The organism is Streptomyces sp. NPDC007991 (assembly GCF_042958445.1).
Lineage (GTDB): Bacteria > Actinomycetota > Actinomycetes > Streptomycetales > Streptomycetaceae > Streptomyces.
Window position 1 is genome coordinate 308519 of the sequence record NZ_JBIBJD010000004.1, and the last position, 111129, is coordinate 419647.

Annotated in this window: 107 protein-coding genes, 2 tRNA genes and 1 riboswitch (2 of these 110 only partly in view); of the genes, 30 read left to right on the forward strand and 79 right to left on the reverse strand. The window is 71.4% G+C overall.

Going from position 1 to position 111129, the window contains the following annotated elements; translation table 11 throughout:
* The 5 genes from ACFZDA_RS12970 to ACFZDA_RS12990 form a co-directional block, all read left to right on the forward strand.
* A protein-coding gene (locus tag ACFZDA_RS12970) for a phospholipid carrier-dependent glycosyltransferase (RefSeq protein ID WP_391079223.1) crosses the window boundary here: on the forward strand, positions 1–1323 show its 3' portion. Its footprint begins 243 nt before the window's first position; 1323 of the gene's 1566 nt are visible here — the last part of the coding sequence; the start codon falls outside the window, past its left edge; it ends in the stop codon at positions 1321–1323.
* Positions 1316–2410 carry a glycosyltransferase gene (locus tag ACFZDA_RS12975; RefSeq protein WP_391079226.1) on the forward strand — a complete coding sequence of 365 codons (1095 nt, stop codon included), beginning with the start codon at positions 1316–1318 and terminating at the stop codon, positions 2408–2410. The genes ACFZDA_RS12970 and ACFZDA_RS12975 overlap by 8 nt, the downstream gene beginning before the upstream one ends.
* On the forward strand, positions 2407–3723 hold the full coding sequence (locus ACFZDA_RS12980) for a beta-galactosidase (RefSeq protein WP_391079228.1): 1317 nt from the start codon (positions 2407–2409) through the stop codon (positions 3721–3723). Before ACFZDA_RS12975 ends, ACFZDA_RS12980 begins: the two co-directional genes overlap by 4 nt.
* A gap of 23 nt (positions 3724–3746) precedes the next feature.
* Positions 3747–4814: a GNAT family N-acetyltransferase gene (locus tag ACFZDA_RS12985; protein WP_391079231.1), complete on the forward strand. Its 1068-nt coding sequence runs from the start codon at positions 3747–3749 to the stop codon at positions 4812–4814.
* A 128-nt stretch (positions 4815–4942) separates the two neighbouring features.
* The gene (locus tag ACFZDA_RS12990; protein ID WP_391079234.1) at positions 4943–5695 is read left to right on the forward strand and encodes a TetR family transcriptional regulator; all 753 of its coding nucleotides are present in this window, start codon (positions 4943–4945) and stop codon (positions 5693–5695) included.
* On the opposite strand, the gene ACFZDA_RS12995 is transcribed toward ACFZDA_RS12990, so the two are convergent.
* The 7 genes from ACFZDA_RS12995 to ACFZDA_RS13025 form a co-directional block, all read right to left on the reverse strand.
* Entirely contained in the window at positions 5661–6485 is an 825-nt protein-coding gene (locus ACFZDA_RS12995) for a DUF427 domain-containing protein (protein ID WP_391079237.1), read from the reverse strand. The genes ACFZDA_RS12990 and ACFZDA_RS12995 overlap by 35 nt on opposite strands.
* A gap of 88 nt (positions 6486–6573) precedes the next feature.
* A complete protein-coding gene (locus tag ACFZDA_RS13000) occupies positions 6574–7557 on the reverse strand; it encodes an aldo/keto reductase (protein WP_391079240.1) in 984 nt (327 codons plus the stop codon).
* A 121-nt stretch (positions 7558–7678) separates the two neighbouring features.
* Complete coding sequence (locus tag ACFZDA_RS13005; RefSeq protein WP_391079242.1) at positions 7679–8866, reverse strand: sn-glycerol-3-phosphate ABC transporter ATP-binding protein UgpC; 1188 nt, start codon at positions 8864–8866, stop codon at positions 7679–7681.
* 42 nt (positions 8867–8908) lie between these two features.
* On the reverse strand, positions 8909–9742 hold the full coding sequence (locus tag ACFZDA_RS13010; protein WP_391079245.1) for an ABC transporter permease subunit: 834 nt from the start codon (positions 9740–9742) through the stop codon (positions 8909–8911).
* The gene (locus tag ACFZDA_RS13015) at positions 9742–10689 is read right to left on the reverse strand and encodes an ABC transporter permease subunit (RefSeq protein WP_391080127.1); all 948 of its coding nucleotides are present in this window, start codon (positions 10687–10689) and stop codon (positions 9742–9744) included. The genes ACFZDA_RS13010 and ACFZDA_RS13015 overlap by 1 nt, the downstream gene beginning before the upstream one ends.
* A gap of 2 nt (positions 10690–10691) precedes the next feature.
* Positions 10692–11963, reverse strand: a complete 1272-nt coding sequence (locus ACFZDA_RS13020; protein WP_391079248.1) for an extracellular solute-binding protein — start codon at positions 11961–11963, stop codon at positions 10692–10694.
* A 244-nt stretch (positions 11964–12207) separates the two neighbouring features.
* A tRNA-Pro gene (locus ACFZDA_RS13025) sits at positions 12208–12281 on the reverse strand.
* Positions 12282–12382: 101 nt separating this feature from the next.
* On the opposite strand from ACFZDA_RS13025, the gene ACFZDA_RS13030 reads away from it, so the two are divergent.
* Positions 12383–12958, forward strand: a complete 576-nt coding sequence (locus tag ACFZDA_RS13030; RefSeq protein ID WP_391079250.1) for a DUF309 domain-containing protein — start codon at positions 12383–12385, stop codon at positions 12956–12958.
* 199 nt (positions 12959–13157) lie between these two features.
* Entirely contained in the window at positions 13158–13976 is an 819-nt protein-coding gene (locus ACFZDA_RS13035; RefSeq protein ID WP_391079252.1) for an HAD-IIA family hydrolase, read from the forward strand.
* Here ACFZDA_RS13035 and ACFZDA_RS13040 read toward each other — a convergent pair.
* Both ACFZDA_RS13040 and ACFZDA_RS13045 read right to left on the reverse strand, forming a co-directional pair.
* Entirely contained in the window at positions 13962–14741 is a 780-nt protein-coding gene (locus tag ACFZDA_RS13040; protein WP_391079255.1) for a TSUP family transporter, read from the reverse strand. The two genes, ACFZDA_RS13035 and ACFZDA_RS13040, sit on opposite strands and share 15 nt — an antisense overlap.
* Positions 14742–14880: 139 nt before the next feature.
* Positions 14881–16065, reverse strand: a complete 1185-nt coding sequence (locus ACFZDA_RS13045) for an acetyl-CoA C-acyltransferase (protein WP_391079258.1) — start codon at positions 16063–16065, stop codon at positions 14881–14883.
* Between the two features lie 184 nt (positions 16066–16249).
* On the opposite strand from ACFZDA_RS13045, the gene ACFZDA_RS13050 reads away from it, so the two are divergent.
* The 4 genes from ACFZDA_RS13050 to ACFZDA_RS13065 are packed head-to-tail and all read left to right on the forward strand — an operon-like array spanning position 16250 to position 18036.
* A complete protein-coding gene (locus ACFZDA_RS13050; protein WP_391079260.1) occupies positions 16250–16507 on the forward strand; it encodes a WhiB family transcriptional regulator in 258 nt (85 codons plus the stop codon).
* Positions 16504–16986, forward strand: a complete 483-nt coding sequence (locus ACFZDA_RS13055) for a ferritin-like domain-containing protein (protein ID WP_391079263.1) — start codon at positions 16504–16506, stop codon at positions 16984–16986. Before ACFZDA_RS13050 ends, ACFZDA_RS13055 begins: the two co-directional genes overlap by 4 nt.
* A 52-nt stretch (positions 16987–17038) precedes the next feature.
* Positions 17039–17383 (forward strand): DUF3140 domain-containing protein, encoded by a 345-nt coding sequence (locus ACFZDA_RS13060; protein ID WP_391079265.1) that lies wholly within the window; start codon positions 17039–17041, stop codon positions 17381–17383.
* Positions 17384–17385: 2 nt separating this feature from the next.
* Complete coding sequence (locus ACFZDA_RS13065) at positions 17386–18036, forward strand: endonuclease (RefSeq protein ID WP_391079267.1); 651 nt, start codon at positions 17386–17388, stop codon at positions 18034–18036.
* 63 nt (positions 18037–18099) lie between these two features.
* On the opposite strand, the gene ACFZDA_RS13070 is transcribed toward ACFZDA_RS13065, so the two are convergent.
* Genes ACFZDA_RS13070 through ACFZDA_RS13100 form a run of 7 tightly spaced genes read right to left on the reverse strand, consistent with a single transcriptional unit; the run spans position 18100 to position 25082 of the window.
* Positions 18100–18789, reverse strand: coding sequence for an SDR family oxidoreductase (locus ACFZDA_RS13070; protein WP_391079270.1), 690 nt, complete (start codon positions 18787–18789; stop codon positions 18100–18102).
* Complete coding sequence (locus tag ACFZDA_RS13075; RefSeq protein WP_391079273.1) at positions 18786–19667, reverse strand: cupin domain-containing protein; 882 nt, start codon at positions 19665–19667, stop codon at positions 18786–18788. The genes ACFZDA_RS13070 and ACFZDA_RS13075 overlap by 4 nt, the downstream gene beginning before the upstream one ends.
* A complete protein-coding gene (locus ACFZDA_RS13080) occupies positions 19664–21043 on the reverse strand; it encodes an amidohydrolase family protein (RefSeq protein ID WP_391079276.1) in 1380 nt (459 codons plus the stop codon). Before ACFZDA_RS13080 ends, ACFZDA_RS13075 begins: the two co-directional genes overlap by 4 nt.
* A 41-nt stretch (positions 21044–21084) precedes the next feature.
* The gene (locus ACFZDA_RS13085) at positions 21085–22065 is read right to left on the reverse strand and encodes a pyruvate dehydrogenase complex E1 component subunit beta (protein WP_391079279.1); all 981 of its coding nucleotides are present in this window, start codon (positions 22063–22065) and stop codon (positions 21085–21087) included.
* On the reverse strand, positions 22053–23030 hold the full coding sequence (locus ACFZDA_RS13090) for a thiamine pyrophosphate-dependent enzyme (protein WP_391079282.1): 978 nt from the start codon (positions 23028–23030) through the stop codon (positions 22053–22055). The genes ACFZDA_RS13085 and ACFZDA_RS13090 overlap by 13 nt, the downstream gene beginning before the upstream one ends.
* Positions 23030–24367 carry a M24 family metallopeptidase gene (locus ACFZDA_RS13095; RefSeq protein WP_391079285.1) on the reverse strand — a complete coding sequence of 446 codons (1338 nt, stop codon included), beginning with the start codon at positions 24365–24367 and terminating at the stop codon, positions 23030–23032. The genes ACFZDA_RS13090 and ACFZDA_RS13095 overlap by 1 nt, the downstream gene beginning before the upstream one ends.
* A gap of 52 nt (positions 24368–24419) precedes the next feature.
* Positions 24420–25082 (reverse strand): cupin domain-containing protein, encoded by a 663-nt coding sequence (locus ACFZDA_RS13100; protein WP_391079288.1) that lies wholly within the window; start codon positions 25080–25082, stop codon positions 24420–24422.
* Between the two features lie 417 nt (positions 25083–25499).
* On the opposite strand from ACFZDA_RS13100, the gene ACFZDA_RS13105 reads away from it, so the two are divergent.
* The 5 genes from ACFZDA_RS13105 to ACFZDA_RS13125 all read left to right on the forward strand — a co-directional run bounded on the left by ACFZDA_RS13105 (position 25500) and on the right by ACFZDA_RS13125 (position 30470).
* Positions 25500–26324, forward strand: a complete 825-nt coding sequence (locus tag ACFZDA_RS13105) for a hypothetical protein (RefSeq protein ID WP_391079291.1) — start codon at positions 25500–25502, stop codon at positions 26322–26324.
* A gap of 132 nt (positions 26325–26456) precedes the next feature.
* Positions 26457–27269 carry an SAM-dependent methyltransferase gene (locus tag ACFZDA_RS13110; RefSeq protein WP_391079293.1) on the forward strand — a complete coding sequence of 271 codons (813 nt, stop codon included), beginning with the start codon at positions 26457–26459 and terminating at the stop codon, positions 27267–27269.
* Between the two features lie 44 nt (positions 27270–27313).
* Positions 27314–28717, forward strand: a complete 1404-nt coding sequence (locus ACFZDA_RS13115; RefSeq protein ID WP_391079295.1) for a glutamine synthetase — start codon at positions 27314–27316, stop codon at positions 28715–28717.
* A 1-nt stretch (position 28718) separates the two neighbouring features.
* The gene (locus tag ACFZDA_RS13120) at positions 28719–29858 is read left to right on the forward strand and encodes an amidohydrolase family protein (protein WP_391079297.1); all 1140 of its coding nucleotides are present in this window, start codon (positions 28719–28721) and stop codon (positions 29856–29858) included.
* A gap of 84 nt (positions 29859–29942) precedes the next feature.
* Entirely contained in the window at positions 29943–30470 is a 528-nt protein-coding gene (locus ACFZDA_RS13125) for an NUDIX hydrolase family protein (RefSeq protein ID WP_167409651.1), read from the forward strand.
* Between the two features lie 103 nt (positions 30471–30573).
* Here ACFZDA_RS13125 and ACFZDA_RS13130 read toward each other — a convergent pair.
* The 18 genes from ACFZDA_RS13130 to ACFZDA_RS13215 form a co-directional block, all read right to left on the reverse strand.
* Positions 30574–30647, reverse strand: a tRNA-Pro gene (locus ACFZDA_RS13130).
* A 101-nt stretch (positions 30648–30748) separates the two neighbouring features.
* Positions 30749–31108, reverse strand: coding sequence for an MmcQ/YjbR family DNA-binding protein (locus tag ACFZDA_RS13135; RefSeq protein WP_391079300.1), 360 nt, complete (start codon positions 31106–31108; stop codon positions 30749–30751).
* A 30-nt stretch (positions 31109–31138) separates the two neighbouring features.
* Complete coding sequence (locus ACFZDA_RS13140) at positions 31139–31672, reverse strand: GNAT family N-acetyltransferase (protein WP_391079303.1); 534 nt, start codon at positions 31670–31672, stop codon at positions 31139–31141.
* The gene (locus ACFZDA_RS13145; protein ID WP_391079306.1) at positions 31669–32241 is read right to left on the reverse strand and encodes a helix-turn-helix domain-containing protein; all 573 of its coding nucleotides are present in this window, start codon (positions 32239–32241) and stop codon (positions 31669–31671) included. Before ACFZDA_RS13145 ends, ACFZDA_RS13140 begins: the two co-directional genes overlap by 4 nt.
* 46 nt (positions 32242–32287) lie before the next feature.
* Positions 32288–33190 carry a LysR substrate-binding domain-containing protein gene (locus tag ACFZDA_RS13150; protein ID WP_391079308.1) on the reverse strand — a complete coding sequence of 301 codons (903 nt, stop codon included), beginning with the start codon at positions 33188–33190 and terminating at the stop codon, positions 32288–32290.
* Positions 33191–33221: 31 nt separating this feature from the next.
* Positions 33222–34415, reverse strand: coding sequence for a glycine C-acetyltransferase (locus tag ACFZDA_RS13155; protein ID WP_391079311.1), 1194 nt, complete (start codon positions 34413–34415; stop codon positions 33222–33224).
* A 35-nt stretch (positions 34416–34450) separates the two neighbouring features.
* Positions 34451–35479, reverse strand: coding sequence for an L-threonine 3-dehydrogenase (tdh, locus tag ACFZDA_RS13160; protein ID WP_391079314.1), 1029 nt, complete (start codon positions 35477–35479; stop codon positions 34451–34453).
* Positions 35480–35663: 184 nt separating this feature from the next.
* Positions 35664–36236: a GAF domain-containing protein gene (locus ACFZDA_RS13165; RefSeq protein WP_391079317.1), complete on the reverse strand. Its 573-nt coding sequence runs from the start codon at positions 36234–36236 to the stop codon at positions 35664–35666.
* Between the two features lie 100 nt (positions 36237–36336).
* Positions 36337–36966: an ATP/GTP-binding protein gene (locus ACFZDA_RS13170; RefSeq protein WP_391079320.1), complete on the reverse strand. Its 630-nt coding sequence runs from the start codon at positions 36964–36966 to the stop codon at positions 36337–36339.
* On the reverse strand, positions 36944–37315 hold the full coding sequence (locus ACFZDA_RS13175; protein ID WP_391079323.1) for a DUF742 domain-containing protein: 372 nt from the start codon (positions 37313–37315) through the stop codon (positions 36944–36946). The genes ACFZDA_RS13170 and ACFZDA_RS13175 overlap by 23 nt, the downstream gene beginning before the upstream one ends.
* Positions 37316–37317: 2 nt before the next feature.
* A complete protein-coding gene (locus ACFZDA_RS13180; RefSeq protein ID WP_086564018.1) occupies positions 37318–37752 on the reverse strand; it encodes a roadblock/LC7 domain-containing protein in 435 nt (144 codons plus the stop codon).
* A gap of 80 nt (positions 37753–37832) precedes the next feature.
* The gene (locus tag ACFZDA_RS13185; protein WP_391079326.1) at positions 37833–39872 is read right to left on the reverse strand and encodes an ATP-binding protein; all 2040 of its coding nucleotides are present in this window, start codon (positions 39870–39872) and stop codon (positions 37833–37835) included.
* Positions 39873–40337: 465 nt separating this feature from the next.
* A complete protein-coding gene (locus tag ACFZDA_RS13190; protein ID WP_391079329.1) occupies positions 40338–42398 on the reverse strand; it encodes an FAD-dependent oxidoreductase in 2061 nt (686 codons plus the stop codon).
* Positions 42399–42404: 6 nt separating this feature from the next.
* Positions 42405–43997 (reverse strand): class I tRNA ligase family protein, encoded by a 1593-nt coding sequence (locus ACFZDA_RS13195; protein WP_391079331.1) that lies wholly within the window; start codon positions 43995–43997, stop codon positions 42405–42407.
* A complete protein-coding gene (locus ACFZDA_RS13200) occupies positions 43994–44353 on the reverse strand; it encodes a cupin domain-containing protein (protein WP_391079334.1) in 360 nt (119 codons plus the stop codon). The genes ACFZDA_RS13195 and ACFZDA_RS13200 overlap by 4 nt, the downstream gene beginning before the upstream one ends.
* A 57-nt stretch (positions 44354–44410) precedes the next feature.
* Positions 44411–45763, reverse strand: a complete 1353-nt coding sequence (locus ACFZDA_RS13205) for a SidA/IucD/PvdA family monooxygenase (RefSeq protein ID WP_391079338.1) — start codon at positions 45761–45763, stop codon at positions 44411–44413.
* A gap of 11 nt (positions 45764–45774) precedes the next feature.
* The gene (locus tag ACFZDA_RS13210; RefSeq protein WP_391079341.1) at positions 45775–47073 is read right to left on the reverse strand and encodes an MFS transporter; all 1299 of its coding nucleotides are present in this window, start codon (positions 47071–47073) and stop codon (positions 45775–45777) included.
* 1 nt (position 47074) lies between these two features.
* The gene (locus ACFZDA_RS13215; RefSeq protein WP_391079344.1) at positions 47075–47863 is read right to left on the reverse strand and encodes a methyltransferase domain-containing protein; all 789 of its coding nucleotides are present in this window, start codon (positions 47861–47863) and stop codon (positions 47075–47077) included.
* 250 nt (positions 47864–48113) lie between these two features.
* Here ACFZDA_RS13215 and ddaH point away from each other — a divergent pair, with 250 nt between their 5' ends.
* On the forward strand, positions 48114–48974 hold the full coding sequence (gene ddaH, locus ACFZDA_RS13220) for a dimethylargininase (protein WP_391079347.1): 861 nt from the start codon (positions 48114–48116) through the stop codon (positions 48972–48974).
* Here ddaH and ACFZDA_RS13225 read toward each other — a convergent pair.
* From ACFZDA_RS13225 to ACFZDA_RS13280, 12 genes are all read right to left on the reverse strand, one after another.
* The gene (locus tag ACFZDA_RS13225) at positions 48937–49995 is read right to left on the reverse strand and encodes a LysR substrate-binding domain-containing protein (protein WP_391079350.1); all 1059 of its coding nucleotides are present in this window, start codon (positions 49993–49995) and stop codon (positions 48937–48939) included. The genes ddaH and ACFZDA_RS13225 overlap by 38 nt on opposite strands.
* Complete coding sequence (locus ACFZDA_RS13230; protein ID WP_391079353.1) at positions 49992–50888, reverse strand: ABC transporter permease subunit; 897 nt, start codon at positions 50886–50888, stop codon at positions 49992–49994. Before ACFZDA_RS13230 ends, ACFZDA_RS13225 begins: the two co-directional genes overlap by 4 nt.
* Complete coding sequence (locus ACFZDA_RS13235) at positions 50875–51663, reverse strand: ATP-binding cassette domain-containing protein (protein ID WP_391080131.1); 789 nt, start codon at positions 51661–51663, stop codon at positions 50875–50877. The genes ACFZDA_RS13230 and ACFZDA_RS13235 overlap by 14 nt, the downstream gene beginning before the upstream one ends.
* A gap of 80 nt (positions 51664–51743) precedes the next feature.
* Positions 51744–53066 carry a GTP-binding protein gene (locus tag ACFZDA_RS13240; RefSeq protein ID WP_391079356.1) on the reverse strand — a complete coding sequence of 441 codons (1323 nt, stop codon included), beginning with the start codon at positions 53064–53066 and terminating at the stop codon, positions 51744–51746.
* A gap of 2 nt (positions 53067–53068) precedes the next feature.
* Positions 53069–54004: a sulfate adenylyltransferase subunit CysD gene (cysD, locus tag ACFZDA_RS13245; RefSeq protein WP_391079359.1), complete on the reverse strand. Its 936-nt coding sequence runs from the start codon at positions 54002–54004 to the stop codon at positions 53069–53071.
* Positions 54001–54549, reverse strand: a complete 549-nt coding sequence (cysC, locus tag ACFZDA_RS13250) for an adenylyl-sulfate kinase (RefSeq protein ID WP_391079361.1) — start codon at positions 54547–54549, stop codon at positions 54001–54003. The genes cysD and cysC overlap by 4 nt, the downstream gene beginning before the upstream one ends.
* Positions 54546–55361 carry an inositol monophosphatase family protein gene (locus ACFZDA_RS13255; protein WP_391079364.1) on the reverse strand — a complete coding sequence of 272 codons (816 nt, stop codon included), beginning with the start codon at positions 55359–55361 and terminating at the stop codon, positions 54546–54548. The genes cysC and ACFZDA_RS13255 overlap by 4 nt, the downstream gene beginning before the upstream one ends.
* Positions 55348–56148, reverse strand: coding sequence for an ATP-binding cassette domain-containing protein (locus tag ACFZDA_RS13260; RefSeq protein ID WP_391079367.1), 801 nt, complete (start codon positions 56146–56148; stop codon positions 55348–55350). The genes ACFZDA_RS13255 and ACFZDA_RS13260 overlap by 14 nt, the downstream gene beginning before the upstream one ends.
* Positions 56149–56151: 3 nt before the next feature.
* A complete protein-coding gene (locus ACFZDA_RS13265) occupies positions 56152–57006 on the reverse strand; it encodes an ABC transporter permease subunit (protein WP_391079370.1) in 855 nt (284 codons plus the stop codon).
* A 7-nt stretch (positions 57007–57013) separates the two neighbouring features.
* Entirely contained in the window at positions 57014–57853 is an 840-nt protein-coding gene (locus tag ACFZDA_RS13270; protein ID WP_391079373.1) for a transporter substrate-binding domain-containing protein, read from the reverse strand.
* A complete protein-coding gene (locus ACFZDA_RS13275) occupies positions 57850–59166 on the reverse strand; it encodes an ATP-grasp domain-containing protein (protein ID WP_391079377.1) in 1317 nt (438 codons plus the stop codon). The genes ACFZDA_RS13270 and ACFZDA_RS13275 overlap by 4 nt, the downstream gene beginning before the upstream one ends.
* Positions 59167–59264: 98 nt before the next feature.
* Complete coding sequence (locus ACFZDA_RS13280) at positions 59265–60194, reverse strand: hypothetical protein (RefSeq protein ID WP_391079380.1); 930 nt, start codon at positions 60192–60194, stop codon at positions 59265–59267.
* A 614-nt stretch (positions 60195–60808) separates the two neighbouring features.
* On the opposite strand from ACFZDA_RS13280, the gene ACFZDA_RS13285 reads away from it, so the two are divergent.
* Complete coding sequence (locus ACFZDA_RS13285; protein ID WP_391079383.1) at positions 60809–61909, forward strand: ABC transporter substrate-binding protein; 1101 nt, start codon at positions 60809–60811, stop codon at positions 61907–61909.
* A 42-nt stretch (positions 61910–61951) separates the two neighbouring features.
* On the opposite strand, the gene ACFZDA_RS13290 is transcribed toward ACFZDA_RS13285, so the two are convergent.
* Complete coding sequence (locus ACFZDA_RS13290) at positions 61952–63142, reverse strand: MBL fold metallo-hydrolase (RefSeq protein WP_391079386.1); 1191 nt, start codon at positions 63140–63142, stop codon at positions 61952–61954.
* Positions 63143–63266: 124 nt separating this feature from the next.
* Here ACFZDA_RS13290 and ACFZDA_RS13295 point away from each other — a divergent pair, with 124 nt between their 5' ends.
* A complete protein-coding gene (locus ACFZDA_RS13295; protein WP_391079389.1) occupies positions 63267–64445 on the forward strand; it encodes a Glu/Leu/Phe/Val dehydrogenase dimerization domain-containing protein in 1179 nt (392 codons plus the stop codon).
* Between the two features lie 71 nt (positions 64446–64516).
* Positions 64517–65131 (forward strand): TetR family transcriptional regulator C-terminal domain-containing protein, encoded by a 615-nt coding sequence (locus ACFZDA_RS13300; RefSeq protein WP_391079391.1) that lies wholly within the window; start codon positions 64517–64519, stop codon positions 65129–65131.
* 9 nt (positions 65132–65140) lie between these two features.
* Here the strand turns inward: ACFZDA_RS13300 and ACFZDA_RS13305 are convergent, their stop codons facing one another.
* The 5 genes from ACFZDA_RS13305 to ACFZDA_RS13325 all read right to left on the reverse strand — a co-directional run bounded on the left by ACFZDA_RS13305 (position 65141) and on the right by ACFZDA_RS13325 (position 71396).
* Positions 65141–65878, reverse strand: coding sequence for a helix-turn-helix domain-containing protein (locus tag ACFZDA_RS13305; RefSeq protein ID WP_391079394.1), 738 nt, complete (start codon positions 65876–65878; stop codon positions 65141–65143).
* A gap of 186 nt (positions 65879–66064) precedes the next feature.
* On the reverse strand, positions 66065–66850 hold the full coding sequence (locus tag ACFZDA_RS13310) for a GDSL-type esterase/lipase family protein (protein ID WP_391080134.1): 786 nt from the start codon (positions 66848–66850) through the stop codon (positions 66065–66067).
* 145 nt (positions 66851–66995) lie between these two features.
* A complete protein-coding gene (locus tag ACFZDA_RS13315; RefSeq protein WP_391079397.1) occupies positions 66996–67712 on the reverse strand; it encodes a DUF6250 domain-containing protein in 717 nt (238 codons plus the stop codon).
* Between the two features lie 226 nt (positions 67713–67938).
* Positions 67939–68844, reverse strand: a complete 906-nt coding sequence (locus tag ACFZDA_RS13320; protein WP_391079400.1) for a peptidoglycan DD-metalloendopeptidase family protein — start codon at positions 68842–68844, stop codon at positions 67939–67941.
* 4 nt (positions 68845–68848) lie between these two features.
* Positions 68849–69010: riboswitch (cyclic di-AMP (ydaO/yuaA leader) on the reverse strand.
* Between the two features lie 310 nt (positions 69011–69320).
* Positions 69321–71396, reverse strand: a complete 2076-nt coding sequence (locus tag ACFZDA_RS13325) for an alpha-galactosidase (RefSeq protein ID WP_391079403.1) — start codon at positions 71394–71396, stop codon at positions 69321–69323.
* A gap of 180 nt (positions 71397–71576) precedes the next feature.
* Between ACFZDA_RS13325 and ACFZDA_RS13330 the strand changes: the two genes are divergently transcribed.
* A complete protein-coding gene (locus ACFZDA_RS13330; protein ID WP_391079406.1) occupies positions 71577–72374 on the forward strand; it encodes a tyrosine-protein phosphatase in 798 nt (265 codons plus the stop codon).
* Between the two features lie 21 nt (positions 72375–72395).
* Here the strand turns inward: ACFZDA_RS13330 and ACFZDA_RS13335 are convergent, their stop codons facing one another.
* The 20 genes from ACFZDA_RS13335 to ACFZDA_RS13430 all read right to left on the reverse strand — a co-directional run bounded on the left by ACFZDA_RS13335 (position 72396) and on the right by ACFZDA_RS13430 (position 93699).
* Entirely contained in the window at positions 72396–72515 is a 120-nt protein-coding gene (locus ACFZDA_RS13335; RefSeq protein ID WP_355847605.1) for a DUF6126 family protein, read from the reverse strand.
* Complete coding sequence (locus ACFZDA_RS13340; protein ID WP_391079410.1) at positions 72512–73156, reverse strand: helix-turn-helix domain-containing protein; 645 nt, start codon at positions 73154–73156, stop codon at positions 72512–72514. The genes ACFZDA_RS13335 and ACFZDA_RS13340 overlap by 4 nt, the downstream gene beginning before the upstream one ends.
* A 58-nt stretch (positions 73157–73214) precedes the next feature.
* The gene (locus tag ACFZDA_RS13345) at positions 73215–74630 is read right to left on the reverse strand and encodes an aminotransferase class III-fold pyridoxal phosphate-dependent enzyme (protein ID WP_391079413.1); all 1416 of its coding nucleotides are present in this window, start codon (positions 74628–74630) and stop codon (positions 73215–73217) included.
* Entirely contained in the window at positions 74627–76522 is a 1896-nt protein-coding gene (gene dxs, locus ACFZDA_RS13350) for a 1-deoxy-D-xylulose-5-phosphate synthase (protein ID WP_391079416.1), read from the reverse strand. Before dxs ends, ACFZDA_RS13345 begins: the two co-directional genes overlap by 4 nt.
* Before the next feature lie 29 nt (positions 76523–76551).
* A complete protein-coding gene (gene ispG, locus ACFZDA_RS13355; protein ID WP_391079419.1) occupies positions 76552–77709 on the reverse strand; it encodes a flavodoxin-dependent (E)-4-hydroxy-3-methylbut-2-enyl-diphosphate synthase in 1158 nt (385 codons plus the stop codon).
* Positions 77710–77713: 4 nt separating this feature from the next.
* Complete coding sequence (gene hpnH, locus ACFZDA_RS13360) at positions 77714–78736, reverse strand: adenosyl-hopene transferase HpnH (RefSeq protein WP_391079422.1); 1023 nt, start codon at positions 78734–78736, stop codon at positions 77714–77716.
* Between the two features lie 5 nt (positions 78737–78741).
* Positions 78742–79383: a 1-hydroxy-2-methyl-2-butenyl 4-diphosphate reductase gene (locus tag ACFZDA_RS13365; RefSeq protein ID WP_391079425.1), complete on the reverse strand. Its 642-nt coding sequence runs from the start codon at positions 79381–79383 to the stop codon at positions 78742–78744.
* A complete protein-coding gene (gene shc, locus ACFZDA_RS13370; RefSeq protein ID WP_391079428.1) occupies positions 79384–81501 on the reverse strand; it encodes a squalene--hopene cyclase in 2118 nt (705 codons plus the stop codon).
* A gap of 122 nt (positions 81502–81623) precedes the next feature.
* Positions 81624–82691: a polyprenyl synthetase family protein gene (locus ACFZDA_RS13375; RefSeq protein ID WP_391079431.1), complete on the reverse strand. Its 1068-nt coding sequence runs from the start codon at positions 82689–82691 to the stop codon at positions 81624–81626.
* Between the two features lie 65 nt (positions 82692–82756).
* On the reverse strand, positions 82757–84169 hold the full coding sequence (gene hpnE / locus ACFZDA_RS13380; RefSeq protein WP_391079434.1) for a hydroxysqualene dehydroxylase HpnE: 1413 nt from the start codon (positions 84167–84169) through the stop codon (positions 82757–82759).
* A complete protein-coding gene (locus ACFZDA_RS13385) occupies positions 84166–84438 on the reverse strand; it encodes a DUF6380 family protein (RefSeq protein ID WP_391079437.1) in 273 nt (90 codons plus the stop codon). Before ACFZDA_RS13385 ends, hpnE begins: the two co-directional genes overlap by 4 nt.
* Positions 84435–85385, reverse strand: a complete 951-nt coding sequence (gene hpnD / locus ACFZDA_RS13390; RefSeq protein WP_391079440.1) for a presqualene diphosphate synthase HpnD — start codon at positions 85383–85385, stop codon at positions 84435–84437. The genes ACFZDA_RS13385 and hpnD overlap by 4 nt, the downstream gene beginning before the upstream one ends.
* A complete protein-coding gene (hpnC, locus tag ACFZDA_RS13395; protein WP_391079443.1) occupies positions 85382–86284 on the reverse strand; it encodes a squalene synthase HpnC in 903 nt (300 codons plus the stop codon). The genes hpnD and hpnC overlap by 4 nt, the downstream gene beginning before the upstream one ends.
* 359 nt (positions 86285–86643) lie before the next feature.
* Entirely contained in the window at positions 86644–87423 is a 780-nt protein-coding gene (locus ACFZDA_RS13400) for an ATP-binding cassette domain-containing protein (protein ID WP_391079446.1), read from the reverse strand.
* Positions 87416–88345, reverse strand: a complete 930-nt coding sequence (locus tag ACFZDA_RS13405) for an ABC transporter permease (RefSeq protein WP_391079448.1) — start codon at positions 88343–88345, stop codon at positions 87416–87418. Before ACFZDA_RS13405 ends, ACFZDA_RS13400 begins: the two co-directional genes overlap by 8 nt.
* 115 nt (positions 88346–88460) lie before the next feature.
* Positions 88461–89333 carry a glycosyltransferase gene (locus tag ACFZDA_RS13410; protein WP_391080137.1) on the reverse strand — a complete coding sequence of 291 codons (873 nt, stop codon included), beginning with the start codon at positions 89331–89333 and terminating at the stop codon, positions 88461–88463.
* Between the two features lie 5 nt (positions 89334–89338).
* Positions 89339–90118, reverse strand: a complete 780-nt coding sequence (locus ACFZDA_RS13415) for a CDP-alcohol phosphatidyltransferase family protein (RefSeq protein ID WP_391079451.1) — start codon at positions 90116–90118, stop codon at positions 89339–89341.
* Positions 90096–91157 (reverse strand): iron-containing alcohol dehydrogenase, encoded by a 1062-nt coding sequence (locus tag ACFZDA_RS13420; RefSeq protein WP_391079454.1) that lies wholly within the window; start codon positions 91155–91157, stop codon positions 90096–90098. The genes ACFZDA_RS13415 and ACFZDA_RS13420 overlap by 23 nt, the downstream gene beginning before the upstream one ends.
* Positions 91145–91897 carry a sugar phosphate nucleotidyltransferase gene (locus ACFZDA_RS13425; protein ID WP_391079457.1) on the reverse strand — a complete coding sequence of 251 codons (753 nt, stop codon included), beginning with the start codon at positions 91895–91897 and terminating at the stop codon, positions 91145–91147. The genes ACFZDA_RS13420 and ACFZDA_RS13425 overlap by 13 nt, the downstream gene beginning before the upstream one ends.
* A complete protein-coding gene (locus ACFZDA_RS13430) occupies positions 91894–93699 on the reverse strand; it encodes a DUF5941 domain-containing protein (protein WP_391079460.1) in 1806 nt (601 codons plus the stop codon). Before ACFZDA_RS13430 ends, ACFZDA_RS13425 begins: the two co-directional genes overlap by 4 nt.
* A gap of 278 nt (positions 93700–93977) precedes the next feature.
* Between ACFZDA_RS13430 and galE the strand changes: the two genes are divergently transcribed.
* From galE to idi, 3 genes are all read left to right on the forward strand, one after another.
* The gene (galE, locus tag ACFZDA_RS13435) at positions 93978–94967 is read left to right on the forward strand and encodes a UDP-glucose 4-epimerase GalE (RefSeq protein ID WP_391079463.1); all 990 of its coding nucleotides are present in this window, start codon (positions 93978–93980) and stop codon (positions 94965–94967) included.
* Between the two features lie 138 nt (positions 94968–95105).
* Positions 95106–96044 (forward strand): cation diffusion facilitator family transporter, encoded by a 939-nt coding sequence (locus tag ACFZDA_RS13440; RefSeq protein WP_391079465.1) that lies wholly within the window; start codon positions 95106–95108, stop codon positions 96042–96044.
* A gap of 301 nt (positions 96045–96345) precedes the next feature.
* The gene (gene idi, locus ACFZDA_RS13445) at positions 96346–96939 is read left to right on the forward strand and encodes an isopentenyl-diphosphate Delta-isomerase (RefSeq protein WP_391079467.1); all 594 of its coding nucleotides are present in this window, start codon (positions 96346–96348) and stop codon (positions 96937–96939) included.
* A 22-nt stretch (positions 96940–96961) separates the two neighbouring features.
* Here idi and ACFZDA_RS13450 read toward each other — a convergent pair whose 3' ends face one another.
* Entirely contained in the window at positions 96962–97468 is a 507-nt protein-coding gene (locus tag ACFZDA_RS13450) for an ATP-binding protein (protein WP_391080140.1), read from the reverse strand.
* A gap of 218 nt (positions 97469–97686) precedes the next feature.
* Between ACFZDA_RS13450 and ACFZDA_RS13455 the strand changes: the two genes are divergently transcribed.
* Positions 97687–98436 carry an enoyl-CoA hydratase-related protein gene (locus ACFZDA_RS13455; protein ID WP_391079470.1) on the forward strand — a complete coding sequence of 250 codons (750 nt, stop codon included), beginning with the start codon at positions 97687–97689 and terminating at the stop codon, positions 98434–98436.
* On the opposite strand, the gene ACFZDA_RS13460 is transcribed toward ACFZDA_RS13455, so the two are convergent.
* Both ACFZDA_RS13460 and ACFZDA_RS13465 read right to left on the reverse strand, forming a co-directional pair.
* Positions 98429–99064, reverse strand: coding sequence for a DJ-1/PfpI family protein (locus ACFZDA_RS13460; protein WP_391079471.1), 636 nt, complete (start codon positions 99062–99064; stop codon positions 98429–98431). The two genes, ACFZDA_RS13455 and ACFZDA_RS13460, sit on opposite strands and share 8 nt — an antisense overlap.
* Positions 99065–99092: 28 nt before the next feature.
* The gene (locus ACFZDA_RS13465) at positions 99093–100052 is read right to left on the reverse strand and encodes a DJ-1/PfpI family protein (protein WP_391079474.1); all 960 of its coding nucleotides are present in this window, start codon (positions 100050–100052) and stop codon (positions 99093–99095) included.
* Positions 100053–100164: 112 nt separating this feature from the next.
* Between ACFZDA_RS13465 and ACFZDA_RS13470 the strand changes: the two genes are divergently transcribed.
* From ACFZDA_RS13470 to ACFZDA_RS13485, 4 genes are all read left to right on the forward strand, one after another.
* Complete coding sequence (locus ACFZDA_RS13470) at positions 100165–101034, forward strand: hypothetical protein (protein ID WP_391079477.1); 870 nt, start codon at positions 100165–100167, stop codon at positions 101032–101034.
* Between the two features lie 120 nt (positions 101035–101154).
* Positions 101155–101286, forward strand: a complete 132-nt coding sequence (locus ACFZDA_RS13475; protein WP_391079480.1) for an LPFR motif small protein — start codon at positions 101155–101157, stop codon at positions 101284–101286.
* Between the two features lie 143 nt (positions 101287–101429).
* Positions 101430–103820, forward strand: a complete 2391-nt coding sequence (locus tag ACFZDA_RS13480) for a helix-hairpin-helix domain-containing protein (RefSeq protein ID WP_391079483.1) — start codon at positions 101430–101432, stop codon at positions 103818–103820.
* A gap of 112 nt (positions 103821–103932) precedes the next feature.
* Positions 103933–104490, forward strand: a complete 558-nt coding sequence (locus tag ACFZDA_RS13485; protein WP_391079486.1) for a putative glycolipid-binding domain-containing protein — start codon at positions 103933–103935, stop codon at positions 104488–104490.
* Here the strand turns inward: ACFZDA_RS13485 and ACFZDA_RS13490 are convergent.
* Both ACFZDA_RS13490 and ACFZDA_RS13495 read right to left on the reverse strand, forming a co-directional pair.
* Positions 104487–106127, reverse strand: a complete 1641-nt coding sequence (locus ACFZDA_RS13490; protein WP_391079489.1) for an ATP-binding cassette domain-containing protein — start codon at positions 106125–106127, stop codon at positions 104487–104489. The genes ACFZDA_RS13485 and ACFZDA_RS13490 overlap by 4 nt on opposite strands.
* 25 nt (positions 106128–106152) lie before the next feature.
* Positions 106153–107175 (reverse strand): oxidoreductase, encoded by a 1023-nt coding sequence (locus tag ACFZDA_RS13495; protein WP_391079492.1) that lies wholly within the window; start codon positions 107173–107175, stop codon positions 106153–106155.
* A 66-nt stretch (positions 107176–107241) separates the two neighbouring features.
* Here ACFZDA_RS13495 and ACFZDA_RS13500 point away from each other — a divergent pair, with 66 nt between their 5' ends.
* Positions 107242–108189 carry an FAD-dependent oxidoreductase gene (locus ACFZDA_RS13500; RefSeq protein ID WP_391079495.1) on the forward strand — a complete coding sequence of 316 codons (948 nt, stop codon included), beginning with the start codon at positions 107242–107244 and terminating at the stop codon, positions 108187–108189.
* A 72-nt stretch (positions 108190–108261) separates the two neighbouring features.
* On the opposite strand, the gene ACFZDA_RS13505 is transcribed toward ACFZDA_RS13500, so the two are convergent.
* Together ACFZDA_RS13505 and ACFZDA_RS13510 are read right to left on the reverse strand one after the other, a co-directional pair.
* Positions 108262–109986, reverse strand: coding sequence for a BCCT family transporter (locus tag ACFZDA_RS13505; RefSeq protein ID WP_391079498.1), 1725 nt, complete (start codon positions 109984–109986; stop codon positions 108262–108264).
* Positions 109987–110067: 81 nt separating this feature from the next.
* A protein-coding gene (locus ACFZDA_RS13510; protein WP_391079501.1) for a M14 family zinc carboxypeptidase crosses the window boundary here: on the reverse strand, positions 110068–111129 show its 3' portion. It continues 225 nt past the right edge of the window; 1062 of the gene's 1287 nt are visible here — the last part of the coding sequence; its start codon lies beyond the right edge, outside the window; its stop codon occupies positions 110068–110070.

Here is a 111129-nt window from a genome sequence, read left to right on the forward strand (position 1 = left end):
CTCGAGGGCACCTGGGAGCGGCTCTTCGGCTGGCGTCCGGACGTCATCTCCGGGGTGTACGAGATGCGTCTGCTCAACGCACTGCTGGCCAGTGTCACCGCCGTGGTGCTGGTGCTGCTGGTGGTGCGTCTCACCAAGTCCATGTGGGCCGCGGTCGCGGTGGGCCTGCTCTTCGCCCTCGATCCGTTCGTCCTGCGGCTCAACCAACGCGTCCTCATAGAAACGTCGATGACGCTCTGGCTGCTGCTGGGTTACCTGGTGCTGCTGCCGTTGGCGCAACGGCAGCAGCCGGCCAGAGCGTACCGGCGCGCCGCCGCAGGCGGCCTCCTGTTCGGCCTGGCCGTCCTGACGAAGGACGTGGCGGCCCTCATCACCGTGCTGCCGCTGCTCGTCGCGTCCGTGTTCGCCTGGCCACTGCGGCGGCGGTCCCTGCCGTTGCTCGCTGCGGGCTGTGCCACCGTGCCGTACGCGATCTACGTCGGCGTCGTGGCGGCGGCGGGCCATTTCGACGTGTTCTGGACAGTGAAGACCCTCGGCATCGAACGGCTGCTGGGCCATGTCCAGGCGACCGGTTTCCACGCGCGGGGCTCGCCACCCCTCTCCCAGCGCATCGTCGAGGAACTGACCAACTTCGGAAGCACGTATGTGCTGCTCGCCCTCGGCATCCCGGCTCTGGTGGTGCTGCTGCGCCGCGGTGGTCCAGCGCAGCATCTCATGGCGCTCTGGTATCTGTCGGCCGGTTTCGCCACCGCGTACGCCGTCCTGAAGGGCACGCTGGAGGAGGAGGTGACGTACTTGGTGCTCGTGCCGACGATGGTGATCGTGGCGATGGCGGCCGTACAGCTGCACCAGCGGCGGACCAGGCACCGACGGCGCGTCTCCTTCCCCGTCGCCGGAATGGTCCTGGCGCTGGCGCTGGCTCTGACATGGTCGTCGGTCTCCTACGCACGGGGCAGAGCGCAGCCGGACGACGGCTACGCGCAGATGCGCCAATACATGGTGGAGCACCTTCCCGCGGACAGTCCGGTCATATCGACGAGCAGCTCGGTGGACCTGATTTTGGACGACCGCTATCGCGTCGGCCAATGGCTCGAGCCTCAGGACCGGGCGAGGGCGAAAGTGTCGTACATGGTGGTGCCGTGGCGGTTGGTCGAGCAGGGTTACTCCTGGTTCACCCCGCGACAGGTACACAGCCTCACCCGGCAGGGTGCGCTGCTGTTCTCCTTCAAGGGCCGCACGTACGGCACGATTGCGGTGTATGTGCTGCCGGTGCCGCACTTGCAGCCGCCGGGGACCGGAAAGGCGGGCGGTGGCGGTGGCTAGCCGGCCGGAGCGGCGCCGGGTGCTGCTCTTCACCAGTGGTCCCTGTGAGGGCGGGGCGGGAGCCGACACCCAGCTGGCCGCGTCGATCGCCGACAGCATGCCGGACCAGGACTTCCTCTGGTTCAGGCGGTGGCCGTCACACGGGCCGCCCGGGGTGGCAGGGGGCAGGGGCATCCCCATCGTGTCGCGGGACGGCGTCCCGCACGTTCCGGAGCGGCTTCAGGTGACCCTCGCCGGGGGGATCGTCGCGCGCCGTACGGACCTGGTGCACGCGGTCCTGACGATCGGCAGGACGTACCCGTTGTTCTCCCGGCTGCGGCGGGGTCTGCTCGGCGGCGTTCCCGTCATCCACACGGTGCCCGGGGTGATGGACGTCGGTCTGCTGGAGCGGGCGCGGCCGCTGGGCACGACGGTCGCCCTGTCGGAGGCGACGGCCGGGCAGCTGCGCGGGGCCGGGTTCGGAGACGTCCGGGTGATTCCGCCGACGATCCCGCTGGACCGCTGGCCCTGGCGGCCGCGCGCCCGGGGCACCCCCGTCGTGCTGTTCGCCGGTCACCATGACGCGCAGGGCGGCGCGCGCGAGGCGATCGCCGCCGCGGCGGAGGCGTACCGCTCGGGGGCACGCTTCCGTCTGGTGCTGGCCATGCGGGGCCGGCCGGGGCAGGACGAGCGCGCGCTGGAGGCGGAGCTGCGGGCTCTGGCCGCCAGGGAAGGGCTTCCGGAGACAGACGTCCGCGGCCATGTTCCCGACATGCCGGAGCTGCTGTCGGCGACGGATGTTCTTCTCTTCCCGCCGCGGGCGCTCAGCGGGAAGGCGGACCTCCCCTTCGTCGTCCTGGAGGCGCTGGCCGTGGGCCGCCCCGTGATCCTCAGCGACCTTCCGCAGTTCGCCGCTCTGGGTGACGCGGGGCTGCGTGCTCCCGTCGGGGACCGGCTGCGGACGGGCGAGCTGCTGACCCGGCTCCTCGAGCAACCGCAGCGCTGGGAGATGCTCGCGCGGCGTGGACGTGCCACGGTTGAAGAGCGGTTCGGGCCCGATGGCTTCCGAGCACAGTACGAACGTCTGTACCAGGAGGTCGTGGCATGAAGACGTCACGGCGGGACGCAGTCCGCCGCGTGGTCCGTCAGGCCGCCCTCTACCGGAAGCACATCGGCGTCATCGCGGCCGCTCTCCTCATCGTGGCGTGCGTCCGAGTCCCCCAGGAAAACAAGGGCTACTACTTCGGGACCCTGCAGACCAGTCCCCGCAAGGCGAGCCTGGAGCGGAGCAAGGGCATCGCGGTCGCCCATCTGCAGATCTCCTGGGACCGGTACGAGCCCCAGGAAGGGGTCTATTCCTATCGTTACGTCGACAGCGTCAAACGCGCTCTGGGCCGGTTCCAGCGGTCGGGGTCGCTCGTGGAGGTGAGCCTCGGCCTCAACCACGCGCCGAGCTGGCTCTTCGAGAAGTATCCCGAAGCCGCCTACGTGAACCAGCACGGAGACCACCTCACGGAAACCCCCAACATGGTCTTCAGCCAGACCGTGCGCGAGAAGGCTCAGCGCTATATCAACGCGGTGGCCCGGGACATCGGGCTGGAGCACTTCTGGGCGATCCGGGTCGTCGTGAACGACACCGGCGAGTTCAGCTACCCCGCGGGGGACACCGGGCGCCCCGGTCACACCTACTACTGGGCGTTCGACAAGAACGCCCAGAGTCCGGCCGGTGCGGGGCGGCCGCCCACCGTCCCCGCGAACCCGTTTCCGGACTGGAAACCGGGAGAGCGCACCTACCGGGGAAAGGAATTCACCGAAGCCCAGGTCCGGCAGTGGTACGACTGGTATGTACGGGCCCTGTCCGATGCCGTGAACTGGCAGATAGGCGCCTACAAATCGCTGCGTTACCAGGGGTTCCTGAAAATCCTGATCCCGGGCCGCGGCTATTTTCCGCAGGACTACCGCCGCGCCGTCGGCAGTCGTCTGGACCAGACGGACCAGAACCGGCTGATCGCCCTCGGGGTGGGTTACTACAGGACCCTGGGCCAGATCCACTACCGCCGGAATGTGCAGATCGTGCCGACTTCGCTCGTGGACGGCACGGGAAAGCCGAAGAACAACGGCTGCGAGCCCACCGACCGCCGGGTGAACGTGCTGGACCCGCCCCTCGACGTTCCGCAGACATGGTCGTCGATGCGCTGGATCAGTCGTGTCGCGCGGTACTACCACTTCTCCCTGCTGAGCGGAGAAAGCGCCGGAAACCAGGTGAGCCCCTACTACCCCGGAGTCATGAACGACGCGGCGCACCAGATGAAGAGCTGCGGACTGCAGGGCCTGATGTGGGCGTTCGACCCCAACCTCTACGACGGCACTCCGGGTTCGTCACTCGCGGACTACGCCGCGGTGGTCTCCCGGTACAACTGACCGGCACAACCGAGGTGATCGCGATGGACGTCACGGTCCTGCGTCCCGACGAACTGACCGCCCACGACATGAGCGCGTGGCGCGCCATGCAGCGAGACGACCCGGCACTGGCCAGTCCCTTCCTCTCCCCGGAGTTCACCCTGGCCGTGGGGCACCAGCGGGCCACCGCACGGGTGGCCCGGCTCTCCGAGGAATCCCGCACCACGGGATTCTTCCCCTTCGAACGGCATGCCCTCGGCTCCGGCAAACCCATCGGTTCCGGCTTCTGCGACTGCCAGGGCCTGATCCACCGGCCGGGCCTCGACTGGGATCCGCCGGAACTGCTCAGGGCGTGCGGTCTCGCCCTCTGGGAGTACGACCATCTGGCTCCAGAGCAGACGCCCTTCGAGACCGCGGGCACGCCCCGTGTCCGGGCCGCCTCCCCGGTGATGGAACTGAACGGCGGCCATCACACCTACCTGGAACGGCTACGTCCCAAGGTGCTGCGCGCCGCACGGGCCCAGGAACGCAAGCTGGCCCGTGACGTGGGGGCGCTCCGGCTGGACTTCCACACGCCCGACCCCCTGCTGCTGGACACCCTGATCCGCTGGAAGTCCGCCCAGCAGCGGTCCAAGGGGCGCCGGGACCTGCTCTCCCAGGCATGGTTCCTGGCGATTCTCCGGGAACTGTTCGATCTGCCGTCCGCGTCGTGCTCGGGCACATTGTCCGTGCTCCGCGCGGGTGAGGCACCCGTCGCGATGCTCTACGGGCTGTGCTCGCCCGAGGTGTACGCCACCTGGTTCCCGGCCTATGACATCCGGTTCGCCAAGTACTCACCCGGAATCCTGCTGCACCTCAAGCTCGCCGAGGCCGCCGCGGAACGCGGGGTCAGCCACATCGACATGGGCAAGGGAGCCTCCCGCTACAAGGACGAGCTGAAGACGGCGGATCTGAGCGTCACCGAGGGTTATGTCGGCCGACGCACCCCCGGGGCGGTGCTGTGCCGGCTGCGCATGGCTTCGCACCGCACCGCCCACGCGGCGATCAACGCCAGTCCACGGGTTCACCGCGCAGCGGTCAGGGCCGTCGGCGCGGTCGACCGGCTCCGCTGACGTCCGCCCGCACCCCGCCGCTCGGCCTCCCCGGCGGCGACGCCCCTCCGCCTACGATGTACGTGTACGCACCACGCCGGCGGATGCCGGTCGCCCGGGACTTCACGTCCTGAGACGAGGAGGCTGTCATGGCCGAGGAGCGGGCCCGAGGCCGGCGCACGGACGGGGCGCCGGAACCGGCCCGGCGCGCCAGCGACCGCGGCCGGTACGGCCGGCTGAGCCGGGACCGGGTGCTGGCCAGTGCTCTGGCACTGGTGGACCGAGAAGGCCTCTCCGCCCTGAGCATGCGGCGCCTGGGTGCCGAGCTCGGGGTCGAGGCCATGGCGCTCTACCGGTACGCGTCGAGCAAGGACGCCTTGCTCGACGGGCTGGTCGAGGCCCTCTACCTGGAGCTGGAGGAGCAGCTGGCCGCGGGGCCGGACGGGGGGACCGACTGGCGGGCCGGGCTGCACCGGATCGCCCGCGCGACCTACGACGTGTGCCTCGCGCACCCCCGGGCCGTGCCACTGCTGGCCACGCGGCTGCTGGCGGTCCCGCTGGCCCGGCGGCCCGCCGCGGTGCTGCGGGATCACGAGCGGGTGCTCGCGCTGCTGCGGCAGGCCGGGTTCGACGACGCCACCGTCTCCGCCGTGTTCCGCGCCGTCACCGCCTGGCTGCTCGGCTATGTGTCCGTGGAGCTGCGTCCCATGGTGGACAACCCGGACGAGACCGATCCGGCCTTCCGGCTCGGGCTGCACCGCCTGTCCGCCAAGGAGCTGCCGACGCTGCGGGAGACCGCGGCGGCGCTCGCCGGGCGGGGCGGCCCCGAGGGCCTCGCTGCCGGGCTCGACGCCCTGCTCGACAGCTTCACGAACGGCTCCCCCTCCGCAGCATCCGGCTGAACGGCGTGTCCGGGCGCTCCAGGCGCTCACCGTCCAGCGTGATGTCGACGGCCTCGTTGAAGAAGGCGACGCGCCCCCGGATCACGGCCACCGCGGGCAGCGGGTCGGGATAGCTCCAGACGATGTTCGGCGGCACATCGCCCCCGCCGCGCCAGGACCAGTACGCGGCGGTGCCCTTGTAGGGGCATCCGGTGCTGTGGTCGGTGGCGTCGAACAGGTCCAGGCGGGCGTCCTCACGCGGGACGTAGTAGCGGGTCGGCAGGGACGTCTCGAAGAGCAGGACGGGGGCGTGGGTGTCCGCGACGACCTGGCCGTCGATCTCGACTCGGACATGGCGGCTGCTCGGCAGCGCGTCGACGCGTTTGTGCGGGTCGCGGGGGTGGACGAAGATCTCTTCGTCCTCCTCGTACCAGTGGTCGAGGCCCGTGTCGGTGCGCCGGAACCACTCGAAGGCGATGTGGCCGGCCAGGTCGTCGGCGGGGAACGTCCAGGCCGCGTTCGCGCGCACCTCGCCGTCGGCGTCGAGGTCGTAGAAGGTCCGGGAGCCGGTGTGTTTGCCGGTGGGCGGGTTCTGCGCCGGGCGGAGCAGGTCGGTGCGGACGTCGTCGTGCGGGAAGGCGTACTGCGGCACGGGCAGGTGGGGTTCCCAGACGAGGACCGGGTGCCGGCTGTCGACGACGGTGATGTCGCCCTTGCGGCCGCGCACCCAGCGCTCGCTGGGCTCCCACAGGAGGCCCTCGGGGGTGGTCCTGATCGACCGGGCGGCGGGGTGGGCCGGGTGGGTGGTCATGGCCGGTGCTCCTTCCGACGGTCCGGGGGTCCGGGCCTCCCAAGGCACGCAGGTCCGGCTCCCTCCACGGTCCCACGGTTCCACGAGGTCAGTGGGCCGCGTCCAGCCTGGCCCGCTGCTCGGCGGTCAGTTCCAGGTCCACGGCGGCGAGGTTCTCCTCCAGCTGGGCCACGGAGGAGACCCCGGCCAGCGGGACGATCGGCAGGTCGCCGCCGATCTGCCAGGCCAGCACGACCTGGTTGACGGTCGCCCCGGTCTCCCGGGCCACCTCCCGCAGTGCCGCCAGCCTCGCCGGGGTGCCGGGGTGGTCGAAGTCCGCGGGCAGCCGGTCCGGGTGGCTGTAGGCGCCCTTCAGCAGAGGTGAGTAGGCGACCAGGGTGAGGCCGGGCTCGGCCCTCAGGTAGCCGAGCAGGTCGGGGCCGGCGTGGCCGAGGCTGCCGTCCGGGAAGAGGGACTCGGGTATGTCGGTGCGGGGGCGCAGGTGGCTGTGCGCGTACTGGAGCACCTCGTAGCCGGGCAGTGCGGCCGCGGCGGCGAGGGCACGGGCCCGCTCGACCCGCCACGTCGCGTGGTTGCTGACGCCGAGCAGTCCCACGGTGCCCTCGGCGACCAGTTCGGCGAAGCCCTCGACGGTCTCCCGGAGGGGGACCTCGTGGTCCTCGATGTGGGCGTACAGCAGGTCCAGCTTCGTCAGGCCGAGCCGCTCGCGGCTGCGTTCGGCGGACTCCCTGATCACCTTCGCCGACAGGCCTTCGGGGTTGTCGACGTAGCTGGTGCCGGGGGCCAGGGGGCGGGCGCCGAGCTTGGTCGCGATGACGATCTCGTCACCGATGCCGCGGCTGCGCCGCCAGCGGCCGAGGAGTTCCTCGCTCTGGCCGCCCTGGCCGCCGTCGGCCCAGAAGGCGTAGTTGTCGGACGTGTCGATGAAGTTCCCGCCGGCTTCGACGTACCGGTCGAGGACGGCGAAGGACGTCTTCTCGTCCGTCACCGAGCCGAACAGCATCGCGCCGAGCGCGAGCACGCTCACCTCGCGGCGGGTGCCCGGGTCCGTGCCGATCGTGCGGTAGCGCATGGCTGTTGCTCCCTTCCTCGCCGCCCCGGACCTCGGGGCACGGACGGGAGTCTTCAGCTTGGAGCGCACTTGAGGTCAAGGGGGCGCGGCGAAAGAAGGCCGCGCCCCGTGCGGTACGTCGTCAGGCCGCCCTCAGCGGATGCGTGAGGTTGGCTCCGGTGCCCGGGTCGAACACGTGGGCCTTGGCCATGTCGACCTGCAGCCGCACGGGCTCGCCTTCGCGGGCACGGGTGGCGGCGTCCAGGCGGGCCACGATGTGACTGGCGTCAGCGCCGGTGTCGCGCATGCCCGAGTCCGTGGCCAGCTCCTCCAGCTCGGCGCTCGTCGCGGGACCGCCCTCCGCGGTGAAGTAGACGTACACATCGGAGCCCAGCGACTCCAGTACCTCCACGGTGGGGGTGAAGACCGGGCCCGTCCGGTCCCGGTCGTGCGCCAGGGCCGCGTCCTCGAACGCCTCCGGCCGAAGCCCGAGGATGACCTGGCGGGGGGCGTTCTGCCGTTCCAGTTCCCTCCTCGTACGGTCGTCGAGGGGAAGGTCTCCCACGGGCGAGCGCAGGGCACCGGCCTCCAGGGTGGCGTTCAGGAAGTTCATCGCCGGGGAGCCGATGAAACCCGCGACGAAGATGTTGCGCGGGCTGTCGTACAGCTCGGCGGGCGTGCCGATCTGCTGGACCAGGCCCTGCCTCATGACCACGACCCGGTCGCCGAGCGTCATCGCCTCGGTCTGGTCGTGGGTGACGTACACCGTGGTCGTGCCGAGGCGGCGCTGCAGCCGGGAGATCTGGGTGCGCATCTGTACCCGGAGTTTGGCGTCCAGGTTCGACAGCGGCTCGTCCATCAGGAACGCCTTGGGATCACGGACGATCGCCCGGCCCATGGCCACCCGCTGGCGCTGGCCGCCCGAGAGGTTGGCGGGCTTGCGGTCCAGGTGCTCGGTCAGGTCGAGGATCCGGGCGGCTTCCGCCACCTTGGCGTCGATGGTGGCCTTGTCCACCTTGGCCAGGCGCAGTGGGAAGCCCATGTTCTCCCCGACGTTCAAGTGCGGGTAGAGGGCGTAGCTCTGGAACACCATGGCGACGTCGCGTTCCTTCGGAGCCAGGTCGTTGACGACTCGGTCTCCGATGCGCAGGGTGCCCTCGGTGATGTCCTCAAGCCCGGCGATCATGTTCAGGGTGGTGGACTTTCCGCATCCCGACGGACCAACCAGGATCACGAACTCGCCGTCGGCGATGTCGAGGTCCACGTCCTTCACGGCGAGGGCCCCGTCGGGAAAGCGCTTGGTGACTCCCTCAAGGATGATCTCGGCCATGGGTGGTGCCTCCTTGCCTTCATGCCTTCCGGGTCGGCCCGTTCACCCCTTGACTGCCCCGGAGGTCAGTCCGGCGACGATCCGCCGTTGGAAGAACAGGACGAAAACGATGATCGGGATGGTGATCACCACGGCGGCGGCGGCGATCGACCCGGTGGGCTGCTGGAACTGCGAGCTCCCGGTGAAGAACGCGATCGCGGCCGGCACCGTGCGCGCGGACTGGGTGGAAGTCAGCGAGATCGCGAACAGGAAGTCGTTCCAGCAGAAGATGAACACGAGAATGGCCGTGGTGAACACGCCCGGCGCGGCCAGCGGCACGATGACCAGCCGGAAGGCCTGCGCGGGCGTCGCCCCGTCGACTTTGGCCGCCTTCTCCAGGTCCCAGGGGATCTCCCGGAAGAAGGCCGACAGGGTGTAGATCGCCAGCGGCAGGGAGAAGGTCATGTACGGGATGATCAGCCCGATCCAGGTGTCGAAGATCCCGATGATCCGCTCGATGTTGAACAGGGGTGACACCAGGGAGATCGGGGGGAACATGGCGATCAGCAGTGACATGCCGATGAGCACCCGCTTGCCGGGGAAGCGCAGCCTGGCCACCGCATAGGCGGCCATGGTGCCCAGCGCCACCGCGATCACCGTGGCGATGAGGGCGATGCCGATGGAGTTGATCAGCGCCCTGGTGAACTCGGAGGTCGCGAAGATGCCCCGGTAGTTCTGCCAGGTCCAGTCCCTCGGGATGTAGTCGCCGTCGGTGAGGGTGCTGGGGTCCTTGAACGACAGCGCGGCGATCCACCACACCGGGAACAGGGCGTACAGCACCACCACGACGTTCACGACGGTCCATCGGGCGGCGTGCGTCTTGCCTACGGCGGCCATCAGCGCTTCACCTCCGCGCCGGGTGCGGCGGCGCCGAACAGCTTGACGAAGGCGAAGGCGATGATCCCGACGCAGATGAAGATCAGGACCGAGATCGCCGACCCGATGCCCAGGTTCAGCGCGGTGAACAGGTTGTCGTACCCGAGGATCGACACGGAGCCGGTTCCCTGGGCCCCGGCGGTCAGGATGTAGATGTTGTCGAAGATCCGGAAGGCGTCCAGTGTGCGGAAGAGCAGGGCCACCAGGATGGCCGGCTTCATCAGCGGCAGCACGACCCTGATGAAGCGCTGCCACGGGGTGGCGCCGTCCACCATGGCCGCCCTCAGGGTCTCCTCGGGGACCAGGGCGAGGCCGGCGAGCAGCAGCAGGGCCATGAAGGGGGTCGTCTTCCACACCTCCGCGAGGACGATCAGCCACAGGGCCGGCCACTGCTCGGTCAGCGGGGCGTCACCTGCGGGCAGCAGCCCGGCGAGGTAGCCGAGGTCCGGGGTCCAGGCGTACTGCCAGGAGAAGGCGGCGACCACGGTGACGATGCCGTACGGGATGAGGACCGACGTGCGGACGACACCGCGCGCGAAGATCGTGCGGTGCATGACCAGGGCGAGGCACATGCCGAGGACGAGTTCGACGGCCACGGACACGCCGGTGATGAACAGCGTCACCCAGAACGCGTCCCACCAGAACGGGGAGGTCAGCACGGCCCCGTAGTTGCTCAGGCCCACGAACTTCGCCTGCCCCGGAAAGCGCAGGTCGTACCGCTGGAGGGACAGGTAGACGGCGTACCCGATGGGATACGCGGTCACGGCGAGCATGACGACGACGGCGGGTGCGCACAGCAGCCAGCCGAGCCGCCGCTCCTGCCGGGCGCCCACCGAGAGCGCCGCCGTGTCCTGCCGTGTCTGCTCCGCCTCGGGGGGTACCGGTGCTCCGGCCGGTTCCGCTTGCATGCTCACGGGATCACACCCTCGGATCGCAGGGCATCGTCGATCTGATCCCTGATGGTCTTGATCGAGCTCACCGGATCGATCGCGGACGGCGGGGACAGCGTGTGGGAGATCGCGATCGAGATGTTCTGGTAGGCCGGAGTGAGCGGCCGTACGCTCGCCGTCTGCAGGCCGGCCAGCACCTCCCGCGAGAACGGGTACGCCTTCATGAACGCCGGCTCGTCGTACAGTCCGCGCAACGTGGGCGGCAGACCGCCCTCGAGCGCGGCGGTGAGCTGGTTCTCCCGGTTGCGCAGGCACAGCGCCGCCTCGAAGGCCAGGTCGGGGTGGCGCGAGTAGGCGCTCACAGCCAGATCGATGCCGCCGATCGTGGGCCGTGCCGGGCGGTTCGCGTCGACCCGGGGGTACGGCGCCCAGCGGAAGTTCTTGAACAACGCGGGGTTGTTCGCCTTCATCGACGGATAGACGAACGGGTAGTTGAGCTCGAACACCGCTGCCCCCGACTCCATGGCGAGCCGGTTCTGGTCCTCCATCTGGTTGGACAGGGAGGGGTCCGCGGCCGGGGACTTCGCCAGCTCACGCATGATCCCGGCGGCCCGCGAGGCAGGAGGGCCGAGAGAAGGCTCGGTCGCGCTCGCGTTGAGGACGGAGCCGCCCGCACTGTTGATCAGCGTGTTGAACCAGACGGTCAGGCCCTCGTACTGGGCGCCCTGGATCTCGACGAAGTGCGGCTTGCCCTGCCGTGCGAGGGCGCCTGCCATGTCCAGCATTTCGGCCCAGGTCCTGGGCGGGGTGGGCACCAGGTCCTTGCGGTACCACAGGAGCTGGGTGTTGGTGTTGTACGGGACGGCGTACAGCTTGCCTTTCCAGGTCGCGGTCTGCAGCGGTACGCGCAGGGTGCCCTCGGCGGCCCGCCGTTTCGCCGTCCCCGTCCATTCCCGGATCCAGCGGGCCTCGGCGAACTCCGCCGCCCAGGTGACGTCCAGGCCCAGGATGTCGAGTGAGTTGTCGTGGGCGGCGAGTCTGCGGACAAGCTGCTGGCGCTGGCCGTCAGCCGCACGCGGGAGCTTGTTGTAGCTGATCCTGTAGCGGCCGCCCGAGGCCTGGCTGCACCGGTCGGCCGCCTTCTGGAGCGCGCCGGAGTCGTCGGGGAAGTTGTACCAGTTCAGTGTGGGCCTGGCGGATCCCTCGTCACTGCCGCATGCGGCGAGCACCGAAGCCAGCAACGGCAGTACTGCGAACGCCCGCAGCCATCGCGTCCCTCGGGGACGTCCCATGTGACCCGAAAGGGGCCGGCAGCCGTACCTCGCGTGCACGCGCTCCACACCTCGTTTCCGGACGGTGGCACAGGACTCGGGCCTCGCAGTGCTTCCCTCGCGGTGAACACTAGGGAGCACATAAGGCATTACCAAGCACATATCGCAATAAATCGCCCAGTGGCTCACTGAGGCCTTGCCCAGACATGACGAAGAGGCCACTTCCGGTGAACCGGAAATGACCTCCGACCTGCTACGTCGCAAGTCGGGACGACAGGATTTGAACCTGCGACCCCTTGACCCCCAGTCAAGTGCGCTACCAAGCTGCGCCACGTCCCGCTGCGCGCCCACCGCGGTGAACCGCGTGATCGCGCGAACAGCACTTTACCCCACACCCCCGGCCGCGCCGAAAGTCGGCCCCGGCGCGGGACAATCCCCGTATGGGCAGCACAGACAGCAGGGGAAACTCGCAGAACACCGGACACACGGAGAGCTTGTCCGCGGGCACGCCCGGCGGCGCCCGGGACCGCGACAGCGAGGGGCGGGCGCGCAACGCCCGGCCTCGGGACGGCCTCGGCCGGCCCCTGCCGTACGACGCGCCGGGCGTGCCGCGGCAGCCCGAGGGCGTCGTCCGCACGCCGGAGGAGACCGTCGACGAGGCGCAGCGACTCCTGGACGAAGGGAAACCGTTCCACGCGCACGAGGTCTTCGAGGACGCCTGGAAGTCGGGTCCCGACACGGAACGGGAACTCTGGCGCGGCCTCGCCCAGCTCGCCGTGGGCCTGACCCACACCGCCCGCGGCAACCTCACGGGCGGGGCACGCCTGCTGCGGCGCGGCGCGGTCGCGGCCGAGGAGTGGGCCTCCGCCTCCGGGGAGGCGACGCCGCACGGCATCGACATCGACAGCGTCGCGGCCTGGGCACGGCGGTTGGCCGAGGAGGTGGAGAGGTCGGGCCGCCCGGTGGACGCGGGAGCGCGGGCGCCCCGGTTGCGGGGTACGGAGGCGGGGCGCTGACGGGGGACGACCGAGGCGCACATCACCGGCGCTCCCGTTCTGGCATGCGCACGTAGAGGACCTGAGCCGCGGCCTGCCGGGCGAGCCGGCGAAGGCCATGGCGACCGGCACGGCGTGACGGGCGGCTGCCGCCCTGCCCGGAGTACCGAAGTCGGGATGCCGACCGGCGGACACGGCTCACCCTGGTTATCGTCCAGGCATGGAGTCCGTGCGTGCCGTGCTCGTCGACATCGACGGGGTGCTGACCGTCTCGTGGCGGCCCCTGCCGGGTGCCGTCGAGGCGTTGCGGGAGATCAGGGAAGCCGGGCTCGCCGTGCTGCTGGTCACCAACACGACGTCCCGGACGCGGGCGTCGATCGCCGGGACGCTCGCGGACGCGGGGTTCTGGGTGTCGGCCGAGGACATCCTGACCGCGCCCGCCGCCACCGCCGCCTACCTCGCCGAGCACTGTCCGGGCGCCCGGTGCGCCCTGCTGAACAGCGGTGACATCGCGGAGGACCTCGACGGTGTGGACGTCGTCGACGCTGCGGACCCGGGCACCGCGGCGTACTCCGCCGCGGTGCCCGATGTGGTGCTGGTCGGCGGGGCCGGTCCGGAGTTCGGTTACGCGGAGCTGGACCGGGCCTTCGGGCATCTCCAGCGCGGGGCCCGGCTGGTGGCGATGCACCGCAACCTGTACTGGCGTACGGCCGAGAGGCTGCGGCTGGACTCGGGGGCGTTCCTGGCCGGTCTCGAGCAGGCCGCCCGGGTGGAGGCCGAGATCACCGGCAAACCGGCCCGGGCGTTCTTCGAGGCGGCACTGGCCCGGCTGGGCGCCGGTGCGGGCGAGGCCCTGATGGTCGGGGACGACATCGAGTCCGACGTGCGCGCGGCACAGCGGGCCGGGATCACCGGGGTCCTCGTGCGGACCGGCAAGTTCCAGCCGGAGGACCTCCGCGCCGCCGACGGCACGCCCGACCACGTGATCGACTCCTTCGCGGACCTTCCGGCCCTCCTGCGGGGTTCAGCGCAGCAGTAGCTGCAGTCCGCCCACGACGGTCGCCGCGATGACCAGCTGTTCGAACAACCGCTGGTTGATCTTGTTGACTGCCCACTTGCCGAAGAACGCGCCGGGCACGACGAACACCACGAGCGCCAGGTCCAGGAGCAGGGAGCGGCCGTCGATCAGGCCGAGACCGGCACTGAAGGGCAGTTTGGAGACGTTGACGATCAGAAAGAAGAAGGCCGACGTGCCGAGGAAGCCGAGTTTGCGGAAGCCCGCGGACAGCAGGTACATCGACATCACCGGGCCGCCCGCGTTGGCGACCATCGTGGTGAAGCCGCCGAGGACGCCGTAGGAGCGGGCCTTGACCCGGCCCGCCCGGCTGGTGACCGACTCGGGCTCCGGCTCCCGTTCCGCCTCCGCCGTACGCCTGCGCCAGACGGTCACCGCGGCCATCAGCAGCAGGATCGCACCGATCGAGGTCCGTACGACCGCGTCGTCCGCCCACATCAGGAACACCGTGCCGATGACGACGCCCGCGGCGACCGCCGGGAACAGCCGCCACAGTGTGGGCCAGTGGGCGTGCCGCCGGTAGGTGGCGACGGCGAGCAGGTCCCCGGCGATCAGCACCGGCAGCAGCACGCCGGTGGAGGCACGGGCGGGCAGCACCGCGGCGAAGATGGCGAGGCTGACCGTGTTGGCCCCGCTCACGGCGGTCTTCGAGAAGCCGACGAGCAGGGCCGCGAAGGCGAGTGCGGCGAACTCCCAGCCGGTGATGTGCCAGAGCGTCATCGTGTTCATGCGAGCACTGATGCTATGTGCAACGAACCGGAGCCCGCAGGGCCGTCTCGCCGGTCGGGCATGACCAGCGAGACGCCCCTGGAGTACGACGGGCAGAAAGGCACACCAGGCCCTGATCGAGGTGCTCGGTCCCCGGCGGCTACGCCCGCTCGACCAGCACCGCGCTCCCCTGCCCCACCCCGACACACATCGTCGCCAGGCCGCGCCCCGCCCCGGTCCGCCGCATGCGGTGGAGCAGCGTCGTCAGGATGCGGGCGCCCGAGCAGCCCAGCGGGTGTCCGAGGGCGATGGCTCCGCCGCTCGGGTTGACCAGGTCGGGGTCGATGCCGAGCTGGTCCACGCAAGCCAGGGCCTGGGCCGCGAAGGCCTCGTTGAACTCGGCCTCCTCCAGATCGCCGATGCTCCAGCCGGCCCGGGTCAGTACCTTGCGGGTGGCGGGGACCGGGCCGATGCCCATGACGTCGGGGTGGACGCCTGCACAGGCTCCGGCGACGTAGCGGCCCAGGGACTCCAGGCCCAGCTCGTGCAGGGCGTCCTCGCTGACCAGGAGGAGGCCGGCGGCGCCGTCGTTCATCGGGGAGGCGTTGCCCGCGGTGACCGTGCCGCCGTCCCGGAAGACCGGCTTCAGCCGGGACAGCTTCTCGTACGAGGTGTCCTCGCGGACGCATTCGTCGGTGTCGACGACGACCCCGTCGGGGCGTTCCACGGGCAGGAGTTCGTCGTCGAAGTGGCCGTATCCGCGGGCGAGGGCGGCGCGCTGGTGGCTGCGCAGGGCGAAGTCGTCCTGGCGTTCGCGCGGGATGCCGTAGCGGGCGGCGACCTCCTCCGCCGTCTCGCCCATGGAGAGCAGCCCGTGCAGGTCCCGCATCGCCGGGTTGACCAGGCGCCAGCCGAGGCGGGTGTCGGCGGTCTCGATGCGGTGCGGCAGGGCCTCGTCGGGGCGGGGCAGGACGAAGGGGGCGCGGCTCATCGACTCGGAGCCGCCCGCGATCACGATGTCGGCCTCGCCGGCGGCGATGGTGCGGGCCGCCGTGGTCACGGCCTCCAGGCCGGACGCGCAGAGGCGGTTGACGGTGGCGCCGGGCACGGACTCGGGGAGGCCGGCGAGCAGTGCTGCCATGCGGGCGACGTTGCGGTTGTCCTCGCCGGCCTGGTTGGCGGCGCCCCAGTAGACGTCGTCGATGCGGGCGGGGTCGAGGGCGGGGACGTCGGCCAGGGCGCGCACGACGGTCGCGGCGAGGTCGTCGGGCCGTACCGAGGAGAGGGATCCCCGCAGCCTGCCGATGGGGGTGCGGCGGGCGGCCGCGAAGTGGACGGGACGCACGAGAGGACTCCTCACACCACTTAATTAGCACTGCTAGTTTCGGACTATAGACCCTCGGGCTGCGCCCTGTGAAGATTCTGAGGGTAGAAGCGACCTGGAAGAGCGTGATCGCAGGTCGGACCGACCGGCGTCCGTGCTTCCGCATCGGGGTTTGCCCCAGAGGGCCCGGGGCACCCGCGCGTTCATGGAGTGGTTGCGGAGCGCCGCCTGTGTGGACGAGGACCCCGAACTGTTCTTCCCCGTGGGCACGGCAGGCCCGGCCCTGCGGGACGTCGCCGCCGCGAAGCGGATCTGTGCGCGCTGCCCGGTCACCGACCAGTGCCTGAGCTTCGCGCTCAGCAGCGGCCAGGCCGCGGGCGTGTGGGGCGGGACCTGCGAGGAGGAGCGCGACGCACTGCTCCGGACGACGAGAAACGACGCGAGGAGGAGTAGCGCCCTATGACGGCTGTGCGGAGCACACTGCCCGACGAGGCCCGCCGGGTCTCGTGCGAGGCACTCCAGGACACCCTGGTGGATCTGCTCGGACTCTCGCTGATCGGGAAGCAGGCGCACTGGAACATCGTCGGACCGCGGTTCCGGTCGATCCACCTCCAGCTCGACGAGGTGGTCTCGGCCGCGCGGAACTTCGCCGACACGGCGGCGGAGCGGTCCGCCGCGCTCGGCGTCCCGCCGGACGGTCGTCCCGAGACGATCGCCAAGGCCTTCACCCTGCCCGCCCCCAAGGAGGGCTGGGTGCGCGACGCGGACGCCGTAAAGGTGATGGTCGAGTCCCTCCAGGACGCCATCGGCCGGCTGCGCGAGCGCATCGACGCGACCGAGAAGGCCGACCTGGTCACGCAGGATCTGCTGATCAGCATCACCGCCGAGCTGGAGAAGCAGCGGTGGATGTTCGACGCCGAGAACTTCCCCCGCGAGGGCTGAAGAGTGCGCGCACATACGGAGCGCGCGCACATACGTACGGAAGGGGCATGTGATGACCGACGCCCTTGAACTCGACGCGCTGTGGGAGGACTTCCACCGCGTGGTGAACATGACCTCGCAGGAGCTCGCGGCCTGGTTGCGGATGCGGGACGCCGACGAGGACGCGGAGCCGCTGCCCGACCAGGCGGGCACGCAGACCGGGCAGCACGTCCTGGCGATCCTGCAGAAGCGGCGCACCGACCTGACCGAGGACGACCTGCGGGTGATGCTGAAGGTCGTGGACACGGTCACCTCGCAGGTGGACGTGGAGAACGAGCCGGAGCCCGAGGTGACGGCCGAGGACACGCGCCGCAGGCGCCGGCTGATGACGATCGGCCACGATCCGCTCAAGGGGTAGTCGTGGACCGGCAGGAGCGCGTCGTGCGCGAACTTCTCGAAGCGCACGGCCGGACGTACGCGGACGAGGCGGGGATCCGGCTGAAGGACACCCCGCAGCCGCTGTACCGGCTGCTCGTGCTGGCCCATCTGCTCAGCGCCCGCATCCGCGGCTCGATCGCGGTGGCCACCGCCCGTGCCCTGCACGAAGCGGGGCTGCGCGATCCGCGCCGCATGGCACAGGCCGACTGGCAGGAGCGGGTGGACGCGCTCGGCCGGGGCGGCTACCGGCGCTACGACGAGCGCACGGCGACCCAGCTCGGTGAGGCCGCCGAGCTGTTGAACGAACGGTGGGGCGGGGATCTGCGGCGACTGCGCCGGGAGGCGGACGGCAAAGTGTCCGAGCTGCGCCACCTGCTCCAGGAGTTCCCCGGGATCGGCCCGGCCGGAGCCGACATCTTCCTGCGCGAGGCGCAGGGCGTGTGGCCGGAGGCCGCCCCCTACCTCGACGCCAAGGCCCTCCAGGGTGCCGAGCGGCTGAAGCTTCCGAAGGATCCGGACCGTCTCACCGAACTGGCCGGGCGGCGGACCGACCCGGCTGTCCTCGCCGCGGCGCTGGTGCGCGCGGCGGTGGACAAGGACGTGGCCGAGGACGCGCTGCGGCGGGCCGGGTGAACCGGCCCACGGCCTGTTGCGAAAGTGCCGCCTGCCCCGCCACTTTCACAACAGGCCCTGGCCTCAGCCGAGCAACCACCCTCCGTCCACCGCCAGTTCGACGGCGTTGACCGACCGGTTGCGCAGCAGGAAGTCGACCGCGTCCACCACGTCCGCCATGGAGGCCAGCCGCCCGGTGGGCGTCTCGGTGCGCAGTACGTCGAGCACCTTCTCCGGCTTGGCCTGCCAGTACGGGCTGTCGCCGACGACGCCGGGGTGCACCGCGTTGACCCGGACGGGCGCGAGTTCGACGGCGAGGGAGTTCATCAGGCCCCGCACGCCCGCGTTGACCGTCGCCACCGTCGTCGCCCCCGGGTAGGGGCGTTCCTTGGCCTGTCCGCCGAAGAGCACGATGGCGCTGTCGTCGTGCAGCCGGGTCCGCAGCGTGTGCACGACCTCGGTGTAGCCGACGAGCTTGAGGGTGACCAGCCGCAGCGCGGCGTCGATGTCGTACTCGCTCACCTTGTTGTCGTCCCGGGAGACACCCGCGACCACCAGCTCGTCGACGCGTCCCACGCCGGCCAGCGCCGCCGCGATCTCCAGCGGCCGCGCCAGGTCGAGGGCGATGCCCCGGGCACCGAACTCCTTGGCGATCAGGTCGGCGCGGTGAGCGTCACGGCCGGTCAGGACGACTTCGTCGCCACGCTCGGCGCGGGCCCGGGCGAACGCCAGGCCGATGCCCGACGTGCCGCCGACGACAAGGACACTGCTCATGAGCCCTCCCGAAGCGTCTGGCGCAGATAGTCCCAGTCCCTGGTGAACCGGTACGAGTGCCGCGACGGTGGCTGCGGCGCCTGTGTCTCCAGCCACCGCAGGGGCCCCTGCCCGGCATTGACGAACCCATGCACACAGCCGGTGCCCGCCCAGGCGAGGTCGCCGGGCTCCAGCCGGTACCGCTCGCCGTCGAGCGTGGTCTCGGCGACGCCCTCCAGGATCAGATACGTCTCCTCGAAGGGGTGGTCGTGGGTGCCGATGACGCCGTCGGACGCGTACTGCACCATGAACATCGTCGAGCCGACCGCGCCCAGGTCGCTGTCGACCATCATCTTCACGGTGATGCCGCTGTAGACCAGCAGCGCGGTGCGCATACTCGCCGTGACGGCCAGCAGGTCCTGGGACTGCCCGCCGGGGTCCATCTGGGCGGGCTCGAAGTGACCGAAGGAGCGGGTGCGCGGGTCGCGGACGTCGAGCCGGACGGGGTCGCGCACGGGCAGGTCCGGCACGGTCTGGGTGTCGTACCCGTAGCGGGCCCGGGGCACGGGGGCGAGCATGTCCGCCCAGCGGCCGGCGGTGTCCCCGGCGCCGCGCCAGGCGTGCGGCACGCCGATCGGCAGCAGGCCGTAGTCACCCTCCTCCAGCAGGTACGAGCCCTCGGGGACGTCGAGGACCACGGCCCCGCCGAGGATGTGGAAGCTCTCCTCGTACGAGTGCACATGGGCCGGCACACGGCCGTCGGGGCGCAGTTCGCACAGGCCGAAGCCGGTGTGCACACTGCCGTCGTCCTCGCCGACCAGCGTCCGCCGCCGGTGGCCCAGGGCGTCGTACGGCGGCTCGGGCAGCTCGGCCGCGCGGCGCACCAGATGATTCGTCATGCCGGGGCCTTCTCACCCGTCTCGCCCTTCGCCTCCTTCGTCTCCTTCGCCGCGAGGAGCCGGTCGCGGGCCTGCGAAACGAGCCGCAGCGCGCGCCCGGTGTCGGCGACCAGCCTGCCGTCGCGCTTGTGGATCACCCCGTCGACCAGGACGGTGTCCACGTTGGACACGTCCGCGCACAGGGTCACCGCGGCCGCCGCGTCGTGCACGGGCGCGACGTTCAGCGCGGTGGCGTCGATCGCGACGATGTCGGCGCGCTTGCCGGGGGTCAGGGAGCCGGTGCGGTCCTCCAGGCCCGCGACATGGGCGCCGTTGACGGTGGCGGCCTCCAGCATCTGACGCGCTGTCAGCATGGTGTCCGGGACGGGCAGGTTGGCCTGCCAGCAGTCGGCGTTGACGCGGGCGCGTTCGGCGCCGAAGGCCGCGCGGATCTGCGTGAACATGTCGCCGGGCACGGTGGTGACGACGTCGATGCTGAACGACGGCCGCAGACCGTGCTCGATCGCCTGCGTCACGGGCGGCCAGCCGTGGCCCATCTGGAGCTCCACCTGCGGCGCGACGGACACCGTGCCCCCGCTGTCGGCGACCATCCGCCACTCCTCCTCACTGAGGTAGCAGCAGTGGACGTAGGTGGTGTCCGGGCCGAGGAGCCCCATGCCGTGCAGTTGCCTGACCATGCCGAAGCGGCCGGCCAGCCGCCCCATGGCCACGTGCACGGTGATCGGGATGCCGAGTTCGCGGGCGAGGGCCCACTCGGCGGCGACGACCTCGCCTACGCAGAAGCCGGGTCCTCGGGTGGCGAGACCCATGGTCAGCAGGCCGTCGTCGGACGCGAAGTGCGTGGCGCGGATCCGCCGGACGTCGTCGGCGGGTATGGCGATCCTGCTCTCGAACCAGTAGTCGGCGAGGGAGGTGTTGGCGCTGCCGTACGCGTACTGCGCCCGGATGCCGGACTCCTTCAGGCCCTGGATCGCGGCGTCCGGGTGGTCCGGGGTGTTGTTGATGTGCGACCAGTCGACCAGCGTGGTGATACCGGCGTTGAGGCATTCCAGGGCGCCCGCGAGGTTGGCCGCGTAGACGTCCTCCGGGGTGTACAGGGGTGCGAAGGTGTCGAGGATGTCGACGAAGTAGTCGTCGAGGGTGGCGTCGGGTGCGACGCCGCGGATGGGCGCCTCCCAGGTGTGGCGGTGGGTGTCGACGAAGCCGGGGATCACGATGCGGCCGCTCATGTCGAGAATGTCGGCGTCCGCGCTTATCTCGGGCTCGACGGCCGCGATCCTGCCGTCCTCGACGAGGACGTCCCCCTGGGGCAGATCCCCGATGGCGGGGTCCATCGAGATCACGTGACCATTGCGCAGAAGTGTTCTCGTGGTCATCGTGCTTCCTCCCATGGGGTCTTCGGTGCGTGGGTGGGCGGTCAGTAGGCGGCGAGCGCGCGGACCGTCGTGACGACCTTGTCGGCGGTGGGGATGACCTGTTCCTCCAGCGCGTCGGCGAACGGCAGCGGGACGCACTCCCCCGCGACCCGCCGCACGGGCGCGTCCAGCAGGCCGAAGCCCTCGTCGGCGACGATCGAGACGACGGTGCCGCCCCAGCCGCCCTGGTACGGGTTCTCCTCGACGGTGACCAGCCGCGAGGTCGTGCGCAGGGAGTCGAGGACGGTCGCGGCGTCCAGCGGGACCAGGCAGCGCAGGTCGATCACCTCCGCCTCGATGCCCTCGCCCGACAGCACGTCGGCGGCCTTCAGCGCCAGGGGCACCGTCGAGGCGAGCGCGACGAGCGTGACGTCGGCGCCCTCGCGTACGACGGCGGCCCGGCCCAGCTCGACGACATGGTCAGGCGGTGGCGGTGGCCCCTTGGTGGCCAGGAGGGCCTTGTGCTCGAAGAAGACCACGGGGTCGTCGCTGCGGATCGCCGCCGCCATCATGCCGATGACGTCGGCGGGTGTGGCCGGTGCCGCGATCTTCAGACCGGGGACGGTCAGGGCCCAGTTCTCGGTGGCCTGCGAGTGCTGGGCGCCGAAACCGAGCCCGCCGCCGTTGGCGGTGCGCACGACGAGCGGCACCGTGACCTGGCCGCCGGTCATGTAGCGGACCTTGGGTATCTCGTTGGCGAGGTAGTCCCAGCAGCAGGCCAGGAAGTCGGAGAACATGATCTCCGCGACGGGCCGCATCCCGGTCATCGCGGCGCCCATCGCCGCGCCCACGATGGCCTGCTCGGATATGGGCGTGTCCCACACCCGCTCGGGCCCGAACTCTTTCAGCAGACCCACGGTCGTCTTGAACACACCGCCGGCCGCGGCGATGTCCTCCCCGAGGCACACGACGGAGGTGTCCCGGCGCATCTCGCGCGCGATGCCCTCGGCGACCGCTTCCCGGTAGGTGATCACGTCCGCCATGCGGCACCTCCGTCCGCCCACACGTCGGTCAGCGCCTCCCGCGGATCGGGCGGCGGTCCGGCCTTCGCCGCCTCGACGGCCCGCGCCACGAGGGCCCTGGCCCGCTCGTCGGCCTCCGCGACCGTCTCCGCCCCGGCTCCCAGCTCGGCCAGCCGCCCCCGGGCGAGGTCCAGCGGGTCGTGCTTCAGCCACCGTTCGACCTCTTCGGCCGGACGGTACGCCGCCGGGTCGGAGCGGCTGTGCCCGAAGTGCCGGTAGGTCTCGGCCTCCAGCACGGCGGGCCCGTCCCCCGCCCGGGCCCGCCGCGCGAGCCGCGCCACCGCCTCCTCGACGGCGACGACGTCGTTGCCGTCGACGACCTCGCCCGGGATGCCGTGGGCGGGCGCCCGGTCGGCGGCGGGCCGGGCCACCGCCGTGACGTCGGCGATCGGCGTGTACTCCATGTACAGGTTGTTCTCGCACACGAACAGCACCGGCAGCTTCCACACGGCGGCCAGGTTGAGCGACTCGTGGAAGGCGCCGATGTTGGTCGCGCCGTCGCCGAAGAAGGCGACCGCCAGCTGGTCCGTCCCGCGCAGCCGGGCCGACCAGGCCGCGCCGACCGCCATCGGCAGGTGGGAACCGACGATGGCGTACGAGCCGAGCATGCCGGTGGCCGCCTTGGTCAGGTGCATGGAGCCGCCCTTGGCCCCGCACAACCCGGTCGCCCGGCTCATGAGCTCGGCGAGGCACTCCTCGGGGGTGGCGCCCCGGGCGAGGGCATGGTGGTGGCCCCTATAGGTGGCGAACACATAGTCGTCCGGGCGCAGGGCGGCGCTCGCACCCACGGCGATCGCCTCCTGCCCGGCGGCGAGATGCGTGGTGCCCTTCACCAGGCCCTGGAGGAACAGGTCGTGGGCGGCCTTCTCCGTGCGGCGGATGACGGCCATCCGCTCGTAGCAGGCGAGGAGTCCGGCGGCGTCCATCAGTCCGCTCCGTCGTCACGCGAGGTGTTGAGATGGGACTGCGCCTCCCGGCGGGTGTTCAGCTCGCCGCCCACCGTCCAGTACTTGCGCCCGGCCACCAGCAGTTCCTCGGCGGGGAACTTGGTGATGACCTCGCAGCCGTCGGCGGTGACGACGAGTTCCTCCTCGATCCGGGCGGCGGACCAGCCGTCGGCGGCCGGCCAGTAGGTCTCCAGGGCGAACACCATGCCCTCTTCGAGGACTTCGGGGTGGTCGAGGGAGACCAGGCGGCTGAAGATCGGCTTCTCCCAGATCGACAGGCCGACGCCATGGCCGTACTGGAGGGCGAAGGCGGCGGTCTCGTCGGCGAAGCCGAACTCCTCGGCGCGCGGCCACACCCGCACGATGTCGGCGGTGGTCGCGCCCGGCCGGACGAGCGCGATCGCCTCGTCCATGTACGCGCGGCAGCGCACATAGGCGTCCCGTTGCGCACGGGAGGCGCTGCCCACGGCGAACGTGCGGTAGTAGCAGGTGCGGTAGCCGAGGTGGCTGTGCAGGATGTCGAAGAAGGCCGGGTCGCCGGGGCGGATCAGGCGGTCGCTGTAGACGTGCGGGTGGGGTGAGCAGCGCTCGCCCGAGATGGCGTTGACGCCCTCGACGTACTCGCTGCCGAGGTCGTACAGGACCTTGGCCACGACCCCGACGCACTCGTTCTCGCGCACACCCGGGCGCAGATAGCCGTACAGCTCCTCATAGGCCGCGTCGACCATGGCGCAGGCCTGGGTGAGCAGGGCGATCTCGTCGCCGGTCTTGATCCGGCGGGCCTCCAGGAAGACCTGCTGCCCGTCGACGACGTCGATGCCCTCGGCGCGCAGGGCGGCGAGGACGGGCATCTCGGCGACGTCGACGCCGAGCGGTTCGTTCGCCAGCCCGTGCTCGCGCAGTTCTGCGGCGATCTTGGCGGCCACGTCCTCGGCGATGCCCGCGTCCGGGTGGAAGGCGCCGCGCAGGGTGGAGATGCCGGCGCGTGCGCCGGTGGGCGGGCCGCCCTTGCCGTCGCTGTAGTCGAGCCACGGGTTGTACAGCTGGTGGTGCCGGGCGGCGGAGCCGAAGTCCCAGACGACGGGTTCGCCGTCGCGCACCAGCAGGGCGAAGCGGATCAGCTTGTCCATCGCCCAGGTGCCGATGTGCGTGGCGGTCATGTAGCGGATGTTGGCGAAGTCGAAGCTGAGCACCGCGCCCAGCGCGGAGCGGTTCAGCCACTCGTGCAGCCGGGCCAGCCGCTGTCCGCGCAGCCGGTCCAGGTCGATGCGCTCTTCCCAGTCGACGGCGTTGGGGCCGTATGTGCGGATCGCCATGGCGACCACCCCCACTTCGGAGTGAACGCCCGGGTCCTGCGGGTGTCAAGTGTCACTGAACATCGCCGGACACGAACCAGACACCGACAGCCGGTACCTCTCCATCGTTGCGGTAGCGGTGGGGGGTCGTCGACTCGAAGGAGACGGCGTCGCCCGGGCGCACGGTGTACTCGTCGAAACCGAGGGTGAGGATCAGTTCGCCGGAGGTCAGATAGCCGTACTCGGTGCCGGCGTGCCGCATCAGTGCGCCGGAGCCGGAGGAGGAGCCGCCGGGCCGGTAGGTCACCAGCAGGAAGTCGACCTCCGCGCCCGGCACCCGGCCCAGCCGCTCCCAGACGACGCCCGAGTCCAGCTCCAGCCTCTCGCGCTCCCCCGCGCCGACCAGCGGGCCGATCCGCCGCCCCGGGTCGGCGGCGAAGGCGGCCAGGGCGTGCAGGACGGTGGCGCCGGGGGCCGCCGCCGCGAGCGGTGTCGCTCCGTGCCGCGGGAGTCCGGCGCTGTCCCGGGCGTCGAAGAGGGACTCGACGGAGATGCCCAGGGCCGTCGTGATCGCGTACAGCGTGCTGACGGAGGGCTGGCTCTTGCCGGTCTCGATCTGCGACACGAGGCTCGCCGAGACGCCGACCTCCCGGGCGAGCGCGCGCAGGCTCCTCCCGCGCTCCAGACGCGCCTGCCGGATACGCGCACCGACGGGCGGCACGACGGAAGGGGACACGGGCGGCTCCTCTCCCGAGTGACGGGTGTGCAGCTCCATTGAACAGCCGGTGGGGTGTGCCCCGCCAGACACGGCGGCTGCGACCTCGCCACCCAGCGCCCCTGCGCCGCCGTACATCACCGTGGTCGCCGAAGATCCCCGGACAGCGAGGAGGCCGTGGCGCCGGCCCGGCGCGAGCGGCACCCCGGCCCACTCGGCGCCGCTCCGTGAGCCGTTGACCGAGCGCGAGCCGGACGTGGTCCGCCGGGCCGCCCCCGGCCGGACCGACGCCGAGATCGCGGCCTGGGCATGACACGACGGGCACGCCGGAGCGTGCGGTGTGGGCGGTGCTCACCCGAACAGTCCGGTGCCGGTGGTGGGCCGTCGGGGCCGGTGGTGCGCTGAGGACACGCGTCCCGTTCTCAGGAGGCACCCCCGATGTCCCGTCGTCCGTACCGGCTCGTCCGTGTTCTCTCCGCCGCCCTGGCGGCAGGCACGCTGCTGACCACCACCGGCTGCTCGGACGACGGCGACACGGACGGTTCCCGCGTCTCGGACGTCGCCGCGTCACAGGTCGCCGGGAAGCGGCAGACCCCCTCGCCGACCGCCACCCTCACCACGGACGGCGCACGGGCCGCGCTGATCACCGAGGCGGACATCGAGGACGACTGGACCCAGGTCAAGGACACCGAGGCCGAGAACTGGCACGACAGCCTGCTCATCGGCCAAGTCGACGTCGCCGACTTCCTCACCGCCAAGGCCCAGGCCGCCGACTGCCGGCGGCTCCTCGGCTCCCTCTTCGACGACGATCTGCTCGGCAAGCCGTCCGGGGCGTCCGAGCTGCGCGGCTTCGAGCAGGGCGAATCGCGCCTGCTGTACCAGGTCGCCTCCTACGAACCGACCGGCCTGCGCGACTCCCTGAACTGGATGGCGAGCCTGCCGGAGACGTGCGACCAGTTCACCGCCACCGACCACGGCGAACAGCGCACCGTCCAGGTCGTCGAGACCTCGCTGCCCGACGTCGGCGACGCCCGGGAGGGCCTGCGCGTGACGGTGCGGGGCACGACCGGCGGCACGGATGCCGTGCTGACCCTGGACGTCGCCGCCGTACGCGTCGGCGACGACGCGATCACCGTCACGGCGGGCGGGCTCGACGGGGGCGAGAGCGACTCCGTCGGGCAGGCGGTGCGCAGCGGCACCCAGCGCCTGAAGGACGTACTGGCCGGCAAGACGCCCACGCCGAACCCCAGCGAGTTCGACTGACACGGGCCGCGGCTCTCCCCCGCGCCTGCACCCGCCGCCGGCTTCTGCCGATTCCGGGGACAGGTGATCACCGGAGCGGCACAATGGCCGCGACGACCGGCACCGGTCGCTCGTGCGAGGAGAGGAAGAGACGTGAGTGAGAGCCACACCCCGCCGAGCGGCTCGGCGCGCCTGAACACCGGTGTGGCGCACAACGCGCGCGTGTGGAACTACTGGATCGGCGGCAAGGACAACTACGAGGTCGACCAGAAGGTCGGCGAGCAGGTGGCCGGCATGTTCCCGGTCATCCGGGACATCGCCCGGGCGGACCGGGACTTCCTGGGCCGGGCCGTGTCGTTCCTGGCCGGGGAGCGCGGAGTACGGCAGTTCCTCGACATCGGCACGGGGCTGCCGACGGCGGCCAACACCCACGAGATCGCCCAGCGGCTCGCGCCCGACTCCCGGATCGTCTACGTCGACAACGACCCGATCGTGCTGGTGCACGCCCGCACCCTGCTGACCGGCACCCCCGCCGGCGCCACCGCCTACATCGACGCCGATGTGCACGACCCGGACGGCATCCTGGAACGGGCCGGGCACACCCTCGACCTCACCCGGCCCGTCGCCGTCATGATGCTGGGCATCCTCAACTTCGTCCTGGACACGGAGAAGGCCCGGGACATCGTGCGCCGTGTGATGGCCGCGGTCCCCTCCGGCAGCCACCTGGTCCTCACCCACCCCACCTTCGACGACGAGCTCGGCGGCGCGGGGCAGATCCCGGCCATGAAGTTCTGGAACGAGAACGCCACACCCCCGATCACGGCCCGCAGCGGCGCGGACATCGCCGCGTTCTTCGACGGTCTGGAACTGCTCGACCCGGGCCTGGTGTCGTGCGGGCAGTGGCGGGCCGACGCCGGCTCGGCCGTGCTGGTGCCGCAGTACGGCGCGGTGGCCGTCAAGGCCTGACGCCCGCGGCCGTCCCCGCGAGGAGGACGTATCGAGGAGGACGCATGACGACCCTGGCCGATCCGGTGCCCGGCGGCCGTCCCGGCGATGTCGAGCGGGCCACCGTGCTGAGCGGCGAGCTGTCGGGGCGGGGTGTGCACGGCGTCGTGCTCTCCTACGTGGACACCGCGGGCATCGGCAGGGTGAAGACGATCCCGACGGCCCGGCTCGCCTCCGCCGCGGCCTGGGGCGTCGGCATGTCCCCGGTGTTCGACACGTTCCTGGCGAACGACTCCGTCGTGACCACCGACGTCCTCGGCTCCCCCGACGGCGATCTGCGTCTCTACCCGGATCTCGACCAGCTCGTGGTGCTGGCCGGGCAGCCGGGCTGGGCGTGGGCGCCGGTCGACCGGATCACGCAGGACGGGGAGCGGCATCCCGGCTGCGCGCGTACGTTTCTGCGCCGGGTCGTCACCGAGGCGGCCGAGCGGCACGGCCTGACGTTCAGGGCGGCCGTGGAGGTCGAGTGGACCCTGGCCCGCGGGGACGCGCCCGGCGACACGTTCGTGCCCGCGACGACCGGCCCGGCGTACGGGGCCACACGGCAGGTCGAGCTCGGTGACTACGCCGCCGACCTGCTGGCGGCGTGCGCGGCCCAGGGCCTCGACGTGGAGCAGGTCCATCCCGAGTACGCGGCCGGGCAGTTCGAGATCTCGGTGGGTGCCGTCGACCCGGTGGCTGCGGCCGACCGCAGCGTGCTGGTGCGGCAGACGGTCCGCGCGGTGGCCCAGCGGCACGGGCTGCGCGTCTCGTTCGCCCCGGCCGTCGTCGGGCAGGGCGTCGGCAACGGCGGGCACGTCCATCTCTCGGCCTGGCGCGGCGGGGTCAATCTGCACGCCGGGGGCGAGGGCCGCTACGGCATGACGGCCGAGGCGGAGTCGTTCACGGCCGGCCTCCTCGCCCATCTGCCCGGTCTCACGGCCGTGACGGCGCCGAGCCCCGCCAGCTATCTGCGGCTCAGGCCCTCCCAGTGGGCCGGGGTGTTCACCGCGTGGGGCCGCGAGACCCGGGAGACCGCCCTGCGCGTCGTCACGGGCACGGCGGGGCTGCGCGACCAGGCGGCCAACCTGGAGATCAAGCCGATCGACCTGGCCGCGAACCCCTACCTCGCGATCGGCTCCCTGATCGCCGCCGGACTGGACGGCCTGACCTCGTCCGCCGCCCTGCCCGAGGAGACCACCGGGGACCCGGCACGGCTGGGCGAGGCGGAGGCGGCGGCCCGGGGCGTACGGCGGCTGCCGGTCTCGCTGGAGCGGGCCGTCGAGGAGTTCCGCGAGGACGACGTGCTGCGCGCCGCCCTCGGCCCGGTCCTGGCGGACGCGGTGATCGCCGTACGGCGGGGAGAGCTGGCGTCCGTCGCCGGTCTCGACGACGACCAGGTGGCGGCGGCCTACCGGTGGACGTACTGACGTGGGCGCGGTCCGCGAAGCGCTCGACGCGCTGCGCCTGGTCGACCACCACTGCCACGGCACGGTGACCGCCGAACTCGGCCGGGAGGACTTCGAGCCGCTCCTCACGGAGGGCGACGCGTGGCCGGGCGTCTCGCCCTTCGACAGTCCCGTGGGCGTGGCCGTGCGCCGCCACTGCGCTCCCCTGCTGGACCTGCCGCGGCACGCCCCCGTGGAGCAGTACCTGGCCCGGCGCTCGGAGCTCGGCCGGCGCGAGGTGCAGCGGCGCTTCCTGCGCGCCTCGGGGACGGACGTCTTCTGCGTCGACACCGGTTTCGCCGCCGAGCGGCTCACCACCCCGCGCGAGGTCGCCGAGGCCGCGGGCGGGTCCGCCTACGAGGTCGTGCGGCTGGAGGGCGTCGCCGAGTCGGTGCGGGCCGCGGGGGTCGAGCCGGACGCCTACGCGGACGCCTTCCGCGCGGCGGCGCTGGACGCGGTGCGGCGACCGGGCGTGGTGGCCGTGAAGTCGGTGGCGGCCTACCGCACCGGCTTCGGCCTGGACCCGGCCCGCCCCTCGGACGCGGAGGTCACCGGCGCCGCCCGGCACTGGGCGGCCCGCGGCGGCCGCCTGGACGACCCGGTCCTGGTACGGCACCTGCTGTGGACCGCCGTCGACCTGGGCCTGCCGCTCCAGCTGCACACCGGGTTCGGTGACGACGACATCCGGCTGCACCGGGCCGACCCGGCCCTCCTCACGGACTGGCTGCACCTGACGGCCGGGACGATCCCGGTCCTGCTGCTGCACTGCTGGCCCTACCAGCGGCAGGCCTCCTTCCTCGCGGCGGTCTTCGAGCAGGTGTACCTCGACGTGGGCCTCACCCTCCATCACGTCGGCCCGGCCCGGGCCGGTGCGGTCCTGGCGGAGGCCCTGGAGATCACGCCGTTCCGCAAACTGCTGTACAGCTCCGACGCGTACGGTGTGCCGGAGTTCTTCCACCTCGGGGCCCTCGCCTTCCGCCAGGGCCTGGCGGAACTGCTCCAGGGGCGGGTGGACGCCGACGAGCTGTCCCTGCCGGACGCGCTGCGGATCGCCCGGTGGGCCGGGCGGGACAACGCCCTGCGGGTCTACGGGCTCGCCGACGACTCCCCGGGAGACGGCTGAACGGCGTGGAGCCGGTCACAGTTCCTCCCGAGCGGCTACCCAGGAAGTCCGAACGACTGAAAGTATGATCAAGCGATGTCTGACATGACCGAAACCACGCCCGGCTGGCTGTCCTCCGACGAACTGGAGATGACACGTGCCCGCATGCCGATCCTGTACGTCGATGCCGTCCCGGTCCGCGTCGACGACAGCGGTGAAGTCACCAGTGTCGGCGTGCTGCTGCGCATGGGACCCGACGGGACGGTCAGCCGGACGTTGGTGTCCGGCCGCGTGCTGCACCACGAACGCGTCCGCGACGCCCTCCTGCGCCACCTGGAGAAGGACCTCGGCCCGGTCGCGCTGCCCCGGGTCCCGACGTCGCTCCAGCCGTTCACGGTCGCGGAGTACTTCCCGACGCAGGGGATCACGCCGTACCACGACCCCCGGCAGCACGCGGTGTCCCTGGCCTACATCGTGCCGGTGACGGGTGACTGCCGGCCCCGGCAGGACGCGCTCGACCTGGTGTGGTTCAGCCCGCAGGAGGCCGTGTCGGAGGCGGTGCAGAGCGAGATGCCGGGCGGTCACGGGGTGCTGCTCAAGCAGGCGCTGGCCCATGCGGGCTGCGTGATCTGATACCCCTCCGCATCGGCCGTGGACGGCACCGTAACCGGAGGGCGGTGGCTCCGAACGCAATCAGCGGGTCTGCCGAAATCGGCAGACCCGCTGGTCGACTCTGTCGGGACGACAGGATTTGAACCTGCGACCCCTTGACCCCCAGTCAAGTGCGCTACCAAGCTGCGCCACGTCCCGTTGCCCGTCTGACCTGGGGGTTTCCCCCGGCCCAACGCGCAGGGAAACAATACCGCACTCGCGCCGGTGATCGCGCATCCGTTTCCGGGGCCCACCCCCTCTCAGTCCGCTGCGGGGAGGCCCAGCCGGGGATGCGCCTCCAGGAGCCGGGTGGGAGCCGCCTGGCGCCAGGAGTCGGCCAGGATGTCCCGCAGTTCGCCCTCACCCTCCAGCGCGGCGAGCCGGACCCGCACCCAGGCGAACTGCGCCTCGTGACCGGCGATCCAGAACTTCCCCGGCTCGGCGAGCACCAGTTCGTCCCGCTCCTCCTTGGGGCAGCGCACGGCGATGGACGTCTCGTCCTCCGGCAGCGTGGCGAACATCTTTCCAGCGACCCGGAACGTGGGCATGCTCCAGGCGATCTTCTCCGTCGTGTCCGGCAGGGACAGGGCGATACGTCGTACGTCTTCGGCATCCGGCATGGCAGGCACGGTATCGGCTGCCACTGACAATCACCTGGTGAGAGCGGTTGCCGGTACGTGCTTGTAGTAGATCGTCGTCGGCCGGAGCCGCCCGTCGGGGCTCGTCGCGTAGTCGGGGATCGCGCCGATCGCCGTCCAGCCGGCGGACCGGTACAGCCGCTCGGCGGGGCTGCCGGTCTCGGTGTCCAGGTGCAGGAGCGTGATGCCGGCCTCGGCGGCGGCACCCTCCGCCCTGGTCAGGAGCCGGCGTCCGAGGCCACGGCCGCGGGCGTCCCTGTGCACCATGAGCTTGACGAGCTCGGCGCGGTGACGGCTGTTCGGCTTGCGAGGGAAGGCCAGGCTCACGGTGCCCAGCACCCGGCCCCCGTCGTACGCCGCCCACACGGCGAGTCGTCCCGCTGTCACGTCGTCCGCCCGTTCCTCCCACCAGGCGAGCGCCTCCGCCCGGTCGAGCGGGGCGAGGAAGCCGACCGAGGCACCACCGTTCACGGTGTCGACCAGCAGATCCGCCAACCCGCCCTTGTCCCCGGAGAGTCGGGCCGCGTCCAGGCGCTCGACGATCACGGCCGCACCACCGCCAGCAGATACCGGACGCCCTCGTCAGCGCCGCACCGGAACCGGGTCGGGCCCCACACGCGCATGCGCAGACAGTCGCCGGTGACGAGGTGGTGTGCGGTGTCCCGCACGGTCACGTCGAGGGCGCCTTCCAGGACCCAGATGTGCTGCTCGAGGCCGGTGACGGGCGGACGGTCGTAGGCGATGTCTGCGCCGGGCGAGAGGCGGGCCTCGACGAGTTCGCCGCGCAGGGCGGGGTGCGGCGGCGACACGGACCGTCGTACGAAGCCGGAGGCCTGGTCCTGCCAGACGGGCTGGTCTGCGGCCCGCAGCACGGGGGCCGGCTCGGCCTCGACCTCGCTGAGCAGCTGGGACATGGTCCGCCCGTAGACGGCGCACAGTCGGTTCAGGAGGGAGGCCGTGGGGCTGATCTCCGCCCGCTCGGCCCGGGACAGTGTGGACCGGCTCACTCCGCTGCGGTCCGCCAACTCGCCCAGGGAGTAGCCGTGTTCGGTCCGCAGCGCGGCCAGGCGGGCGCCCAGCCGGGTGTCGATCGCGCCCGCGTCGTCGCTTCTCATATATGGGACGATATCCCGGATGTGAGACGACCGCGTGAACGAATCCTCACACCCGGGCCGCCGCCCCGAGCGCGTCCAGCACCGGGCGGATCAGGGGATGCCCCTCGGCTCCCCTTCGCACCGCGGCGAAGACCCGCCGGGTGGGCGCCGTGCCGTCGACGGGGCGGACGACCACCCCGGCGAGGTCCATGCCGCGCAGCGCCGAGCGCGGCACGAGGGCGACGCCCGCGTCGGCCAAGGCGAGGGCGACGACCGCGCGGAAGTCGTCCGAGGAGTGCTCCATGCGGGGCTGGAAGCCGGCGTTCTCGCAGGCCAGGACCACCACGTCGTGGCAGGGGTTGCCGGGGTACGGGCCGATCCACGCGTCCTTGGCCAGTTCGGCGAGCGGGATCTCCGCCGCCCCGGCCAGGCGGTGAGCGACCGGGACGACCGCGTCGAAGGGCTCGGAGTACAGCGGTACGTGGGTCAGCCGCGGGTCGTCGGCGGCCGGGGCGCCCCGGTACTCGACGGCGACGGCGACGTCGACCTGCCGGTCCAGCACCATCGGCAGACTGGCGTCGCCCTCGGCGTCCTGGACGCGGATGCGGATCCCGGGCGCCGACTCGGTGAGGCGGGCCACGGCGGGTGCGACGACCAGCGCGATGCCGGTCGCGAAGGAGGCGACCGTGACGGTGCCGGCCGCGCCCGAGCTGTAGGCGGCCAACTCGGCCTCGGCCCGCTCCAGCTGGGCGAGGACCGCGTTGGTGTGGCTGAGCAGGATCTCGCCGGCGGGGGTGAGGCGTACGCCCTTGGCGCCGCGCTCGACGAGCCGGTGCCCGGTCTCCTGCTCCAGCGCGGCGAGCTGCTGGGACACGGCCGACGGGGTGAGGTACAGCGCGGCGGCAGCCGCCGTCACCGTACGGTGGTCGGCCACCGCACGGAGGATGTGGAGCCGCCGCGCTTCGATCATGCGATCGATTCTCTCAGGTCAGCGACGGTTCTCAGCCATCCAGCTCCGCCCGGGCCGCCACGAAGGCGTCGACCGCGCGGTTGACGTCCTCGGCCGAGTGCGCGGCCGACAGCTGGACGCGGATCCGGGCCCGGCCCTGCGGCACCACCGGGTACGAGAAGCCGATCACGTACACGCCGCGCTCCAGCAGCAGCTCCGCCATGCGCCCGGCGACCGCCGCGTCCCCGATCATCACGGGGGCGATGGGGTGGTCACCGGGGAGGACGTCGAAGCCCTCCCCGGTCATCCGGCCGCGGAACAGGGCCGTGTTCCCGGCGAGCCGGACGCGCAGGTCGTCCGCCGACTCCAGCAGGTCGAGCACCTTCAGGGAGGCCGCCGCGATCACCGGGGCGAGCGTGTTCGAGAAGAGGTACGGCCGGGAACGCTGGCGCAGCAGCGCGACGATCTCGGCGCGGGCGGCGACATAGCCGCCCGAGGCGCCGCCGAGTGCCTTGCCGAGCGTGCCGGTGATGATGTCGACGCGGTCCATGACGCCGTGCAGCTCGGGCGTGCCGCGGCCGCCGGGGCCGACGAAGCCGACGGCGTGCGAGTCGTCGACCATGACCATCGCGTCGTAGCGGTCGGCGAGGTCGCAGATGTCGCGCAGCGGCGCCACATAGCCGTCCATGGAGAAGACGCCGTCGGTGACGATCAGGCGGCGGCGCGCGTCGGAGGCCTCCTTCAGGCGGGCCTCCAGCTCGGCGAGGTCGCGGTTGGCGTAGCGCAGGCGGCGGGCCTTGGACAGCCGGATGCCGTCGATGATCGACGCGTGGTTGAGGGCGTCGGAGATGACCGCGTCCTCGGGGCCGAGCAGCGTCTCGAACACGCCGCCGTTGGCGTCGAAGCAGGAGGAGTACAGGATCGTGTCCTCCTGGCCGAGGAACGCCGACAGCCGGGCCTCCAGCTCCTTGTGCACCTCCTGCGTGCCGCAGATGAAGCGGACGGAGGCCATGCCGTAGCCCCAGCGGTCCAGGGCCTCGTGGGCGGCGGCGACGACCTCGGGGTGGTCGGCGAGGCCGAGGTAGTTGTTGGCGCAGAAGTTGAGGACCTCGCCCGGTCGGCCACCCGCGGTGACGCTGACGGTGGCGGACTGCGGGCTGCCGATCACGCGCTCGGGCTTGTGCAGGCCGGCGGCGCGGATCTCGTCGAGGGTGGCGCGCAGGTCGTCGCGCACGGAGTCGAACATGAGAGGGCTCCTGAGATGCTTGCGGGGAAAGGGAGTTACGCGGTCCAGTCGAGGATGACCTTGCCGCCGCGGCCGCTCGCCGCGTCGGCGAACGCCGCCTCGAAGTCGCGGTAGCCGTACCGGCCGGTGATCACGGGCGCGAGGTCGAGGCCGCCTTCCAGCAGCACGGACATCGCGTACCAGGTCTCGAACATCTCGCGGCCGTAGATGCCCTTGATCGTGATCATCGAGGTGACGATCCGGGCCCAGTCGACGGGGAACTCCCGCGCGGGCAGGCCGAGCATCGCGATCCGGCCGCCGTGCGTCATGTTGGCGATCATGTCCCGCATGGCCTCGGGGCGGCCGGACATCTCCAGGCCGATGTCGAAACCCTCACGCAGGCCGAGCGTGCGCTGCCCGTCGGCGATGGTGGCTCCCGCGACATCGAGCGCGAGGCTGACCCCGACCTTGCGGGCCAGGTCCAGCCGCTCCTCGCTGACGTCGGTGATCATGATGTTGCGGGCGCCCGCGTGCCGGGCCACGGCGGCGGCCATCAGCCCGATCGGGCCCGCTCCGGTGATCAGCACGTCCTCGCCGACGAGCGGGAACGACAGCGCGGTGTGCACGGCGTTGCCGAACGGATCGAAGATCGCGGCCACGTCGAGGTCGACGGGCACCCGGTGCACCCAGACGTTGGCGGCGGGCAGGGCGACGTACTCGGCGAACGCCCCGTCCCGGCCCACCCCCAGCCCTATGGTGGCCCGGCACAGGTGACGGCGGCCGGCCTGGCAGTTGCGGCACTTGCCGCACACCAGGTGGCCCTCGCCGCTCACCCGGTCGCCCACGGCGATGTCGGTGACGTCCCGCCCGGTCTCGACGACCTCGCCGACGAACTCGTGCCCGACCACGAGCGGAGTGCGGATCGCCTGCCGCGCCCAGCCGTCCCAGGCCCTGATGTGCAGGTCGGTGCCGCAGATACCGGTGCGCAGCACCTTGATCAGTACATCGCCCGGTCCGACGGCGGGCTCCGGGACGTCCGCGAGCCACAGCCCGGGCTCCGCCTTCTGCTTGACCAGCGCCTTCACCGCTACGGCTCCTGGGGGTGAGTCCCGGCTCCGGGCATACCGAAGGAGCCCCTGGGCCGGGAGAGGAGTGGGAACGCCCAGCAATCTGCCGTACGCCGGCCGTACCGGTCCATCGAGGTTTTCTTAAGCGCCGCCTCAGCTTTCCTTCACGCCCCCCGCGTACGCTGCGAAAACGCGGGGCGCGTCAGTAGGGCAGCGTGCCGTCCCGGCCCTCCAGCTGTGTGACGAGCTGCGCGGCGTGTTCCTTGATGGCCGCCAGGCCCGGCTTCCCCCACGGCCGGGGCCCGACGTCGGCGACGCTGACCGTGCCCAGCACCAGGCCCGTACCGTCGATGAGCGGTGCTCCCAGATAGGAGCGGATACCGAACTCGTCGACCACCGGGTTGCCCGCGAACCGCGGATAGTCGTGGACGTCCTCCAGGACCAGGGCCTTGCGTCGCACCACCACATGGGGGCAGAAGCCATGGTCGCGGGGCAGGGTACGGCCCATCCGGGGACTGGTGCCGTCGCTCCGCACCACCGGCGCGACGGCCGGAACGTACAGGCCCGCATAGAACTGGCCCCGCTCGTCCGGGAAGTTGACCATGGCGTACGGCGCACCGGTGAGCTCGGCGAGGCGGTGCGCGAAGGCGTCGAGTGCGGGTTCGGGATGCTCCCCCAGGCCCAGCAGGCGCAGTCGGCCGACGCGGGCGGGGGCCTCCTTGTCCTCGGGTGTGAGCAGCAGACGACCGGCCGGGCGCGGCGGGTCGTAGCTCATGGGCGTCCTCCCGGACTGTGGGCATGCGTCATATACGGGCTCCCTGGCGGGTGGTGGGGGGTCACATGTGCGGATCACATGTGCGGATCGCTTGTGGCGTTCACATGTGGGCTCCGTACCCGGTCGCGTGGGCGGGCGCATGGGCGATGAGGTGGCGCACGAGAGTCACCAGGGTCTGGACCCCGGAGCTGGAGATCCGGGCGTCACAGCACACGACGGGGATCTCCTCGGACAGGTCGAGGGCCGCGCGCACCTCCTCCGGGTCGTAACGGTGGGCGCCGTCGAACTCGTTGACGGCGACGATGAAGCCGAGGCCGCGTTGTTCGAAGAAGTCGACGGCCGCGAAACACTCCTGGAGGCGGCGGGTGTCGGCAAGGATGACCGCCCCGAGGGCGCCCTCGCACAACTCGTCCCACATGAACCAGAACCGCTCCTGTCCGGGGGTGCCGAACAGGTACAGCACATGTTTCGGGTCGAGTGTGATGCGGCCGAAGTCCATGGCCACGGTCGTCTCGACCTTGTTCTCGATGCCGTCGAGGTTGTCGGTCGCGGCGCTGACGGTGGTGAGCAGTTCCTCCGTGCTGAGCGGGGCGATCTCGCTGACCGCGCCGACGAAGGTCGTCTTGCCCACGCCGAACCCGCCCGCCACCAGGATTTTCAGCGCGGTGGGGAACGGGTCGGCGCCGTGGGCCGGTCCGTCGGTGTAGTCAGAGCTGTCGTCGTAGTCCATCGAGCACTGCCTCCAGAAGGGCCCGGTCCGTCGGGTTGTGGTGGAACGCGGGGGGCTTGGTGGTCAGCGCCCCGCAGTCGACGAGGTCCGCCAGCAGCACCTTGGTGACGGCCACCGGCAGCTTCAGATGGGCGGCGACCTCCGCGACGGCGACGGGCACTCTGCATCGCTCGAGTGCCTGCGCGTGCTCGGGGCCGAGGTAGCCGAGGGGGGTCGCCCCAGTGGCCATCACCTGCGACATCAGGTCGAGCACGACGGTGGGACGGGTGCGGCCGTTGCTGACCGTGAACGGGCGCACCAGCCGCCCGGCCGCGTCGTCGAGCCAGGGCCCGTCACCGGCCGCCGCCACCCTCAAGGCCTCATCGCCGGGGATTCGACGGACTGCTGGCGGGGAGCGGTGACCAGGTACGGGCGGACGCTCTTGACCAGCATCGCCATCTCGTAGCCGAGGACGGCCGCGTCGGCCTCGCGGCCGGCGAGGACGGCCAGGCAGGTGCCGGAGCCGGCGGTGGTGACGAACAGCAGGGTCGAGGCGAGTTCGACCACGACCTGCCGGACGTCGCCGCCGTCGCCGAAGCGGACGCCGGCGCTGCGGCCGAGGGAGTACAGACCGGAGGCCAGGGCGGCCATGTGGTCGGCGCTGTCCGGGTCGAGGCCGTGCACGGACTTCACGAGCCCGTCGCAGGACAGGAGCACCGCGGCGCTCGTGTGCGGTACGCGCTGCACGAGGCCGCTCATCAGCCAGTCGAGATCGGATACATGGGCGGTCGGCGCATCGCTCGCCATGGTGGATCGACTCCTTGGGGTACGAAGGTCTGCGGGAGCGCTGGGGGTGGATGTGGAACCAGGGGTGGAAACGGGGGTGGTCATCCGGCGGGTGCGCTCCCGTCGTGCCGGGTGGTGGTGTGGTCGGGGCGGGACGCGGTCGCACCGTCCCGTGCGCCGCGCGCCTCGGTTATGCGGGCCGCGTCCAGGGTGGGGAGGGACTCGGTGTGCACCGGCTCCAAGGGGATCGGGTGAAGCGGGGTCGACGGCTCCCTGTGCGTCGACTGGTCCGTGTCGCCCCACTCCATGGTCCCGGCCTCCATGTGCTGTTGGGCCTCGGCAAGGCTGATGCCGCGCTGGAAGGCCGCCATCAGGCCGGGATCGTGGCCGACGAGGAGCTCGGGGTCCTGGCGCGGCGTGGGACCGTCGCGCAGCTGCGGGACGATGTGTTCCTGGGCACGGCGGCGGGGCAGTTGGGGCTTGCCCATGGTGCCGCGGACCATGCCGTTGCCCGGGGTGGGCGGCGTGGTGACGTTCTCGGCGAGGACGCGCCGGTCGTCGGGGCTGATCCCGGGCCTCGCCTCGGCCGGGTTGGGCCGCTCCCGATGGGTCCCGCGCACGGGCAGGGGCGCGGGACGGCCGCTCTGCGGGCTTGTGCAGGAGGCCCGTTCGGCCTCCTGCTGGTGTGCCCGGGACGCGACGACGGTCTGCGGAACCGAGGGCAACGTCGGGGAGGCGGCGCCCGACCCGGACGAGGACCCGTACACCGGCGAGACCCCTGACACGGCTCCCTCGGCCCCCTCGGCTCGGGAACCGTGCCGCCCGGCCTGTCCCTGCTGCCGGGTCTGCCGGAGCGGTACGGCCGGACGATCCGTACCGCCCGCCCCGCCCTCGGACCGCCCCGTGCCCCCGGGCGCGCCCGCCTCCGCTCCCAGCAGCGCCTGCGGCACGACGAGCACCGCCTGCACTCCGCCGTAGATGTTGCTCTGGAGGCGGACGGTGATGCCGTGCCGCCGGGCCAGCTGCGAGACGACGAACAACCCGATGCGGCCGTCCGCGAGGAGCCGCGCGACGTTCACCTGGTCCGGGTCGGCGAGCAGGGCGTTCATCCGCGTCTGCTCCTCCAGGGGCATGCCCAGTCCCCGGTCCTCGACCTCGACGGCGAGCCCGGAGGTGACGAGGCCCGCGCGCAGCAGCACCTGGGTGTGCGGGGCGGAGAACACCGTGGCGTTCTCGACGAGTTCGGCCAGCAGGTGGATGACGTCGGCCACGGCGTGTCCGCGCAGGGTGCCGTCGATCGGCGGCACGAGCTTGACCCGCGAGTACTGCTCCACCTCGGCGATGGCGGAGCGCAGCACCTCGGTCATGGAGACCGGGTTGCTCCACTGACGGCGGGAGACGGCCCCGCCGAGCACGGCGAGGTTCTCGGCGTGGCGGCGGATGCGGGTGGCGAGGTGGTCGACGTGGAAGAGCCCCTTGAGCAGGTCGGGGTCCTCCATCTCGTTCTCCAGCTCGTCGAGGATGGAGATCTCGCGGTGCACCAGCGACTGCAGACGCCGGGCGAGGTTGACGAACACCTCGAGCTTCTGCTCGCTGCCGGCCTGGCTGGAGAGCTGCGAGGCCTGGACGACGGCGGTGACCGCGCCGTCGTGGGCGCGGGTGAGGTCGGCGGTGAGGAGTTCGAAGTCGTCGGCGCCTTCGGCGGGGCCGCCGCGTGGACTGCTCTGCGGGCCGGGCTGCGGCGGTCCGTCGCCGCGGCGCAGCGCCTCGACCAGGGTGCGCAGGTCGGCCTCGCGCCGCGCGGTGGTGCGGCGCAGGACGCCGATGCGGTCGTGCACGGACCGGGCGGCCCGGTCGGCGGCCACCGCGGCGACGACGATGCCGACGAGCGTCACCGAGACCGCCCCGGCGAGCACGGCCCACAGCGTCGGCCCCGGCCGCGCCCCGGTGGACCGGACGGTGAAGAGGACGGCGGCACAGCCGCTGAGGGCGACGGCGACGGGCGGCAGCACGGCGAGACGCAGCAGCTGGGGCCGTATATGGGTCTCGTGCGGCGCGGGCGCGGTGCGGGCGGCAGGCCGCCCGTGCCGCCCGCCCTCACGGCGGTCTGCGCGTGCGCCCGGGGCGCGGAGGTGAGACATCGGTGTCCTCGTACTGGTCCGTCGGTCCTGGGTGCCAGGGGGGCTTGCGGTGGTACGACCGGGCTCACGCGGCCGCGTCGGCGCACTCTGGGCCATCCGGCCGGATTCGCCCTCGTCGGTCGTGCGCGGGCAGCGGGGATCCCCTTCGCGTCGACTGCGTCGTCCGCCTTGCGCCTGCACGTGCCGGCCCCCGCTCCCTGATCCGCCCTGTTCCCGACGGCCACTGACAGTAGTCGCCAGCGCATCATGTGCGGTGGGCAGTTGACAAACTCATACGGTGAGCGTCCCGCTCTGGTATGAGGTCTCGTACGACAGACCGATAAACCCCCGGCACACGTCTTACGAGAAGAGAAAGAGTTCGATCCGACCTGGTCAGAAGTGGTCATGGGAAGACGGCGAGGGCCGGGGGGCTTCGTCCCCCCGGCCCTCGCCGCTGCCTTTCACCCGTCGGCCGTCCGGCCGCGGTCAGCCCGCCGACAGCGTTTCGGCGTCCCCGGCACCCCGGGCCACCCCTCCCTGTTCGTCACTGACCGTGTCGGTCTGGGCCATGGCTCGCCGCATCCGACCGGCACCGGTCACCGGCCCGGCCACCGTCTCGGCCGCCGCCTCCCCCGCCGCCGGAGCCGACTTGAAGCCGGAGCCCGACCAGCCGGCCGCCACGACGGTGCGCGGAAGGCCGGGCACGGGTCCCAGAAGAGCCGCCGGAGCGACGAACAGATCGCGGCCGCGCACGCTGGTGAGCGCCCTCGCCGCGGTCAGGAACGGCAGCCGCGGACCCACCTGTTCCCTGAGCAGGCCGATCTGAGCTGACGTCAGGGGGGTGTCGGCGGTGGGCGGCACGTTCCACTCCTCGACCGGGAATCCGGCCAGCACCGCGTCCGGGCCGTCGGGCCGTGCCCACATTCCGGTGGTCAGGTCGACCAGCACGGGGAACGGTTCGCCCTCCGTGCCGGGCGGCCGCTCGAAGATCGCGTACTGGATCCGTTTGGTGCGGGCGGTGTGCCCGGCCGGCCAGTGCTCACCGAGCAGTTCCGGCGTGCCGCAGCCCGCCGCCAGCACCACCGACTCCGCGTGCAGCCGACCGTCCAGCACGACTCCGGAACCGGCGTCGGCCGCCAGCGTCCGCACCGTGTGGCCGTGCACGATGTGCGCCCCGGCACGGCGGGCCCGGTCCGTCATCGCGGCCAGCGTCACGGCCGCCACCGCGTACCCGCCGCCCGGCTCCCAAACCGCGCCCTCCAGGCCCTTGCCGTCGATCAGGGGCCAGCGGCGGGTGACGGCGTCGATGTCCAGGACCTCGGCGGCCAGGCCCGCGGCGACGAGTTCGGCCGCCCCTTCCGCCGCGGCGGTCCCGCCCCCGGGCCCGAACAGGACCAACGCGCCGGTCCTGCGGAAGCCATGAGCGGCCGCCCGCTCCTCGCTGCCCCACAGCAACTGGAAGGATCTGATCGCCCGGGCCCGCTCGGCGGCGTCGGCCTCGAAGGCCCGCGCCAGTGCCCCGGACACCGTGCTGGCGGCGTCTCCCGCGCCGTCCAGCAACACCACCGACCGCCCCCGCTCGGCGACTTCGGCCGCCGTCGCCAGGCCGACCACACCCGCGCCGACCACTGCCACGTCGAAGGGTCCCCGAGGTGAGGGCGGGGCGGCGACGGGCAGCACCTCCCAGCCGGCGCCGGGCGAGCCCTTCACCGGCTCGCCCCGCGCGTCCAGCGCCCAGGCCAGTTCGCCCCGCAGCGCCTTTGCCAGCCGCTCACCACGGAGCTCCGGATGCTTGCCGAGAGCTCCGGCCAGCGCCGCGCAGGCCGCCACGACCCGTGCCGCGGGTCCGCCGGTCAGCCGGGCCACCCGCACGCCCTCGGCGGCGGCCCCGGCGAGCTCGGCGAACTCGGGTATGTCGCAGTCGTCGGTCGCAACGACCCACTGCCCGGGAGCCGGCGGCGTCCGGCTCCGCAGCAGCGCGGCAGCCCCGTGGTGGACACCGCACAGCGCGACCGCCGTCCCCGGGGTCTGCGGCCACTGCGCGTGGACGCCCACGGACATCTCCGGTTCGGCGGCCTCCCGCAGGAGACCGGCGAGCCGCAGCCCGTAGCCGGTACCGTCGTGCACCACGTCCAGGTGCTCGTGCCCCTGCTCGCGGCAGGCCGCCACCACGGCCGCGGCCTGCCCGGCGTCGTCGGAGCACAGTCTGAGCGCGAGGCCGTCGGACCCGTCGAGCAGGCCGGGGGCCGTGGCGAGCGGCAGCAGCACCGGCAGCCGGTGCTCCCGGTAGACCGGCAGAGCGCCGCGGGCACCGAGACTGTTGAAGTGGCCGACCACCGCGGCGAACCCGCCGTCGGCGACGACCTCGCGCGCCCTGACGTCGCCCTGCTCCGCGTCACCCTGGTCGTCGAAGAACCGCCACTCGACCGGGGCCCGGCGCACCGCGTCGACAGCGCTGTTCAGGAGCTCGCCCCAGGCGGCCCGCGGCCCGCTGAAGGGCCCCACCACCGCCACCCGGGGGCGTCCCGTCGCTTCCGTTGCGCTCATCGGCCGTCAGCTCCCGAAGAGCGGGCCGTCCGGCAGCGTGAGCACCGTACCCGCCGGGGGCGGGGTCAGTGCCGCCGCGTCCACGCGCCGCGCGGGCTCCCGCCCCAGTGCCTCGCTCAGCCGGGCGGCGCCCACGGGGACGACCGGGGCCGCCCAGGCGGCCAGCGCCGATGCCACGGCGAGTTCGCCGCGGAGGGCCGCCCGGTACGCGTCGCGGCCCGCGGGGCGTTCCCGCTCGTGGCGGTGGACATGCCCGAAGTCGGCCCCGCAGGAGACGACTTCGTCGAGGAGGGCGACCGCGCGGCGGGTGTCGAAGCCCTCGACGGAGTACGCCTCGCGCAGCTCGCCGCTCAGACGGGTGAGTCGCGCCTTGAGCAACTCCCAGCCGTCTCCCGCCGGTTGCTGGCCCGGGACGACGCCGCCCGTCTCCGCGCGCACGGCCTCGACCAGGCGGTTCAGCCAGCCGTTCCACTCGGTGTCCAGGTGCTCGCGAGCCCGGGCGAGGTCGCCGTGGCTGAAGCTGGTCTGGCGGCCGTTGGGCCGGTCACGCAGCGCGTGGAAGCGCAGGGCGTCGGCGCCGCCCTCCTTCAGCGCCTCCAGCGCCCACACCGCGTGCCGGCGGCTCGTGGAGAACTTCTTTCCCTCCAGCCGGTAGAACTCGTTGACGACGAACGCCCTGGCCAGCGGCGTCTCCGGGTCCCAGGCCATGAAGAGCGCCGGGAAGAGGACGGCGTGGAAGTAGCCGTTGTCGAAGCCGAAGAACTGGACGGGACCGACGGTGGGCCGGGCGGAGTCGGGGTCGCACTGCAGGAGATAGCCCGGCGCCATCTCGAACCAGACGAAGATCCGCTGGTCCTCGAAGCCGGGCACGGTCACCGGGACACCCCAGTCGGAGGGGTGGCTGACGGCGATCTCCGGCATGCCGTCCCCGAGCATCCGCTCGCACAGACCGCGCAGGTGCGGCGGCATGAGCGTGTCCCGCCAGAAGCGGGCCAGGCGGTCGGCGAAGGGCGCCAGCGGCAGGTAGAGGCGGGTCTGGGGGCGCAGTTCGGCTGCCGCGCCGCACACGACGCAGTGCGGATCGACGAGGTCGCCGCAGTCGTTGGGCCGGCCGCACGGCTCGCAGGCATTGCCGTTGGAGCCGCTGCCGCAGTGCGGGCAGCCACCGGAGACGTACGCCTCGTAGAGCCAGCGGTCACAGGGCACGCAGTACGGGAGCGGGCGGGTACGGGGCACCAGGACGCCGTTGTCGTACAGCTTCTGGAAGAACGCCTGGACGAACTCGGCGTATCCCTGGTCGCGGCGCGGCGCGATCAGCCGGTCGAAGTCGGCTCCGGCGAGCTGCCAGCCGCGGGTGATGCGCTCGCCGTTGAGGTCCGCGACCTCCTCGCCGGTGTGTCCGTCGAGTTCCCCGCGCACGGCGACGTAGCTCTGGTGGTCGTCGAGGCCACTGGTCATCAGGACGCGCTCATCCTCGGCCAGTGTGAAGCGGCGCAGCACGTCGGCGGCGAGGTAGGGGCCGGCCAGGTGGCCCACGTGCAGTTCGCCGTTGGGCGTCGGCGGGGTCGCGGTGATCCAGGTCGTGGTCGACGCGCTCATGCCTCGTCCCCGCTCTTCGGCTCGTGCAGGGGCCAGTAGAAGGAGACCCAGCTGAGGCCGGTGTCACCGGAGTTGTGCACGGTGTGGGCCTGGTTGCGGGGAATGACCAGCACCGTGCCGGTGTCGATGGGGGCGCTCTCCTCGCCGACGTCGACGGTGCCACGGCCGCCTAAGGTGATCATCACCTCGTCCTGGTCGTGGCAGTCGGGTGCGGATCTGTCTCCCGCGGGCAGGAAGCAGGCCATGGCGCCGAAGGGCGGCTCCTCGTCCTGTCCGGCCCAGGGCACCAGGCGCTGGCAGGCCATGCCGAACTCCTGGGCCGCGTTCTCTTCGTGGATACGGAACGTCCTGATCATGTGCCTCTCGCTCTCTCAGCACGCGCTTGTGGGGCGTCCATCGGTCCTGGCCCGCTGTCAGTGCGACGAGACCGGGGCCACGTCCTGCCGTGCGACGGCCGGGTCGGCTGCGCGTCCGCGGTCGAGCACGGAGCCGAGGATCTCGCCGGCGCGTACGGCGGCGTTGGACAGCAGTGAGGAGGTGATGCCGTGGGAGTGCTCGGTGGCGCCGCAGAGGTACACGCCGGCCTGGACCTCCGCCGCGGTGGCGACCCGGTACTCGCGCTCGACGAGCAGCCTGCCCTCCGCGTCACGGCCCAGCAGGTCTCCGGCGGGTCCGAGCAGGTCCAGCGGGTCGGCGGCCCGGTAACCGGTGGCGCACACCAGCAGATCCGCCTCCAGGTCGGTGCTGTGGCCGGAGGCCAGGTGATGGACCGTCAGCTTGACGGAGTCGTCGGACTCCTGGACGTCGCGCAGCACCGAGACGTTGTGCAGGCTGAGGCGTTCGACGCCGACGATCTTGTCCTCGTAGATCCGGCGGTACATCTCCTCGATGAGGTCGACGTCCACGACGGAGTAGTTGGTGTTGGCGTGGTAGCCGAAGAGGGTGTCCTTCACCTGCGGCGGCGCTGCGTGGAAGTCGTCGACGGCCGAGGGGTCGAAGATCCTGTTGGCGAACGGGCTGTCGTCGGCCTGGCTGTAGCCGAACCGGGAGAAGACGGCGTGCACGTCGGCGGCCGGGTAGGAGCGGTGCAGGTGGTCGGCCACCTCGGCGGCGCTCTGCCCGGCGCCCAGGACGACGAACCGTCGAGGGGTGCGCCCCGACGCGTCGAGCCGCGCGAGGTCGTGCAGCGTGGTGGAGCTGTGCCGGATGTGCGCGGAGACCTCCAGCCCGCTGGGCATGCGGGGCACCAGGCCCGGGGCGAGGACCAGGTTGCGGGCCTTCCTGACGACCAGTTCGCCCTGGTCCGCGTCGCGGGCGACGACCTCGAAGTGGGTGACGACCCCGTCCTCGGCGACCGGCCGGGCGGAGACCATCTCGTGGCCGTAGCGGACCAGGTGGTCCAGTTGGCCCGCGCACCAGGAGAGGTAGTCGTGGAACTCGACCCGCGACGGATACAGGACCTTGTGGTTGATGAAGTCGACGAGCCGGTCCCGGGCGTGCAGGTAGGGCACGAAGCCGAACCGGCTGACGGGATTGCGCAGTGTGGCCAGGTCCTTGAGGAAGGCCACCTGCATGGTGGCGCCCTCGATGAGCATGCCGCCGTGCCAGTCGAACGCGGGTTTGCGTTCGAGGAACTCCGCGGTCAGCGGCGGTCCTTCGCCGGTCTCGTTGTGTTCGGTGACCACGATGGCGAGTGCCAGGTTGGCCGGGCCGAACCCCACGCCCAGTACGTCGACGACGGGGCTGTCCGTCCGCGACGGATCCATGTGTTTGCCTTTCAGTCGTGTGCCGGCCCCACCAGTTCGGAGCCCTCCGCGTCGAGCGCGGCCCGCTCCCTGGCGCGCGCGACCAGGATGGTGCGGTACTTGAGGATGATCACGACCCCGAAGAGGGCGTACAGCACCGCGATACCCCAGCGCGAGACGACCGCTCCGAGGGTCATGCACAGGGAGGCGATGAGCAGGGCGAGGCGGACGTTGAGGTTGAAGACCGCCATGTACTTGGTGCGCGACCGCTCGGGAACCAGGTCGGCGAGCATGGTCTGCTGCACGGGCACGTTGAGCAGTTCGCCGACGGTGAGGACGAGCATGGACAGCAGCAGTACCCAGCCGTTGCCGGACACGGCCATCACCATGTAGCCGGCGGTGAACAGGATCACGCCGGCGTACAGCCGCGGCCCGTCGCTCATCCGGCGCAGCAGCCGGTGGACGACCAGGGCGAGCAGGACCACCAGCAGCGTGTTCTCGGCGCGCAGGATGCCGAGGATCTCCACTCCGTCGACGGTGGCGTCCCAGGAGCCGAAGCCGAACAGCCGCTGCTCCTCGAAGGTCTCGCTGACCCGTACGTTGATGTAGTAGTTGATCTGCACTTCGATGGCCATCCGCAGGGTGGCCGCGATCAGCAGCGCCGAGAAGAGCCGGTCGGCGAGGACCGCGCGGTAGCCGGACGCGAAGCTGCGGACGTAGGCGCGCGCCGACTCGGTCTTCTCCGACGTCGCACCGGCCGGAGCCGTCTCGCTGATCCTGAAGAACGTGACCAGGAGGACGGCGAGCGATCCGACGGCGACGGCGACGAGCATCTGGGGGAAGTAATCCCCGTACAGGAAGCCGCCGATGAGCACGCCGCAGGCGAGGGCGAGGTTGATCGACCAGTAGTTGATCGTGTAGACGAACTGCCGTGACTCGGGGGTGCTGACGTCGACGATCATCGCGTCGTTCGCCGGCACCGCGAGATTGGAGGCGAGACTCCCGGCGAGGAAACCGGCGTAGATGACGCCGGCGTTCTCCCACCGGGGCATCGCGGCGACCGCCATCGTCGCGTACGCGACGACGACACCCGCCTCGCCCGCCAGCAGCAGCGGACGGCGGCCGTGGATGTCGGCCAGGTAGCCACCGATCAGCGATCCCGACACCTCGCACACCGCGATGGCCAGGACCATCGCACCCGCCACCGCGACACCGAACCGCTCGGCCAGGAACACGGTCATCAGGGGCATGACCATGACGTGGAGGAAGCGCTGCACGGATCCCACGACGATCCGCACGCGGAGGTTGGGGTGCAGAGACCGGAATTTCATGTCAGGAACGCACTCCGGTGTAGATGTCGTAGTACTCGCCCGCGACGGGCGTCTTGCGCACGTCGGTGAGGCCGCAGCCCTTGAGGATGTCGACGAGCTGGTCGTGGCGCAGGTAGCGGGAGCGCCGCTGGAACTCCCAGTCGGCACCGTCCAGCGTCAGACGGCTCGACCAGGTGCGGATCCCCGTGGACCGGTCGATCGAGATGGTCTCGGCGATGTCCACGGTGTGCTGCCCGATGAGCAGGGTGGGGTGGACGACCGACTGGTCCTCGCGCCGCTCCAGGTCCGCCGCACGCGTGATGTCGACGTAGAAGCGCCCGCCGGGACGCACGCAGGCCACCCACTGCCCGATGGCCTCGGCCATCGTGGCCTGGTCGGCCAGCCCTTCGTCGTCCCAGGCGCCGGCGTAGATGTAGTTGCCCCCGCCGCGGTTCATCACCACGTCGAAACCCTCGGCGTACCGGCGCGGGAGGTCCTCCCACAGCACGCGCTCGGGCCGGACGTCGAGGCCCTCGATGCCGGCGTTGCGCCGGAAGTGCGTCAGCATCAGTTCGCTGCCGTCGGTGCAGGTGACATCGTAGCCGCGGCGGATCAGCTCCAGGGCGGGAAAGCCGCTTCCGCAGGCGCAGTCGAGAATACGAAGGCCCTCCGCGGGACCCAGCCACTTGGCTATTCCGTCGGCCGTCTCCTCACGGTCGAACTCGAAGAGCATGCACAGTTCCCACAGGGTTCCGATATCCGGATCCCCGGCATCGAGGGCCGCTTCGATGCGCGCATCGGAAACCGACACGGCTTTACTGTTCGTCAGGGCTGATGCTTTTCCCACGCCCCGTACCTCCGCTGTCATGTGAAATTTGACTATGACCATTGCAGCACGTCGTGCACCCTGTCAAGCGACTTCTGAAATAGTCTCAGGCCACTCGATCGCGCTATAGAGCCGCGTTATGAGCTGATTAGGAGAAGGAATTGGACAGCCCCCGATGCGAAGCTGCACATTACTCCTCACAGGAAATTCGTCGGCACACCGGAGGAAGTCTTTGATGCGCGAAGAGCACACACGCGTGTTTCGCAGGCGGCGTTATCTCATGTGTCCGCCGACCCATTTCGACGTCACCTACTCGATCAATCCGTGGATGGACCTGAGCAAACCGGTCGACCAACGGCTGGCGGTCGCGCAGTGGGAGGAACTGCGCGATCTGTACGTGGCGCTCGGACACACCGTCGAGCTGATCGAGCCCCTGCCCGGTCTGCCGGACATGGTGTTCGCCGCGAACGGGGCCACCGTCGTGGACGGCCGGGTGCTGGCCGCCCGCTTCCGCAACGCGGAGCGCGCCGCCGAAGGGCCGGCCTACGCCGCGTGGTTCCGCGCAGGCGGCTTCCCCGAGGTGCGCGAGTCCGACCACGTGAACGAGGGTGAGGGCGACTACCTCGTCACCGGCCGCTGGCTGCTGGCCGGCAGCGGCTTCCGCTCGGACCCGGCGGGCCACTTGAAGGCCCAGGAGTTCTTCCAGCGCCCGGTCGTGAGCCTCACCCTGACCGATCCCCGCTACTACCACCTCGACACCGCTCTCGCCGTGCTCGACGACGACCAGATCATGTACAACCCCTCCGCGTTCTCGCCCGGCAGCCTCGCCGTGCTGCGCGACCTGTTCCCCGACGCGCTGATCGCCTCTGACGCCGATGCGGCGGTCTTCGGCCTCAACGCGGTCAGCGACGGGTACAACGTGGTCCTGGCCCAGGCCGCGACCGGACTGATCGAGCAGTTGCGCGCGCACGGTTTCCATCCCCTGGGCGTCGACCTGTCCGAGTTGCTGAAGGCCGGCGGCGGCGTCAAGTGCTGCACGCTGGAGATCCGCACGCCGCTCACCGCCGGGCCGCGGAGGGCCGCAGTTCCCGCATAGCCCGGGTGCGCGGGATCCGGGAAACCGTCAAACCGTCCGACGCCCGTCCGTGTCCGTCCTGCCTGGCGACGACGGTGTCCGCGGCGGAAGGAGGCACGGCCGGGCCGACGGCACCGTGCACGAACGACACGAAGGTGAGCAGCGCGGCATGGGTGTTGTCCTTGCGCCAGGCCAGTGCCATCGGCACGGCGACCGGCACCGTGAAGGGCTTGAACACCACGCCCGGCACGGCCAGCAGCGCCGCCGACGGCTCGGTGACCAGGGTGATGCCCGCGCCCTGCGCCACGGCCGCCAGCATGTGGGCCTCGTCGGGTTCCAGGCGGCTGATCTCCGGCGCGGCACCCTGTCCGTACACCGCGCCGAGCATGGACTCCCACAGGCCGCTGCGCTCACGCGGGAAGAACACCAGCGGCTCGCCGACGAGGTCCGCCGGTGCGACGCCCGGCCGGTCCGCGAGAGGGTGGCCGACCGGGACGGCGACGAGCACCCGGTCGTAGGCGATGACGGAGCACTGGAGGTCGTCGCCTTCGATCGGCGGCCGTACGAAGCCGACGTCGATCGTGCGCATCCGGATCCTCTCCACGTTCGCGTGGGTGTGCCCGGTGGCGGTCTCGACGGTCATGTGGGGGTACTGCTCACGGAACCGGCGGGTCAGTTCGGTCGGCAGTCCGATGCCGCCCGAGCGGGAGAAGGAGAGGGTGAGCCGCCCGTTGTGCCGGCCGGCCAGCACACTGGCGAAGCGATCGAACTCCTCCGCGTGGGCCAGCAGCTGGCGGGCCTTCGGCTCCAGCACCCGGCCCGCCGCCGTCAGCGCGACACTCTGCCGGTCGCGCTCGAACAGCGGCATGCCGAGCCGGCGCTCCAGCGCCTTGATGCCCTGGGAGAGCCCCGGCTGCGTCATGTGCAGACGCACCGCGGCCCGGCCGAAGCTCAACTCGTCGGCGACGGCGAGGAAGTAGCGCAGGGAGCGCAGGTCGCCGGCGGTGATGCCCTCGCCCTCGAAGACGGTCTGACCGTTCACGGCGCACGCTCCAGCAGCCCACGGGTACGCAGCACGTACCGCTCCAATGGTGCGAAGACGAGGAGGTCCACACTGATGCCCACGCACAGGATCAGCAGGATCGTCGCGAGGACTGCGGGCATGTCCTGCGCCACGCGCCCGTTCTCCAGCATCTGGCCCAGCCCGTACCCCATCTCCGGTGACCCCGCGATGAGTTCGGCGGCCATCAGGGACCGCCAGGAGAACGCCCAGCCCTGTTTCAGCCCGGCGAGGTAACCGGGCAGCGCGGCGGGCAGCAGGATGTGACGCACCGCCCGCACGCCCTGTGCGCCCAGCGTCCGCCCGGCCCGCAGGAACAGCGGCGGCACCTGGTCCAGGCCTGCCACCAGCCCGTTGGCGACGGACGGTACGGCACCCAGCAGCACGACCGCGTAGATGGCCGTGTCCGTCAGGCCGAACCAGATGACCGAGGCCGGGACCCAGGCCACCGAGGGCAGGGACTGCAGACCCGTCAGGATCGGCCCGATCGCGGTCCGGACGGGGCGCACACTCCACACGAACAGTCCGAGCGGCGTGCCGACCGCGACCGCCGCGAGGAAGCCGAGGGCTCCGTGGGAGACGCTCTGCCCGATCACGCCCAGCGTGGTGCCCAGGTACCACTGCTCCACCAGGGCGTCCCACACCGCGCGCGGGCCGGGCAGGACGTAGTCCGGCTTGACCCCCGACAGGTGGACCAGCTCCCAGACCGTCAGGATCAGCACGCAGGCCACCGCCGGAGGAGCCACACGCCCCAGCAGTACCCTGCCCAGCCTGGCGCCGTCCTTGTGCGTCGTGCGCTGCAGGGCGTCCAGCCCGGTGCTCAGCCCGGCCAGGTCGGCCGCCTCCGGGGGGCGTCTGATGTCAGCTTCCGGCATGACGGCTGATTTCCTTGCGTAACTCTTCGGTGATTTCCTTCGACTTCTCGGCCACTGCCTCGTCCTCCAGACGCCTCGGGTACGCCAGGTCGATGCGCCACTGGCGGGCGATGCGGCCGGGCCGGGAGGCCAGCAGCACCACCCGCCCGCCGAGCCGGACCGCCTCCCGTACGTTGTGGGTCACGAAGAGCACCGACAGGCTGCGGGCGCTGCCTGCGGGCTGGTTCCACTCGTGCCAGACCCGGATCAGCTCGTCGTGCAGCAGGTCGCGGGTGATCGCGTCCAGCGCCGCGAACGGCTCGTCCATCAAGAGCACTTGGGACGCCTGCGCCAGGGCGCGGGCGAGCGCGACGCGCTGGCGCATGCCGCCTGACAGCTCGTGCACCCGTGTGCCGTACGCGCCGTTCAGCCGGACGAGCCCCAGCAGGCGTTCGGCCTCGGGCCGGCGCTCACGCCGGGGAACTCCTCTGAGCCTGAGGGCCAGTTCGATGTTCTTCCCGGCGGTCAGCCACGGGAACAGCGCATGGTCCTGGAACATCAGCGCGGGGCGCGGGCCCACCGCCGAGACCGTCCCCGCGCTGGGCTCGTCGATCCCCGCGGCCAGGCCGAGCAGGGTGGACTTGCCGCAGCCGGAGGCGCCCAGGAGACACACGAACTCGCCGGGTGCGACGGTCAGGCTGATGTCGTCGAGCACGAGCTGGTCGCCGCCCGGGTGACCGAAGGACTTGGACACGCCCCGCAGTTCCAGCGCGGGCGGGACGGCCAAGGCCCGCACCGGGACCGCCTGCGGGGCCGGCGGCGCCTCGGCCGTCACGAGGGACTTTGCCGTTCGCGGGCTGTCGTACACCGGCCGGCTCACCGCCCTGTCTCGCAGCCGTCCGTGAACGCCGCTCCCGCCATGCCCGCCGTCAGGGTGGCCCCGTCGGCCGGGTCGATCAGCAGGAAGGATCCGGTGCGGCGCGAGTGCGCGTATCCGTCCATGGCGAGCGGCTCCGAGGTGTGCAGCACCACCGTCGCGATGTCGTTGGCCGTCAGGGACTCCGGCCGGGGACGGCGGGAGTGCCCGTGTGCCGTGTCGATCCGGTAGGGCAGGTCCTTGACGACCGCCTTGACGGTGCGCGTGGTGTGCTTGAGCAGCACGTGAGCCCCCGGGACCAGGGGCCGTTCGTGCAGGTGACAGACCGTCGCCTCGATGCGGCGGGTGGGTTCGGGGGCTGCCCCGCTCGGCACGACCAGGTCGCCGCGTGAGACGTCGAGGGCGTCGGCGAGCAGGACGGTCACGGACTCGGGGGCCGAGGCACTCGGGACGGGGACGCCCAGGGCGTCGATCGCCGCGATGGTCGTCATGTGGCCGGAGGGCAGCACGGTGACGGAGTCACCGACGTGGAAGCTGCCGGCGGCGATCTGGCCCGCGTATCCGCGGTAGTCGGGGTGCTCGGCGGTCTGCGGCCGGATCACGTACTGCACCGGGAAGCGCGCCGCGTGACCGGAGGGGTCGCGGCTGACCGGGACGCTCTCCAGGTGTTCGAGGACGGTGGGGCCGCCGTACCAGTCCATGTTCGCGGACGGCTCGACGACGTTGTCCCCGGCCAGCGCGGAGATCGGGATCGCGGTGATCTCCGGAACGCCCAGCTCGGTCGCGTAGGCCGTCAGCTCGACCGCGATCCGCGCGAACACCGACTCCTCGTATCCGACGAGGTCCATCTTGTTCACCGCGAGCACCACGTGCGGGACCCGCAGCAGAGCGGCGATGGCCACATGGCGGCGGGTCTGCTCCACCACACCTTTGCGGGCGTCGACGAGGACGAGGGTCAGTTCGGCGGTGGAGGTGCCGGTGACCATGTTCCTGGTGTACTGCTCGTGGCCCGGGGAGTCGGCCAGGATGTACCGGCGCCGCGGGGTGGCGAAGTAGCGGTACGCCACGTCGATGGTGATGCCCTGCTCGCGCTCGGCGCGCAGACCGTCGGTCAGCAGCGCGAGGTCCGGGGTGTCCCGGCCGCGGTTGCGGGACGCCTGCTCGACGGCCTCCAGCTGGTCGGCCAGCACGTTCTTGGAGTCGTACAGCAGCCGTCCGACCAGAGTGGACTTGCCGTCGTCGACGGAACCCGCGGTGGCGAAGCGCAGCAGGGTGGTGGTGCCCGCCGGCCCCTCGGTGGTCTGCTCGGTGGTCTTGCCCATGTCTAGAAGTACCCTTCGCGCTTGCGGTCTTCCATCGCCGCTTCGGAGAGCTTGTCGTCGGCGCGCGTGGCACCCCGCTCGGTCAGCCGGGTGGCGGCGATCTCGGTGATGACCTGCTCGACGGTCGCGGCGTCCGAGTCCACCGCGCCGGTGCAGGACATGTCCCCGACCGTCCGGTAGCGGACCAGGCGCTTCTCGACCGCTTCCGACGCGGCGGGTCCGCCCCACTCCCCTGCCGTCAGCCACATCCCGGAGCGCCGGAACACCTCCCGTTCGTGGGCGAAGTAGATCTCCGGCAGCTCGATCCGCTCGCGCTGGACGTACTGCCACACGTCCAGCTCGGTCCAGTTGGACAGCGGGAAGACCCGCACGTGCTCGCCGGGGGCGTGGCGGCCGTTGTAGAGCTGCCACAGCTCCGGGCGCTGGCGGCGCGGATCCCACTGCGAGAACTCGTCCCGCAGGGAGAACACCCGTTCCTTGGCACGCGCCTTCTCCTCGTCCCGGCGAGCGCCGCCGAACACCGCGTCGAAGCCGTGCCGGCGGATGGCCTCGGTCAGCGGAAGGGTCTGGAGCGGGTTGCGGGTGCCGTCCGGGCGTTCGCGCAGGACTCCGCGGTCGATGTAGTCCTGCACGTCGGCCACGAGCAGCCGCAGCCCGTACCGGGCCACCGTCCGGTCCCGGTAGGCCAGCACCTCCGGGAAGTTGTGCCCGGTGTCGACGTGCAGCAGCGGGAACGGGACCGGTGCCGGGGCGAACGCCTTCAGCGCCAGGTGCAGCATGACGATGGAATCCTTGCCGCCGGAGAACAGCAGCACCGGGTTCTCCAGCTCGCCCGCCACCTCGCGGAAGATGTGCACCGCCTCCGACTCCAGCGAGTCCAGGTGGCTCCAGCACCGCGTCACCTGCGTGTGTGACTGTGCTGCGGTCGCCCGCGTCACAACAACCCCCTCACGATCAGCAAAGCGTGGAGCATCACGGCGGACTCCCGCACGGTCTGGTTCTGGGTCTCGATGCGCAGGTCCGGGGACTCGGGCACCTCGTAGGGGTCGTCCACACCTGTCAGACCGGTCAGTTCGCCCGCGGCCTGCCTGGCGTACAGCCCCTTCACATCGCGTTTCGCGCACACCTCCACGGGCGTGGCGACGTGGACCTCCAGATAGGGGGTCCCGCTCTGTTCGTGGCGCTTGCGCACGGCGTCGCGGCTGGCCCGGTACGGGGCGATCACCGGCACCAGCGCGATGATCCGGTTCCGGGCGAGGATCTCGGCGACCAGCCCGATGCGCTGGACGTTCGTGTCGCGGTCCTCGCGGCTGAAGCCGAGGCCGGCCGAGAGGAACGAGCGGATCACGTCGCCGTCGAGCACCTCGACGCGGTGTCCGTCGCCGCGCAGCCGTTCGGCGAGTGCGGTGGCGATGGTGGTCTTGCCGGAGCTCGGCAGCCCGGTCAGCCAGACGGTACAGCCCTGCTGTAAGACGGCCGTCATACGCCCGCGCCCGCCTCGACGGCCGGCCAGTCGGGGCAGACCCGGGCGAACGCCGCGCGGAACGGCTCGTGCAGTTCAGGTGCGCAGACGGCCAGGTCGGGCAGCGTCGGATCGGCCCGGTTGTAGCGCGGCACGCTGCCGTCGAGCCGGAGAACGGTGCAGCCGTGGTGGGCGGCGACCGCCGCGGGGGCTGCCGAGTCCCACTCGTACTGGCCGCCGGCGTGCACGTACAGATCGGCCTCGCCGAGCACGACGGACGCCGTCTTGGCCCCGGCCGAGCCCTGGGGTACGACGTCCGCGCCCAGTTCCTCGGCCAGACGTGTGACGAACGCGGGCGGCCGGGTGCGGCTGACCAGCATCCGGGGCCGTCGCCGGACGGCCGCCCGGGGCGGCACCGGGTCGTCGGTGCACAGGACGGTGCCGCGGGCGGGCAGCGCGACGGCTCCCGCCCTCAGCTCGCCTTCCTCCCACAGGGCCACGTGCACGGCCCAGTCCTCGCGCGGGGGCGCGGCGAACTCACGGGTGCCGTCGAGCGGATCGACGATCCAGACGCGCCGGGCGGTCAGCCGGCCGAGGTCGTCGGCCGCCTCCTCCGACAGGACCGCGTCGTCGGGCCGGTGCCGCTTGAGCAGGCCGGCCAGGACGGACTGGGCACCGTGGTCTCCGGCGGCTCTCAGCTCGCGGGGATCGGTGCCCGGCGCGGCCGCGGCTCTGATCTCCATGAGCCGCGCGCCCGCTTCCTCGGCGCAGGCGCGCGCGAAGGCATGGTCGTCGTGCTCCTCACGCGTGTCGTGTGCGTCAGTGGTACTCATGTGTTCTCCCCGTGCTGGTGGTGCCCGGTCCCACAGAGCCCTGCGGTCCGAGAACTCGGTGGAGGAAGGTGCGGGTGCGCTCGTGGCGGGGATCGTCGATGACCTGCGACGGCAGGCCCTCCTCGACGATCACCCCGGCGTCCATGAAGACGACCCGGTCGGCCACGTCCCGGGCGAAGGCCATCTCGTGCGTGACGACGAGCATCGTCATGCCGTCCGTCCCGAGGTCGCGGATGACGGTGAGCACCTCGCCGACGAGCTCGGGGTCGAGGGCGGAGGTCGGCTCGTCGAAGAGCATCACGCTGGGGTTCATCGCCAAGGCGCGGGCTATGGCGACGCGTTGCTGCTGCCCGCCCGACAACTGCGCCGGGTAGGCGTCGGCCTTGTCCTCGACGCCGACGCGGGCCAGGCAGTCACGCGCCACGCGCTCCGCCTCGGCGCGGTCCCTCTTCAGTACGCGTCGCTGGGCGATGGTCACGTTGCCCAGCACCGTCAGGTGAGGGAACAGGTTGAACATCTGGAAGACCATGCCCATGCGCCGCCGGGCGGCGTCCAGGTCGGTGTCGGGGTGGTTGAGGCGGACCCCGTCGACCAGGACGACGCCCGAGGTGGGCTCCTCGAGCATGTTCACGCAGCGCAGCAGCGTGGACTTGCCGGACCCGGAGGGGCCGATGACGCACACGACCTCGCCCGCCGCGACGCTCAGGTCGACCCCCTTGAGGACGTCGAGCCCCCCGTACGACTTGTGCAGTCCCGCCACTTCGACGGCGGGTTGAGCCGTGACCATGCGTCAGCCCCTTTCGGAGCGGCGGCTCTCCAGCCGGCGCACCAGGATCCCGAGCGGGACGGTGATGAGGAGGTAGCCGAGGCCGGCCACCACGAGCGGGGTCGAGTCGGCCTGGTCGGCGGCCACATCGGAGCCGAACTTGGCGAGTTCGGTGGTGGCCGCCGTGACCCCCAGGACGAAGGCCAGCGAGGAGTCCTTGAAGAGCAGGACGAGCTCGTTGGTCAGCGGCGGCACGACGATGCGCAGGGCCTGCGGGACCACGATCGAGAACATGGCCCGGGTGTGGGACATGCCCAGGCAACGGGCGCTCTCCACCTGTCCCTTGGGCACGGCCTGGATGCCGGCCCGGAAGGTCTCGGCCATGTACGCCGCCGCGACCAGGCCCAGTGCCAGCGCCACCTGCCCGTAGATGCCTCCGGGCAGCGCGAATCCGGGGAAGGCGACCGGGATCCCGAAGCCGATGACCAGGAAGATCACCAGCGCCGGAAGTCCCCGGAAGATCTCGATGTAGAGCAGGGCGGTCCAGCGGTGCAACGGTACGGAGGACAGGCGCATCAGGGCCAGTACGAGCCCGAGCAGGAAGCCCAGGACGTAGCCGCCGAGTGTGTACAGGACGGTGTTGCGCAGCGCCACCGTGAGCAGGTCGGGGAAGGTCTCGCGGGCGACGCCCAGGTCCAGGAAGTGCTCCTGGACGGCGGCCCAGTCGACCTGGAGCGCCACGGCGGCGACGACGATGACGAACACCGCGTACTGCACGGTCAGACTGATGCGCTTGCGGCGGCGCGGACTGGAACCGGCCGTCGCGGGAGGCGGGGGAACGGGACCGAGGTTCAGGGGAGCTGCGGACGTCTTGGCCATGGCTCCCTCAGGACGTCGTGCTGGGTTCGGGTGGGACGCCGAGCCACTTCTGGTGGAGCCGGGCGTAGCTGCCGTCCTGCTTCGCGTCCGCGATCACGTCGTTGATCACCTTGAGCAGGCCCTCGCTGCCCTTCTTCTTCACCACGAAGCCGTAGTGCGCTCCGGTGCTGATGGGCTGTCCGGCGGTGAACTTCCCGGCGAGTTCGGGCTTCTTGAGCCAGCTGGTGACCACGGGGAGGTCCTGCACGATGACGTCGACGCTCCCCGACCTCAGGGCGGTGAGCTGCTTGCCGGAGTCCTTGTACTCCTGCGGCTCGATGCCCTCGTCCACCGCGGCCTTCATGCTCGTGGTGCCGGTCAGCACGCCGACGCGCAGTTTGCCGGCCCTGGCCTCGTCGAGCGTGGCCACCGGCTTGCCCGCGGGGCTCATCAGGCTGAGCGCCTCGTCGAAGTACGAGTCCGAGAAGGCCACGTTCTTCCTGCGCTCCGCCGTGATCGTGATGCCGGCTGCCGCGACGTCGCACCTGCCGGAGTTGAGGGCCGCGCCGCTGCGGATCGGGTCGAAGTCGATGTCGACGATCTCCTGCTTCACCCCGAGTCGCTGGGCCACCTTGTCCATGAGCGCGATGTCGAAGCCGACGACCTTGCCGTTCCGGGTGAAGGAGAAGGGCTCATAGGGCACGTTGGTGCACACCACGAACGTCCCGGACTTCACCAGCGAGACGTTCTTGACCAGTGGCGACGCCGCCTTCTCGGCGCCCTGCCCACCGCAGGACGCGGTGAGGAGGGCCACCGTCATGGCGCCGCCGATGGCCCGGCACCGTCTGCCGCGGCGCGTCGTCCTCACGGGGCCGTCAGCCCTTGCTCCTCGCCGGCGTCGACCACTTCCACGTCGAGTTTCTCGGCGAGGGCGCGCGCCACGTCGTGGACGACGGCCGGGTCCTGACCGGGCTGCCAGGGGTGCCACACGGACAGCAGGCCGGTGAAGTCGAAGCCCTTCTCACCGGAGACGACGTCCGTGCCGGGCTTGGCCACGGGGAAGTACGTGCGGAAGTACGGCGAGTGCATGGCCTCGCCCACGCTGTTGCGCACGACACGGCCGTTGCGGTAGACGACCTTGGCGCACACCGTCATCCGGGGCGGCTGCTTCTGGTTCTCCTGGGCGAGGATGTCCTCGACGCTCTCGCCGCACGCCGCGCGCAGGAACATGCGCACGAAGTCGATGGCGTACACGTCCTTGATGTGCCGGTAGACATGGCCGCCGGAGACGCGGATCGAGAACTCGACGACCCGGTACCGCCCTTGTGCGTCCTGGCGCATCTCGGCGTTGAACAGGCCGTGCCGCACACCGAGCGCACGGGTGATGCCCGCGGCGATGCCGGCGACCTCGTCCTCGCGCTCCGGGGTCTTGAACGGCAGCGTGTACAGGTCTTCTTCGAAGTGCGGGCCGGTCGAGTGCTTCTTGTTGTGGACGCCGCCGAGGATGAACTGCCCGTCGAGTACGACGCCGTCGAGGGTGATCTCCTCGCCCGGCAGGTACTCCTCCAGGACCGCCCAGGACTCCGGGGCGCCGGAGAAGTAGAAGTTGCGGCCGCTCTCGATGTAGCCCTGGATCACCTTGAGGGAGGCCCGCAACCGGTCCACGTCGCCGACGAGTTCGACGCAGTCGCTGGCGGCGGCCCGGGTCGGCTTGACCATGAGCGGCAGCCCGTGGGCGGTGGCCGCCTCGACGGCCGACTCGATGTCGGTGACCGGGTGGAACCAGACCGACGGGATGTCGTGCTCGGCCAGGAACATCCGCTGGCGGTGCTTGTCGCGGCAGATGCGGGCGCTCTCCGGGATCGCCCAGTCGAGCCCGAGCTCTGCGTTGGCCTCCTCGACGATCTCGATGTCCGGCTCGATGAAGGTGACGACGGCCGAGGCACCACGTTCCCGGGCGGTCTCGACGGCGGCCTTCACGAAGTCGCGCTGGTCGGAATCGTGCGGGAGCCGGCGCACGGAGGCGAAGCGGGGATCGTTCGCCCAGGGCTCCGTGTCGACGGTGAGGAGGTGGGTCCGTATGTCCAGGTCGAGCATGGTCTGGACGTGGTCCGGCGACGTACTGAGCCCACGTCTCATCACGAGCACGAGGGTGCGCGGCCGGCTGGTGACCTTTGTCATGCGGCTTCGGAACTCCTTGGTTCGGCGTGCGAGGAAACGAGAGCCTGCGGGCGAGGGCCCAGGGGGAGGGTTCTGGGGCGAGGGTTCTGGGGGAGGGTTCAGGCCTGGTAGCCGTACAGCTCAAGGGCCTTGGCCAGGCGCTCCTGCGCCAGTTGCCCGACCCGGGGCGTGAACGCCTCCCGCCAGCTGCCGATCTGGCCCTTGAAGAAGGAGAACGAGTCCCTGCGGAAGATCCCGTCAGCGGTCTTCTCGGGGTCCGCGTCGGCATCGACGAACTCGATCACGCGCCGTACGGCGTCGAGCTGGGCCTCGGCCGAGCCACCGCCCTGGGGCCCCACCATTTCCTCGAACGAGATGTTGCAGACCTTGGGATGGTTGAGGAGCCAGAGCATCCGCTCGTGATCACCGCTGCCCGGGAAGGCCGGATCCGACAGTGCGTAAAGAAGACGCTCCTCCAAGGAGCCCTTGGCCGCCAGAATGTTGTTGAAAACCTGAAACTCGCTGAAGTTGCCGAATCCCTGGACGGTCTTACCGAGCAGGAAGTTCACCATCGACAGGACCATGTCGCGGGGGTCGCGGTACATGAAGAGGATCCGCGGCTCACCGGTCCGGGTCCATTCTTCGATGAATTTCCCGTCGACCCTCTTGATGTCGAGTTCCGGAATGATCCAGCAGGTGTTCTCCGGCGTCGCGGAGAAAGGTGTGCCCGAGGTGCGTCGCAGGGCCTGGTCGACGGCGTCGGTATGAGTGAGCTGTGCGCCGTAACGGTTGACGAGAGGCATCCCGAGGCGCTGCTGCCAGGCCCAGCCGAGCGCCTCCCATGCCTGGTCGGAGCCGGCCCGGAAGGCCTCTTCGCCCTGCGCCTTGAGGGTGTCGGCCGCCTGGTCGCCGTGCACCATGCGCACGACCCGGTCACGGGTCGCGTCGGCCAGCACGGGCCGGATTTCCTGCGGAATCCTGGACTGACCGTAGATCTTGTAGCCGAGAGCCAGCATCAGTTCCTGCACGAGATGGGTGCCGGATTTCATCAGCGAGACAACGACGACTCTTTCCGCCCGCATACCGCTGACATCCGGAACCTGTTGCTGCACAGTCATCCCCTCACTTGTCGGCCGATACCTTTTGGCACTCAGCTGACAACTCTGACTCTAATGTTGATCAAATCGTTGCAACGTCTTGACATCAATGTCAACCAAAGAAACTCCCACCTCATCCGTCCAGAGCGCCTTTCAGCCAAGAAAGTTCCGCCCTCGACGTCCGCACCACCCTGACGGCACAGATAAGCGCTCCTTATGACGAAAGCGGGGCGAACGGAACATTGCCTCACCTCCGGCTTCAGGACACCCCCCGCATGCCCGCGCCACTCATAACGTTTACTTTTTCTTAGCGGCAGCAAAGAAGAGGAAGAGGACATTCCGAGCGGCGAAGAAGGGTGCACGCTGCACTTTTGCGAGCGCCATCCGATTGTCCGAGACGCCCCCGTGGACGCACATCAATCCGGCTGATTTGTCAGAACGCCCGACTCACCCTTGACGAAGCCGAGTTGTCGAGGACCAGCCGTGCCGGCGAGGAGTTCCTCTTGAGCGCACGTTTGGCGGGTGAGTACGCTCCGGTCTCCACCCCTGACCTCTAGGACCCCGCCATGCGCTCTGCTCCGTTACCGTTACCGCCCCTGCCCCGACTGGTCGCAGCGGTGGCGCTCACCGTCGCGCTGAGCCTGCTGGCGGGATGCGGCTACGGAAAGAACCGGCCGATCGCGGCAGGCGCGGCCGGTGCACCCGCCCGTGGCCCCAAGCTCTCCGTCGACACCGTGCGCATCGGCTACCTGCCCAACATCACCCACGCCACTGCGCTCGTCGGCCTCGAACGCGGCTTCTTCGCCCGGGAGCTGAAGGGAACCGCCGTCGCCCCCCGCACCTTCGGCTCCGGCCCGACCGCCATCGAGGCCCTCAACGCCGGTTCCGTCGACATCGCCTGGACCGGCCCGTCGCCCGCGATCAACGGATTTCTGCGGTCGGGCGGGGACGCGCTGCGGATCGTGGCGGGCTCCGCCTCCGGCGGCGTGCGGCTCGTGGTGAACCCCGACCGCATCCACTCCCTCAACGAGGTGAAGGGCAAACGGATCGCCACGCCGCAAGTGGGCAACACCCAGGACGTGGCCTTCCTGCACTGGGCGGCGAGCCGTGGGTGGAAGATCGACCCGGCGAGCGGCCGGGGCGACGTCTCACTGGTCCGCAGCGACAACCGTGTCACGGTAGACGCCTACCGCTCGGGCTCCCTGGACGGCGCCTGGGTGCCCGAGCCGACCGCCTCGCTCCTGGTCGCGCAGGGCGCACGCGTGCTGCTGGACGAGGCGGACCTCTGGCCGGGTCGCCGTTTCGTCACGACGAACGTCATCGTCTCACCCACGTTCCTGGCGGAACACCGCGACGTGGTCGACGCGGTCGTACGGGCATCCGTCGCCGCCAACACCTGGATCGCCGCCCATCCCCGGGAAGCCAGGACCGCGGCCGGCGCCCACCTCAAACGCCTGACGGGCAAGGCGCTTCCGGCCGCCGTGCTCGACGCCGCCTGGCAGGGTGTCACCTTCACGAACGACCCGCTGCCCACGACCCTGCGCGCCCAAGCCCGGCACGCCGCCCGGCTCCACCTGCTCGCGTCGGACGACCTGACGGGGATCTACGACCTGGGCCCGCTCAACAGGGCGCTGCGGTCGGCGGGGCTGCCGCCGGTCGAGGAATGACCCGCCCGACCACAGCGGGCACCCCGCCACGGCACCACCGGATCACTTCTCGCCCGCGAGGTCGAGATCGCCCGGAGCGGCCGGCGTGACGGCCGCCCGCGTGCCGAGGCGCCACGGATGGACAAGGGGCGCGGACACCGCCCGCCACCAAGGCTCCCCGGGGACCTTCCCGGCCGGCTCGAAGGGCTCGCCCGGCCGGGGGAACGCCACGTCCTGTCCCGCCTCCTCGGCCAGGTCCTTCGTCCACTCCCCCGGCTCGGCCCAGGCATGGGTGGCGAGGTTGAACGTGCCCCAGTGGATCGGCAGCAGCACCCCGTGCGGCGTGCCTCCCTGGAGGTCGAGCTGAGCCTGGATCCCCTCCGGGGGCGTCATGTGGATGTCCGGCCAGAACTCGGAGTACGCGCCGAGCTGGATCATCGTGGCGTCGAACGGCCCGTGTGCGGCACCGATCTCCTTGAAGCCGTCGAAGTAGCCGGTGTCACCGCTGTGGAAGACCCGGTGCTCCTCGCCGGCGACGACCCAGGAGGCCCACAGGGTGTGCTGGGTGTTGCGCAGGCCCCGGCCGCAGAAGTGCCGGGCCGGAGTGGCGGTCAGGGTGAGGCCGTCGATCTTCGTCGCCTCGTGCCAGTCCAGTTCGCGCAGCCGGCCCGCGGACACGCCCCAGTGCTCCAGGTGCGCCCCGACGCCGAGCGGCACCGCGAACTGCGTGTCCGTGCCGGCCAGAGCCTTGATGGTGGGCATGTCCAGGTGGTCGTAGTGGTCGTGCGAGATGACCACGACGTCGACCGGGCCGAGCGCGGCCAGCGGCAGGGGCACCGGGTGCAGCCGCTTCGGCCCGGCGAACGGGAACGGGGAGCAGCGCTCGCCCCACACGGGGTCGAACAGCACGCGCCGGCCGTCGATCTCGGCGAGCACGCTGGAGTGCCCCATCCAGGTCAGGCGCAGTCCGGTGGCCGGGGGCCGGGCGAGGTCGGCGAGGGTGGTGGCGTGCACCGGCACGGTGCCCTTCGGGGCACGGCGGGGCCGGGCCTCCTTGTCGAAGAAGACCTTGGCGAAGTCGACGGTGGAGCCCGAGGGCCGGGTCCGCGCGGGACCTCCGGGGTTCTGGAAGACCCCGTCCTTGAAGTGCGGCGATCTGCGGATGCGCGCCATGCGCTCACCGCTGGGATCCGCGCCGAACGCCCCGGGCCGGAGCGCGCGGAGCCCGGAGCTCAGGGAACGGAAACCGGCCACGGTACCTCCAGGTGGAGTCGGTCAGGCTTTCCATTATGGTCGGCCCTTGCGGAAACACCCGGGCCCAGGGGTCCCGCGACCGTGATACTGAACAATGATTCAGTATCACGGCGAAGGAGCCCGTATGGCCAGCCCCCTGCTGTCCCTCACCTGGACCGACCATCTCACCGGCCGCCAGGGCTTCCTGGTCGTCGACCGGCTGGTGCGCGGTGTCGCCAGCGGCGGTCTGCGGATGCGCGCGGGCTGCACGCTGGACGAGGTCACCGGCCTGGCCCGCGGCATGACCATGAAGGAGGCCCTCCACTACGACCCCGCCGGCCGTTACATCCCGCTCGGCGGCGCCAAGGGCGGCATCGACTGCGACCCGCGCGACCCGGAGGCCTACCCGCTGCTGGTGCGGTACCTGCGCGCCATGCGGCCGTACATCGAGAGCGTCTGGACGACCGGCGAGGACCTCGGCCTCACCCAGGACCTGGTGGACCGGGCCGTGGCCGAGGCGGGGCTGGTCTCCTCCGTCCAGGCCGTCTACCCGCTGCTGGACGACGAGGCCGAGGCCCGGCGGCGGCTCCGGGACGCCTTCGCCGTCGAGGTGGACGGCATCGGCCTGGACGAGCTGGCCGGCGGCTGCGGTGTCGCCGAGGCGGCCCTCACGGCGCTGGACCACGCCGGGGTGCCCCACGCGGGGACGCGAGTCGCCCTCCAGGGGCTGGGCACCATGGGCGGGGCCACCGCGCGCTTCCTCGCGCGCTCGGGGCTCACGGTCGTGGCCGTCGCCGACATCAAGGGCACGATCGCCAACCCGGCGGGACTCGATGTCGAGGCACTGCTCGCCGCGCGGGACTCCCACGGCACCGTGGACCGTTCGGCGCTGCGCCCCGGCGACCGCGAACTGCCGGGCGACGCCTGGCTGTCGGCCGACGCGGAGGTCCTGGTGCCCGCGGCCGTCTCGTACGCGGTCGACGCCGGGAACCAGGAGCGGATCACCGCCCGCTGGATCGTCGAGGCGGCCAACATGCCCGTACGGCCGGAGGCGGAGCCGCCGCTCGCCGCGCGGGGGGTGACCGTGCTGCCCGACGTCGTGGTCAACTCCGGGACGAACGCCTGGTGGTGGTGGACGCTGTTCGGGGACATCGGCGCCGACGCCGAGGAGGCGTTCGCGCACACACGCCGCTCGATGCGGTCCCTGGTCGAGCGGATGCTGGCCCGCGCCCGGGCCGACGGCACGACGCCGCGGGCCGCCGCCCACGCGCTCGTGGCGGACCGGCTGCCGGTCCTGGCGGAACGGTTCGGCTGCTACCGCTGACAGCCGGCGGGACCGGCCCGGCCCCCGAACGCACCGGTCAGGACGGTGATGCGCGTGTGTAGGGTGACGGCGTGACGAGAGTCCGGTTGAGCGTGGCGGAACGGCGCGGGGAGCTGCTGCGGGCCGCCGTCGAGCAGATCGAGGCACGGGGTGTGGCGGCGGTCAGGATCGCCGACGTGGCCTCGGCGCTCGGTGTGAGCAACGCGCTGGTGCTCTACCACTTCTCGACGAAGGAGAAGCTGGTCGCCGCCGCGTTCCGGCACGCGGCCGAGGCGGACCTCGCGCATCTGCGCAGGCTGCTCGGCCGCCGTACGTCGGCAGTGCGCCGGCTGCGGTCGGCCGTACGGTGGTACGCCCCGACCGGCCAGGCCAAGGGCTGGCGGCTGTGGATCGAGGGCTGGGCGGCGGCCCTGCGCGAGCCCGCGTTGCGGGAGGTCACCCAGGACCTCGACAGGCAGTGGAAGGCGGCCCTCGCCGAGGTCATCACTGAGGGCATGGCGGCCGGCGAGTTCCACTGCCCCGACCCGCACGGCACGGCCCTGAGACTCACCGCCCTCCTCGACGGCCTCGCCGTCCAGCTGACGTCCTACCCGGGCGCGGTGCCCCGGGCACGGGCCCAGGAGTGGGCCGAGGAAGCACTGGCCCGCGAACTCGGCCTGGAACCGGCGGCCTTGACCCGGCCCTGACCGGGCCGTCTATCCCACGGTGCCGCCTGAGCTCGTCTCGGGTTTGCTGTGGAGCACCTCACGGGCCTGCTCCGCGGCACGGATGAGACTCTCGGCGACGAAGTCGACGAAGCGGGCGATATTCTCCAGGCGGGTGGCGGCCGGGGTGCCGGAACCGAGGACGCCGACGCCCTGCCGTGCGGCCGCGGCCAGTTGGACGCTGGACCGGGCGCTGGCGATCATCGACTGGTAGAAGACGTCGTCGTCGACGGCGTAACGCTCGCGGCGGCCCTCACCGCGCTCCCGGCGGATGAGCCCCTGACTCTCCAGGAACGCGACCGCTTTGGACACGGAGGCCGGGCTGACCTGAAGGTGCCGCACGAGCTCTGCCGCGGTGAGACTGCCCGCGTCGGTGGTGTAGAGGCAGGTCAGCACCCGGGACATCATCCTGGGCAGGCCCTGCCGCATGAGGAGGGTGGTGAACATCTCCTCGTACTCGCGCACGGCCTCGACGTCACGCCCGTGGGCCGGCGAGGGCGCCCGCGCTCCCCGGGGAGCGGCCTGCCTGCGCCGGTGGGTCCGGCGTTCGGTGGCGCGGTGGGCCAGGTCGGCACGGTAGGCGGTCGGGCCGCCGTTGCGCATCACCTCGCGCGTGATCGTCGAGGTCGGCCGCCCGAGGCGCCTGGCGATCTCCGCGTAGGCGAGGCCGTCACTCATCCCCCGAGCGATCTGCTGACGCTCCTGCAGGCTGAGCCTGCCTCCCGGCATCGTGAACTCCTTGCAACGGACCGGAAAGGATCATTGCACTGAACCCAACCTCACCACAAGGGCCGCTTGCCGCAGTTGTTACCGCGCCTGTGAACGCAACGTCGCTTTCCCTCTGTCCGAAACGCCGATCGTGCCACCCGCCCCCCGTCACGGCCCCGACCCACCACCCGGTGTCAGGCGCAGGCGCTACGCCACCGCGGCGATCCGCATCCGGATGTCCTCCGGCGACAGCGCCCCTTTCGCCGTCACATGGTCCCCCGACGACTCCCCACGCAGCCGCCGCCCGATCCACGGCACCAGAAACTCCCGCGCCCAGTGCACATCGTCCCGCCGGACCTCAAGAGGCCCCCGAGCCGGCAGCGGCGGCCACGGCTGCTCCGGGTCCGCCGGAACCTCCAGCCCGAGCACCTGCCCCGCGCGGAGCGCCACCCGCGTGTGCCCCTCGGGCGACAGGTGCAGCCGGTCGGCGTCCCAGGCCCTGCGGTCCTGGACACTGCGCAGGGACCACAGGTCGAGCACCGGGCAGCCGTACCGGTCGGCGATGGCCCGGACATGCCCGTTGTACGTCGCGATCTTGCCGCGCAGGTGCTTGAGCACGGGCACCCCACGCGTGTCGAACCCGGTCGTCACCATCACCGTGCCGGCCACGGCGGTGAGCCGCACCAGGGCCCGCTCGAAGCGCTCGGCCACCTCGTCCGGGTCGGTACCCGGCCGGAGGATGTCGTTGCCCCCGGCGCAGAACGAGACGAGGTCGGGGGCCATGCCGACGGCCCGCGGAACCTGGTCCGCCACGATCTGGTCGAGGAGCTTCCCGCGCACGGCGAGGTTGGTGTACTGGAAGTCGCCTTCGGGCCGGCGGTCGGCGAGCAGGACGGCGAACCGGTCGGCCCAGCCGACGAACGCCCCGTCGGGGCCGGGATCACCGACACCCTCGGTGAAGCTGTCCCCCACCGCCACGTACGACCCGATCACTGCTCTGCTGTCACTCTTCGAATCGTCTGCCACAGCAGCTCATGATTCACCTTCGAATGTGACTTACGCGACCGTAGGAAAGGGTTGACGGGCGGTGAGATAAGCCACTCCTAAAGTGTTCACCAACTCCGGAATAGGTCGCCCGTCAGGGATGTTGGGGCCTCTGTCGCCACACCCGGAAGCCCGTGATCCGGAAGTGACTCCACACGGTCCGGAAGCCGAAGTGCCCTGCCGTGTACGGCTCCGGATCCCTGTAGTCGAACACGAGCCGCCCGTTGTTCCACCACCGCACCGCCGAACCGTCGGAGACGATCCGCACCCGGTTCGGCTCACCCGGCACCAGCAGCGGCTCGGTGTAGTCGTAGATCAGGGGCCGGACACCGGGCTGCCCGACATAGCGTCGCAGCCGCGTCGTGGTGTTGTAGTTGGCCCCGTAACCGGCGTAGTACGTCGTCAGGTGGTCGTACTCCTCCAGCGCCCCACCACGCGTCGTCGCGAAGAGATCGCCCGGGGAGCGGACATCGGTCGCGTTCCAGAAGTTGTTGAGGTCGGAGACCCGGTCGTTGACCCCGCCCTCGGAGACCGGCGTGGCGGTGTACTCCAGGACGTACGGGCCTTCGAGCCGCTGCCTGAACCACACCGTCGCCCCGCTCGGCACGTCGATCTCCAGAACGCCGCGAGAGGCGGTGACGGTGCCACCGTCCTGGAGTTCGGTCGCCCACTGGTCGAGGCCGTGGCAGAAGTCGTCGTGGGCGATGAGGCGGCGATGACGGGCCGCGGCGTTCGCGTTCGCCGTCGGGCCGAACGCCGTCAGGGCGGCTCCGGCGGCCATGGCCGCGAACGCTCTACGAGTGGTCGGCACGGGACACGTCTCCTCGGGGATCCGCCTGGAAGGCTCTAGAAAGCGCTTGCGCTCCGGACGGGATCACTGTGTCCCAACTGCCGCCCGCTGTCGATCCCTTGGAGCGATCGAAACGGGAGCACACCCGTATGGCGCGCACACTCGCAAGGCGCACACACCGAAGGCCGGACCCGGGGATCGGGGTCCGGCCTTCGGTCGCGTGTCAGGCGGGCGGTGACGCGGTCGGTCAGCCGACGGAGACGCCGTGCGAGCGCAGGTAGGCGACCGGGTCCACGTCCGAGCCGTAGTCCGGCGTGGTGCGGATCTCGAAGTGCAGGTGCGGTCCGGTCACGTTGCCGGTGGCACCGGACAGGCCGATCTGCTGTCCTTCGCTCACGGTCTGGCCGGCCGAGACGGAGAGCGAGGACAGGTGGGCGTACTGCGCGTAGAAACCGTCGTTCAGCTTGATGACGACCTGGTTGCCGTACGCCCCGCCCCAGCCGGCGGAGACGACCGTGCCCGCGCCGACGGCCTTGAGCGAGGTGCCGGTCGGAACGACGAAGTCCACACCGGTGTGGTATCCGCTGGACCACATGCTGCCGGCCATGTGGTACGGGGTACCGATGGTGGCGCCCTCCACCGGGAGGGTGAAGCCGCTGGAGGTCGCGGCGGCCGGCTTCGCGGCAGCCGGCTTCGAGGGCGACTCGGAGGCGGAGGACTTCGAAGCCGAGGACTGGGAAGCCGAGGGCTTCGACGGGGCAGCGGGCTTGGGCGCACTCGCCGCCGCCTTCTTGCCGATCGCCAGCTTCAGCCCCGGGTGGATCAGCGACGGGTCGTCACCGACGGCGTCACGATTGTCCGCGTAGAGCTTCTTCCAGCCGCCGTCGACATTCTGCTCGTCGGCGATCTTCGCGAGACAGTCACCGGCCCGCACGGTGTACGAGCGGGCGCCCGTGGCCTTTTCGGCGGCCTTCTTCTCGGCGGCCGGAGCGGACTGGACGACTCTTTCCGGAGTCGACTTCGGAGTGGCGGCGTGGGCGCCGGCGGCCCCCATGAGCGGAAGGGCGAGAGCGGCCCCACCGGTTCCGGCGACGACGATGGAGCGGGTGAAACGCTGGGACTTCGGGCGGCGGTGCTTACCCTTCGCGGGCATGGCGAATTCCTCTCCGTCGCCTGCGAGGTGAGCTGTCGGGTGCGGACTGGAGATGTCCGGCCACGCCGAGGCGCGGCTTAACCCCAAGCCGTTCCGGGAACCGGAACAGGCGTCTTACCTGTGGGTCCCCCGCTCCTGCCGTACGTCGGGTCAGTGTGTGGGGCTCCGGGCGGCGGCAGGATTAGGCGTCCGTCCGGATGGGTGTGGAACGTAAGCGACCAGGACGCAAAGGGACAAGCGTGCGGTTCCCCGTGACGGCGTTTTTCTTGACGCGTCGGCACTTTTTCCGTCACGGAGCGTGGATTACCGATCTCCCGCATCCCGCAATACCCCTGAATCGCGCCAGAATTACGTGCACATGGCAACAACACATCGTCACGAATATGACGATGCTCACGCACCCCGACCTCATCCCCTTTACAGTCGGGGCACGTTACGCCTAAACAACTGAAGCACTGCCTATTCGGACAGAAGGGCTACTTGCGCTTAAGCCGGACGACAGCGGCATTTAGATCCCCGCGCAGGCCGACCCGCAGTCCGTGATGGAGCAGTACGCCCCCTCGATGCACTTCGCCCGTTGTGAGGCATTCGTACGACGCCGCGGGATCGAGGCCCCGCAGCCGGAGTGCCGGAACGGGCTCGCCGTAGCGCTGCGCCTGGAGCCAGGCCAGGACGACGGTCTCGTCGCCGAGGACGTACTGCACGGCGCTCAGGCCGCCCTCCGGCGGGCGCAGCCGGTACAGGTCGCCGCGCTGCACCACGGGCCTGATCTCCTTGTAGAGCTCCACCCAGTCCCGCGCCTCGGCGAGTTCCCGCTCCGTCCACTTCGTGAGGTCGCCGCCGACCCCGAGTACCCCGGCCATGGCGCTGACGAACCGGAACCGCAGGGAGCTGGCCCGCTGGTTGAGCATGGCGTTCGGGCTGTCGGTGACCCAGGCGGCCATGACCCGGGCCGGGTGGATCTGGCTGAAGCCGTGCTGGATGGCGAGCCGGTCGAGCGGGTCGGTGTTGTCCGAGGTCCACACCTGGTCCGTGCGGCCGAGCACACCGATGTCGATCCGGCCGCCGCCGCCCGAGCAGGACTCGAAGGCCACCCGGGGGTGGGCGGCCCGCAGCCGGTCCAGCAGGCCGTACAGGGCGTGCACGTGGTCGACCCACAGCCGTTGCGGGTACGGGTCGTCCGGCCAGCCGGCGTCGGTGAAGCAGCGGTTGAAGTCCCACTTGACGTAGTCGATCGGCGCGCTGGACAAGAGCCCGTCGAGCTGCTCCCAGAGGTACTCCTGGACGTCCTCGCGGGCGAGATTGAGTACGAGCTGATTGCGGAATTCCGTCCGCTTTCGTCCCGGTTGGTACTGCACCCAGTCGGGGTGCGCGCGGTACAGGTCGCTGTCCGGGTTGACCATCTCCGGCTCGACCCAGATCCCGAACTGCATGCCGAGGCCGTGCACGTGCTCGGCGAGCGGCTTGAGGCCGCCCGGGAAGCGGTCGGGGTTGGGGGTCCAGTCGCCGAGCCCGGCCCGGTCGCTGGTGCGCGTCCCGAACCAGCCGTCGTCGACCACGAACAGCTCGACGCCCATGGCGGCGGCCCGCTCGGCGAGCGCCCGCTGCTGCTCCTCGGAGATGTCGAACTCGGTGGCCTCCCAGGAGTTGAAGAGCACCGGCCGGTCCTGGTCCGCGCTCGGGATCACGTATGTCCGCTGGTAGGCGTGCCAGGCGCGGCTGGCCCCGCCGTGGCCGCCGTCGCTCCAGAGCCCGGCGAAGACGGGGGTCGTGTACGACTCCCCCGTGCCCAGCATCAGCAGGCCCGAGTCGTCGTAGCCGGACCCGCCGGTGATCTGCACGCGCGCGTCCGGGAGCTGGGCCACGGCGATCCGCCAGGACCCGGACCAGCCCAGGGCGCATCCGTAGACCTCGCCGTGCTCCTCGGTCGCGTCGGTGTCGAGCGCGATCCACGGCAGGTGCTGGTGACCGGTGTGGCCGCGGCGGCTGCCGATGACCTTCTCGCCGTGGGTGAGGGCGGAGCGCTCCAGCCGGGACTCGGCGCCCCAGCGGCCGTGCAGCTGGGAAAGCCGCCAGGTGTCGCGGTCGGGCAGGGTCCAGGTGGCGGAGTCGGCGCGCAGCACCTCGACGGCGGGTCCGTGGTTGTCGAGGGTCACCCAGCGCTCGACGACATCCGTGGCGGAGCGCATCCGGTAGTGCAGCGTGATGGCCAGGTCGCCGTCGCGAAAGCGCAGCCGCAGTTCGTCGTCCTCGGCGTCATGACCCTCGTAGGTCCACTCCGTGCCGCGCCGCTCGGCGGTGCGTACGGACAGGGCGGGGCGGACGAAACGGGGGCCGCCCTCGACGGGATACTCCTCGCGTCCGTCGAGCGGTGACTCGAAGGGCCAGTAGTCCGGCAGCGGCCGGACGGCGAGGGCCTCGGCGTCGGCGAGGCCGATCCGGGCGCCCCAGTGCAGGTGCAGCAGTTCGTCGCGGTCGGTGACATGGACGGCGTAGCTGCTGGCCGGCCCGGAGAGCACCCACGTACGACCGTCTTCGGAAATGTCCAGCATCAAGCCCTCACAGATTCGAACAAGCCCGACCAGGTGCGACCAGGCTCCGACATCATCAAGGGCCGCGGGGGTTCCCGGCAACGCCTGTGGACAACTCATTGCCCCAGGCAGGGCATGTCGTATCGTCGAGTGGTGCCCGTCGACGAGCCGCGCCGGCGGCGCCGAAGGGGAGGAGCCCTCGTGACGCAGCAGGTCCCGTCGACCGAGCCCGAGCTGGCCGGAGTGCGCAACTTCCGCGATGTGGGCGGACTGCCGACCGTGGACGGACGGCGGGTGCGGCAAGGAGTGCTGTTCCGCAGCGGCCACCTGGCGCACGCGACCGGGGAGGACGCCACCTTCCTGACCACCCTGGGCCTGCACACGATCTTCGACTTCCGCAACGCGGCCGACCAGAAGCTCGAAGGGCCGGACGTCGAGCTGCCGGGCGTGCGCAATGTGAACCTGCCGCTGAGCGACCCGGCCGACGGCGCCGAGTTCTGGAAGATGGTGCGCGACGGCGAACTGGACCAGCTGCGCGCGATCCTCTCGGACGGCAAGGGCGCGGACCGGATGATCGCCTCGTACCGCACGATCATCAGGAACCGCACGGCCGAGCACTCCCGGGTGCTGCACGCGCTCGCGGAGGACAGCGTCCCCGCCCTGATGCACTGCGCGGCGGGCAAGGACCGCGCGGGTCTGTCCATCGCGGTGACGCTGCTCGCCCTGGGTGTCGAGCGCGAGGCGATCGTCGACGACTACCTGAAGTCCAACGCCAAGCACCGCCGTTACAAGGTGCACCGCAGCAGCTCCGCCGCCTCGGCCTACTCCCCCGAGGTCATGGAGCTGCTCAGCCCCCTGTTCGACGCGCGCGCCGAGTACCTGACGGCGGCCTTCGACACCATCGAGGAGACCTGGGGCGCCGTCGACGCGTATCTGGAGAAGGGGCTCGGGTTCGCCCCGGAGAGCCGGGAGCGGCTGCGCGAGCGGCTGCTCGACTGACGTACGGCGGCGGCCCGGCGGCTACGTGGCCCCGACCTCGAACAGCAGATACACGAAGGCCGCGAAGACGTGGCCCACCACGAGGTAGATGAACAGCCGCACCCACAGGGCGCGGGGGAACTTCTCCTCCATGTCCTTCACGGCATGTCTCCCGGGGTGGGGCCCAGGCACAGGGCGGCCGTGGGGCTCTGCAAGAGGGTGTGGACGAAGAGCAGTTCGACGCCGTCCGCGTCCTGGGCGGCGATCCGGTGCGGGGTCAGCGAGTCGAAGTGGGCGCTGTCGCCGGGCGCGAGGTGGTGCGTGGTGTCGCCGAGGCGCAGTCGCAACCGTCCCCGGAGCACGTGAAGCCACTCCTCGCCGGGGTGGACGCGCACGATGTCGCCCTGGGAGCCGTACGGGACGTGGACGCGCAGGGCCTGCATCCCGCGCCCGGGCGCGCCGGCCTGCCAGTACGTCCAGCCGCCCGCCGCGGTCGGTTCCATGTCGGCGGCGCGGATGACGGCATCCCGGGCGGCGGGCGTCTCGCCGAGCAGCTCGGCGACGGTCGTACCGTAGATGCGGGCGAGCGCGAGCAGCATCGGCAGGGAGGGCTGGCGCTGCCCGGTCTCCAGGCGGGACAGGTGGGCGGGCGACAGCCCGGCGGCGCGGGCCGCGCCCTCCAGGGTCAAGGAGGCCTGGCGCCGCAGCGACCGCAGCTGCGGCGCGACGGCGGGCAGCGCATCCGCTGCCTGGTCGGGCGACGGGGCGGCCCCGGAGGACCGCTCGGTCTCGGAGGAGCTCATGCCTCCATTCAGCCCGAGCCTTGCCCCACCGGCAAATTTCTTGCCTCAGAGGCAAAAATCACCGGTTCGCCACCGCCTGTTTGACGAGCGTCTTGCCGAAGTCCCACATCAGGCCCCCGTCGTGCGCGTCGTCCATCACGGCTGTGAAGGCGTCGACGAACCGGTCCACCTCCCGCTCGCCGATGATCAGCGGGGGAATCAGCTTGATCACCTCCATGTGGTCGCCGGAGACCTGGGTGAGGATCCGGTGCTTCTGGAGCAGCGGTACGACGACCATCTGCGCGAACAGTCCCTTGCGCGCGGCCTGGAGCATGGCCCAGCGGCTGCGCAGCTTCAGCGACTTGGGCCGGCCGAACTCGATGCCGATCATCAGGCCCCGGCCGCGGACGTCGGCGAGCATCTCGTACGTGTCCGTCAGCGCCGCGAGCCGGGATCTGAGCCGTTCCCCGGTGGCGCGGACACCCGCGACGATCTGTTCGTTCTCCATCACCGACAGCACCGCCAGGCCCGCCGCCATGGCCTGCGCGTTGGATCCGAAGCTCGCCGAGTGGACCAGCACCCGGTCCATCGACGAGTAGACCTTCTTGAAGATCCAGTCCTTGCCGAGCGTCGCACCCACCGGTACATAGCCGCCGGAGAGCGCCTTGGCCACGCACACCAGGTCGGGCTCCACCCCCTCCTCGTGCTGGTAGGCGTAGAAGTCGCCGGTGCGGCCGAGGCCCGTCTGCACCTCGTCGGCGATGAGCAGCGCCTTGTGCCGGTGCAGCAGGTCCTGGGCGGCCAGGAGATAGCCGGGCGGGGCCTCCAGGACGCCCTTGCCCTGGATCGGCTCGACGATCAGGGCGGCGACGTCGCCCTTCCTCAGCTCCCTTTCCAGCGCGTCGAGGTCGCCGAGCGGTACGGCCGTGTCGGGCAGCAGCGGGGCGAAGCCGTCACGGAAGCCGGACTCCCCGTTCACGGAGAGGGAGCCGGTGGTCAGGCCGTGGAAGGCGTGCGCGCAGTACAGGATCCTGGGCCTGCCGGTGACGTACCGGGCGAACTTCAGCGCGCCCTCGACCGCCTCCGTGCCGCTGTTGCCGAAGAACACCCTGTCCAGGTGCGGGCTGTGCGCGAGCAGCTTCTCGGCGAGCAGGCCGGGGAGCGGCTGGCAGTCGAAGCGGGTGAGGTCGGCGAGCCGGGCGTCCAGGACGTCGTGCAGCGCCTTGCGCACGACGGGGTGGTGGCGGCCGAGGCCCATCACCCCGAACCCGGCGAGCATGTCCAGGTAGTCGTTGCCGTCCGCGTCGTAGAAGTAGGCGCCCTCGGCGCGCTCGTAGACCTTGTCGAAGCCGATGGTGTGCAGCATGCGCGGGAGCTGGTGGTTGAGGTACCGGGTGTGCAGCTCGTAGCGCTCGGCTCCGCGCTCGGCCAGCAGCTTGCCGAGATCGAACTCCCCGGCCCGCGACGACTCCGACGCGGATTCGGCGGTGGTCATTCCTGTGGCTCCTTGGACAGCTCTTTCTTCACGGTCAGGCTCGCGCTGATCCGTCCGGCGACCTCGACGGGTGTCAGGCCGATGTCGGCGAGCACCTCGCCGCGCTTGGCGTGCGCGAGGAACTGCTCCGGGATGCCGAACCGCCGTACGGGCACGTCGACTTCGGCGTCGCCCAGGGCCAGCGCCACGGCCGAGCCGACCCCGGCCGCCCGGCTGTTGTCCTCGACGACGGCGACCAGGCGGTGCCCGGCGGCGAGAGGGGGCAGCGCCGGGTCGACGGGCTTGACCCAGCGGGGGTCGACGACGGTGCAGCCGATGCCGCGGGCCTCCAGCAGCTCGGCGGTCTGGAGACAGACGGGCGCCATCACGCCCACGGCCACCAGCAGAACCTGCGGCTCCGTTGCACGGTGCAGCACGTCCAGTCCGCCCACCCGGTCCACGGCCGGGATCGACGGGCCGACGGACTCCTTCGGGAAGCGCAGCAGCGTCGGCGCGTCGTCGACGGCGACGGCCTCGCGCAGCTGGGCGCGCAGCTGGTCGGCGTCCCGCGGCGCGGCGATCCTGAGGCCGGGGACGACCTGGAGGATCGACATGTCCCACATGCCGTTGTGGGAGGGCCCGTCGACGCCGGTGACACCGGCCCGGTCCAGCACGAAGGTCACCCCGCACCGGTGCAGGGCCACGTCCATCAGCAGCTGGTCGAAGGCGCGGTTGAGGAAGGTGGCGTAGACGGCGACGACCGGGTGCAGGCCGCCCGTCGCCAGACCCGCCGCGGACACGGCCGCGTGCTGCTCGGCGATACCGACGTCCCACACCCGGTCCGGGAACCGCTCGGCGAACCCGCCCAGGCCGACCGGATGCAGCATGGCGGCGGTTATCGCGACGATGTCGTCCCGTTCCTCGCCGATCCTGACGATCTCGTCGCCGAACACCGAGGTCCACGAGGGGCCGCCCGCCGGGGAGAGCGGCGCACAGGTCAGCGGGTCCATGACGCCGACGGTGTGGAAGTGGTCCTCCTCGTGGGCGAGGGCGGGTTCGTAGCCGCGGCCCTTCTCCGTGAGGCAGTGGACGAGGACCGGTCCGTGGAATCGTTTCGCGCGCCGCAGGGCGGACTCCACGGCCCCGATGTCGTGCCCGTCGATCGGGCCCACGTACTTCAGGCCCAGATCCTCGAACAGGCCCTGCGGGGCGAACGCGTCCTTGAAGCCCTTCTTCGCGCCGTGCAGGGCTTCGTAGAGGGTGCTGCCGACCAGGGGCGTGGCCTGGAGCACGTCTTTGCCCCAGGCGAGGACCCGCTCGTAGCCGTCGGTCGTGCGCAGGGTGGCGAGGTGGTTGGCGAGGCCGCCGATGGTCGGGGCGTAGGAGCGTTCGTTGTCGTTGACGACGATGATCAGCGGGCGGTTCTTGGCGGCCGCGATGTTGTTCAGCGCCTCCCAGGCCATGCCGCCGGTCAGGGCGCCGTCGCCGATCACCGCGACGACATGGCCCTTCTCCCCCTGCACCTGGCGGGCCTTGGCGAGCCCGTCGGCCCAGCCGAGCGCCGTGGAGGCGTGGCTGTTCTCGATGACGTCGTGCTCGGACTCCTCGCGCGAGGGGTAGCCGGACAGGCCGCCCTTGCCGCGCAGCTTGGAGAAGTCCTGGCGTCCGGTCAGCAGTTTGTGGACGTAGCTCTGGTGGCCGGTGTCCCACAGGATGCGGTCGACCGGCGACTCGAAGACCCGGTGCAGGGCGACGGTGAGCTCCACCACCCCCAGGTTGGGCCCCAGATGCCCCCCGGTCCTCGCGACCGCGTGCACCAGGAACTCCCTGATCTCGTCGGACAGTTCGCCGATTTCCGGCTCGGACAGCGCCTTCAGGTCGCGTGGTCCCCGGATGCTCTCCAGAATCGTCACGCTCGGGCCCCCTTCGCATTCCGTGCTGTTCAGCTCACGGTGACGGCCGGCTCCCCCGGCCCCACGCCGTCCTGCTCCATCTGCTCGGCGAGCTTCATCGCCTCTTCGATCAGCGTCTCGACGATCTTCGACTCGGGGACGGTCTTGATGACCTCGCCCTTGACGAAGATCTGGCCCTTGCCGTTGCCGGAGGCCACCCCCAGATCGGCCTCCCGCGCCTCGCCGGGGCCGTTGACCACACACCCCATGACGGCGACCCGCAGCGGCACCTCCATGCCGTCGAGCCCGGCCGTGACCTCTTCGGCCAGCTTGTAGACGTCGACCTGGGCGCGTCCGCAGGAGGGGCAGGAGACGATCTCCAGCCGGCGCTGCCGCAGCCCCAGGGACTGAAGGATCTGGATGCCGACCTTGACCTCCTCTGCCGGCGGCGCGGACAGCGACACCCGGATGGTGTCGCCGATGCCCCGCGACAGCAGCGCGCCGAAGGCGACCGCCGACTTGATCGTGCCCTGGAAGGCGGGACCGGCCTCCGTGACGCCGAGGTGCAGCGGGTAGTCGCAGCTCTCGGCGAGCTGCTTGTACGCCTCGATCATCACGACCGGGTCGTTGTGCTTGACGGAGATCTTGATGTCCCGGAAGTCGTGCTCCTCGAACAGGGACGCCTCCCACAGCGCGCTCTCCACGAGCGCCTCCGGGGTCGCCTTGCCGTATTTCTGGAGCAGCCGCCGGTCCAGCGACCCGGCGTTGACCCCGATCCGGATGGGGGTGCCGTGGTCCTTGGCGGCCTGCGCGATCTCCTTGACCCGGTCGTCGAACTGCTTGATGTTGCCGGGGTTGACGCGGACCGCCGCGCAGCCCGCCTCGATGGCCGCGAAGACGTACTTCGGCTGGAAGTGGATGTCCGCGATCACCGGGATCTGCGACTTGCGGGCGATGGTCGCGAGCGCGTCCGCGTCGTCCTGCGTGGGGCAGGCGACCCGGACGATCTGGCAGCCGGACGCGGTGAGTTCGGCGATCTGCTGCAAGGTGGCGCCGATGTCCGACGTACGGGTCGTCGTCATCGACTGCACCGACACCGGGGCCCCGCCCCCGACCGCCACCGGACCGACCTGGATCCGGCGCGAGGGGCGCCGCTCGGCGATCGGCCGGACCGGTACCTCGGGAACGCCCAGCGGGACGGCGGTCATGGCCTCACTCCCGGTTTCCGGAGACCGTCTCGCGCATGGCGCGCAAGGACTCCTTCAGCGACCCCATGGTGGCGAGGAGGGCGGTGGGCTCGTAGCCGCAGTGCGCCATGCAGTTGGCGCAGCGCGGGTCCTTGCCGCGGCCGTACTTGTCCCAGTCGGTGTCCTCGACCAGCTCCCGGTACGTCGGCACATAGCCGTCGCTCATCAGGTAGCACGGGCGCTGCCAGCCGAACAGTGAGTAGTTCGGGATCGCCCACGCCGTGCACGGGAAGTCGACCTTGCCCTCCAGGAAGTCCAGGAAGAGCGGGGAGTGGTTGAGCCGCCAGCGCCGCCGGTTGCCGCCGGCGAAGGCCTTCTTGAACAGCTCGCGGGTCTGCTCCACGCCGAGGAAGTGCTCCTGGTCGGGGGCCTTCTCGTAGGCGTAGGCGGGCGAGATCATCATCTCGTCGACCTTGAGGTCGTCGTTGAGGAAGTTCAGCACCTCGATGATGGTCTGCGGGGTGTCGGTGTTGAAGAAGGTCGAGTTGGTGGTCACCCGGAAGCCCTGCCGCTTGGCCTCCTTGATGGCCTCGACCGCCTCGTCGAAGACGCCCTCCTTGGCCACCGACTCGTCGTGCCGCTCGCGCAGCCCGTCGATGTGCACCGCGAAGGCGAAGTAGGGGGAGGGCTTGAACTTGTCCATCTTCTTGCGCAGCAGCAGGGCGTTGGTGCACAGGAAGACGTACTTCCGCTTGGCCACCAGCTGACGCACGATCTCGTCGATCTGCGGGTGCATCAGCGGCTCGCCGCCGGCGATGGACACCATGGGTGCACCGGACTCCAGCACGGCCCCCACGGCCTGGGCGACCGGCATCCGCTGCTTGAGCACGCCGGCCGGGTGCTGGATCTTGCCGCACCCCTCGCACTTGAGGTTGCAGGCGTACAGCGGCTCCAGCTCGACGAGGAGCGGGAACTTGTCCCGCCGGCGCAGCTTCTGTTCAGCCAAGTATGTAGCGACCTTGATGGACTGTCGGAGCGGCATGGCCATCTGGCTCACCTCCTGGGGAGCAGCAAGGAACGGTGCCATTCGAAGAAAGCGGGAAGGACCGAACGAAGAACACGGAAAGCTGATATTCCACCGCGCACCGTGCCGATCCGGACGAGTTCATGTTCTGGAGCGTCCACGACCACCCGGACGGCCGCAACCGGGCGCTCGCCCGCACGCACGGCGCTCAGCAGGGTGGCCGCCGATTCCATGTCGGCCGCGATCGCGCCGGTCGCGAGCAGATCGGACCGCTCCTGACCGCGTACGACATGGCCGGAACCGGTGAGCGGCCCGGTGTGCACGGTCCGCCCGGGCACCGCCCGGACCAGCTCCTTGACCAGCAGGTCGGTCCCGACGCAGGCAGTCGCGCCGCGAGGATCACGGGTCTCCTCGGCGACGACGAGGTCACCGGGGTGCATCCCGGGTGCGAGCCCCGCGCAGAAGCCGGTGGCCAGGACGGCGGCGTCGCGCAGGGCCGGGTCGGCGAGCATCCGGGTGACGGACCGCTCGGCCGCCGCCGGCCCCATGCCGGTCCGCAGCACGGTGACCGGCCCGCCGGCGCCGCCACGGTCGCCCGCGCGCAGGGCGAACTGCTCGATGCCGAGCGCGCAGGCGATCAGCAGCGGGACCGGAGCGGGCTGTGCGCTCATTCAGCTCCCCTCGGCGTCGGCGAGCGGCTTCCCGGTCTCTCCGCTGCCGTGGGCGGCAGCCAGCGGCTTCCCGGCCGCCCCGCTCCCCTGGGCAGCCGCCAGCGGCTTCCCGGCCGCCCCGCCGCCCTGGTGCCGGTCCGCGAAGGGCTCCCCTCGCAGATACCGGCCGAGTGCGGTGAGCGGGAACACCTGCCGGTAGAGGTGGTAGTTGATCGAGAAGTCCCACGGGAAGCCCGTCCCCGTGAAGTACGGCTCGTCCCAGGAACCGTCCTCCCGCTGGGTGGCGGCGAGCCACTCGATGCCGCGTTCGACGGCCTTGGCGTCCCGCTCCCCCGCCGCGAGCAGGGCCATCAGGGCCCACGCCGTCTGGGAGGCGGTCGAGGCGCCCCGGCCGCTCCACCCCTTGACGTCCTTGTAGGAGCGCAGGTCCTCGCCCCAGCCGCCGTCGTCGTTCTGGACCGACTCCAGCCAGGTCACGGCCCGGCGGATCGCCGGGTGCGCGGCGGGGATGCCCGCGGCGACCAGGGCGGGTACGACGGACCCGGTGCCGTAGACGTAGTTGACGCCCCAGCGCCCGAACCAGGAGCCGTCGGGCTCCTGTTCGGCCAGCAGCCACTCGATGCCGCGCCGGGTGCGCGGATCGTGGGCGAGGCCCTCCACCGCGAGCATCTCGACGACGTGTGCGGTGACGTCGGCGGAGGGCGGGTCGATGACCTCGCCGAAGTCGCAGAAGGGCAGCCGGTTCGGGAGCGGGCTGGTGTTGTCGACGTCGAAGGCGCCCCACGCGCCGTTCTTCGACTGCATGCCGAGCGTCCAGCGCACACCGCGCCCGACGGCCTTGTCGACCCGCACCGGGTCGTGGTGGGCGATCCGGCGCAGCGCGAGGATCACCTCGGCGGTGTCGTCGATGTCGGGGTAGTTGTCGTTGTGGAACTCGAACGCCCAGCCCCCGGGCGGCAGTCCGGGCCGCTGCACCGACCAGTCACCGGGCCGGACGATCTCCTCACCCAGCATCCAGTCCGCGGCCTTCACCAACTGCGGGTGGTCGGCGGGCAGTCCGGCGTCCGCGAGCGCGATCGCGGCCAGGCAGGTGTCCCACACCGGCGACTGACAGGCCTCGATCATCCGGGCCCCGTCCTCTCGCCACACGGCGAACCGGTCCAGCGAGGCGAGTCCCTCGCGCATCACGGGATGCTGGAGGTCGTAGCCGAGCAGGTGCAGGGCGATGATCGAGTACACGGCCGGTGGCTGGATGCCGCCCCAGCAGCCGTCGTTCTCCTGCCGCTCGATGATCCAGCGGGCGGCGCTGTTCATCGCGGCTCTGCGCAGCCGGCGCGGCGCGACCTTGCGCAGGGCGTGCAGGCCCTTGTCCATCCGCTGAAAGGCCCCGTCCCAACTGAACGCGGGGGCAAGGGGTTCGGCGGGGTTCGGGTCGGCCGGATCGGTGTGCAGCTCGTCCAGCGGGAAGGGCGCGGGGCGTACCGGCCGCTTCGCGGAGACGATCGTCAGCGGGACGATGGTCTGCCGCGCCCAGCAGCCGAAGTCATAGATGTTGAGCGGCATCCACTTCGGGAAGTAGATCAGCTCCGGGGGCAGTTCGGGCAGGTCCTCCCACTTCCACCAGCCGAACAGGGCCAGCCAGATGCGGGTGAAGACCCGGGCGGCGGCGATGCCGCCCTGCTCGCGGATCCAGGCGGAGGCCTTCGCCATGTGCGGGGCGCCGGGCTCGTCGCCGGCCAGGCGGAGGGCGACGTAGGCCTCGATGGTGGCGGAGAGCTCGCCGGGGCCGCCGTAGAAGGTGGCCCAGGTGCCGTCCTCGCGCTGCTCGCCGCGGATGAAGAGCGCGGCGGCCTGGGTGGTCTTCTCGTCGCGGATGCCGAGGAACTGGCGGAGCAGCAGGTCCTCGGCGTCCATCGTGACGTTGGTCTCGAGGTCGCCCTTCCACCAGCCCTGGGGGTCCTGGCGGGAGAGCAGGAAGTCGGTGGCGCGTTGCGCGGCGCGTGCGGCGGCTTGCGGTACCCCGGCCGCCGCGGGGGTGGTGGTGTCGATGTCGGTGTCGCTGGCCGCGGCAGCGCGGGGTGGCAGGGCCCCGGTGCTTCCGTCGGTCGTCGCTGTCATGGCTTCCCCTTCGTGCAGTGGTGCAAGGTGTGCAGCTGCTGTGGGTCCGCCGTCGGCCGGTGCTCCGTGGTGTCTCGCGGCACCGGCCGGCGACTACGCGAGGGCTATTCGACCGATAGTGATCATCTCTTTCGTACGACGACGAAGTCCGCGAGGGCCGCGAACTGCTCCCGTACCCGGTCGGGCATGTCGACGGCGTCGAGGGCTTCGATGGCGATGGTGTGCTGACGGCGTGCCTCGTCGGCGGTCCATTCGCGGCCGCCCGCCTCCTCGATGAGGGCGGCGCGGGCCGCGAACTCCTCCTCGGAGAAGTTCTCGAAGTCGCTGGCCTTGGCGTCGGCGGCGAGGATCTCGCCGAGCCGCTCGGAGGCGGGGCCGCCGGCCGCGAGCGCGGCGACGACCGGCAGGGACTTCTTGCGCTGGCGCAGGTCGCTCCAGGTCTGCTTGCCGGTGGAGTCCGGGTCGCCCCAGATGCCGAGGAGGTCGTCGACGGCCTGGAAGGCGAGGCCCAGGTGGTAGCCGTACTTCTCCAGCGTGTCGGCGGTGCGGTCGTCGGCGCCGCCGAGGACGGCGCCGATGGAGCTGGCGCAGGCGAGCAGGGCGCCGGTCTTGTTGCCCTCCATCTCCAGGCACTCCTCGACGGTGACGCGGTCGCGGTGCTCGTAGGAGATGTCCTGGGCCTGACCGTCGATCAGGGCACGGGTGGCGGTGGTCAGGCGGCGGGTGGCGCGGCCGGCCTCGACGGTGCCGAGTTCGAGGAGCACCTCGCCCGCGAGGGCGAACAGGGCGTCGCCGACGAGGATGGCCTGGGCGGGGCCGTGCACCTTCCAGACCGTGTCGCGGTGGCGGCGCTGTTCGTCGCCGTCCATCAGGTCGTCGTGGAGGAGGGAGAAGTTGTGGACCAGCTCCACGGCTACGGCGCCGGGGATGCCGGTCTCGGGGGCGGCGGACATGACCTCGGCGGACAGCACCGCGAGGGCGGGGCGTACGGCCTTGCCGCCGTCCCCGTCCGCGGGCCTGCCCTGGGCGTCGATCCAGCCGAAGTGGTAGGCGGCAACAGTGTCCATGGGAGGTGCCAGGCGGTCGATGGCCGCCCGCAGTACCGGAGTGGCCAGGGTCCGGCCGCGCTCCAGGAGCGCGGTCACGTCCACCGCCTCGGCAGTCTTCGAGGCCGGGGGCACAGTGGGCACAGTCTCTCCTCTTGTTGCGGTACCGGGGGTGCGGGGGCCGCCTGCCGCGCTGTCCTGTGCGAGCATCACGCCGCCTCCTCGAACGCGAAGAGGTGCTGTGGGCGGGGCCGGCCCAGGGCGCCGAGCACGGCGTCCGCCGCGCCGACTCCACTGCGGACCGCACTCTCCATGGTCGCGGGCCACCCGGTGGCGGTCCACGCTCCGGCCAGGTACAGGCCGGATGCCTTGGTGCGGGCGCCGGGCCTGAGGCGCCCGACGCCGGGGGTGGGAGCGAACGTCGCGGTGCGCTCCCGGGTGACGAAGAAGTCCTTCACCGCGGCGCCGCGGGCCGGCGGCAGCAGCCGCTCCAGCTCGGGCAGGTACCTCTCGCGCAGCACGGCCACGGGTTCGTCGATCTCGTCCTGGGCCACCGACTGCGACAGCGCGAGGTACTGCCCCTCGCGCAGTCCGGACGCCTCGGTCCGGTCGAAGACCCACTGCACCGGGGTGCCGAGGGCGGCGAAGAACGGCCGGGCGAGCACCTTGCGGTCGTAGACGACATGGATGTTGAGGATCGGCGCGGTGCCGATCTGCAGGAGCCGCTCCGGCGCGTCGAGGGCGCCGGCGGGCAGCAGGTCGTGCGCCTCGCGCTGCGGTACGGCGAGCACGACGGCGTCGGCCTGGAGCGTCTCGCCGGGCACCCGGACGCTCCACCCCCCGTTCCCGTTCTCGGAGACGGAGGTGACGCGGGTACGGACCTCGGTGCGGACGCCGGCGGAGTCGAGCGCCTTGCGGGCCAGCCGGTCGTGCAGGTCGCCGAGCGGGACCCGCGCCCAGCCGATGTCGGCCGCGCCCGGGTCGGACAGCAGGCCGGTCTTGAACACCATGGCGGCGAGCCCCAGGGAGGCGTCGCCCGCGACGGCGTTGAGGGTGGCGACCCCGACCAGGTCCCACAGGGCCTCGATGGCACGTTCCGACTGGCCGTGCGCGGCCAGCCAGCTGCCGAAGTCCTGCGTGTCCAGGGCCGGATCGGCGAGGTCGAGCCCCTTGAGCGCGAGTGCGGCCCGGCCGACCTTGGCGCGGTCGGCGAGCGACAGGTGCGGATACGTGGCGAGGCTGCGGCCCAGGTGCAGGGGGACGGGAAGGGCGTCGCGGCGCAGCCTGCCGAGCCGCCGCCCCGCGGGCCGCGCGGCGTCCAGGACGGGCACGTCGAGCCGGTCCTGGAGCGGGGCCATTGCCGCGCCCTCGATGCGGTCGAGGAACCAGCGGTAGGCGGTGCAGCAGCGCAGGTAGACATGCTGTCCGTTGTCGACGGTCAGCTCGCCGCGCTGGAAGGAGAAGGCCAGGCCGCCGAGTCTCGGCCTGCCCTCCAGCAGGGTGACGCGCACGCCGGCGTCGGCGAGCGCGAGCGCGGCGGTGATGCCGGCGAGCCCGCCGCCCACCACGACGGTGTGCCGCCGGCCGGCGACCGGTCCCCGGGGTCCCGTGCCTTGGGTCATCGTGCCCCCTCCCCTGCGCGGCGGCGGCCGTCCTGCTCGAATGATCGGCGACCGACCGTCTCCGTCAGGGACGCGGGCCCACAACGGAGGGTTGCCCGCCACTTGTCTCCGGCGGTGTGGCCGGGTGGGGTGCCGTGCCCGCGCTCGGCCGCCGGGGTCACACGGGTGCGACCGCCCGGCCCGGCATCCCGCGCCGCTGCCGGGCAGCGGGGGCCCGCACCCGCGGCGCGGGGGGTGGTGGCGTCGTGCTGGACCGGTTCCCTCGTCACGCGCGCCTCCTGACGGTCCGTCGGGTCACGTGGCGGGTGTCCAGGCCCGACAGGCCGCGCACGGCGACGTAGGCCTTCTCCCGGCCGGGCAGGGAAACGCGGCCGCGCAGCACGGCCTCCGGGTCGCGCTCGATGCGGTCGAGGAGGCGGCGGTAGATGCCGGCCATGGCGGCGACACACGCGCCGCTGCGCCGGTCGAGCATGGGGAGCAGCCGGTAGCCCTCGGCGAAAAGAGCGCGGGCCCGTCGCACTTCGAAGTGCACGAGGCCCGCGAAGTCTGAGCCCTCCGGTGGCCGTGGCCCGAAGAAGCCTGCCGAGCAGCCGAATTTGGCGAGGTCGTCGGCGGGCAGATAGGTGCGCCCGCCCACGGCGTCCTCGCGTACGTCTCTCAGGATGTTGGTGAGCTGGAGCGCGAGGCCGAGTGTGTCGGCATACTCCGGCGCGCGGTCGACGCCGCGTGCCCCTGGTTCCGTGCCGAACACACCGAGGGAGAGCCGCCCGATGGCCCCCGCCACACAGCGGCAGTACACCTTGAGGTCGTCCCAGGTCTCGTACGTCTCGCCGCGTACGTCCATCAGGACGCCGTCGATGAGCTCGTCCAGGCCGCCGAGCGGGATCGGGAAGTGCCCGGCGGCGTGCGAGAGGGCGACGGCGACCGGGTCGGTGTCGTCCTCGGCCACCTCGTCCTCGCGGATCCGGGTGAGCAGCGCCCGGGTCTCCTCCAGCCTGGCCACCTTGACCTCGTCGGCGAGCGCACCGTCACCGATGTCGTCGACCCGCCGCGAGAACGCGTACAGCGCCGACATCGCACGGCGCTGGGGCGTCGGCAGCAGCCGGATGCCGTAGGCGAAGTTACGGGCCTGCCGCCCGGTGACGGCCTCGCAGTAGCTGTAGGCGGCGAGTACCGGTGGGGACGCGTGCGGTTCCGACTCCACGGTCCGGATCACCCCTCTCCTCGCAGAGTCACGCCCACCTCACGCAGCAACCGGACCTTGCCGGGCTTGGGCGGGCCGGGAAGTACGTCGTAATCGGCGGCGGCGATCGCACGGACGGCCGCCCTTCCTCCCGCCACGAACCCTGCGAGCAGCAGCTTCAGCCTGCCGTGGACGCTACCCACCAGGGGGGCGCCTTCATTCAGGAGATCCCGGGCCCTTTGCGTTTCGTACGCAATCAGCGCACGGACCGACGCTCCCGCGGATTTCGTGGCGAGGTCCGCCTCTTCGACGTGAAAGCGCTTCATGTCGGCGGCGGGCAGGTAGATGCGGTCGCGGCCGAGGTCCTCGGCCACGTCCTGGAGGTGCTCGACGATCTGGAGGGCCGTACAGATCATGTCGGAGCGGCGGATCCGCTCGGGCGTCGAGGTACCGGTGACGGCGAGGACGAGACGGCCGACGGGGTTGGCGGAGAGCTCGCAGTAGGCGAGGAGGTCGTCGTAGGTCTCGTACCGGCCGACCAGCTGGTCCTGGCGGTTGGCGGCGATCAGGGCGAGGAACGGCTCGGGGGTCAGGCAGCGGCGGCGCACGGTCGGCTGGAGGCGGCGCAGCAGGGGGTGACGCGGGGTGGCGCCGAAGACCCTGCGCAGGTCGGCTTCGAAGGCGTCCAGCAGGACCAGCCGGTCCTGCGCCTGCTGCGGCGACACGCCGAGCAGCCGGGCGTCGGCGCCGCCGGGGGCCAGGTCGCCGTCGCCGATGTCGTCGACGAGGCGGGCGAAGCCGTAGACGGCCATGAGGTCGGTGCGCCAGGCCCGGGGCAGGAAGAACGGGGCCACCGGGAAGTTCTCGCCCGCGGCCTTGTCGAGCGTGCCCCGCTCCGGGTCGAGGGCGCGCGCCGTGCCGGTTCCCGTCACCGCCGGCTGCCCGGCGCGAGGACGGCACGTGCTGCGTGGAGCTGGGGAGTTTCCGTAGCCATCGCCGTCACATCTCCCGTTCTACACTGCCGACCCAATACACACTATTTCGGACACGCCGCCCAGCCGTCCGCACGGCGGTGCGACGAACGATGTCGCGCATTATCGCCCTGATTGCCGCGTTTCGGGACCGGTACAGCTTACGTTGTACAGCGCATCGAGGATCGCCAGGGTGTCCCGCGCATCACGAGAACACACCGATTGGCCCCAAGATTCCTAAGAAGTGCCGGAGTTGACGCTTCTTTTGCATACGCGGGGCCCCACCGGAACAGTTCCGGCGGGGCCCTGGCCTGGCCGGACTACTTGCCGGTGAACTTCTCGTACTCCTTGAGCACCTCGTCGGTCGGGCCGTCCATGCGCAGCTCGCCGCGTTCCAGCCACAGGACGCGGTTGCAGGTGTCGCGGATGGACTTGTTGTTGTGGCTGACCAGAAACACCGTGCCGGCTTCCTTGCGCAGCTCCCGGATGCGGTCCTCGGAGCGCTTCTGGAACTTGCGGTCACCGGTGGCCAGGGCCTCGTCGATCATCAGGACGTCGTGGTCCTTGGCCGCGGCGATGGAGAAGCGGAGCCGGGCCGCCATGCCGGAGGAGTAGGTGCGCATGGGCAGGGTGATGAAGTCGCCCTTCTCGTTGATGCCGGAGAAGTCGACGATGTCCTGGTAGCGCTCCTTGATCTCCTCCCGGGACATGCCCATGGCGAGCCCGCCCAATATGACGTTCCGCTCGCCGGTGAGGTCGTTCATGAGAGCCGCGTTGACCCCGAGCAGCGAGGGCTGGCCGTCGGTGTAGACCTTGCCCTGCTCGGCGGGGAGCAGACCGGCGATGGCGCGCAGCAGCGTCGACTTGCCGGAGCCGTTGGAGCCGATCAGACCGATGGCCTCGCCGCGGTAGGCGACGAAGGAGACGCCTCGTACGGCGTGCACCTTGCGTACGCCGCGCTCCTCGCCACGCTTGAGGATGCGGCTGAGGGCGGCGGTGGCGCTGCCCTTGCCGCTCTTGGCGCCGTTGACCCTGTAGACGATGTGCAGGTCGTCCGCGATGACGGTGGGGATCCGCTCGTCCTGCTTCGGCTCAGCCACGGCCGTACCTCTCCTCCGCCTTCCAGAAGTACACGAAGCCGCCCAGGGCGAACAGCACGGCCCAGCCGCCCGCGGCCGCCCAGACGTGGTCCGGCAGGTACCTCTGGTCGTACTCGTCGATGAGGGCGAAACGCATCAGGTCCATGTAGATCGCGGCCGGGTTCCACTGGAGGACGTTCGCGATCCAGTCCGGCTTGTCCTGGAGGAAGATCGGGATGGAGAACATCACCCCGGACCCGTACATCCACGTCCGCATCACGAACGGCATCAGCTGCGCGAGGTCCGGGGTCTTGGCGCCCGCCCGGGCCATGATCAGCGCGAGGCCGGTGTTGAAGCAGAACTGGAGGACGAGCACCGGCACGATCAGCACCCAGGACAGGTCCGGGTAATGACCGAAGCCGATCGCGACGGCGAACAGCACGATCATCGAGAACAGCAGCTGCTGGAGCTGCTGGAGCGCGAAGGAGATCGGCAGCGAGGCGCGCGGGAAGTGCAGGGCGCGGACCAGGCCGAGATTGCCGGAGATCGCGCGCACGCCCGCCATCACCGAGCTCTGCGTGAAGGTGAACACGAACACGCCGGTGACCAGGAACGGGATGTACACCTCGCGGGGCAGACCCCGGTCGGCCTCCAGGAGCAGGCCGAAGATGAAGAAGTACACGGCCGCGTTCAGCAGCGGTGTGGCCACCTGCCACAGCTGGCCGAGCTTGGCCTGGCTGTACTGGGCGGTCAGCTTCGCGCGGGAGAAGGCGAGGATGAAGTGCCGCCGGTCCCAGAGCTGACGGACGTACTCGATGAGGGACGGCCGGGCGCCGCTCACGCTCAGCCCGTACTTGGCGGCGAGCTCCCTCGCCGTGAGTCCCTCGTCGGGCGCCGCGGGCGCGTTGACCGCGACCGTGGCGTCGTGCGTTGTCTCACTCACTAGTGGAAACTTTCGTCTTCGAGATGCGCGGCCTGTCCGGGCCTGCATGAGCCGGGGGCCAGGGTACGGCCCGGGTGCTCTCGGGTGGTCCCGGATACTCCCGGATACGAGCTTGTCAGATGACGGGGGGCCGGCCCAGCCGGGTCAGCCGCCACACCGTACGCCACTTCATGGGACGGCGTGGCCCGCACGAGGTGGTCCAGCCCTCGCGGAACCCGCCGAACCAGGCCCGCAGGGCGGAGCGGGAGGGGCGGCGTACCAGGGTGAGCAGCAGCCACACGCCGAGGTAGACGGGGACGAGCGGCGCGGGGAGGTTGCGCCGGGCGAGCCAGACGCGGTTGCGGGCGACCATACGGTGGTAGACCGCGTGCCGTGAGGGGGCGGTCGTCGGGTGGTACAGCACCATGTCGGACCGGTAGTCGATCATCCAGCCCGCGTCGAGGGCCCGCCAGGCGAGGTCGGTTTCCTCGTGGGCGTAGAAGAACGCGTCCGGGAGGCCGCCGACATCGGCGAAGACCCGGGTGCGCACGGCGTTGGCGCCGCCGAGGAAGGTGGTGACCCGGGAGGAGCGCATCGGGTCGGCGGCGCGCAGCCGGGGGACGTGGCGGCGCTGGGTGGCGCCGGTGTCCGGGTCGGCTATGCGGAAGCTGATGATGCCGAGCTTCGGGTCGGACTCGAAGGCCTTGCGGCACAGCTCGGCGGTGTCGTGGCCGGCGAGCAGGCCGTCGTCGTCGAGGAACAGCAGGATGTCGACGTCCCGGCCGGCCGGGCCGAAGGCCTCGATGCCGACGTTGCGGCCGCCGGGGATGCCGAGGTTCTCGGGCAGTTCGATCGTGCGGACGCCCTCGGGGACGTCGGGGACGGGCGAGCCGTTGCCGACGACGACCACCTCGACCGGGTCGCCGTCCTGCCCCGCGACCGAGTCGAGCAGGGCGCGCAGCTCGTCGGGGCGGTTGCCCATGGTGATGATGACGGCGCCGACCTTCATACCGCTCACTTCAGCCTGCTCGAAGCGAGGATCGACACCAGGTGCAGCAGGGTCTGCACCAGCGCGATGCCGGCCAGCACGGCCACGCCGAGCCGGGAGAAGAACAGGTCGCCGCGGACCTGGTCGGCGATGGCCAGGACGAGGATCAGCAGGGACGCCTCGATGCCGAGGATCAGGCGGTGGAACTTGAGCGCGGCGGCGGCCCTGCGGGCCAGCGCCATGCCGGAGGAGCGGATCTCGGCGGCGGCCTCCTGGACCGGCGGCTTTCCGGACTGGTGCCGGGCGACGCCGACGAGGTCGGTCTCGGCCTTGATCAGGATGGCGCCGAGCGCGGCCAGGGTGCCGAGGAAGGCCCACAGCCAGTCGATCCGGCCGCTGCCCCACAGGTCGGCGGCGCGCAGGCCGAAGCCGGTGAGCACCGCGGCGTCCGTGAGGTAGGCGCCGACGCGGTCCAGGTACACGCCGTCCAGCGAGTACTGCTTCTTCCAGCGCGCGATCTCGCCGTCGACGCAGTCCAGCAGGAGGTACATCTGGACGCACACCACGCCGAGCACGGCGCCCGGGATCCCCGGCACGAGGAGTGCCGGGGCCGCGAGTACACCGAAGACGGTCATCAGGTAGGTGAGCTGGTTGGGCGTGACCCGGGTGTTGACCAGGTAACGGTCGACCCGCAGGGACACCTCACGCATGTAGAGGCGTCCCATCCAGTGCTCACCGCTGCGCCGGTCCTTCACCCCCGCGGGGTGAACGACGGGGCGTAGTTCAGCTACCGATGGCCTTGACATAGTCGGTGTAGGTGTCCTTGATCTGTTCGGTGTTCAGGTCGAGGTGTTCGAGGATGGTGTAGCGGCCGGGCCGGGTCTCAGGGGCGAACTCGACGGCCTTGACGAACTCGTCCGTCGTGAAGCCGATCTCGTCGGGCAGCACGGGCAGCCCGTGCCGGCGCAGCACCTCGGCCATGTACGCCGACTGTTCGTGCGCCCCGCGCAGCCACATCGCGAAGGCCGCGCCGAGACCGCACTGCTCGCCGTGGGCGGCGGCCCGCTGGGGGTAGAGCAGGTCGAAGGCGTGGTTGATCTCGTGGCACGCCCCGGAGGACGGCCGCGAGTCGCCCGACACCGACATCGCGATGCCGCTGAGGACCAGCGCCTCGGCGAGCACCTGGAGGAAGTCGTTGTCCCCGATGCCGCCCGGGTGCCGCAGCACGGCCTCGCCGGCCTGGCGGGCCATGGCCGCGGCGAGTCCGTCGATCCGCTCGCCCTTGACGCGGGCCGCGAGCTCCCAGTCGGCGATCGCCGAGATGTTGGAGACGGCGTCGCCGATGCCGGCGCGCACGAAGCGGACCGGGGCCTCACGGATGACGTCCAGGTCGATGACGACCGCGATCGGGTTCGGCACGCCGTAGGAACCGCGGCCCGCGTCGTTGTCGAGGGTGGCGACCGGCGAGCACAGACCGTCGTGCGCGAGGTTCGTGGGCACGGCGACCAGGGGCAGGCCGACGCGGGCCGCGGCGAACTTGGCGCAGTCGATGATCTTGCCGCCGCCGAGGCCGACGACCGCGTCGAAGTGGCCGGCCTTTATGTCGCTCGCCAGCCGGACCGCGTCGTCGAGGGTGCCGCCGCCCACCTCGTACCAGGTGGCGCCGGGCATGCTCGGCGAGATGCGCTCGCGCAGCCTGGCGCCGGAGCCGCCGCTGACGGCGACGGCGAGGCGGCCGGAGTGCGAGATGCGCTCGTCGGCGAGGACGCACGCCAGGTCGTCGAGGGCCCCCGGGCGGATGTCCACGACCAGCGGCGAGGGGATGAGCCGGGTCAGTACTGGCATGCGATCTCCCGTCCACGGGCGAGATCGTCGTGGTTGTCGATCTCCACCCACTTGACGTCGCCGATCGGCGCCACGTCGATACGGAAGCCGCGGTTGACCAGCTCCTGGTAGCCGTGCTCGTAGAACTGCTGCGGGTCGGTCTCCCACACGGTCTTGAGCGCGTCGGCCAGTTCGGCGGCCGCTTCGCCCTCGATGAGGGTGACGCCGATGTACTCGCCGGTGGCCTCGGCGGGGTCCATCAGCTTGGTGATCTTCGTCATGCCCTTGGCGGGGTCGACGACGACCTTCATCTCCTCGTCGGCCAGGTCCTTCACGGTGTCCAGGGCGAGGATGATCTTCTTGCCGTCGCCGCGGGCGGCGAGCAGCGTCTTCTCGACGGAGACCGGGTGGACGGTGTCGCCGTTGGCGAGGATCACACCGTCCTTGAGGGCGTCACGGCCACACCACAGGGAGTAGGCGTTGTTCCACTCCTCGGCCTTGTCGTTGTCGATGAGGGTGAGCTTGAGTCCGTACTTCTTCTCCAGCGCTTCCCTGCGCTCGTACACGGCTTCCTTGCGGTAGCCGACGATGACCGCGACCTCGGTCAGACCGATCTCGGCGAAGTTGCCGAGGGTCAGGTCCAGGACCGTCGGTTCGCCCTCTATGCCCGCGGTCCCCACCGGCACCAGCGCCTTGGGAAGGCTGTCGGTGTAGGGGCGCAGACGCCGTCCGGCGCCGGCCGCCAGCACGAGGCCGATCATGCGGGTTCTCCTTCATCGTGTACGGCGGGCGCCCCAGCGGACACCCAGAAGCGGATGCTCTCGACGAGCACCACCAGGGCCACGGCCACGGCGAGGACCGTGAGCGCGACCGTGAACTGCGAGGCGGTGAGCAGCGCGGCGAGGACGGTGACGAGCAGCGTCCGTCCTTCGTGCCCCCCGATGGAACGCACCAGCCAGGACGGGGGCGCTCCGGCGTTGCCGCGGATGCGGTACACCGTGTCGTAGTGATGGTAGGCGACCGCGGCCACCAGCCCGAAGGCCGCGGGAAGGGCTCCGTTCACGTCGGCTTTCGCCGCCAGGACGAGGACGGTGCCGTATTCGGCGGCGCGGAAGATCGGGGGGACGAGCCAGTCGAGGGGGCCCTTGAGGGGGCGGGCGACGGCGAGGCCGGAGGTGAGGGCGTAGGCGAGTGCGGCGGCGATCGGCCAGGGTCCGCCGAAGCCGGTCAGCGCGGCCGTGAGCACCACGGCGAGACCGCCGAGGAGGGCGAGTGCGGGGGTCGCGAAGCCCGGCAGCCCGCGGGCGGGCTTCTTGAGGGCCTGCGCCACGCCTTGGGCGAGCGGGCCGCTGTCCGCGAGGTCGGCGAGCGCCCCGGCCGCCCGGTCGGTCCGCTGGGCCCTGCGCGTCAGTGACCGCAGCACCCGGCCCGCCGTCGTGTACGTCGCCGCGAAGGCGCAGCCGATGAGCAGCGCGTAGAAGGTGATGCGGGGTGTGGTGGCCGCGGTGAGCACGGCGATCATCGCCCAGCGCTCGCCGATGGGCAGGACGATCATGCGGCGTACCCAGACCGTCCAGCCGACGCTGTCGAGCTTGTCCGAGAGGGCGGCGGTGGGGCTGGTGTTGGCGGTGGCGTCGTGGTTGGCCTCGTTGAAGGAGAAGTCCACGACGTGCCGGCAGGTCTGCAGGACCATGGCGCCGAGGGCGAGTGCCCAGACGTCGTCGCCGCCGCGGGCCGCTCCCAGGGCGAGACCGGCGTAGTAGGCGTACTCCTTGGCCCGGTCGAAGGTGGCGTCGAGCCAGGCGCCGAGCGTGGAGTACTGCAGGGAGTAGCGGGCGAGCTGGCCGTCGGTGCAGTCCAGCACGAAGGAGGCGATCAGCAGGACGCCGGCCGCGACGAAGCCGCCGCGGGCGCCGGTGGCCGCGCAGGCCGCCGCTATGAGGGCGGTGAGCAGCGAGGCGGTGGTGACCTGGTTCGGGGTCAGGCCGCGGCGGGCGCACCAGCGGGCGATGTACCGGGAGTACGGGCTGATGCAGTAGGTGGTGAAGAAGCCGTCGCGGGACTTCACGGCCGACTTCAGGCGTACGGCCTCGTCGTCGACGTCCGCCACCGCCTGCCGTGCCTCGTTGCGGGCCTGGGGGTCGGCGGGTACGGCGGCGACGAGGCTGCCCAGTTCGGGGCGGTGCACCTCTGTGCCGTCGGTGTCCAGGGCGGTGACGATGCGGTCGGCGAGGCTGTCGACCAGGGTGGTGCCGCCGCCCGCGGAGTGCTCACGGGCCATCGCCCGGGTCAGGGCCTGGCGGCCGGCCGGCTGGGCCGTGACGGCGCCGGGGATCGCGGCGAGCGGGAAGCGGGGGTCGGTGAGCCCGAGGCGCAGCGCGTGCACGTGCCCCACGAACCGGGCGTCGACCAGGGCCACGCGCTCCTCGCCCGGCACCCCGGCCAGCAGGGTCTCGGCCTCGGCGGCGTCGGCCGCGACCCGCACGTCGAAGCCGAGGGACCGCAGATCGCCCTCGATCGACGATCCGGGGACCGGCTGACCGGTGAGGATGGCGGTCGACAACCGAATTCACTCCCTGGGTACCGACGCGTCCGCGCCAGTGCTGTACATGGTGGGGGCGCCCGCGCCGGAAAGCTCCCGGGCGGCATGTCGGCAGAGGCTATCGGATGCCGGGAGGGCCGCGTTCACCGCCTGTTCGGCAGATGGATCGACGTGGTTCGCACAGGCCTTTGCCGCGATCATCATCGTGGATCCGGGGCCCGCCCCACAAACCGTGCCCCCAGACCGGACATCGAGGACATCGGGCAGGGCCCGGCCGGGTCCGCATAGGGTGGGCGACCATGACTTGGCTGATCACCGGCGGGGCCGGCTACATCGGGGCCCACGTGGCCAGGGCCATGAGCGAGGCCGGGGAGCGCGTCCTCGCCCTGGACGACCTCTCGGCCGGGGTCCCCGCGCGGCTCCCGGCGGACGTACCGCTCGTCGAGGGCTCCTCGCTCGACGGTGACCTGCTGAAACGGGTGTTCGCCGAGCACGGTGTGACGGGTGTGGTGCATCTCGCGGCGCGCAAGCAGGTCGCCGAGTCCGTCGCGCAGCCGACGCGGTACTACCGGGAGAACGTCGGCGGTCTGGCGACCCTCCTGGAGGCGGCCGCCGGGGCCGGGATCGAGCGCTTCGTGTTCTCGTCGTCGGCGGCGGTGTACGGCGACCCGGGTGTGGGCCTCATCACGGAGGACACGCCCTGCGCGCCGGTGAACCCGTACGGCGAGACCAAGCTCGCGGGCGAGTGGCTGGTGCGGGCGGCGGGCCGGGCGCACGGGATCTCCACCGTATGTCTGCGCTATTTCAACGTGGCGGGCGCCGCCGCGCCGGAACTGGCCGACACCGGCGTCTTCAACATCGTCCCGATGGTCTTCGACCGGCTGACGCGCGACGAGGCGCCCAGGATCTTCGGCGACGACTACCCGACCCCGGACGGCACCTGTGTCCGTGACTACATTCACGTCGCCGATCTGGCCGAGGCGCATCTCGCGGCGGCCCGGCGGCTCGACGGCGGGGGCGTCACGGGCGATCTGACGGTCAACATCGGCCGGGGCGAGGGCGTCTCGGTGCGCGAACTCATCACGGTCATCGGCGAGGTCACCGGCGACCGCCGGCCGGCGCTGGTGGAGGGCCGCCGCCCCGGGGACGCGCCGCGAGCGGTCGCCTCGGCGGCCCGGGCGGCGGAGGAACTCGGGTGGACCGCGCGGCGCGGGGTGCGCGAGATGGCCGAGTCGGCCTGGCGCGGCTGGCTGCTGCACCACGGCTCCCGATCCACTGAGGGCGCCTGACCTGCGCATCGTTTCCGCAGGTCAGGGCAGATGACAACGGTGTTCAGTGCCGCGTTGCGCATACCCCCTCCCCGTAGTTCACTGGGGTGCCCGAGCACGATCAGACGCACAAGCGACGGACACCGGAGGGCGGCTTTCATGGGGGCTGGGCACGATCACGGGCACGCGCACGGCGCGGCGGCCGACGGTACGGCGACCTCGGCGTACCGCGGCAGGCTGCGGGGCGCGCTGGCGATCACGCTCGGCATCGTGGTCGTCCAGATCGTCGGCGGGCTGCTCGCCGACTCGCTCGCGCTCGTCGCGGACTCGGCGCACATGGCGACGGACGCGCTGGGGCTGGGCATGGCGCTGCTCGCGATCCGCTTCGCGAACCGGCCGCCCAGTGACCGGGCCACCTTCGGCTACGCCCGTGCCGAGATACTCGCCGCCCTGGCCAACTGCCTGCTGCTGCTCGGGGTCGGCGGGTACGTCCTGTACGAGTCGGTCCAGCGCTTCGTCACTCCGGCGGACACCGAGGGTCACCTCGCTGTCGTGTTCGGTGTCATCGGCCTGGTCGCGAACATGGCGTCGCTGGCGCTGCTGATGCGCGGCCAGAAGGAGAGCCTGAACGTCCGCGGCGCGTTCCTGGAGGTGGCGGCGGACGCCCTGGGTTCGGTCACGGTGATCGTCTCCTCCGTGGTGATCATGTTCACCGGCTGGCAGGCCGCCGACCCGATCGCCTCGCTCGTCATCGCACTGATGATCGTGCCGCGCACGGTGAAGCTGCTGCGCGAGACCCTGAACGTCCTGCTGGAGGCGGCGCCCAAGGGTGTCGACATGGCGGAGGTGCGGGCCCACATCCTGGCGACCGACGGGGTGGAGGACGTCCACGACCTGCACGCCTGGACGATCACCTCCGGCATGCCGGTGCTGTCGGCGCACGTCGTCGTCAGCTCGGACGTGCTCAGCGCGATCGGCCACGAGAAGATGCTCCACGAGCTCCAGGACTGCCTCGGCGGCCACTTCGACGTGGAGCACTGCACCTTCCAGCTGGAGCCGGGCGGGCACGCGGAGCACGAGGCACGCCTCTGCCACTGACCCGCTCGCTTCCGGGACCTCTGGGGCTGATGACGCTGGTGGGGCGTGTTCAGCTGAGTGTGCGCCGGGGTACGCAGCCCGCCGGCGCGCGCCCGCGCCCTGGCGCTCACCGCACCGGCGGGGACGATTTCCGGCCCACCGCGCCGGGCACGATCCCCTACTGGGTCCCTCTCGCGGTGTCCGAGCGACACCGTCCGCCCTCCGCGCCACCGCGCGGGACATGCGGGCGCGTCGCGAAGTGCCGGGAGTGCCGGATTCGTACGGCAGACTTGGGGCGCGAAGACCGATGTGAAGGATGGGTATGCCGATCACACCTGCCACCGCGACGCACAGCCCGTCGAACGGCACCGCAGACGCGATTTTGCTGGAACTGGTCGACGAGGACGGCGTGACGATCGGCACCGCGGAGAAGCTCGCCGCCCATCAGCCACCCGGGCAGTTGCACCGCGCGTTCTCCGTGTTCCTCTTCGACGAGTACGGCCGGCTGCTGCTCCAGCAGCGGGCGCTGGGCAAGTACCACTCCCCCGGTGTGTGGTCGAACACCTGCTGCGGCCACCCCTACCCCGGTGAGGCGCCCTTCGCGGCGGCGGCCCGGCGGACCTACGAGGAGCTCGGCGCCTCCCCGTCCCTGCTCGCCGAAGCGGGCACGGTCCGCTACAACCACCCGGACCCGGAGTCCGGTCTGGTGGAGCAGGAGTACAACCACCTCTTCGTCGGCATGGTGCAGGCCGTGCTGCGGCCGGATCCCCAGGAGGTGGCGTCGACGGCGTTCGTGACCCCGCCCGAGCTGACGGAGCGGCACGCCAAGGACACGTTCTCGTCCTGGTTCATGACCGTCCTGGACGCGGCCCGGCCGGCGATCAGGGAGCTGACCGGCACGTCGGCCGGCTGGTGACGACGGCCCCCGCGGACACGCCCTAGGGGAAGCGCCCGGGTTTGAGCGGCAGGGTGGCCCAGATCACCTTGCCGCCGCTCGCGGTGTGGTCGACCTCGCACATCCCGCCCGCCTCCCGGGTGATCTCGCGCACCAGCAGCAGTCCGCGGCCGCCGGTCCGGCCGTGGTCGGTCTCCAGTGCGCTCGGCCGGTACGGGTGGTTGTCCTCCACGGACACGCGCAGCCACTCGGCGCCGACGGCCAGTTCGACGGCGATGGTCGGCGAGAGCACCGCCGCGTGCTTCACGGCGTTCGTCACCAGCTCCGAGACGATCAGCAGCAGCCCCTGGGCCAGGTCGTCCGAGACGGGCACCCCCTGACGCAGCAGCAGGTCCCGTACGGCGTGCCGCGCCTGCGGCACCGAGGCGTCGACCGCCGGTGCGGTGAACCGCCAGACACCTTCGTACGGCAGCGGATCCGCGGGCCCGGGGCCGAGGGGCGCCGCGCCGCCCTCTGGGCGTGGGCCGAACCCACGCCCGTCGTCGTCCATCGTCCGGTCGCCACCCTCGCGCTCGATTGTCGCCACACCCCGAGTGTTGGTAACGATGCGCTCCCCACCCCAGGGCTGAACAGAAGTCAGCAACTATCGAGCACTTATGACCGTTGGCGTATGACACGGTCAGTTGTGGGACTGGTCCTGTCCCTCTTGTGCCGTCTCGGCGAACTATTCGGGTTGTACGGGTTTGGCATCCGGATAGCATCCGGCGCATGGAGCCGCAGTTGCTGTACAGCGTGACCGAGTCGGTCGCGACGGTCGTCATCCGCCATCCCGAGAAGCGCAACGCCATGACGGCCGCGATGTGGCGTTCCCTGCCGCCGCTGCTGGAGCGGCTCGCCGGCGATCCGGCCGTGCGGGCGCTGGTGCTCACCGGCGAGGGCGGGACGTTCTGCGCCGGGGCCGACATCTCGACGCTGCGGGACTCGCCGCAGGAGGCGCAGCGGCTGGCCGTGGCGGCCGAGGAGGCGCTCGCCGCGTTCCCGAAGCCGACGCTGGCGGCGGTGCGCGGGCACTGTGTGGGCGGCGGGGCGCAGTTGGCGGCGGCCTGTGATCTGCGGTTCGCCGAGGAGGGCGCGCTGTTCGGGGTGACGCCGGCGAAGCTCGGCATCGTGTATCCGGCGTCCTCGACGAGGCGGCTGGTGTCCCTGGTCGGTCCGGCCACCGCCAAGTACCTGCTGTTCTCGGGCGAACTGGTCGACGCGCAGCGGGCGCTGCGCACCGGACTGGCCGACGAGGTGCTGCCCGAGGGTGAACTGGACGAGCGGGTCGCCGGGTTCGCCCGGGTCCTGGTGTCCCGTTCGCAGCTGACGCAGGCCGCGGCCAAGGAGTTCGCGAACGGCAGCACGGACCGCGACGCCCACTGGGCCGCGCGGGCCCGCGAGAGCGGCGACACCGCGGAGGGCGTCGCCGCGTTCCTGGAGCGCAGACAGCCGCGGTTCGGGTGGAGTGTCCCTAGGTGAGGATGACGCCGGAGTGCGAGCGGACCAGGTCGACGAGGTGCGCGGGCGCCTTCTCGGGTGATCCGGCGTCGTAGGGCGGCTGTGGGTCGTACTCGGTGGCGAGCTGGACGATCTGCGCGTGGGTGTCGCCCGCGATCCGGCCGAGCAGGGTCAGTCCCATATCGATGCCGGCGGAGACGCCGGCCGCGGTGACGTACTTGCCGTCGGTGACGACCCGCTCCCCCGTCGGCTCGGCGCCGTGGCGCTTGAGCTCCTCCAGGGCGAGCCAGTGTGAGGTCGCGCGGCGGCCCCGGAGGAGTCCGGCGGCACCGAGCAGCAGGGAGCCGGTGCACACGGACGTCGTCCAGGTACTGCCGGCGTCGGCGGAGCGCAGCCAGGTGAGTAAGGGGCCGTCCGCCGCCAACGGGAGCGGGCCGGGGCTGCCGGGGACCACGATGATGTCGGGGTTCGGCACATCGGCCAGGGCCCGGTCGGCGACGAGGGCGAGGTTGCCGGACTCGTTCCGTACGGGGCCGGCCTCCTCGGCGACGAAGACGGTCTCCGCGTCGGGGAGCCGGCCGAGGGTCTCGTAGGGGCCCACGGCGTCGAGGGCGGTGAAGCGGTCGTAGAGGACGATGGCGATCTGCATGGGACCCTTCCGGTCGGTTGTGGTGGGTTCAGGACGTCGTCGCGGTACGGAAGCGGCGGCGGTACTCGGCCGGGGGCGTGCCCAGAGCCTTGACGAAGGCACGGCGCATGGCCTCGGGGGTGCCGTAGCCGCTGGTGCGGGAGATCTCCTCGATGCCGTCGGCGGTGTCCTCCAGCAGACGGCGGGCGTGTTCGAGGCGGACCCGGTCCACGTACCGGCCCGGCGTCATACCGGTCTCCGACCGGAAGGCGCGGGCGAAGTGGCGGGGCGACAGGCGGGCGCGCGCGGCGAGGGCCTCGACGGAGAGGTCGGCGTCGGGGCGCTCGGTGATGAAGCGCTGGACGTCCCTGAGCGGCTCGCGGTGTGCGGTCTGGGCCGCGAGCTGGGCGCTGAACTGGGCCTGGTTCCCGGGCCTGCGCAGGAACACGATCAGGTGGCGGGCGATGGTGAGGGCGGCGTCCCGGCCCAGATCCTCCTCCACCAGGGCCAGGGCGAGGTCGATGCCGGCGGTGACACCGGCCGAGGTGGCGATGTGTCCGTCACGGACGTAGACGGGGTCGGGGTCGATCTCGACGGCCGGGTGGTCGCGGGCGAGCCGGTCGCAGTACGCCCAGTGCGTGGTGGCGCGGCGGCCGTCGAGGAGGCCGGCCGCGGCGAGCACGTACGCGCCGGTGCACACGGAGACCAGCCGGGCGGCGCGCGGCCCGTGCTCGCGCACCCAGCCGACCAGGCGCGGGTCGGGGCGCAGGGAGCCCGTTCCGCCGGGGACGAGGAGGATGTCCGGGTCGGGCGCGGTGGCCAGGGACACGTCGGGGACGAGGGTCAGACCGCTGGTGGTCCGTACGGGCGCGCCGTCGAGGGACGCCGTGCGGATCCGGTACGCGCCCGGCGAGAGCAGGTCCGCGCCCGCGAAGACCTCCACGGGCCCGGTGACGTCGAGGCTCTGCACGCCCTCGAAGAGGACGGCGAGAACGGTGCGCTGGGCCATGCCGTCGATTCTTCGGGGGCCAGGAGATGGCCGCAATGACGAGTTCCCCACCTTTCCTGCCATGAGAGGCACGACCATGGAAGGCATACCAAGCGGTTGGTAACCTGCCGGCATGACGACTGCCGCCCTTGAGCCGCGCGCCGGCCGACGCTGCCACAACGTGCTCAACTCCCTGCACTCCACGCACTACTTCTCGCCCGACGTGGGCCGGGAACTGCGTGCCGTCGGGGTCAGCGATCCGCGGGCCGTGAACTTCGCCGTGCGCGCCGCCGCCCTCGGGCCGGTCGGGGCCGGAACCGTGGCCGCGGCCTTCTACAACTACAAGTACGAGCTCGTGGCCCGGCATGTGCCGGCGGTGTGGGAGACCGCGGCGCCCGGCCAGGTGCTGGCGGCACGCGCGCGTGCGGTCGACGCGACGCTGCGCCGCCTGCTGGGCGAAGAGGCCGTGGCGTCGGCCGAGATGGCCGAGGCCGCACGGCTCGCGCTGCGCGCCGCCGAGGCCTGTTCACGCGGGGCGCGGCCCCTGTACGCCGCCCACGCCGACCTGCCCGTCCCCGAGGAGCCGCATCTCGCGTACTGGCATGCGGCGACCCTGCTGCGCGAGCACCGGGGCGACGGGCATCTGGCCGTGCTGATGTCCGCGGGACTGGACGGGCTGGAGGCCATGGTGACCCACACGGCGACGGGCAAGGGCATGACACCGAAGTGGGTGTTCAGCACCCGCGGCTGGAGCCAGGAGGACTGGGACGCGGCGACGGGCCGGCTGTGTGAGCGCGGGCTGCTGGACGCGGCCGGCGAGCTCACCGAGCGCGGTGTCGCCCTGCGCGAGGAGATCGAGCGGGAGACGGACCGCCTGGACCGGGCCCCGTACGAGCACCTGGGCGCGGCGGGAGTGGCCCGGCTGACCGAGCTGGGCGCGGCGTTCGCGCAGGCGGCCCTCCAGGCCGGGGCCTATCCGGCGGATCTGCTCGGCAAGCGCTGACCGGGCGCGGTCCAGGGCCCCGGGCACACATGTGGTCGGCCGTGACGCATGGTGAGGTCTTGGTGAGGTACCCGGTCCTCTCCCGGCCGCTGCGGCCGGGAGAGGAGAAAGGGGAATCACGTGTTCCGTGCCATCGCAGACGTGCTGCGCCAGATCGGCGGCGCCATCGCCACCGTCGTGACGCTGCCCTTCCGGGCCCTGGCCCGGCTCTTCGGCGGTGCTTCGTCCTCCGCCCGCGGACACCGGGTGTGAGCTGCGGGGTCTGAAGCCGCAGAGTCAAAACCGCGGGGTTCCGACCACGACCGTCCCGACCTGCCGGTGCCGCCCTGACCCCCGAGTGTCGGTGTCACCTGCCACAATTGCCGCGCAACCTCAGTGAGAAGGCGGTACGGGACGTGACGACACCCGGGTCCCTCGAAGCAGGGTCCATCGAAGGCAGGATCGCCGAGGAGCTCGGCGTACGGGAGCGGCAGGTCAGGGCTGCCGTGGAGCTGCTCGACAGCGGTTCCACGGTGCCCTTCATCGCCCGCTACCGCAAGGAAGCGACCGAGATGCTCGACGATGCGCAGCTGCGCACCGTCGAGGAGCGGCTGCGCTATCTGCGGGAGCTGGAGGAGCGGCGGACGGCGATCCTGGAGTCCGTGCGCGAGCAGGGGAAGCTCACCGATGAGCTCCAGGCCCGGATCCGGGGCGCGGAGACCAAGGCGCGCCTGGAGGACATCTACCTCCCGTACAAGCCCAAGCGGCGCACCAAGGCGCAGATCGCGCGCGAGGCCGGTCTCGAGCCGCTGGCGGAGGGGCTGCTCGGCGATCCGGCCGTCGAGCCCCTCGCCGCGGCCGCCGCGTTCGTCGACGCCGACAAGGGCGTGGCCGATCCGCAGGCGGCCCTCGACGGCGCCCGGGCGATCCTCACCGAGCGGTTCTCGGAGGACGCCGACCTGATCGGCGAGTTGCGCGAGCGCATGTGGGTGCGCGGGCGGCTGGCCGCCAAGGTGCGGGAGGGCAAGGAGGAGGCGGGCGCGAAGTTCGCCGACTACTTCGACTTCGCCGAGCCCTTCACGGAGCTCCCCTCGCACCGCATCCTGGCGATGCTGCGCGGCGAGAAGGAGGAGGTCCTCGACCTCGTCCTGGAGCCCGAGGAGCCGACCGACGGCCCGTCGTCGTACGAGGGGATGGTCGCGCACCGGTTCGGGATCGCCGACCGGGGCCGGCCGGGCGACAAGTGGCTGCTGGACACGGTCCGCTGGGCCTGGCGCACCCGCATCCTCGTCCACCTCGGCATCGACCTGCGGCTGCGGCTGCGCACGGCCGCCGAGGACGAGGCGGTGCGGGTCTTCGCGGCGAACCTGCGCGACCTGCTGCTCGCCGCCCCGGCGGGCACGCGTGCGACGCTCGGCCTGGACCCCGGTTTCCGTACGGGGGTGAAGGTCGCCGTCGTCGACGCGACCGGCAAGGTCGTCGCCACGGACGTCATCCACCCGCACGTCCCGGCCAACCGCTGGGACGAGGCCATCGCCAGGCTGGCCCGGCTCGCGAAGGAGCACGCGGTCGAGCTGATCGCCATCGGCAACGGCACGGCGTCCCGCGAGACCGACAAGCTGGCCGGTGAACTCATCGCGAAGCACCCGGAGTTGAAGCTCACCAAGGTGATGGTGTCGGAGGCCGGCGCGTCCGTGTACTCGGCGTCCGCCTTCGCCTCCCAGGAGCTGCCCGACATGGACGTGTCGCTGCGCGGTGCCGTGTCGATCGCCCGGCGGCTCCAGGACCCGCTGGCCGAGCTGGTGAAGATCGACCCGAAGTCGATCGGTGTCGGCCAGTACCAGCACGACCTGTCCGAGGTGAAGCTGTCACGTTCGCTGGACGCGGTGGTGGAGGACTGTGTGAACGGCGTGGGCGTGGACGTCAACACGGCGTCGGCCCCGCTGCTCTCCCGGGTCTCCGGCATCACCTCCGGGCTCGCCGAGAACATCGTGGCGCACCGGGACGCCAACGGGCCGTTCAGCTCCCGTGGCGAGCTGAAGAAGGTGGCGCGGCTGGGTCCGAAGGCCTACGAGCAGTGCGCGGGCTTCCTGCGGATCCGCGGCGGTGACGACCCGCTGGACGCCTCCAGCGTGCACCCGGAGGCGTATCCGGTGGTCCGGCGCATGGTGAAGACCGCCGGGCAGGAGGTCGCGGGGCTCATCGGCAATACGGCGGTGCTGCGCTCGCTGAAGCCGCAGGACTTCGTGGACGAGACGTTCGGTCTGCCGACCGTCACCGACATCCTCAAGGAGCTGGAGAAGCCCGGCCGCGACCCGCGTCCGGCCTTCAAGACGGCCTCCTTCAAGGACGGTGTGGAGAAGATCTCGGACCTGTCGTCCGGGATGGTCCTGGAGGGCGTCGTGACGAACGTCGCCGCGTTCGGCGCGTTCGTGGACGTCGGCGTCCACCAGGACGGTCTGGTCCACGTGTCCGCGATGTCGAAGACGTTCGTCAAGGATCCGCGGGACGTGGTGAAGCCCGGGGACATCGTCAAGGTGAAGGTCCTCGACGTCGACATCCCGCGCAAGCGGATCTCGCTGACGCTGCGCCTGGACGACGAGGCGGCCCCGCAGGGGCAGGGCGGCTCCGGTGAGCGCCGGCAGCGCGGTGGGCGTCCGCCGCAGCAGCGGCAGGGCGGCGGCGCCGGGCGCCGTGGTGGCGGTGGGGGCGGCGGTTCGCGTCAGGCGCCGCCGCCTGCCAACGGGGCGATGGCCGACGCCTTGCGCCGCGCTGGGCTTGTCGACCCGGGCAAGGGGCGCCGCTGACGGCTCCGCCGGGGGGCCTTGGGGAGCTGCGGGTCCGTTGGGGCTGGTCGCGCAGTTCCCCGCGCCCCTTGTGAAGAGGCGCTTAGCGCCCTTCACGATCTAGGGTGGTCGCATGTCTGCTTCGCGTGTCATCACCTGGGACGTGTCCGCGAGCCGGGGGGTCGAGACCGCTTGGGTCGAGCTCGGGGGCGGTGTGATGCGGGCGCGCGGGCGGGCTGTCGGGACCGTGCCCGAGCCGTACTGGGTCTCGTACGAGCTCGAAACCGCCGAAGGGTTCGTGACCCGGCGGCTGAGCGTCACGGTGGAGACGCAGACGCAGGACCGCGCCCTCGACCTGCGGCACGACGGTCATGGCAGGTGGACCGCGGGCGGTGAGCCGCTGCCCGATGTCGACGGTGCCCTCGACTGCGACCTGGGGCTGTGCCCGCTCACCAACACCATGCCGGTGCTCCGGCACGGGCTGCATCGGACGCCCGGCGAACGGGAGTTCCTGATGGCCTGGGTGTCGGTGCCGGATCTGGCGGTGCGGCCGTCGCTGCAGACGTACACGCATCTCGGCCCCGGGCGCGTCCGGTACGCCTCCGGTGACTTCCGCAGCGACCTGGAGGTCGACGGGGAGGGGTACGTCGTGGAGTACCCCTCGCTGGCCCGTCGGCTGACGGCCCGTTAGCGCTCGGTCACCTTGCCGTCCGCCACCTCGATGCGGCGGGTGACGCGTACGGCGTCGAGCATGCGGCGGTCGTGGGTGACCAGCAGGAGGGTGCCCTCGTAGGAGTCGAGGGCGGACTCCAGCTGCTCGATGGCGGGCAGGTCGAGGTGGTTGGTCGGCTCGTCGAGGACCAGGAGGTTGACGCCGCGGCCCTGGAGCAGCGCCAGGGCGGCTCGGGTGCGCTCGCCCGGGGAGAGGGTCGCCGCGGGGCGCAGGACATGGCGCGCCGTGAGGCCGAACTTGGCCAGGAGGGTGCGGACCTCGGCCGGTTCGGTGTCCGGGACGGCCGCGCGGAAGGCGTCCATCAAGGGCTCCTGGCCGTGGAAGAGCTTGCGGGCCTGGTCGACCTCGCCGAGCAGGACGCCCGAGCCGAGGGCCGCGTGCCCGGCGTCGAGCGGGACACGGCCGAGCAGGGCGGCGAGCAGGGTGGACTTCCCGGCGCCGTTCGCGCCCGTCACCGCCACCCGGTCCGCCCAGTCGATCTGGAGGGACACCGGACCGAGGACGAAGCCGCCGCGGCGCACCTCGGCGTCCCGCAGGGTCGCGACGACGGCGCCCGAGCGCGGGGCCGACGCGATCTCCATGCGCAGTTCCCACTCCTTGCGAGGCTCCTCGACGACCTCCAGCCGCTCGATCATGCGCTGGGTCTGCCGGGCCTTCGCGGCCTGCTTCTCGCTGGCCTCGCTGCGGAACTTGCGGCCGATCTTGTCGTTGTCGTTGCCCGCCTTGCGGCGCGCGTTCTTCACGCCCTTGTCCATCCAGGAGCGCTGCGTCTGGGCGCGGTCCTGGAGGGCCGCCTTCTTGTCGGCGTACTCCTCGAACTCGTCGCGGGCGTGCCGGCGCGCGACCTCCCGCTCCTCCAGGTAGGCCTCGTAGCCGCCGCCGTAGAGGTTGATCTGCCGCTGGGCGAGGTCGAGTTCGAGGACTTTGGTGACCGTGCGGGTGAGGAACTCGCGGTCGTGGCTGACGACCACCGTGCCGGCGCGCAGGCCGCTCACGAAGCGTTCGAGGCGCTCCAGGCCGTCCAGGTCGAGGTCGTTGGTGGGCTCGTCGAGGAGGAAGACGTCGTAGCGGGACAGGAGCAGGGAGGCCAGGCCCGCGCGGGCGGCCTGGCCGCCGGACAGCGACGTCATCAACTGGTCCAGATCGACCGCGAGGCCCAGGGAGTCGGCGACCTCCTCGGCGCGTTCGTCGAGGTCGGCGCCGCCGAGTCCGAGCCAGCGCTCCAGGCTCGTGGCGTAGGCGTCGTCGGCGCCGGGCGCGCCGTCGACCAGGGCCTGGGTCGCCTCGTCCATGAGCCGCTGGGCCTCGGCGACGCCGGTGCGGCGGGCCAGGAACGCCCGGACGGTCTCGCCGGGGCGGCGGTCCGGCTCCTGGGGCAGGTGGCCGACGGTGGCGGTCGGCGGGGACAGGCGCAGCTCGCCCTGCTCGGGGGCGGTGAGTCCGGCGAGCATCCCGAGCAGGGTGGACTTGCCGGCGCCGTTGGCTCCGACCAGGCCGATCACATCGCCGGGCGCGACGACGAGGTCGAGTCCGGCGAACAGGGAGCGGTCGCCGTGGCCGGCGGCGAGGTTCTTGGCGACGAGGGTGGCAGTCATCAGGGTGCCGATCCTAATGGGCCCCTCAGGGGGTGACGGGGGCCACCAGGACACCTCCGGACGTGCGCGCCACGACGAAGGACTGTCCCCTGACCGTCTTGGCGTCGAGAGCGATGCGGTGGCGGCCGGGTGGGAGGACGCCGTCGAAGACCTCGTGGGTGCGGGTGCGGGAGAGCCGGTCGAGGCGGTACGCGGTGAGGGTGACCCGGCAGGCGGAGGTGATCTCCACGCCGGCCTGACCGCCGGTGGCGGTCAGGCCGGTGAGGCGGCGCTGCTCCAGGGGGCTGCGGTCCAGGGCGTGTTCGATCTGGGCGACGAGGAGGGGGACGATCGGGGCGAGGCCGTCGACGCGGGCGACCGGGACACCGGCGTGGGTGAAGGCGCGGTGGACGGCGGCACGTTGCTGCTCGCCGGTCCCGGGCGCGAAGGCGACGGCGCCGTAGCCTCGCAGTTCGTCGGCGGGCACGCGGTCTGCGTCGTGGGCGATGTCGGCGCCGACGCCGATGGTGCGCAGCGCCGCGGCGAGCTTGCCCAGGACGGCGACGCGGGCACCGATCAGCAGGACGCGGCGGCGGGCGTCCGGTGCGGAGCCGTTGAGCAGGGCGCTCAGCGCCGCGCGGTACTCGGCGCCGCGGAAGCGGAACGGGCCGATGCCGTGGTAACCGTTGAGCTCCAGGTCGGCGTGTTCGTCGGTCTGCCAGGCGAAGTCCCGCCAGATGACGTCCTCGCCGTCCGGCTGGAGGACGGCGGTGACGGCGCCGCAGGCCAGGTCCTCGCACTCGGGGCAGCCGTAGACGACGTAGCGGCCGCCGGGCAGCGGTGCCGGGCTCTCCAGGAGCAGGCTGCGGACCTGCGCGGTGAAGATCGCGGGTGGTACGTCGGAGGCGAGCGGGGAGACCGCGTCGAGGTCGCAGAGCCGGAACAGCAGCGGTCGTCCGTCGACGATGAAGTCCACGAAGTCCCGGTGGACCTGGTAACCACCGTCGGTGAGGACTCCGCCGGCCCGCATCGCGGGTGCCAGGCCGAAGGTCGCGTACGCGGCACACATACGGTGAGTATTCCCACACCGCGGGTGATGTGAGCACGGCGTGGCACATTCCACTACGGTCCGGGCATGGTTGATGAACGCGGTGGCGAGATCGTGGTGGTCGGCGGCGGGGTGGTCGGACTGACGACCGCGGTGGTGCTCGCCGAACGGGGGCGGCGGGTACGGGTGTGGACGCGGGACCCCGTCGAGGCGACCACCTCAGCGGTCGCGGGCGCCTTGTGGTGGCCGTACCGGATCGAGCCGCTCACGCTGGCCCGGGAGTGGGCGCTGCGGTCGCTGGACGTGTACGAGGAGTTGGCCGCGGGGTCCGGGGCGAGTGGCGTACGCCTGGTCGAAGGGGTACTGGGCGAGACGCGTCTCGACGAGGTCGACGGGTGGCTGACGGAACGGATGCCCCAGCTGCGGGCGACCACGGCCGGGGAGTACGCGGGGCCGGGGATCCGGGCGCGGTTGCCGCTCATCGACATGCCGGTTCATCTGCCGTGGCTGCGGGAGCGGTTGGTGGCGGCCGGCGGTGTGGTCGAGTCCCGTACGGTGTCCGGGCTCGCGGAGGCCGACGCGCCGGTCGTGGTCAACTGCACGGGGCTCGCCGCGCGGGAGCTGGTGCCGGATCCGTCCGTGCGGCCGGTGCGCGGGCAGTTGGTCGTCGTGGAGAACCCGGGGATCGACACCTGGCTGGTCTCCACCGACGCGGCCGGCGAGCACGCGTACATGTTCCCGCAGCCGGGCGGGCTCGTCCTCGGCGGTACGGCGGAGGAGGACGCGTGGTCGCTGGAGCCGGACCCCGCGACGGCCGAGGCGATCATCCGCCGCTGCGCGGCGCTGCGGCCGGAGATCTCCGGGGCGCGGGTACTTGAACACCGGGTGGGACTGCGCCCCACCCGCCCCGCCGTCCGCCTGGAGCGCGACACGCTCCCGGACGGGCGCCTGCTGATCCACAACTACGGCCACGGCGGCGCGGGCGTGACGGTGGCCTGGGGGTGCGCGCAGGAGGCGGCCCGGCTGGTCGGCTAGAGGGTGTCCGACCCTGACGCCCTGGCCGATGGCGGCCGAGGGCGTCAAGGTCAACCGGCTGGGGCGGTCGGGTCAGTGCTTGCCGATGGGGTCGCCCTCGACGTCGGGGCCGCGGCCCGGGCCGACGCGGAACTCGAACTCGCCGTCGTACTTCTTGTGGCCTTCGATGACGGCCTGTTCCACCGCCTCGGAGCCCATCTGTTCGCGCACCATCACCGGGTCGCGGCGCAGGTCGCGCATCAGGGCCACGCACATGAAGACCATCACGACGACGAACGGGGCCGCCGCGAGGATCGTGAGGTTCTGCAGGCCCGTCAGCGCGTCACCCTGGCCGCTGCCGACCAGGAGCATGATCGCGGCCACGGCGCCGGTGACGACGCCCCAGAACACCACGACCAGACGGCCCGGTTCGAGCGCGCCCTTCTGCGACAGGGTGCCCATGACGATCGACGCCGCGTCGGCGCCCGACACGAAGAAGATGCCGACGAGGATCATCACGAGCAGGCTCGTGGCGGTGGCCCACGGGAACTGCTGGAGCACGTCGAAGAGCTGGCCCTCCGGGGTGGCCTCCTTGCCGAGCCTGCCCTGTTCCTGCATCTTCATGGCCGAGCCGCCGAAGACCGCGAACCAGATCAGACTGACCGTGCTGGGCACGAGGATGACACCGCCGACGAACTGCCGGATCGTGCGGCCCCGGCTGATGCGGGCGATGAACATGCCCACGAACGGCGTCCAGGAGATCCACCACGCCCAGTAGAAGACGGTCCAGCTGGACAGCCAGTCCGCGACACCCTCCCCGCCGCTGGCCTCCGTACGGCCGGCCAGCTGGGGCAGGTCGCCGAGGTAGGCGAACACGGACGTGGGCAGCAGGTCGAGGACGATGATCGTCGGCCCCGCCACGAACACGAACACGGCGAGCACCAGCGCCAGCACCATGTTCGTGTTGGACAGCCACTGGATGCCGCGCTCCACGCCCGAGACCGCGGACGCGACGAAGGCCAGGGTCAGCACCGCGATGATCGTGACGAGCAGCCCGGTGCTCACCTTGTCCATCCAGTTCAGCTCCTGCACACCGGAGCCTATCTGCAGCGCGCCGAGCCCCAGGGACGCGGCGGAACCGAAGACGGTCGCGACGATCGCGAGGATGTCGATCACCCGGCCGACCGCACCGTTGGCGTGCTTCTTGCCGATCAGCGGTGTGAACACGGCACTGATGGTCTGGCGGCGCCGCCTGCGGAAGGTGCTGTAGGCGATGCCGAGGCCCACCACGGCGTAGATCGCCCAGGGGTGGAGCGTCCAGTGGAACAGGGTGGTGGCCATGGCCGTCTCCATGCGCTCACCGTGGTCGGCCGGGTCGGTGCCCGGCGGGGCCGTCGAGTAGTGCGACAACGGCTCGCTCACGCCGTAGAACATCAGACCGATGCCCATGCCGGCGCTGAACATCATCGCGACCCAGGACACCGTGCGGAACTCGGGTTCCTCGCCCTCGGCTCCGAGGTGGATACGGCCGTAGCGGCTGGCCGCGAGCCACAGGGCGAACACGACGAAGGCGGAGGCGGCGAGCATGAACGCCCAGCCGCCGTTGTGCATCAGCCCGCCGAGCATGCTGGTGGAGACGTGTTCGAGCGAGTCGGTCGCCGCGGCTCCCCAGATCACGAAGGCGAGGGTGAGCACGGCCGTGACCCCGAAGACAATACGGTCGGTTCTGGGGCGTTCCTGGCCGGGGAGGCCCGCTTCCGAACCGGGAAGCGCGGCCCCCTCTTGCTGGTCGCTCTCACTTGGTCGGTCGTGCGTCACAAGCGGCACCTTTCATCGGGAGGCAGGAGGAAGGTAAGTCCTCCGTACGCCCCTACCACGTGTGGCGTAATTTCACCCCCCTCAACATTGCGTTTCCGGTTTCCCCGCCGTCAGGTGGTACGTTCCGCGCTCGTCGAGCAGCAGCGGCACGAGCGCTCGCAGAGGCTGGCGCAGCGGCACGAACGCGCCCTCCCCGTCCCGGCTTACGCGCACACCGTGCAACGCGAGTTCGTCTCCCGCCTCGGCGTACTGCGCGGCCGTGAGCCGGTAGCCGCAGGGCGGGTCCTGGATCACCTCGGCCGGTTCGGGCGGGTCGTTGTCGGCGCCGCCGACGTAGACCGGGCCGGAGGCGGTGTAACCCGCGAGCCGGGCGCTGCCGGTCGCCGCCTCGACCGCGCCGCGGCGCTGTTCCGCGTATCCGAACAGGCCCTTGAGTGCGTCCAGTTGAGAGGTGACGCGGCGGCGGTTGTTCAGTGCCTCGTCCGCCTTCTCGGCCTCGGTGAGCGGGTCCACGCGGCTCTCGATGAGCAGTCCGATGCCATGTTTGATTCCGGACATGTTGCGCAAAATACGTTCCTGTCCGTCTCCGGCGACCTGTTTGACCGGCTCACCGGTCTCGGGGTCGGTCCAGATGCCGTAGGTGCCGGTCGAGTGGCCGGCCCGCCGCGCCGCGGGGCGGACGTACGTCTCGGAGAGGGTCTTCGCCTCGTCGTGGACGGCCTCGTGGGTGTTGAGGTTGCGCGGCCACAGGTCGAAGAGGTCCTTGTCGTAGTACGGGGGTGTGGCACCGTACTCGTGCAGGTCGTAGACGAGGTCGGGGCGCTGGTCGCGCAGGAGCCCGGCCAGCGCCCGGCCTTCGGCGGTGCGGAGCGCGAGGTGGTCGCGGTTGATGTCGACGCCGTCGCTGTTTCCCCGGGTGTCGGCGGCCCGGCCGTCGGGGTTGGCGGTGGGCACGACGAGGACCGTGGTGCGGTCCAGGAAGCGCCGGGTGCGGCTGTCACGGGCGTAGGCGAGGTCGCGGACGGTGGTCAGACAGGCCTCGCGGCCGGAGGGCTCGTCGCCGTGCTGGCTGCACACGAGCAGCACCTTGTTCGGGGTCGGACGGGTACCGATCCGTACCAGTTGGAGCGGGCGGCCCTGCTT

What these genes read in the sequence shown, in the direction of transcription:
- ACFZDA_RS12980 (WP_391079228.1), top strand. Translation starts at nt 2,407, where the DNA reads ATGAAGACGTCACGGCGGGACGCAGTCCGCCGCGTGGTCCGTCAGGCC.
- ACFZDA_RS12985 (WP_391079231.1), top strand. Translation starts at nt 3,747, where the DNA reads ATGGACGTCACGGTCCTGCGTCCCGACGAACTGACCGCCCACGACATG.
- ACFZDA_RS12990 (WP_391079234.1), top strand. Translation starts at nt 4,943, where the DNA reads ATGGCCGAGGAGCGGGCCCGAGGCCGGCGCACGGACGGGGCGCCGGAA.
- ACFZDA_RS12995 (WP_391079237.1), bottom strand. Translation starts at nt 6,485, where the DNA reads ATGACCACCCACCCGGCCCACCCCGCCGCCCGGTCGATCAGGACCACC.
- ACFZDA_RS13000 (WP_391079240.1), bottom strand. Translation starts at nt 7,557, where the DNA reads ATGCGCTACCGCACGATCGGCACGGACCCGGGCACCCGCCGCGAGGTG.
- ACFZDA_RS13005 (WP_391079242.1), bottom strand. Translation starts at nt 8,866, where the DNA reads ATGGCCGAGATCATCCTTGAGGGAGTCACCAAGCGCTTTCCCGACGGG.
- ACFZDA_RS13010 (WP_391079245.1), bottom strand. Translation starts at nt 9,742, where the DNA reads ATGGCCGCCGTAGGCAAGACGCACGCCGCCCGATGGACCGTCGTGAAC.
- ACFZDA_RS13015 (WP_391080127.1), bottom strand. Translation starts at nt 10,689, where the DNA reads ATGCAAGCGGAACCGGCCGGAGCACCGGTACCCCCCGAGGCGGAGCAG.
- ACFZDA_RS13020 (WP_391079248.1), bottom strand. Translation starts at nt 11,963, where the DNA reads ATGGGACGTCCCCGAGGGACGCGATGGCTGCGGGCGTTCGCAGTACTG.
- ACFZDA_RS13030 (WP_391079250.1), top strand. Translation starts at nt 12,383, where the DNA reads ATGGGCAGCACAGACAGCAGGGGAAACTCGCAGAACACCGGACACACG.
- ACFZDA_RS13035 (WP_391079252.1), top strand. Translation starts at nt 13,158, where the DNA reads ATGGAGTCCGTGCGTGCCGTGCTCGTCGACATCGACGGGGTGCTGACC.
- ACFZDA_RS13040 (WP_391079255.1), bottom strand. Translation starts at nt 14,741, where the DNA reads ATGAACACGATGACGCTCTGGCACATCACCGGCTGGGAGTTCGCCGCA.
- ACFZDA_RS13050 (WP_391079260.1), top strand. Translation starts at nt 16,250, where the DNA reads ATGGAGTGGTTGCGGAGCGCCGCCTGTGTGGACGAGGACCCCGAACTG.
- ACFZDA_RS13055 (WP_391079263.1), top strand. Translation starts at nt 16,504, where the DNA reads ATGACGGCTGTGCGGAGCACACTGCCCGACGAGGCCCGCCGGGTCTCG.
- ACFZDA_RS13060 (WP_391079265.1), top strand. Translation starts at nt 17,039, where the DNA reads ATGACCGACGCCCTTGAACTCGACGCGCTGTGGGAGGACTTCCACCGC.
- ACFZDA_RS13070 (WP_391079270.1), bottom strand. Translation starts at nt 18,789, where the DNA reads ATGAGCAGTGTCCTTGTCGTCGGCGGCACGTCGGGCATCGGCCTGGCG.
- ACFZDA_RS13075 (WP_391079273.1), bottom strand. Translation starts at nt 19,667, where the DNA reads ATGACGAATCATCTGGTGCGCCGCGCGGCCGAGCTGCCCGAGCCGCCG.
- ACFZDA_RS13080 (WP_391079276.1), bottom strand. Translation starts at nt 21,043, where the DNA reads ATGACCACGAGAACACTTCTGCGCAATGGTCACGTGATCTCGATGGAC.
- ACFZDA_RS13085 (WP_391079279.1), bottom strand. Translation starts at nt 22,065, where the DNA reads ATGGCGGACGTGATCACCTACCGGGAAGCGGTCGCCGAGGGCATCGCG.
- ACFZDA_RS13090 (WP_391079282.1), bottom strand. Translation starts at nt 23,030, where the DNA reads ATGGACGCCGCCGGACTCCTCGCCTGCTACGAGCGGATGGCCGTCATC.
- ACFZDA_RS13095 (WP_391079285.1), bottom strand. Translation starts at nt 24,367, where the DNA reads ATGGCGATCCGCACATACGGCCCCAACGCCGTCGACTGGGAAGAGCGC.
- ACFZDA_RS13105 (WP_391079291.1), top strand. Translation starts at nt 25,500, where the DNA reads ATGTCCCGTCGTCCGTACCGGCTCGTCCGTGTTCTCTCCGCCGCCCTG.
- ACFZDA_RS13115 (WP_391079295.1), top strand. Translation starts at nt 27,314, where the DNA reads ATGACGACCCTGGCCGATCCGGTGCCCGGCGGCCGTCCCGGCGATGTC.
- ACFZDA_RS13125 (WP_167409651.1), top strand. Translation starts at nt 29,943, where the DNA reads ATGACCGAAACCACGCCCGGCTGGCTGTCCTCCGACGAACTGGAGATG.
- ACFZDA_RS13135 (WP_391079300.1), bottom strand. Translation starts at nt 31,108, where the DNA reads ATGCCGGATGCCGAAGACGTACGACGTATCGCCCTGTCCCTGCCGGAC.
- ACFZDA_RS13145 (WP_391079306.1), bottom strand. Translation starts at nt 32,241, where the DNA reads ATGAGAAGCGACGACGCGGGCGCGATCGACACCCGGCTGGGCGCCCGC.
- ACFZDA_RS13150 (WP_391079308.1), bottom strand. Translation starts at nt 33,190, where the DNA reads ATGATCGAAGCGCGGCGGCTCCACATCCTCCGTGCGGTGGCCGACCAC.
- ACFZDA_RS13155 (WP_391079311.1), bottom strand. Translation starts at nt 34,415, where the DNA reads ATGTTCGACTCCGTGCGCGACGACCTGCGCGCCACCCTCGACGAGATC.
- ACFZDA_RS13165 (WP_391079317.1), bottom strand. Translation starts at nt 36,236, where the DNA reads ATGAGCTACGACCCGCCGCGCCCGGCCGGTCGTCTGCTGCTCACACCC.
- ACFZDA_RS13170 (WP_391079320.1), bottom strand. Translation starts at nt 36,966, where the DNA reads ATGGACTACGACGACAGCTCTGACTACACCGACGGACCGGCCCACGGC.
- ACFZDA_RS13180 (WP_086564018.1), bottom strand. Translation starts at nt 37,752, where the DNA reads ATGGCGAGCGATGCGCCGACCGCCCATGTATCCGATCTCGACTGGCTG.
- ACFZDA_RS13185 (WP_391079326.1), bottom strand. Translation starts at nt 39,872, where the DNA reads ATGTCTCACCTCCGCGCCCCGGGCGCACGCGCAGACCGCCGTGAGGGC.
- ACFZDA_RS13190 (WP_391079329.1), bottom strand. Translation starts at nt 42,398, where the DNA reads ATGAGCGCAACGGAAGCGACGGGACGCCCCCGGGTGGCGGTGGTGGGG.
- ACFZDA_RS13195 (WP_391079331.1), bottom strand. Translation starts at nt 43,997, where the DNA reads ATGAGCGCGTCGACCACGACCTGGATCACCGCGACCCCGCCGACGCCC.
- ACFZDA_RS13200 (WP_391079334.1), bottom strand. Translation starts at nt 44,353, where the DNA reads ATGATCAGGACGTTCCGTATCCACGAAGAGAACGCGGCCCAGGAGTTC.
- ACFZDA_RS13205 (WP_391079338.1), bottom strand. Translation starts at nt 45,763, where the DNA reads ATGGATCCGTCGCGGACGGACAGCCCCGTCGTCGACGTACTGGGCGTG.
- ACFZDA_RS13210 (WP_391079341.1), bottom strand. Translation starts at nt 47,073, where the DNA reads ATGAAATTCCGGTCTCTGCACCCCAACCTCCGCGTGCGGATCGTCGTG.
- ddaH (WP_391079347.1), top strand. Translation starts at nt 48,114, where the DNA reads ATGCGCGAAGAGCACACACGCGTGTTTCGCAGGCGGCGTTATCTCATG.
- ACFZDA_RS13230 (WP_391079353.1), bottom strand. Translation starts at nt 50,888, where the DNA reads ATGCCGGAAGCTGACATCAGACGCCCCCCGGAGGCGGCCGACCTGGCC.
- ACFZDA_RS13240 (WP_391079356.1), bottom strand. Translation starts at nt 53,066, where the DNA reads ATGGGCAAGACCACCGAGCAGACCACCGAGGGGCCGGCGGGCACCACC.
- cysC (WP_391079361.1), bottom strand. Translation starts at nt 54,549, where the DNA reads ATGACGGCCGTCTTACAGCAGGGCTGTACCGTCTGGCTGACCGGGCTG.
- ACFZDA_RS13255 (WP_391079364.1), bottom strand. Translation starts at nt 55,361, where the DNA reads ATGAGTACCACTGACGCACACGACACGCGTGAGGAGCACGACGACCAT.
- ACFZDA_RS13260 (WP_391079367.1), bottom strand. Translation starts at nt 56,148, where the DNA reads ATGGTCACGGCTCAACCCGCCGTCGAAGTGGCGGGACTGCACAAGTCG.
- ACFZDA_RS13265 (WP_391079370.1), bottom strand. Translation starts at nt 57,006, where the DNA reads ATGGCCAAGACGTCCGCAGCTCCCCTGAACCTCGGTCCCGTTCCCCCG.
- ACFZDA_RS13275 (WP_391079377.1), bottom strand. Translation starts at nt 59,166, where the DNA reads ATGACAAAGGTCACCAGCCGGCCGCGCACCCTCGTGCTCGTGATGAGA.
- ACFZDA_RS13280 (WP_391079380.1), bottom strand. Translation starts at nt 60,194, where the DNA reads ATGAAATCCGGCACCCATCTCGTGCAGGAACTGATGCTGGCTCTCGGC.
- ACFZDA_RS13285 (WP_391079383.1), top strand. Translation starts at nt 60,809, where the DNA reads ATGCGCTCTGCTCCGTTACCGTTACCGCCCCTGCCCCGACTGGTCGCA.
- ACFZDA_RS13295 (WP_391079389.1), top strand. Translation starts at nt 63,267, where the DNA reads ATGGCCAGCCCCCTGCTGTCCCTCACCTGGACCGACCATCTCACCGGC.
- ACFZDA_RS13305 (WP_391079394.1), bottom strand. Translation starts at nt 65,878, where the DNA reads ATGCCGGGAGGCAGGCTCAGCCTGCAGGAGCGTCAGCAGATCGCTCGG.
- ACFZDA_RS13320 (WP_391079400.1), bottom strand. Translation starts at nt 68,844, where the DNA reads ATGCCCGCGAAGGGTAAGCACCGCCGCCCGAAGTCCCAGCGTTTCACC.
- ACFZDA_RS13325 (WP_391079403.1), bottom strand. Translation starts at nt 71,396, where the DNA reads ATGCTGGACATTTCCGAAGACGGTCGTACGTGGGTGCTCTCCGGGCCG.
- ACFZDA_RS13340 (WP_391079410.1), bottom strand. Translation starts at nt 73,156, where the DNA reads ATGAGCTCCTCCGAGACCGAGCGGTCCTCCGGGGCCGCCCCGTCGCCC.
- ACFZDA_RS13345 (WP_391079413.1), bottom strand. Translation starts at nt 74,630, where the DNA reads ATGACCACCGCCGAATCCGCGTCGGAGTCGTCGCGGGCCGGGGAGTTC.
- ispG (WP_391079419.1), bottom strand. Translation starts at nt 77,709, where the DNA reads ATGACCGCCGTCCCGCTGGGCGTTCCCGAGGTACCGGTCCGGCCGATC.
- hpnH (WP_391079422.1), bottom strand. Translation starts at nt 78,736, where the DNA reads ATGGCCATGCCGCTCCGACAGTCCATCAAGGTCGCTACATACTTGGCT.
- ACFZDA_RS13365 (WP_391079425.1), bottom strand. Translation starts at nt 79,383, where the DNA reads ATGAGCGCACAGCCCGCTCCGGTCCCGCTGCTGATCGCCTGCGCGCTC.
- shc (WP_391079428.1), bottom strand. Translation starts at nt 81,501, where the DNA reads ATGACAGCGACGACCGACGGAAGCACCGGGGCCCTGCCACCCCGCGCT.
- hpnE (WP_391079434.1), bottom strand. Translation starts at nt 84,169, where the DNA reads ATGACCCAAGGCACGGGACCCCGGGGACCGGTCGCCGGCCGGCGGCAC.
- ACFZDA_RS13410 (WP_391080137.1), bottom strand. Translation starts at nt 89,333, where the DNA reads ATGAAGGTCGGCGCCGTCATCATCACCATGGGCAACCGCCCCGACGAG.
- ACFZDA_RS13415 (WP_391079451.1), bottom strand. Translation starts at nt 90,118, where the DNA reads ATGTCAAGGCCATCGGTAGCTGAACTACGCCCCGTCGTTCACCCCGCG.
- ACFZDA_RS13420 (WP_391079454.1), bottom strand. Translation starts at nt 91,157, where the DNA reads ATGCCAGTACTGACCCGGCTCATCCCCTCGCCGCTGGTCGTGGACATC.
- ACFZDA_RS13425 (WP_391079457.1), bottom strand. Translation starts at nt 91,897, where the DNA reads ATGATCGGCCTCGTGCTGGCGGCCGGCGCCGGACGGCGTCTGCGCCCC.
- galE (WP_391079463.1), top strand. Translation starts at nt 93,978, where the DNA reads ATGACTTGGCTGATCACCGGCGGGGCCGGCTACATCGGGGCCCACGTG.
- ACFZDA_RS13440 (WP_391079465.1), top strand. Translation starts at nt 95,106, where the DNA reads ATGGGGGCTGGGCACGATCACGGGCACGCGCACGGCGCGGCGGCCGAC.
- idi (WP_391079467.1), top strand. Translation starts at nt 96,346, where the DNA reads ATGCCGATCACACCTGCCACCGCGACGCACAGCCCGTCGAACGGCACC.
- ACFZDA_RS13450 (WP_391080140.1), bottom strand. Translation starts at nt 97,468, where the DNA reads ATGGACGACGACGGGCGTGGGTTCGGCCCACGCCCAGAGGGCGGCGCG.
- ACFZDA_RS13455 (WP_391079470.1), top strand. Translation starts at nt 97,687, where the DNA reads ATGGAGCCGCAGTTGCTGTACAGCGTGACCGAGTCGGTCGCGACGGTC.
- ACFZDA_RS13460 (WP_391079471.1), bottom strand. Translation starts at nt 99,064, where the DNA reads ATGCAGATCGCCATCGTCCTCTACGACCGCTTCACCGCCCTCGACGCC.
- ACFZDA_RS13465 (WP_391079474.1), bottom strand. Translation starts at nt 100,052, where the DNA reads ATGGCCCAGCGCACCGTTCTCGCCGTCCTCTTCGAGGGCGTGCAGAGC.
- ACFZDA_RS13470 (WP_391079477.1), top strand. Translation starts at nt 100,165, where the DNA reads ATGACGACTGCCGCCCTTGAGCCGCGCGCCGGCCGACGCTGCCACAAC.
- ACFZDA_RS13485 (WP_391079486.1), top strand. Translation starts at nt 103,933, where the DNA reads ATGTCTGCTTCGCGTGTCATCACCTGGGACGTGTCCGCGAGCCGGGGG.
- ACFZDA_RS13490 (WP_391079489.1), bottom strand. Translation starts at nt 106,127, where the DNA reads ATGACTGCCACCCTCGTCGCCAAGAACCTCGCCGCCGGCCACGGCGAC.
- ACFZDA_RS13495 (WP_391079492.1), bottom strand. Translation starts at nt 107,175, where the DNA reads ATGTGTGCCGCGTACGCGACCTTCGGCCTGGCACCCGCGATGCGGGCC.
- ACFZDA_RS13500 (WP_391079495.1), top strand. Translation starts at nt 107,242, where the DNA reads ATGGTTGATGAACGCGGTGGCGAGATCGTGGTGGTCGGCGGCGGGGTG.